This window comes from Bradyrhizobium cytisi (assembly GCF_008123515.1).
GTDB lineage: Bacteria > Pseudomonadota > Alphaproteobacteria > Rhizobiales > Xanthobacteraceae > Bradyrhizobium > Bradyrhizobium cytisi.
In genome coordinates, this window is sequence record NZ_VSSR01000027.1 from 1 (window position 1) to 114,509 (window position 114,509).

The window sequence follows — 114,509 nt, forward strand, 5'->3', positions numbered from 1 at the left end:
TAACATTCTGGATGAGGCAATACGAGGGGTCAAATTTGCAAGCCGATTGACACCGTAGCCCGTAACCGGCGGCGCCGCCTTGCTTGAATCCGAGGGCTGGCGACTCGGCATGCGCCCGCGTGCACTTTGACCGAAAGCTCTCTTGAGTATTCGGCCGCCATTACTCGCTTGAGGTTCTTCACTATGCTCGCGATCACACCTCCGTCGTTATCGAACTCCTCGGCGCAATAGCAGACTTTGACCCCAACCCGGCGGCAGGTGAACTCATAATAGGCGCTCTCGTCAACGTCTTGAAATCTACCCCATCGGCTCACGTCATAGACCAAGATATGGTCGAAATCCGCTCGGCCATTCCGGACGTCGTCGATTAGCTCGATCAAGCCCTCGCGACGCTGGATCCGAAGACCGCTTCGGCCCTCGTCCGCATAAGTGCGGACTATCAGGAGATCATGCTGCGCGGCGTAGACAGCGATGGCAGCAGCTTGGTTCTGCGTGGAATAGCGCTGATGGTCCGTTGACATCCGCACGTATTGAGCGGCCCGTCCCGCACTTGTCGGCGAGAGCAGATCGGACCTGGGGCGAATGATCAGGGCATTAGCCATACGCGCCTCCGCTACGAACGCCACGCACGTTTGGTGCGGTCACCAGAGCCACGAAAAGCCGTGCTTGCTCAGCCATCCTAGCACGGCGGAGCATACGAGGGAAAAGAGGCCGCCGCACAACCAAGAACGCCCGCGAGCGGCACTGATGGATCTCAGATATAGGAAGGCTCCAAGCAGGGTTCCGTAGTTTCTCCTGAAGTCGCCGTTGAGCTTGGCAATTTTCGAAAGCTCAGACGCTGCTTGGAATTCTTCCGCCATTGGGCGCGCTCCTCATTCGACCGGGAGCACCCTATGAACCACTGTTTTGCCCGACGGAGCAAGTAAAATTCGGAATATCGGCACGTTGGTTCCGAGTAGGTTTATCCACATCCCTACCCGCTGGGCCTCGACAGCGTTTCGCGGCACAAGGGATTGAAAAGTTGACTCCGGTCCTCGCAACGTTTCGATGGCGCGATAACCAAGGCAGAGAATCGAGCAGCAGCGAAAGCGTGGCATGAGGAAAGGCAGCGACAGCGTGATGCGGAAGCGCGGGCTAAGGCGGTCGAGGCCGAGCTCGTCGAGGTGGATCGGCTTCGCCGCTATCTCATTCGAGAACGCACGCTTGGCCACCCGCGCCTTCTAACCACCCGAAGCAATGTGTCGTTGCTCACGGGCAGCATAAGTCGACGGGCAAAACTCGCCGCCGGGGGCCGCCCAAGGCAAGGCCAAGGTGATGGACGATCAGATCGAGCCGGGTCGTTCGCCGCGCCCACGGCGCCAGAGCGCCGTCATCGAAGCGCTCGGTGAAAATACGCCGACCGCACAGAACCGAAACGCAGCGGAAGCGGCGCGCCAAGTGCTTGAAGCGAACGATGTCCTCAGGAATCACTCGGCTTTGCGTGTCGTGCTCCAGGAATGTCACCAGCCGCGCCATTGAGTTGCGATGCCCTCATAGGTGCTCGGCTTGCGACCGGCGCGCTTGGCTTCCTTCGACCAATCCCCGACTAACCAGTGAGGGAATTCTCGGAGGCGCCCCGCTTAGGCTTTTCCTTCAGCGCATTTGCCGTGGCGTGCCATTCGGGAAAGCGGGCGGCCTTGGGGGCGAGCGAATAGTCTCGACTTCCTTCACGTCGTCGGGGAGCGACCATCTGCAAGGCGCTTGCCCTTCCAGCCAACAAGATGGTGGGGGGTGATCCGGGTACGGCAGTCGTTCCGCTCTGAACTGCGTTCGAGTTCAGCTTGCCTTGGCGAGCTCGTCGTCCTTGGGCGAGTTCAGATAGACGCCTGACATCGTGTCGACCCAGCACAGGTGATCGTGCACCTTCGTCACGCCTTCGATGTTCTCCGCCGCGACCACCGCCGCCTGCCGAGCGCGTTCTTCCGTGATAACGCCGCTGAGGTGAACGATGCCGTCGCGGACGATGACATTGAGACCGAAGGGACACCAGACGTTCTTCTCAATCGCATCGATGATGCGGCGGCGGATATGATCGTCGTCGGCGGTCGGATCCGGCACCTCGCGGGCGAGCCCCGCCATTGCCTGCAGCAGATTGGCACGAGATACGATCCCGACTACCTCCTCGCCGCGGACCACCGGCAAGCGCTTCACGTTGTTCCGTTCCATGAGATCGACGATCTCCGCAAGCGCGGTATCCTCGGCAATGGTGACGGGAGAGGCTGTCATCACCTCCGACACGTTGCGGCCGTGCTCGTGGACGAAGTCGGCGGCAGATTTTCCGGGGCCGAGGATAAATTGAAGCCAGCGGCCGCGCTCGCGTCCGGTGCCGATCTCGCTGCGGCGGATGAAATCGCCTTCCGAGACGATGCCGACCAGTTTTCCGGTATCGTCGACAACGGGGAGGCCGCTGACGTGCCGCTTCAACATGATGTTCGCCGCCTCGACGATGCTAGTGTCGGGGGTAACCGAGATGACGGACCGGGTCATGATTTGGTGGGCACGCATGGAGAACTCCACTGGCTTATGGAATTTCGATGCGCAAACCTAAGCCCGGGTGTCGCGGAGCGGTTTGACCCAGGCCAAGTGAGCGATGCCGGCTCTTCGCGGCTAATCATTCGTGATCGGATGGAGATCGCACGCATTGTGCTGCGCGACACCGGCCGCTTCCGCTCGAAGCATCAGCGTCATCCGGATCCGGTGCAGAGCGGCGGGGTCGCCGCCGCATGTCCGTCGTGCCGGGCGAGGACAGCATTGAGTGAATACGCGCAATGATCCGGAAAGCCGTGTCGGAAGCGATCCCGGGACTCGAACAACGCTCGCCGACCCTCACCCGGATCTGACCTTCCGGATGGAATCGGGACGCTGCTCCATCCGGAGCGGCGCTCGCGGGCAGCTAACACCATCGCACGCATCAGTCTTTGCCCGCGGCCCGCGGAAGTTCCCGAAGATTGACGAGGATCAAGCGTCCCGACCAAAGCCGGCCTATTCCTAGGGCGAAGGAGAATCCCGATGCCCATCAAGGACGTCTTTCTGCCGCTTGTCGGCCAGCCATGTGGACCGGCTCTCGCTGCGATCGAGAAATGCGTGGCCGTTGCCGCCGACCTCGGTGCCAGGATCACCGCGCTGGCGCTCGAGGAAGATATTTTTGTGCGGCCGAAGGTGATGCTCCCCGATGATCCCGATGTCGCCGGGGCACCAAGCGCTCTTGGAGCCAGCGATACGCAGCGTCTGCTGAATGCCTTTACCGGTGCGGCCTCCCGGGCCGGCCTTCGTGCCCAAGGCCGATCGGACAAGGTGCCTGAGGACCAGTTCGCGTCGATACTGGCCGAACATGCGCGCTTCAGCGATCTCACGCTCCTCCCGGTGAGGCCGCACGACAGCCGAACGGAGCACGTTATCGAGACGATTCTGTTCGAATCCGGGCGGCCTCTGCTGCTCTGCCCGGAGCAGCATGTGGACGCGCTGCGGCCGGAATTCGAGAACGTCATGATCGCCTGGGATCACTCCGCGCGCGCGGCGCGAGCGATCGGCGACGCGCTGCCGATCCTTCAGGCCGCCACCTCGGTCCGCGTGGTGACCGTGGCGGACGACAAGTCCGACGCGATCGCGCAATCCGGAAACGCGCTCGTTCATCACCTGAGGGAACACGGCGTCTGCGCCGCGTTCGAAACAGCGAAGGGCAACGGCAGCTCGAGCGGCAAGGTGCTGGGAAGCTGGGCGAATTCCAATGGCATCGACGCGATCGTGATGGGCGCCTACCATCATTCGCGCCTGAACGAGATCGTTTGGGGCGGTGTGACAAAGACCGTCATTGGCCAGCCACCGTGCTGGGTTATGATATCGCACTAGGCTCGTCGCCAGTTTTCCGGCCTGATCTGCCGACCATCGGAACCGCCACCGACCAGGCGCATTTGCTGCGATGTCCACTTATCGCCTGAAGAATCTGCTGTCACCCCATTCGGTCGCGCTCGTCGGGGCGAGCGCCCGTCCGGTCTCCGTAGGACGCGCCGTTCTGGAGAACATTCGCAACGCGGAATTCAAGGGACAGTTCGGCCTCGTCAATCCGCACCATGCAGAGATCGGCGGCATCGCTTCGGTGGAGAGCCTGGACACGCTGGAATTCGTGCCCGAGCTGGTGGTCATCACCGCGCCGGCCGGGGCGGTTCCCGGGATCATCGACCAGGCTGGGCGGCGCGGCTCGGCGGGCGCGCTCATCGTTTCCGCCGGACTCGGTCATGGACCGGGATCCCTGCACGAGGCCGCAATCGCCGCGGCCCGCAAATACGGCATGCGGCTGATCGGTCCGAACTGCCTCGGCATCATGATGCCCGGCGTGAGCCTCAATGCCAGTTTTGCCGCGCATATGCCGACCGCGGGAAATCTCGCGCTGATCTCGCAATCCGGCGCGATCGCCGCCGGTATGGTGGATTGGGCCGCGCAGCGCGGCGTCGGCTTCTCTGGCATCGTCTCGATCGGCGATCAGATCGACGTCGATATCGCCGATCTGCTCGATTATTTCGCGATGGACCACAAGACCCGCGCGATCCTGCTTTATATCGAGGCCATCAAGGACGCGCGCAAATTCATGTCGGCGGCGCGCGCTGCCGCACGCGTAAAACCGGTCGTCGTGGTGAAGTCCGGCCGCATGGCACAGGGCGCCAAGGCGGCCGCGACCCATACCGGCGCCCTCGCGGGCGCCGACGCCGTCTATGACGCGGCGTTCCGCCGGGCCGGCGTCCTGCGGGTCTCCGACCTGCGCGAGCTGTTCGATTGCGCCGAGACGCTCGGCCGCGTCGAATCGCCGACGGGAAAGCGCCTCGCCATTCTGACCAATGGTGGCGGCATCGGCGTCCTCGCCGTTGATCGATTGGTAGAGCTTGGCGGAATTCCGGCGTCGATCTCGGCGGATGCGCGCAAGAAACTCGATGCCGTCCTGCCGCCGACCTGGTCCGGCGCCAATCCCGTTGACATCGTGGGCGATGCCGATGCGTCGCGATATGCGGCGGCGCTGGAGGCGCTGCTCGCCGACGCCGACAATGACGCGGTTCTCGTCCTCAACGTGCAGACCGCGATCGCCTCGGCTTCCGACATCGCGACGATCGTGACGGAGCTCGTCGGCAAATATCGCGAGCAGCACCGCAGTTGGGCAAAGCCCGTGCTGGCCGCCTGGGTCGGGGCCGATCAGACGATCATTCAGACGCTTTCCGGCGCGGGCATTCCGAATTATCCGACCGAGGACGATGCGGTGCGCGGCTTCATGCACCTGGTCCGGCATCGCGAAGTCGTCGAGGAGCTGAGCCAGGTTCCTCCCGCGATGCCTGACACTTTCGTGCCCGACGCCCGGGTTGCCAGGAAGATCGTTGCGGCCGCGATCGCCGACGGCCGCCAATGGCTCGAGCCCGTCGAGATCAAGCACCTGCTCGAAGCCTATGACATCACGATGGTGCCGACCTATGCCGCCGATGATGTTGAGCAGGCGGTCGTTTACGCGAACGAAGTGTTCGCGCAACACGCGACCGTCGTGCTGAAGATCATGTCGCGCGACATCGTCCATAAATCCGACGTTGGCGGCGTCGTGCTCAACCTGACGTCACCGGACGCGGTGCGCGCCGCTGCCACCGACATTCTCGCCCGGGCGAGGAAGCTGCGTCCCGAGGCCCGCATTGAGGGCGTCATCGTACAGGCGATGGTCGTCAAGGCGAAGGCGCGCGAGCTGATCCTGGGCCTTGCCGACGATCCCACCTTCGGCACCGTCGTCGTCTTCGGCCGCGGCGGAATCGCAGTGGAGATCATCAACGACAAGGCCCTTGCGCTGCCTCCGCTCGATCTGCAACTGGCCCGTGACCTGATCGACCGCACGCGGGTGTCACGGCTGCTGAAAGCCTATCGGGATGTACCTGCTGTCAAGCAGGATGCGGTCGCCATGGTGCTGGTCAAACTGGCGCAGATGGCCGCCGACATCCCCGAAATCCGCGAATTCGACATCAACCCACTGCTTGCGGATGAAACCGGCGTGACTGCGGTCGATGCCCGTGTCGCGGTCGGGCCGCCGCCGCGGAAATTCGCCGGCTCAGGCCCGGCCAATTTCGCCGTTCGCGCCTATCCGTCGCAATGGGAGCGTCGTCTTGCGCTCAAGGACGGCTGGCGCATCTTCGCGCGGCCACTGCGTCCCGAGGACGAGCCGACCATCCACGCTTTCCTGCGTCACGTGACACCGAACGATCTCCGCCTGCGCTTCTTCGCGCCGATGAAGGAATTCACTCACGAATTCATCGCGCGCCTGACCCAGCTCGACTATGCGCGCGCGATGGCCTTTATCGCATTCGATGAGGCGACCGGCGAGATGGTAGGGGTAGTGCGCCTCCATTCGGACTCGATCTACGAGAGCGGCGAATACGCGATCCTGCTGCGGTCCGACCTCAAGGGCAGAGGGCTCGGATGGGCTCTGATGGAATTGATCATCGACTACGCGAGAGCGGAAGGGCTGAAGGCCATATCGGGCGACGTGCTGAAGGAGAACACCGTGATGATCGAGATGTGCCGGCAACTCGGCTTCGAGGTCAGGCCGGATCCGAGCGAGCCTGACATCTGCGACGTCCGGCTCAAGCTATGAGCGCGCCCGGGCGCTTTTAGGAGCGCGCTTCGGCGGACGTTGCGCGATGACGAAGAGGACCGCCGCGAAACGTTCGATGGCGTGCGTCGCGCCTCCAGTTTGATCTATCGCAAAGAATCGGCGCAAGACTTGGCCATATTCTGCAGTTCAGAAAACAATCGGGAATAGGATCAATGTTAGAAGAGGTCTTCGATTTTGCAGAGGAGGCGTTGCCCGGCACAAAGGTCATGCCGCCATACTCCGAGGCCCAGTTTCTGGCCGAACTCGGCAACCGTGTGCGCGGCGCGCGTATGCATTGCGAAATGTCGCGCCGAGAACTTGCTCGCAAGTCCGGCATCTCCGAGCGGTATATTGCACAGATCGAGAGCGGCAAAGGCAATGTCTCCATCGTCTTGTTACTCCGGCTTGCCTCGGCGATTCACCACACCCAACCGAAGGAGCGGCGGAATGGAGCTTAAGAGAGACGTGTCGACGACACCAGTTCCGATTGTTCGAAATTCGCCCAGGTTTCAAGACTACATCGGTTGTCCCACCTTTCGTTTTTGACGCAGCTCAACGTCGCCATGCCCCGGCCGTCGCAAAATCGGGCCATGAACTGGATTGCAGACTTATGGTCGCGACTTCCAAGCCCGCCAGGCTGGCGGGAAATTGCGACGGCGCCGTTTGATCGCGAGATCGAGCTCGCCGTCATCGGCGATCACGTTGCCCTGCTGAACCGAGCGTGCCTGCGCCACGGTAACGGCTGGCTTGATGCCGAAACACTGAGACCCGTGACCGTGACCGCGACGCATTGGCGCTACCGGACGCCAACCACGCTGCCGATGAGCTGCTGCTGATGAAAGAACCGCTATTTATCAAACGAATAGCCATCGTCTGGTTTGCGGGATCCCGATTCGGTTCTCGGCGCAAGCGCCCGAGCTGGACGCTGCTGATAATATTCACGGGCATCATGTTCGCGTTGCTACTGCTGGCGCGCTGACCGCGGCCCACGGCGCTTGCAGGCCACCGGCGAGCCACAATTACCGCCGCATCAGATGCAGCGGCGTCCGCTCTAGATACGCGGCTGAATCTTGGTATTTGGCAGTTCAGCCGGTATCAGATCGCCGCCTGTTGTTTCCAATTCTTCGCCCAATCGCGCCTGCGCCGCGTCTCGGATGCGGGCCGCAATCTGCGGCTCCCGGTCCATCAGGCTGTGCAGGTCGGAAGCGTCGAGCGCAAGCAGGCGGGTCGTTTGCAGCGCAATCACGGTTGCCGAACGGCGCGATTGCCGCAAGGCGGCGATTTCGCCAAAGAAGTCACCGGCGCCGAGATGGACATGCTTGTGGCGCAGCCTGATCTCCACCTCTCCATCCAATATCAAATACATTGAATGCGCGGGCTCGCCGCGACGGGCAATAGTCGTTCCCTTGTCCACCTTCTGCGCGCGGAGGATCTTCATCACATCTGCGATCTGCGCAGCAGTTAATTCGCTGAACAAGGGAACCCTCGCCACCAACCCCCAGGTGACGACAAAATCCCTGCGATGCACTTCGTTGGCAAATGCCGTCGCCACGATACCTACTGGCAGCGCCACCATCAGCAGCCCGACGAAGATCGTCAATCCGGCTATCAGCCGGCCTGCCGCGGTGATCGGTACGGCATCGCCATACCCTACCGTTCCGAGCGTCACGATCGCCCACCACATCGCGTCGGGGATGGTGCCGAACCTGTCCGGCTGGGCGGCACCTTCGGCGAGATGCATCAGTGCTGCCGCGATCAGCGTCGCGCCACATAGAATCACAAAGCAGCCGACCAGCGCCCGACGCTCGGCATAGAGCGCCTCCAGTAACGAGCGCATCGCGGGAGAATAGCGAGTGAGCTTGAAGAAGCGTATCAGGCGCAGGACCAGCAGTGCTTTGAAATCGGCCGCTATGAACAGGGGCAGCCAGAATGGCAGCACCGCAGCGAGATCGATCAGCCCGGCTGGGCTTGCTGCCAGACGCACGCGTGAACGGATTGCGCCGAACCGGCGCCACCTCGGATGTTCGATCGCCGTCCACAGCCGCGCTGCATACTCGATCGTGAAGGTGAGCAGGGCAGCATATTCGATCGCCTGGAACGCCTTGGCATACTGGCCTGCCAGCCGCGGCACGGATTCCAGCACGGTCGCGGCGAGCGTGACAACTATGAGCCCGATCAGTGTCCAGTTCACGACCGCACCGAATTGATCGACGCCGGAGCCCTGATCGAGGATGCCGTATAGACGTTGACGAAACTGCGTTCCCTGATGAAGGCGAGACACCATTACCTCCCCGCCGACGACGGCTTCAGACCGAGCGATCCTGCGGCGGATCATCATCAGCAATTGCGCGCCAGGCGGCGCCGTCGAGATCGTCGTACTGGCCGCTGCGGAGCGACCAGAGGAAGGCGACGAGGCCGGCTCCGCCGAGGGCCAGCGCCAGCGGGACGAGGATGACCAGGATTTCCATCACACGATCTCCCGCGAGCCGCTGCGCGCCCGCAGCGAGTTCAGCATAACCAGAATTGAGGATCCGCTCATCGCCGCAGCCGCGATCAAGGGCGTCACCACGCCGCTGATCGCAACCGGCACGGCCAGCACATTGTAACCGATCGCAAGCCAGAGATTTTGCCGCATCAGATGCAACGCCTTGCGTGCCGAATCGATGGCGGCGACGACCGGCGCCAGCGGCCGGCCGAGGAAGACGAGGTCGGCGGTGGCCTGGCTAAGATGCGCGGCCGAGATCGGCGACATCGAGACATGAGCTGCCGCGAGCGACGGCGCGTCGTTCATGCCGTCACCGACCATCAGCACCTTTGCGCCGCGCTGCTTCAATTCCTCGATCCGCGCGATCTTGTCGGCCGGCGTGACGCCGGCCCGCCACTCGGCGATGCCGAGCGCATGGGCTGCCGCAATCACAGCGGGCTCGCGATCCCCGGAGAGAATCTCGATGCCGATATTGCGGGCCTTCAGCGCCGCGATCACGGCTCGGGCGTCCGGGCGAAGGCCCTGCCGCACGGAGAAGACGACTTTTTCGCTTCCCCTGCTGAAGGCCACGATGGAGGCCTCGGGATCGAGGTTGTTCCCGCTGACCAACGCTTCTGCGCTGCAGAAGGTTCGACGGCCGAGGCGGATCTCAACGTCGTCGACGGTGGCACGCACCCCCTGCCCGGCCTCTTCGACCGCATTGAGGATCGGCGATTTGGCGCCCGCGGCCTGCGCGACGGCAGCCGCGACAGGATGATGGCTCGACAACGCGAGCCGGCCGGCGAGTTGGAAGATATCGGCGGGAATGTCGGCCGCGTTCGTGACTTCGAGAGCCGGCAGCGTCAGCGTGCCGGTCTTGTCGAAGATGACATGGTCGACTTCGGCGAGGCGCTCGATGGCATCGCCGGAATTGAGCAGCACGCCGGACTTGAACATCGCGCCCGAGGCGATCGTCTGCACCGTCGGAATCGCAAGCCCGAGTGCACAAGGACAGGTGATGATGAGGACCGCAACGCCGGTGACGATCGCATCATGCCAGCTCGCGCCGGCGATGACCCAGCCGAGAATAGTGATGAGCGCGGTCGCATGCACCACCGGTGCGTAGAGCCGCGACGCGCGATCGGCAAGCCGCATGTAGCGCGAGCGCGCCTGGAGCGCGTTGTCGAGCAGCCGCGTGATCTCGGCGAGCAGCGTGGCTTCCGACGCGGCCGAGACCCGCACCCGCAGCGTGCCGGAAATGTTCATGGAGCCGGCATAGACCGGCGTGCCGTGCTCGGCCGTGACATAGAGCGTCTCGCCGGTGATCAGGCTCTGATCGATCTCGGAACGTCCCTCGATTACGGTGCCGTCGACGGCGCAGCGCTCGCCGGGCCGCAAGAGCACGATGTCGCCGGAATGAATCGCGGCGACAGGCACCTGCGAGATTTCATCGGGCCCGACGAACTTGGCCGCAGTCTCCGCCTTCAGCGCCGCGAGATTGCCCGCGACCGCGCGGGTCCGCCGCCGCATATTCTGGTCGAGGAAACGGCCGACCAACAGGAAAGCCAGCAGCATCATCGCCGCATCGAAATAGGCGTGCTCGGCGTGGTGGACGGTCTCGACCACGGACATGCCGAGCGCGAGGCACACGCCGATCGAGATCGGCACGTCCATGTTGGTGGTCTTGTTCGACAGCGCGCGCCAGGCCGAGCGGAAGAACGGCTGGCCGGCATAGGCCGCCGCCGGCAGCGCGACCAGCGCCGAGAGCCAGTGGAAGAAGTCGCGCTGCTCGGGCAGCATGTCCGAGACATTGCCGGACCATACCGGGATCGACAGCATCATCACGTTCATGGTGGCGAACGCAGCAACGCCGAGGCAGCGGAGCAGTAAGCGCCCTTCCGCGACCTCGCTCGCTTCCGCGCTCTCGGTCTCGTACGGATAGGCCTTGTAGCCGAGCTCCTCGAGCCGATCGATGAAGCGGCCAGGGTCGAGCGTGCCCTCTTTCCATTCCAGCGCGACGCGCCGGTCGGTGAGGTTCAGCCGCGCAAGCGTGACATCAGGAATGGCCGACAGGCTGCGCTCGATCTTGGCCATGCAACCGGCGCAGTGAACGCCCTCGACCGCGAGGTCGATGTGCTGAAGGCCCGCGCCTGCGGCGCGGACATAGTGAGAGAAATCGCGTGTCATCTGCATGGTGGGATCTCAGTTCAGGATCACGCGGTTACGCGACAGGAACACGCGGTCGCCCTTGGCATCGCCCTCGATGACGAGATCCCACTGACCCGGCGCGACCGATGCGGCATCGCCGCGATAGATGCCGCTGCCGGCCTCGGATAGCTCGACCGCGAGGTCCGCGCGCTTATCGGTCGGCCGCTCCAGCCGGCCCTCGAATTTCAATCCGGTCAGAGGCTGGCCCGCCGCATCGCGCGCGTCGAGCTGGAGCACGGCGTGGCCGTCGGCGCGCCGCTCGATATGCGCACTGACTTTCCAGTTGCGCGCGACCTGGTCCTGTGCCGCCGAGATCTCGCGATCGTAAGTGAGGCCCGCGGCATACGGGCTGTCGACGTCGGTGCCGGGCAGCGTCGCGATCGCGAGCTTCATCATCGTGACGTTGACGCCGATGACGACGCCGAAAAAGGCGACCAGCATCAGGAACACCTTGGTTCCGGTCAGCGGCTTGGTGGCCATGGCAATCTCCTGGTGTTACGGCGAGACGAAATTGTCGGTGGTGGTGGCAACCTCGCCGAGCCCGATGTCGGTGACGTGGAAGCGCACGGGGATCGATTTCTCCGGATTGCTGTCGGCTGGGGCGGTGACGAGCAGCCGCAGCTCGCTGGTGCTATCGCGCGGGATCACGATCACCGGCCTATCCGGCGTCACGGAATCGGCACCGACGACATGTATGGTTAGATTAGCCGGGCCGTCCGCATCGATCGCGACGACACGATCATAACCGCTCTTGTTGAGCAGCCGCACCGTATAGGCGTTTCGAATCGAACCGTCGCTGAGCTTGACCGCGACCGGGTTGCGGTCGTGCAGCACGTTGAGGTCGAGCAGAGTGCGGGTCGCCAGCACGTAGAGCATGATGCCGCCAACGGCCGCGATGATCGCACTGTAGGCGATGGTGCGAGCGCGGACGATGCGATAGATCGGCGCCTTTCCGTCCAGGCGGCGCTGGATGTTGATGTCGTTGTCATAGCCGATCAGCCGCTTCGGTCGGCCGATCCTGGTCATCACGTTGTCGCAGGCGTCGATGCAGAGCCCGCACTGGATGCATTCGAGCTGCGGCCCGTTGCGGATGTCAATGCCGGTCGGGCAGACCGCGACGCATTGATAGCAGTCGACGCAGTCGCCGACATGCTTGCCGAGTGCGCGCAGCTCCGCGGCCTTCTTCACCGAGGTGCGCTTCTCGCCGCGATCGTATCGGTAGGTGACGTTGAGCGCCCACTCATCGGTGAGCGCGGCCTGGATGCGGGGCCACGGGCACATATACGTGCAGACCTGCTCGCGCATGAAGCCGGCGAGCACATATGTCGTCGCCGTCAGAATGCCGATCCAGATATAGGCGATCATTGGCGCCTGGAACGTGAGAAGCTGCTTCACCAGCGTCGGCGCATCGTTGAAATAGAGCACCCAGGCGCCGCCCGTCCACCAGGCGATCATCAGCCAGATCGCATGCTTGAGGGCGATGTCGGAGACGCGCTTGAGCGTCAGCGCACCGCCCGCCTTGTCCTTGCGCATCCGCTCGCGGCGGTCGCCTTCGACGAAGCGCTCGACGGCGTAGAATAGGTCGGTCCAGACCGTCTGCGGGCAGAGATAGCCGCACCAGATGCGGCCACCGACCGAGTTCATCAGGAACAGCGCCACCGCGGCTACGATCAGCAGGCCCGTGAAGTAATAGACCTCCTGCGGCCACAGCTCGATGAAGAAGAAGTAGAAGCGGCTGTTGGGAAGATCGACCAGCACCGCCTGGCTGGGCGCGCCGAGGCCGCGGTTCCAGCGCACGAAGGGCAGGAAGTAATAGACCCCGAGGCAGAACGCCATGAGGCCCCATTTGATCCGGCGGAAGGTCCCGGAGGTGCTCTGGGGGTACACCTTCTTCTGGGCCACAAAGAGCGGTCCGTTATCGTCGTCCGATGTGAGCTCGTTCGGGTTCACGGTCTTGTTCATCGCCTGGGACTTCTCGAGGTGCGATTCAACCTAGCCCCGACCACGCCGCGTCAGTTGATCCAGCTCAAGCGGGGGAGTTTCTGTTCGCCCCCGCCCCTCAACTATTTTCCCCCGCCCAGGGAGTGGACGTAGACCGCCATTGCCTTAATGGTGGAAGGATCAAGCCGTCCTTCCCAGGCCGGCATGACGCCGGCGCGGCCCTGGCTAATGGTCTCGATCAGGGTCGCCTCGTCCGAGCCGTAGAGCCAGATCTTGTCGGTCAAATTGGGAGCACCGAGCTCCGGGTTGCCCTTGCCGCCATCGCCATGGCAGGCGGCGCAATTGTCCGCAAAGATCTTCTCGCCCTTTGCAGCGTCAAAACCCTTCCGGGTCGAGAGGCCCGACAGCAAGCGCACGTAATTGGCGACCGTGACGATCTCGTCGCCCTTCAGCACGCCGTCCTTGCCGAAGGCGAGCATCTGGCCTTCATGGGTCTTGGCATGACCGGAGCGGGCGCCGAACTGGATGGTCTGCATGATCTGGTCGAGCGTCCCGCCCCACAGCCAGTCGTCGTCGTTCAGGTTCGGATAGCCCTTGGCGCCGGCGCCGCCGGAGCCGTGGCACGGGGCGCAATTGTCGCCGAACACCGTCTTGCCCTTGGCGCGCGCGAGCGCCAGCAAGGCCGGATCCTTCTCGATGTCGGCGAGCGAGGCCGCGCCCAACGCCGCCATCTTGTCGCCCCTGATCTTCTCGAGATTGGCGAGCTCGACCGCGACGTCGGCGCGCGTCGAGTAGCCGAACAGTCCTGTCGTGTTGCTGGAGATCAGTGGCCAGGCCGGATAGACGATCCAGTAGCCGATCGCCCAGACGATGGTGAGATAGAACGTGATCACCCACCAGCGCGGCAGCGGCGTGTTGAGCTCCTTGATGCCGTCCCATTCGTGCCCTGTCGTGGATCTGCCGGAAACGGAGTCGAATTCGCCATGATGTTCGGTCATGATGTCTTACTCCTCCCGCAGCGGCAGCTGTGCCGCTTTGTCGAACTCAGCCTTGTTGCGGGGCCAAAATGCGTAGGCGATGATCGCGAGAAAGATCGCGACGAAGACCGGCGTCCAGATCGTGGTCACGAGACCGGACGCGAGATTATCGAGTGTCAGGATGGCTTTCATCGGTGGATGCCTTCTCAGCGAAGATTGGCTTTCTCGTTGTAGAGCTTGAAGTCGACCAGCGTACCGAGCATCTGCAAATACGCGATCAGCGCGTCCATCTCGGTCGGCGTTCCGGTCTTGCCGTCGAAATTGCGCACGACGGCCTTGGCGTAGCGTTTGGTGAAGGCATCGGTGCCGGCATTGTCAGGATCGGCCTGGGCCTTCATGTCGGCGGCCGCGTTGGCGATCTGGTCGTCGGTATAGGGAACGCCGACGGCCCGCAGCGTACGCATGTGGTCGGCAATCGTGCTGGGATCGACCTCGGTTGAACTGAGGAACGGGTAGCCCGGCATCACCGATTGCGGCACGATCGCGCGCGGATTGGTCATATGGGTCACGTGCCAGTCGTCGGAATATTTGGCGCCGACGCGGGCAAGGTCAGGACCGGTGCGCTTCGAGCCCCATTGGAACGGATGGTCGAACATGCTTTCGGCGGCGAGCGAGAAGTGGCCGTAGCGCTCGACCTCGTCACGCAGCGGCCGGATCATCTGCGAATGACAGAGATAGCAGCCTTCGCGGACGTAGACATTGCGGCCCGCCAGCTCCAGCGGCGTGTACGGCCTGATGCCGTCGACTACCTCGATCGTGCTTTTGAGGTAGAACAGCGGCGTGATCTCGACGAGACCGCCGATCGCGATCACCAGCAAAATGCCGACGACCAGGATGATCGAGTTCTTTTCGAAGACTTGGTGGCGTGTCCAGAACGACATGGGAAGCTCCTCATTCCGCCGGCTGAAGAGCGACGGGCATCTGGACTTCCTGTTCGCCTGTGCGAACCGTCATCCAGAGATTGTAGGCCATGATCAGCGCACCGATCAGGAACAGCGCGCCGCCGGCGGCGCGGATGACGTAGAAGGGGTGCATCGCCTCGACGGTCTCGATGAAGGAATATTCGAGGAAGCCGAGCGAGGTGTAGGCGCGCCACATCAGGCCCTGTAGGATGCCGGATACCCACATCGCCGAGATGTAGAGAACGATGCCGAGAGTGGCGATCCAGAAGTGCCAGTTGACGAGCTTCAGGCTGTAGAGGCCCTTGCGATTCCAGACCCACGGCACCATGCAGTACAGCGCGCCGAAGGAGACGAAACCGACCCAGCCGAGCGCACCGGAATGCACGTGGCCGATGGTCCAGTCGGTGTAGTGGCTGAGTGAATTGACCACCTTGATCGACATCATCGGTCCCTCGAAGGTCGACATGCCGTAGAAGGCGACGGAGACGACGAGCATGCGCAGCACAGGGTCGGTGCGCAGCTTGTCCCAGGCGCCCGACAGCGTCATCAGGCCGTTGATCATGCCGCCCCATGAGGGCATCCACAGCATGATCGAGAAGGTCATGCCGAGCGTCTGCGTCCAATCCGGCAATGCCGTGTAGTGCAGATGGTGCGGACCTGCCCAGATGTAGAGGAAGATCAGGGCCCAGAAATGGATGATCGACAGCCGGTAGGAATAGATCGGCCGCTCCGCTCGCTTCGGAATGAAGTAGTACATGATGGCGAGGAAGCCCGCGGTCAGGAAGAAGCCGACCGCGTTGTGGCCATACCACCACTGGAACATGGCATCCTGGATGCCGCCCCAAGCAATGTAGGATTTCGAGCCGAAGAACGACACCGGTAGCGCCGGGTTGTTGCCGAGATGCAGAACCGCGATCGTCACGATGAAGGCGAGATAGAACCAGTTCGCCACGAAGATGTGCGGCTCCTTGCGCTTGATGATGGTGCCGAGGAAGACCAGCAGATAGGTGACCCAGACGATGGTAAGCCAGAGGTCGGCGTACCATTCCGGCTCGGCATATTCCTTGGATTGGGTGACGCCGAGCAGATAGCCCGTGCCGGCGATGAGGATGAAATAATTGTAGCCGAGCACGACGAACCAGGGCGCGAGGTCGCCGACCAGCCGCGCGCGGCAGGACTTCTGCACGACGTAGAAGGATGTCGCGATCAGGACGTTGCCGCCGAAGGCGAAGATCACGGCGGAGGTGTGCAGCGGCCGCAATCGGCCGAATTGAATCCAGGGCAGGTCGAAGTTCAGCGCGGGCCAGGCCAGCTGCGAGGCGATGATGAGCCCGACCAGGAAGCCCGCGATGCCCCAGACCATCGCCATGACGGCGGAGAACTTGATCGGGCCCATGTTGTAGTTGGGACGACCATTGATCTCCGCAGGTGGCAGCGCCGCCGGACGATCGTAATAGCAGTTGACGATGAAGAACACCGCGGCCAGACTCGCTGCCGCACTCAGTCCGGCGTGAAAGGCGAACGGCGCGTCGAGCGCCTTGGCCGAGGCGATCAAGCATAGGAAGGCAGTGACCGCGAACAACGCCGCTAGGCCGCTTTCACCTGACGTCATGGACTTGGAGATGGAGGGCTGGGGCATCGCGGATTCTCTCTGAAAGAACACGCCGCCAGAAACCACATTCACCCTCGCGGAGAATTGATTGAGATCAAGATGGTCTTTGGTTCTTCGTATGGCGGTATTTTCTTGGGAACGGCTCCGTACATTTACGGCGCAGCCAGATGAAGTGCTCCTGCTGCCCCACGCCGTCATTGCGAGTTCTGATCGGCGAGAAGAGCCGACCCGCATTGGATGAAACTATAAGCAATCCAGGGTCTTTCGGCGGAGAGATTCTGGATTGCTGCGCTTCGCTTGCAATGACGGAGGCTACAACCCTACCGCTTAGCTTGAGACACTCACCCGCTCGCGGTCGCCTTCAGCGCCGTGATGACGTCCTCGCGCGCGACGATTCCGACCAGCTTTTGGGTCCTGTCGAGCACGATGATGCTCCGGATCCGGTGCTCGACCATGATCTGGAGCACGCGCGTCAGGCGCGTGTCGGGACTGACATAAATGAACTCAGGTGTCATGACGTCGCCAACCTTGCGGCTCATCAGGTCGTGATAGCGCGGCAGCATCTGGCTCGGCGTGAAGGCGAAGCACTTCAAGATATCGAACTTCGTGACGATGCCGACGACCTGCCCGTCGTCCTCGACCGGATAGGAGTTGAAATCGTCCTGCTCGAACATCTCGCTGAGCACGAGCATGTCGAGGCCGCGCTGCACCGTTTTGACGTTGCGTGTCATGTAGCGGTCGACGGTCTGCTCAAGGAATTTGTACACGGCGCGTCCTCATCGATTCGTCTTGTGTTCGAGGCGTCAGTGCGACAGCAGCGCACAGCGGGCGGTTTGCGTGACTAGATATTGCGTGACGCCGCCGAGGATCAGCTCGCGGAAGCGCGAATGGCCGTAGGCGCCGGCGACGATCAGCCCGGCCGCGACGTCGTCGGCAACCTTCTCCAATCGTTGGGCGGCAGTTTCGGCTCCACCCGCTCCCGAGACCCGCGCGGTCGCGGTGACGCCATGGCGGGCGAGCCAGGCGGCAACGTCGCCGACCCGCGCCACCACGGCCGAACGGTCGTCATCGTCCTCCGGAATTTCAACGATGGTGACATCCCTCGCCTTTCGTAGCATCGGCAACGCATCGGCCACGGCGCGGCGCGCCTCGGGCGTGTCCTTCCAGGCTACGAGAACGTCGCGCAGATCGAGCCAGGTGATCCGGTCAGGCACGACCAGAAGGGGTCGGCCGGCCTGCATCACCAGATCCTTCGGGCTTACCAGCGAAAACGCATCTGAGAAGGCCGGACTCTGCCCGCCACTGACCACGATGTCGGCGCAGCGCGCCTGCGCCAGGACGAATCGCGCGGGAAAATCTGTGGCGCTGCGCCATTCCGCGCGCCCACCGCGGGTCCTGGTCGCAGTCGCAGCGTGGAATTCCGCCTCCAGATCAGCAAGACACCTCTTGACAGCGGCCTCCTCCTGATCGATCAGGCGTTGGGCCGCAGCGCCATCGGTGAAATAAATCGGCGGCGCGAACTTCGCTGCGGCGACCCCGACGAGTGCGGCCTCGTACCGTTCGGCGAGTTCGCCCGCAACCTGAAGGCGCGCATTGTTGGGCTGATTCAGCGCGAGGCTGACCATCACGGTGGCGTATGTCATCGGGCGTCTCCGCGGCAGCGTGCTTTGACCAAAATTGTAGCCCCGCGGCGATCCGGCAGGATGAGCTAGATCAAATCGCCCTCGCCGTGCCGCGGGAAATCCACCAACAGAATCAGACATCGGAACTTGCCTCCGAGGCGTCCTTGGGCGAAATTGCCGACACGTCGCGGCGCTTCGCCCGCGGCGCAGAATGGGAGCAACCGCTTGGCGCCGACCCGGGTCACGCATCCGCCAGACGATCATCGCGGCCAGCATTTCCGGGTCCGGATCGAGGGGTTCGGCGTCGGCACGTGGGATCTCGACCTCACGACGCGCGAGCTGGAATGGTCGGAAACCGCGCGGATGCTGCTCGGTATCGAGCGCGGCAGGCCTGCGAGCTACGATCTCTTCCTGTCGCGTCTCGAGCCCGACGACCGCGCGCGCGTCGAGACCGCGATCAAACAGGTCTCCGAACGCGGCGGCGGCTTCGACGTCTCTTTCAGAATTGCCGGGACGTCCGACCGGGGCAAATGGATCCGGGCTCGTGCCGGCCTCATCAGGGATGATGCCGGCGTTGCCCGCCACCTCAGCGGCATCTTCCTCGATGTCGACGAGGAGAAACAGGTCGAGGAAACCCTGCGCACACGCGAGACCCACCTCCGCTCCATCCTGCACACCATTCCCGACGCCATGATCGTCATCGACGGAAGCGGCGTCATGCAGCTGTTCAGCACGGCGGCCGAACGCCTGTTCGGCTGGTCCGAGCAGGAGGCGATCGGCCGGAACGTCAGCATCCTGATGCCGGAGCCGGACCGCACCCGCCACGACAGCTACATTGCGCGCTATCGCTCGACCAACGATCCGCACATCATCGGCATCGGCCGCATCGTGACAGGCAAGCGCCGCGACGGCACCACGTTCCCGATGCATCTCTCGATCGGCGAGATGCAGTCCGATGGCAAGCCCTATTTCACCGGCTTCGTTCGCGACCTCACCGAGCATCAGAAGACCCAGGCGAGGCTGCAGGAGTTGCAGTCGGAGCTCGTCCATGTGTCCCGGCTGACGGCGATGGGCGAGATGGCCTCTGCGCTTGCCCACGAGATCAACCAGCCGCTGGCGGCGATCAGCAACTATATGAAGGGATCGCGGCGGCTGCTCGCCGGCAGCACCGATCCCAACACGGCGAAGATCGAAACCGCGCTGGACCGTGCCTCGGAACAGGCGCTGCGCGCCGGCCAGATCATCCGGCGCCTGCGCGACTTCGTCTCCCGCGGCGAATCCGAGAAGCGGGTCGAGAGCCTGTCGAAGCTGATCGAGGAGGCAGGCGCGCTCGGCCTTGCCGGCGCGCGCGAGCAGAACGTGCAGCTCCGCTTCAATCTCGATCCCGGCGCCGACCTCGTCCTCGCCGACCGGGTGCAGATCCAGCAGGTTCTGGTCAATCTGTACCGCAACGCGCTGGAAGCGATGGCGCAGTCGCCGCGGCGCGAGCTGATCGTCACCAACAGGCGCGTCACCGACGACGTGATCGAGGTCGAGGTGTCGGACACCGGCTCCGGCTTCCGGGAAGACGTCATTCCAAACCTGTTTCAGACCTTCTTCACCACCAAGGAGACTGGCATGGGCGTGGGATTGTCGATCAGTCGCTCGATCATCGAAGCTCACGGCGGCCGCATGGTGGCCGAGAGCAACGCATCGGGCGGCGCGACATTCCGCTTCACTTTACCGGCAGCCGATGAGACTGAGCAATGACGACCAAGGGACATGTCTACGTCATCGATGACGACGAGGCGATGCGGGACTCGCTCAACTTCCTGCTGGATTCTGCAGGTTTTGGCGTCACGCTATTCGACAACGCGCAAAGCTTCGTCGACGCCTTGCCCCGCCTCGCCTTCGGCTGCGTCGTCTCGGACATCAGGATGCCGGGCCTCGACGGCATCGAGCTGTTGAAACGGATGAAGGCACAGCACTCGCCCTTCCCGATCCTGATCATGACCGGCCATGGGGACGTGCCGCTCGCGGTCGAGGCAATGAAGCTCGGCGCCGTCGATTTCCTCGAAAAGCCGTTCGAGGACGACCGTCTCACCGCCATGATCGAGACCGCGATCCGTCAAGCCGGGCCTGCGGCCAGGAGCGACGCCATCGCCCAGGACATCGCCGCTCGCGTCGGCTCCCTGAGCCCAAGGGAGCGGCAGGTCATGGAAGGCCTGGTCGCGGGCCTCTCCAACAAGCTGATCGCCCGCGACTACGACATCAGCCCGCGCACCATCGAGGTGTACCGCGCCAATGTCATGACCAAGATGCAGGCGGGCAGCCTGTCGGAACTGGTCCGGCTGGCGATGCGCGCCGGCATGCTGAAGGATTGAGGGAAGTCAAAACGGCTCGCCCCGTCCGTGCTACGCGATCGGAATGATCGAGATCGTCTCGCACCAACGGCGGCCAATGGCATCATCCGCACAGCCTATCGTCTACGTGGTCGACGACGATGAGGCCGTGCTGGGTTCGCTGCGCTTCCTGCTGGAAACGGATGGCTTTGCGGTGCGGACCTTCCGGAACGCCACCGCGCTGCTCAACGCGACGAGCCTGCCCGGCCCGGATTGCTACGTGATCGATTACAAGATGCCCGATATCAACGGCATCGAGCTCGCCGACCGCTTGCGCCAAACCGACGGCGACGCCCCGATGATCCTGATCACCGGCGATCCCGACCGCAATATCTCTGCCCGGGCGGCAGCGGCGGGCGTGAAAGACGTGATTTTGAAGCCGCTTCTGGATGAAAACCTGGTCAAGCGCATCCGCCGCGCTATCCAGGACCGGCGCGGAAACTGACTTACGGGATTCTACGTAAGGGCACCTCCCTAAGATATCGCTCGAAATTTTCAGGCTGCTCAACCCCGCGTAGCAATGCGTCATCACAACGGAGATGACGCAGATGCTGACCCAGACACTCAACACCAAGACGATGAACACCCGGATCGGCGGCCAGATTGCTCCTGCCCATTCTCTCACCGACCAGTTTGGCGCGATCACCGGCCACGTCGGCCTTCTCGCCACCGAGTTTTCCTACCGCAAGGACGAAGAAATCTACGGGGAGGACGAGCCGGCCGAATACGTCTATCAGGTCGTCACTGGCGCGGTCCGCAGCTATAAGCTCCTCTCGGACGGTCGCCGGCAGATCGGCGCCTTCCATCTTCCCGGCGACGCGTTCGGCCTCGAGTCGGTCCCCGCCCACCGCCTCGCCGCCGAAGCCATTATCGACACCACCGTCCGCCTCGTGAAGCGTGCGAGCCTCGAAAAGGCCGCCGGCACCGACGTGCAGGTCGCCCGCAAGCTCTGGGCGATCACCGCAGGCGAACTTCGCCACGCCGAAGACCACATGCTGCTGCTGGGCCGTAAGACCGCGATGGAGCGCGTCGCGACCTTCCTGCTCGAAATGGACCGCCGCCTCGCCGTAGCCGGCATGATGGCACTGCCAATGTGCCGCCGCGACATCGGCGACTATCTCGGCCTCACGCTCGAGACCGTGTCGCGCGCACTATCCCAGCTTCACGCCCAAGGCATTCTCGGCTTCTCCGGCGCTCGCCACATCGTGCTGCGCAACCGCCAGCGCCTGCATAATCTCGACTCCTGATCGCTCTTCGCTGCTGGCGCACTCCTCAGAGGTATCCCCGAGCGCGCCCTCCCCGCGGGGCAGCCCGATGAAGGTCAGGGTTGCGAACTGTCGCTTAGATAAGCGCAGGAGCGATACGTGAGACTGGATCTGGCGCATTCGTACGGCCTGGACAGGCTTCCCCGCTACACGAGCTACCCGACCGCACCGCATTTCTCGCCTGGGATCAGTGAAGGCGACTACCGAAGCTGGCTGAAGACGCTGTCGTCCCGGCAGCCGGCCTCGATCTATCTACACATTCCGTTCTGCCGGTCGATGTGCTGGTACTGCGGCTGCCACACCTCGGTCACGAAGAAGGACGATCCGATTGCCGTCTACACCTCGGGGCTGCGCACTGAGGCCCATCTCGTCGCCGAAACCATCGGTCGGCGCCTGCCGATCTCCCATATCCATTTCGGCGGCGGCACACCGACAATCATGACGCCCGAGACCTTTTGCGGATCTCGTGGGTGCGCTCCGCTACTCCTACTTCGTGCTGCCCGACGCTGAACTCGCCGTGGAGATCGATCCGCGCACCCTGACGGAGGCAATGGCCGAGGCCCTGGGCTGCAGCGGAGTCACCCGCGCCAGTCTCGGCGTCCAGAGTTTCGATCCGGCTGTGCAGCGCGCCATCAACCGTCTGCAGAGCTTCGAGCAGACCGCTAAGGGTGTCGAGCAACTGAGGCGTTCCGGGGTCAGCCGGCTTAACTTCGATCTTCTCTACGGTCTGCCGCTTCAAACGGTACAATCGTGCCTGGACACTGTCGTCAAGTGCATTGAACTCCGTCCGGATCGCTTCTCGGTGTTCGGCTACGCCCACGTTCCGTCGTTCAAGAAGCATCAGCGGAAGATCGACGAAGACGCTCTTCCCGCCAGCATCGAGCGGCACCTGCGATCCGAAACGATCGCAGAGGCGCTCGTTGGCGCCGGCTACGTGCGCATAGGCTTCGACCACTTTGCCCTGCCCAACGACAGTCTCGCCGCGGCGAAGCACGACGGGCGGCTGCGCCGGAATTTCCAAGGCTACACGGACGACACCGCGGAAACAATCATCGGGCTTGGCGCAAGCGCGGTCGGCCGGATGCCGCAAGGTTTCGTGCAGAATGTCGTGGCGACGCGCGATTACCTCGCGCGCATCGCCGACGACCGACTCGCCACCGTCAAAGGCTACTCATTCACCGCGGACGATCGCTTCCGGGCCGATCTCATCGAGCGGGTCATGTGCGATATGGCCGTGGATCTGTCGAAGATCGCTCGGTCCCATGGCCGGGATCCGAAGACGGCGATCATCGACCGGTCCCGACTAGAAGGCCTCATCGCGGGTGGAGCAGTGACAATGGAAGGCGACGAGCGACTCTTCGTCAGGGAGGGCGCGGAATTTCTGGTCAGGAGCGTGGCGTCCGCATTCGATGCTCATCTGACGCGCTCCGCCGCGACCCACAGCCGCGCAGTATAACGCTCCTCAGCCGCCGAATGAGGTGCTACCCCTTGGACGCACGGCGTCCAATCGGTGCGGCCCGGACGCATCTATCGACCGCTTAGGTCTTCGTGCCGGACTCTTCACGGCCGACGCCAACTCGGGGGTGGTGCTTCTGCCGCTCATCGTTAACCACTTGGCCGGCTGCATCAACGCCGTGCACTTGGAAGACCGACTTCGCGATATCCAGACCGATTGTCGAAATTGACTGCATAGGTTGCTCCTCCGAATCGTGGGAGGCTCAAAATGGCGCCCACTCCTTGGCGCTCTCGCGCCGGTGGAGGAGCCGTCCACAGCATCAACAGCTGCCAAAAGTGCTTCTCAATTCATTCGCCTTGCTCAGCGTCGATCTACTCCTTTTCGCGCATAGAGCTGAGCTTGTTGAACCATCCCTTCTCCGGGTTAACCGGAAAATTCGATCCAACTCTAATTAGACAGCGGTGCTGCTTGTTTGGCGCACCGGTGCGAGGTTATCTCGTATTGCGAGGTTCGGCGGGACCGGCAATTGAAGCAAAGAAGCTTTTGAGGAGTTCTCGCCATGATTGAAAGGTCAATGGAACGTCGCGCTCTGCCGCGCGAGGTCATCAATGCACCGGCATTGCTTTCCTTCGATGGAATTACGGGGGTGCATCCGTGTGTGGTGCGCGACATCAATGCCTTTGGCGCTTGCCTTTCGGCGCCCTATTACATATTCGCAAGCGAGTTTGATCTGTTGTTCAGCGGCTTTCACAACATGCTTGCCTGTCGAGTAGTATGGAGGCGGGCAACCCTTTCGGGCGTGGTGTTCGTTGTGCGCCGCCGCTCACCAAAGCCGGAGAGTGCAAGCATCATTGAGCTTAATGTGCCCAATGCACTCCTGCCGGCGCAGCGCGCTGGCGACGTGTGCGTTCTCCCTTCTGATTTGCGTTGATCTGATAGTCTTGCATCGAATGGATAAGCGTCTCGTGACAGCCGCGATGACGAGCTATCGCGGGCCAGCTTGGGCTGCACGCAGGTTTGACGCGCTATCCAACAGATACACAAGAAATAGTACGGACCGCGAGAACCCCAGCATGGCGACGCTATTCCCACAGGATTTCCGCCTCCCGACTCTCCGTCTGGACTTACGGACATCGTCAATCTGGCCTGTCAGGTCGGAAAAGGCCCAAAAGCGTCGCTCTGGCGCTCACGCCAAACCTTCCGCTTTTCACTATCAACCGACAGATAGTTGCACCGCGCCAGCGGAAGCGATGGGCCACAGGACTAAACCGCTCGCGCGGTAGGGCGCTGCGGCGAGCGGCATGGCCTTGGATGGACGATGGGAGCGTCGATGAAGGTCTGATCCGGAAAAGTGCGCAGCGGTTTTCCGAAAAGATCATTCTCAAAACAACTACCTGGAGCGCGATGATGATTCATCCCAATCTCATCGCGCTTTAGAAACTGACCAGACGTTCGACCAGCGTAGGTTCAACTCCCCGCTCCAACCGCCTGTCGAAGCGGAAGACTTGCGGTAGCGCGCTCGAATTCTCCCTCGGACGTCTCTTCCGATTGCTCGCTCAGAGCGCGTACCATTGTGCGCATATCGTCATTGGTAGTATTGTCCACTCGGGCTCGGGGGCACGCAATGGCAATTAACTCACTATGGGAGGGTTAACATGTCTAGAAATTTGCGGGCCTATCTTTATGCCTCTGCGGCAGCCGGGCTATGGGCGGTTGTGTCTACGAGCTCGTTCGCCGCGCCATGCACCGGTCCGGGGGCGCCGACCACTACCGAGACGAAATGTCTGACGGCGATTTAGATCCCGGGAAACCCGCTGCAGTCGTTCGACATCAGTTGGGTCAATCCGAAGCGCGCCGAAATGTATTTCGCGGATCGCTCCAATGCCGGGGTCGAGGTCATCGATACCCGGACCCTCACGTGGAAGCGGCTGCTCCCCGGCTTCAAGGGGGCTGTCCACAATCCCAACGGCACCGTCAACAACAACATTTCGGGGCCGGACGGCGTCGTGAGCCACGGCCGCTGGCTCTACGCGGGCGACGGCGACAGCAGCCTCAAAGTATTTGATCTCGATGGGGCTTCGACGGCCGTGGCCAGCATTCCGACCGGCGGATCCACGCGGGTGGACGAAATGGCCCTGACATCGAACGGCAAGCTGCTGCTCGCTGCCAATAACGCCGAGGATCCCCCCTTCGCAACGCTGTTCGCGGCAAATGGGAACGCCGCCAAGAACAGCGTCAGCAAAATCGCCAGGATCATTGTTGATCAGGCGATCATACCCGCGGGCGCTGGGCTGTCGCTTGAGCAGCCGGCCTGGGACCCGACGACGAAGCGCTTCTTCACCTCGATACCGATCATCGCCAACAACCCGACCGGATGCAATTACGGGCAGGTTTCTGGACCGATCACCTGCCACGGTGGCGTCCTCGTGATCGATCCGAAAACCGTGACGGGGCCAACCACGCAACTAAGCGCGTTCAATCCGGCAAACCTAGTCGAATCTGCCACTTGCGAGGCGTTTAAACGCGCAAGGGGCGCTGTGCCCACAACCTTGGAACTGTCCGATTTTATCAGCGGGTTCGATTACATTTACAGCCACGACGATCTCATGATGGGCGTCAATCCCTTCCGTGTAGCCGATCTCAAATCGATTCCGACCATCCCTCTCACTAGGGGCGAAGAAGAGGAAGATCCAGAGGACACGCCCAAGACAAAGAAGCCTTCAAGGGGGTCTCAGGCAGGGAGCCGGATCCGTGCCTGAGCCACAGCAGCTCCTAAAGTCGGTCGTCCCGCGCGCCGATGAGTCAATCCAATCGATTGCCATTCGGTTGGCCCCGTTCGCATTGGTCAGCACCGACGAGCTTCTGCGGCTCGGGCTAAAGCATTCCAGCTTGGCATCATTGCCCACCAACCCAACTGCGATAGATCGCCTTTCTAAGCTTGGCGGATTCGACAGTATTGAAATGAAAGGACGTAGTATCGAACCAACGGAATGCGGATTTCATATTTACCAGCGGCAAGTCCCCGCGGACTGGGTAAGCATCGACGTACGCCGGCTCGCTCCCGGAGCCCTAGTTAGTGATGGAGATGACCCCTTTCATCGGCTGGCATGGCAACTCGTTCCTTTAGATTGCGATCCATCAACTGGCGAAGTGCTGGTCGACTGTTGCCCGTGCTGTCATTCCCGACTCACGTGGACGAACATGAATCGGGTCTACACGTGCAGCGTTTGCCAATTCGACATGCGGGAAAGCTCGCCTAAGTGCCTTTCGGCAGAAAGACTAGAGGCGGCGCGTAGATTGCATGCCTTTTTGGTTGGCGCCGGACCTACACTTCCTGAGCCATTCGATGACGCCGACGACATCACTTCATGCCGCGCTATGGAATGGTTGGCGTATATCGTCGAGCTCTCGATCGGAAAGTCTATCCTACCAACCTGCCGGAATGCGGCCATGGGAATAGTTTCTCTGCACCGGTGGCCACGTTCCTTCGACGATACGCTGATCGAGATTCTGCAGAATTCGGCCTGCCCTATCGTCCCGAGTGAGAAGCCCCAGCGCCGTTCCGCCGCTCAGATTATCGATGCTATGGTGCGAGCGGGCACTCCGCTCTTGCATGATATTCTCTTGACGCGCGCAACCGAGAGGTTGGGAGCGACAGCTTTCGGCCGCAAGTTTCGATGAGCAACGGAGGAAAGACCGATGATCATCACAATACCAGAACACCGCGTGAAACGGACGGCAAAGCGACTGCAGAAGATCCTCGATTGTCTCGCGATTGACCTCAAGTACGCCGCATGCATCGAGTTCGCCGCGAGGCTTTATGGATTCGACGACTAGCGGCATTACCTCCACCGCGATCTCAATGCGCCGTTGAGCCTTTCGACGAATTTCTCTCCGGCAACGACTTCGCAACCCGCGATGAATTTCAGATGAAGACGCTGGAGCCGGCAGGTCTGGGCGCGGTCGCCGGATCGCGTCAATCCGACGGGCTCTTGGGCCAAGCATTCGCTCCGGCCCCGCCGGCGGCTGAGACGGCTAGTTGAAAGCGTTCAGGCGGCTGTCACATCAGCAGGTCGTTCGGGAAGAGGAGAGCTATCAATTTTTCGGCGTCGCCAAGCGGAACTCGGGCAATGCAATATTCGAATGAAGAACGCCAGCCTGGTGCCAATTTCTGCTGAACAAGCGAAGGAATCCATGGATCTTTTTTTCGTGCTTTCCTCAATAGAATCAACGACTAACATTTTGGGTCAGTGCAGATTTCAGGTGAGCGCTACAAATGCCCAAGTGGATGTCAAGTGAAGTCGCGCCCGCCCCGGCAAAAGGCTGAACCTCCAGGCACCGGCTGACTTGAACCGCAAAATGGCGCGCCGCGCAGCAGCTCACTGCAGTTTCATGACCTGCTCAAGGGCGACCCGGTGCTTCAGCAAGGCAAATCTCTCCCGCGCGCTGAGGCTGGCTACGACCTCTTCGAAACTGTCGCTCTGCTCAATCTTGGCGCGGGCAATCGCAAGGTCCACGTCGATCCATCGCGATTTGCGCGGCGGCGGCTCCAGTGACTCCATATGCGCTCTCAACAGCCCACGGTTTTGCCAGAGCGCCAACAGGGCTCCGGGAATCTCGATCCGGGGCAAGCAGGCAAGCTCGCTCGCCCGCTTCAGCACTGTCGGCGAGAGATTATCCTCCGGCGTCGCAAACAGGCGCGCCATTCTCGTTGGTGCCGACGTGACGAGTCCGATCGGAATGGCAAGAGCGAGCCCAATGATCACCGGCGACATCCAGAGGAGCAGCGGCAGCGAAACGGCGTAGGCACTTGCCGCCATCGCCATCCCGCACAAACTCGGGACGGCGAATTTGCGATAGACCTCCTCGCGCCTGATCCCGCCGTCGCCTCGCCGTTGCACCTGCCAGCCGGCATCACGCCCGAGCAGGATCTCCGCCACGGCAGTCGATTGAAAGATCATCATGGACGGAGCGATCAGGGCTGCAAGCAGGCTCTCGGCGATGACAGCTGCCAGGACACGAAATCCGCCACCAAAGGCCTGCCGTTCCGCACGCTTCGTGAGCAGAACAAGATATGCCAATAGCTTCGGCAGAATGAGGAGCCCCATGGTCGCTGCAAAGACCCAGGCGGCAAGCACGGGATCTTGTGCGGGCCACGTCGGAAACAACGCAAAACCTTTGGGAAAGTATTCTGGCTTGACGAAATAGGCCTGCAGAGAGATGAGAATTCCGAGCAATAGAAACAGCAGCCACAGCGGAGCGGTCAGGTAAGAGCCGATCCCGGTCAACAGGTGAAGCCTGGATATCCAGTGCAAACCGCGGGCCGGCAGAACGGCGAGATGCTGGAGATTGCCCTGACACCAGCGGCGGTCTCTTGCGGCAAAATCCAGCAATGACGGCGGCACCTCCTCGAAGCTGCCGCCCAGAGCGGGGGCCATGAAGATCCCCCACCCGGCCCGTCGCATCAGTGCCGCTTCGACAAAATCGTGACTAAGGATGTGCCCACCGAACGGCTTCCTCCCGCGCAGTTCGGGTAAGCCCGCCTCCTGCGCGAAAGCCTTTGTCCGGATGATGGCATTGTGTCCCCAATAGTTGCCCTCGGAGACGTGCCACCAGGCGTTTCCGGCAGCGATCAACGGGCCGTACAGACGGCTGGAGAACTGCTGAAGCCGGCTAAACAGGGTGCGCGCATTTACGACGATGGGAAGCGTCTGAATCAGTGCGGCTTGTGGGTTTGCCTCCATCGCGTGCACCAGCCGAACGATGGTATCTCCGCTCATCAGGCTGTCCGCGTCGAGAATGATCATGCAGTCGTAAGCGCCGCCGAAGCGCCTCACCCATTCGGCGATGTTGCCGGACTTCCGAGCGGTGTTGTCGGATCGGTGCCGATAGTAGAGACGGCCGGAACCACAGCTCCGCTGCAGTTCCGCAAATGCAAGCTCCTCACTGATCCAGATGTCCGGGTCCGTCGTGTCACTGAGAAGAAACCAATCGAACAACGCGGCATGTCCGGTCTCGCCGATCGACTCGTGCATGGCGCGGAGCCGGGCCGTGAGATGATGGGGATCCTCGTTATAAGTCGGCAACAGCATGGCCGTTCGGCCGGTGATCGCCGGCAGCGGATCGTGGCTGTCGATTGGCAGCACATCCTGTCGACGTCGCAGCAGCACAAAGAAGCCCGCCAGTGAAGACATGAATGAAAACGCGATCCAGGCGAGCAGCACGAGGAATAACGCGAGCACAATCCCTTCGAGCACCGTGACGCCGCCAACTTTGAGAACATCGTACATCTCAACGGCGCCCCCAGCGGTAAGCGCGATCGTTCCGCCAAAAATGAACAGGCGCCGCGCTGCAACCGCTCCGCTGGCCCGCTGTCGCGCCAGCTTTGCGTCGGTGCTCCCGTCCAATCGACATGGCGGCATCGGGAGAGGCGTTTCATCCGGGAGATACCGAACGCTCAGGTCAGACCCGAGCGCAGGCGAAGTCGTCAGGGCGCCCATCGATAAATCCATACTTCGGATATTGGTTGATCGCCCTGCATCAAGACCGCCCTCAACTCGATGGGTGCATTCTTGACGATGCACTGAAAACTCAGGCGCCAGCCGCCGGTTTCTGGATTTGGCTGTGTGACGACATTGCTGATCTCGGATTTGTCCGCGCTGACGGCGCCCTTCACCCTGTCAGGATCGACCTCTTTCAGCCTGTCGCCGGCAAGTTCGAGCACGAACAGCTTGCTGCCCTCGCCCCGCGTGCCAACGCCGGTGCGGGTAAATCGGGCCAGCGAATTCGGTTTCGGCGCATCTGGACCCCAGTGCAGCCGATAGGTGTAATTGTTCTCGCTTTTGGCGGGAATGGCCGCTTTCGGACGCCAGAACGCAGCGATGTTGTCGTGAATTTCCTCCTTGGTCGGGATCTCGAAAAGGACCACGCTGCCCTCGCCCCAATCTCCTATCGGTTCGACCCAGAGGCTTGGCCGACGCTCAAAGCGCGATTCGATGTCCTCGTAAGCAAAAAAGTTCTTCTCTCGCTGCATCAGGCCAAAGCCGCGAGGGTTGAGATCATTGAACGTGCCGGCCTGCAGGTCGCGAGGATTGTTGAGTGGACGCCAGAGCTGCTCGCCCTTTCCGTTGAATATCGCAAGGCCGTCGGAGTCATGCACCGCGGGGCGGAAGTCATCGACATTCTGCCGATCGTTCGGACCGAAAAAGAACATGCTCGTCGTCGGCGCAAGTCCAGCATGTTGCAGTTCGACCCGCGGATAGAGCGTCATCTCGACGTCAAAGACGGTGCTTGCGCCAGGCCTGATCGTGAATCGGTAGCTTGCGGTTGCGCTCTTGCTGTCGAGCAGCGCGTGAACCACGATGGATGTGGCACCCGATGCGGGCTTCTCCAGCCAGAAGGCCTTGAAGAAGGGAAACTCCTCTCCCTTGGCTTCGCCGGTGTCGATCGCAAGACCGCGCGCGGACAGCCCGTAGGTCTCGCCTTTGGCAACGGCGCGGAAGTAGCTGGCGCCGAGAAAAACGCAAACCTCATCATGGTAGTCGGCCCGGTTGATCGGGGCGTGAATGCGAAAGCCGGCAAATCCGAGATCGACATCCGGCACCGGGCCGATCTTGTCGCCGAACGCAAAATCGTCGCGCCGGTACCGGATCGGCGCGGCTCGTCCACCAGAGACCTCGTAAAAGTCGACCTTGTTCTTGTAGAAAAAACCGCGGTGGAAAAACTGGATCTCGAAGGGCAGTTTCTCGCTGCGCCAAAGCGCCCGCTCCGGCAGGAAGCGAATTGACCGATACTGATCGTAGTCGAGATCCTTGATCCCGTCCGGGAGCTTTTCCTCCGGTGCCTCAAACGGCTTACTCGCCATATTGCGGGCTAGGTCGCGCACATAGGAGGTCCCGAACGGGACCTCCTCCGCCAATGCCGCAGGGAATGCACCCGGTAGAGATGTCGCCAATGGCATCAATGCCGAGGCTTCCAAGAAGTGGCGGCGGTTCAATTGTTCTTCCCGTTCGGTTCCGGACCGCCAAGGCAACCGTCTCGACGTGTTCAAGTTCCACCGACACCGCCGAATCGGCGCGCCGGCGGCGATCAAGGTCCAGATGTCGCCTGGGTGCACGTTCGCCGGTCCAAAGCCGGAATGCGTTGGGATCTCGCCAGGCCGGCTGAATTCACGATGCCCAAACCCTTGCCTTCGACCTACAATCAATATCTCGTAGGGAGAACAGGCCGTTCAAACCGGCCGACAACGAGAAACGGAGGTTCGTCATGCAGGAGAACGTCGCCCGCGCCGGCAGCTCGCGCGCCATTCCATTCGATGCCGCCAAGCTCGATCGTCTCATGGAGGCCGCAGGGCTCGACGTCCTGATCGCGACCTCCAAGCACAATGTGCAGTACCTGCTTGGCGCCGAGCGCGCGATCTTCTTCGACTACATGGATGCCATGGGCGTCAGCCGCTATCTGCCGGTGCTGGTTTATCCCAAGGGCGCGCCTGACAAGGCTGTCTATATCGGCCACCGGCTGGAGACCCATCAGCGCGCCGTCGCGCCGCCCTGGGTGCCGCAGGTCCGCACGGAGTCCAACGGCTCGGTCGACGCGATCACGCGCGCCGTGGCGCTGATCCGGGATGCCGGCGTGCCGCTGAAGCGGGTCGGCGTCGAGATGGCGTTCCTGCCGATGGACGCAGGGAAGGCGCTGGCCGACGCCCTGCCCGGCGCCGAGCTCAAGGACGCGCTGCTGGTGCTGGAGCGGCTGCGGGCGGTGAAGTCGGCGGATGAGCTGAGGCAGCTCAAGACAGCCTCGGAGCTCGTGATCGCATCGATGCTGGAGGTGATTGGCAAGCACGGCCCGGGCACCACCAAGCAGCAATTGTCGGACGCGTTGCGCGTCGCCGAAGCCAACCGCGGGCTGACCTTCGAGTACTGCCTGCTCGCCTGCGGCAGCAGCCACAACCGGGCGCCGTCGTCGCAGCGCTGGGAGCAAGGCGATGTGCTGTCGCTCGACTCCGGCGGCAATTATCACGGCTATATCGGCGATCTCGCGCGCATGGCCGTGCTCGGCGAGCCCGACACTGAGCTCAAGGATTATCTCGCCGAGATCGAGGCGGTGCAGCGCGCGGCCTTCGCCGCGGTCCAGCCGGGCACCATGGGCGGCGATATCTACGTCGCGGCCGAGCGGCAGCTCGCCCGAATCAGCCAGCGCGGCTGCACCGATTTCCTGGCCCACGGCATGGGCCTCGTCAGCCACGAGGCCCCTCACCTGACAGCCACGGGTCCGGTGCCCTACGACGACACCGATGCCCGGCTGCCGCTCGAGCCCGGCATGGTGGTGTCGATCGAGACCACCATGAAGCATCCGAAGCGCGGCTTCATCAAGCTCGAGGACACGGTCGTGGTGACGGCGACGGGTTACGAGATTTTCGGCGAGGGTGGCCGCGGGTGGAATCTCGGGGGCAGCCTACCGCGCTGACGAATTTCTCAGCCCGACTTTTTGTGAAGTGTCGCGGGCGACCCTAAGATTTGGAGCCACGCTTCAGGCGAGAAACCTGCGTAGCGTTCCCGCAGCATCCATCGCGGCGCACCAGCCGAATACGATCGCGGGGCCGATCATTGTGCCAGGTCCCGGGTAAGTGCCGCGGAAGATCGAGGATGCATCGGTGCCGACCGCGTAAAGGCCGGATATGATCTTCCCATCTCGAGACGAGACCCGCCCGCATGAATCCGTGCGCAGGCCGGCACTGCTGGCAAGGTCTGACGGCCAGACGGCCACCGCATAGTACGGTCCTGGCCCGATCCGCCGCAGACAAGGATTCGGTTTGCCCCTGGGATCGCCATTGAACCGGTTCAGTTCGCTGGAGCCTCGGCCGAAGTCTTCGTCGATCCCGGTTTCTGCAAAGTCGTTGTATCGCTCGACCGTCTGCACAAGGTGATCGGCATCCACGCCGATCTTGCGGGCCAACGCCTCGATGGTTTCGCCTTCCATCAGATATCCGGCATCGAGGAAGCCACTCAAATTCCTGGTCCCGGGGTGAACCAGCCCGAGGCCAAAATCCCTGATGAAGCTGCGGTCGCAAATCAGGAAGGCCGGCGTAGCTGACGCTTCCGACGCGTTCGAGCGCAGCATCGCTGCGACGAAGTCGTGGTAGGAATCGGCTTCATTCACGAAGCGGCGGCCGGATTTGTTCACGGCTAGCAGCCCCGGCTTGGCCCGATCCAGCATGATGTGCGGGAAGACCGAGACATGGCCATCGGCCTGCGCCATCACCGAGCTCGGCATCCACAAGGCCGGGCTTTCGAGGTCGCGCTCGATCACGGCGTTGACACGCTCGGCCGCGAGGATGCCGTCTCCGGTGTTGGATGATGGCGCAAGCGAAAAGCGCCGTGCGGCGTCCGGGAACAGCCGCTCACGAAGGTCACGGCTCCAGCCGACACCGCCTGTCGCCAGCACCACGCCTTTGCGAGCACGTATAGCCACCTCTCCGCCCGGAGACGACAAGGCGGCACCGACGATGGCGTCGCCTTCGCAGATGATCTCGTGAAGTGCTGTCTCAAATCGCAAGCCGACGCCGGCGCGACGGACGCTGTCAAATAGTCTGGCAACAAGGGCATTGCCCATGAGCAGTCGCGTTCCGCGCCTGTGGTGGATTCGATCCAGCGCATGGCGCGTGAGAAGGCCGACGACGTGTCGAAAATTCGTCCAGTTGCGGAAGGGTGCCAGCAAAGGCGAAATGTCCGCCTTCCCGATCATCATGCCGCCGAGAGCCATGAACTCCCGGCGGGGCGGCCCGATGCGGGCAAAGTCGCTGCCGAGCTTGCGACCATCGAACGGCACCGCACCGAGCGCTCGACCGCCGATCGCGGCGCCCGGCAGGTTCTTGTAATCGGGATGGACCGGCGGTGCGGCGAACTGCACGCTCGTCTTCTGCTCGAGATAGTCGAGAACGATCGGGCCAACTTTCAGGAATGTGTCCAGGCGTTCGTCTGTCGCGTGCGCGCCGAGCATCGCGGCGAGATAGGTGCGCGCAGCCTCGATCGTGTCATGGGTGCCTGCGCGTTGTCCCTGCCGATTGCCCGGGATCCAGACGGTACCGGCGGAAGTCGCGGTCGTGCCGCCCACCATGTCCGACTTTTCGCAAAGAATGACATCGAGCCCTTCGAGGGCACCGACCAACGCGGCCGTCATGCCGGCGGCACCGGCGCCTATGACCAGCAGATCGGTCTCAACGGCAAAGCAGCGATCGCCTTGCGGCATCCGGAGCACCCTTCCTTCAGGAATTCGCGCGCGCCCTCTCGACCACGGACTTGCCCGCCGCGAGCGCCCGGCGCGCTCGCGTTTCGGCATCAACGGTCTTCGCCAGTTGAACGGTCGGGACTTCAATGCTGATTGTGAGGTCGTCCGGCATCGCCTTCGTCAGTCCAATAAGATCGATGGCACCCTCGCCCGGAAACATGCGCTCCTCACGCGCGGCATGGATGAGCTGCTCCGTCGTGGCCGGACGTTCGGCCGGGCCGTCGCAGAGTTGCCAATAGTGAAGCCGACGCGCCGGGATGGTGCGGAGATCGACAAGGGAGCTCTGCGATCGATCGAAATGCAGCGCATCGACCAGAATGCCGGCAGCGGGATGATCGACATCGCCGACGATCCGCATCGCGGCCTTGAGGTCGGGAACACTGGTCCAGGGCATGAATTCGAGATCGGACGTCAGTCCATACGTTGCGGCCGCTTCGCAAAACTGCCGGTAGCGATCCGAAAACCGTGCCAGATCCGGATCGTAGGCGGCAACGAGGATATGCTTGGCGCCGAGGCGCGCACCCGCCTCGAAGAAGGGTGTGAAGGACGCAACGTCCGTCTCCGGCCGGAACGCAACGACTTCGAGATCGGCGACGGTCACGCCCGTCGACTGCAGCCGCGCCAGCGTCTCCCGCAGCAGCGGTGCATCGTCCATCAGGCGATAAGCAATTCCGCCCGGCGTTGCCGGCAGCAGCCTCAGCCCGACTGTCTCGTAGCCGCAGCGGGCCGCCAGCTCGATCATCTCGGGCGGCGCAAGCTCCAGCACGGTCAGGGCGGCGAGCGAGAAACTTGCCATCAGCCGAAATCCGCGATGCGGGCGTCGAGCGCGAACATGCCTTGATAGACCTCCGGCTCGCTCGCCCGGCCGAGAACGTCAGGCGCAATCGTGCGCGCCTGCTGCAAGGTGGCCTGCAGCGAGGTCAGGTCGAGCGCCTCGATCAACAGAAGGCCTGAGAAGAACCCCTCCTCCTTGCGCATGCCCTTCTCAGTGGTCGGCACCGATGTCCGTGCCTCGTCGCTCGCGCCGATCTGCACGGCCGCGACCCCGTCGCATGCAACGAGCGCCTCGGCCAACTTTTGCGGATTCCCGGGCAGCTTCTCGATCCGTAGCGCAGTGATCGTGGCCCCCTCGCCGCGCCCTGCCCGCGCCACCATGGTGCCGCCGCCCCGGATGAAATTGTCGAGCTTGGGCATGATGCGCTGCGACCACGGCGTCGGTGCGTTGAGGCGCGCCAGATAGGCTTCGCCATCGAGGACCTCGGGCGTTTCCAGCTCGTACAGGATGAAGAAGCGATTGACGTCGTCCCGCATCGCGCGGAAGACGCGCGATGCCAGGAAACCCCTGGTCGTGACCCGCTCAGTGGTGTGCTCGCGCGTCAGCCAGTGCCGGTAATCGGTCAGGTCCTGCGCCGCGACGTCGCTCCAGATGGCGAGAAATCCCGATCCGCGCATTGCGTTCTCCTGGCTTACGCCTGACCCGCAGCCGCAAGCCCGTGCAGAGCCGGCGGGATTGTTGCAGGCAATTGTCCGAGCTTTTGGACGGCCGCGAGCATCGCGGCGAGATAGCCGTATGGGCCCAGCCCGCAAATGACGGCCGCGCAGGCGCCCGATGTGATCGAATGGCGGTGAAGCTCGTCGCGCGCGTGGATGTTGGAGATATGCAACTCGATCTTCACGCCCTCAAAAATCTTCAGCGCATCGATCAGCGCGATCGAGGTGAAGGAATAGCCGGCCGGGTTGATGATGATCGCATCCGCCTTGCCATGAGCGGACTGGATCAGGCCGACGAGCTCGCCCTCCATGTTGGACTGGTGGAACGAGATCGAGGCGCCGAGCAGGTCGGCCAGCGCCTGGCAGCTCGCCTCGATCTCCTGCAGCGTCGTCCGGCCGTAGATATGCGGCTCCCGGATGCCGAGGAAATTGAGATTGGGCCCATTGAGGATCATGATTTTCGCGGCCATTGCCCTGCTCCGTTCCGTTATGTCCGATACGCTAGCCGCCGAACCACTTGGCCGGGATCGTCACCAGTCCCGGGAACAAGACCATCGCGAACAGGACGATCAGTTGCGCGATCATGAAGGGCCAGACACCCTTGATGATGTCCTCCATGCTGATCCTGGAAACACCGCAAACGACGTTCAGCACCACGCCGACCGGCGGCGTGATGAGGCCAATCGCATTGTTGATGATGAAGAGCACGCCGAAATAGACGGGATCGATATGCGCCGCCTTGATGATCGGCATCAGGATCGGCGTCAGGATCAGGATCGTCGGCGTCATGTCGAGCGCGGTTCCGACGATCACCACCACGACCATGATTGCGAGCATCAGCAATGTGTTGTTGCCCATGAATGGCTTCAGGAGATCAACGACCTGTGCGGAAATCTCCGATACGGTGATGAGCCAGGAGGACACCAGCGCGGCCGCGACCAGGAACATCACGATGCTCGTCGTCACCGCGGAGGAAACGAACACCTCATAAAGCTGCGACAGCTTCAATTCACGATAGATGCAGGTCGCCACGAACAGCGCATAGACGGCGACGACGACCGCGGCTTCGGTGGGCGTGAAGATGCCGAAACGCAGACCGACCACGATGATGACGGGCAGCATCAGCGCCCAGAATCCGTCGATGACAGCCTTCATGATCTCGTGCAAGGAGGCTCTCGGGGGTGGCGTCAGGTTCTCCTGCCGCACCACCCAGGCCCAGGCGAGGCAAAGCCCTGCTCCGAGCAGCAACCCGGGTACGATGCCCGCCAGAAACAGTTTTGAGATCGAGACGCCGGCGGCGACGCCGAAAATGACGAACCCGATGCTGGGCGGAATCACGGGGGCGATGATGCCGCCGGCTGCCACAAGGCCCGCCGCATAGGACTTCTTGTGTCCAGCCGCCACCATCATCGGCACCAGAAGGGCCGCAAGCGCCGCGGCGTCGGCCGCGGCCGAGCCCGACAGCGAGGCGAGAATGCAGGACGCCAGGATCGTGACGTAACCCAGTCCGCCGCGAAAATGCCCGACTGCAACGAGCGCGACATTGACGATGCGCTTGGCCAGGCCGCCCTTGTTCATGACCTCGCCTGCGAGCATGAAGAAGGGAATGGCCATCAGCGGAAAGCTGTCCGCGCCATTGATGACGTTTTGCGCCACGATTTGGGCGTCGAACATGTCGATCGTGCTCATCAGAGCCACGCCGCAAACGATCAGCGCGAAGGCGATCGGCATGCCGAGCGCCATGGCGCCGAGCAGCGAGAAGGTGAAGACGGCAATCGTCATGGCATGGTCCTGGTGGTTTGCAGGATGCGCGTGCCAAACGGCAAGATTCGGTGCGGCAACATCAGTGCTCTTCCGATTCCCTGATGGCCACCATGTCGGCTTCGCTGGCCTGCCCGGCGAGGACACGGAAGAGGTCGTAGAGAAGGATCACCGCTGCCGACGCGCCGAAGATCACGCCGACGGCGTAAAAGATACCGAGCGACAGACCGGTCGCCGGCGCCCGGTCGTCGATGTTGATGATGGTCTGACGCCAGCTGCCCGAGAGCAGCAGCCAATCGGCAAACAGCATCAGGCAGTAGTTGACGACGAAGCAGATGCGCTTGCCGGAGGCCGGCAACATCCGGACCAGACTATCGACACCCAGATGGGCGTGCTCGCGCAGCGCGACGATGGCGCCGAGGAAGGTCAGCCAGACCAAGAGCCAGCGCGACAGCTCCTCGGAAATTGCGATGCCGGAGTTGAAGCCGTAACGCAGAACGACGTTGCCGAACACCAGCACGACCATGACCGCAAGACACGCGGCAATGACGACCTTCAGGAAGCTGCAATAGAGGTCAAGAGCTCGCGCCATGCGTGACGTCCCGGCAAGTCAGGGGTGAGCCGGCCATTGGCCGGCTCCGCCGCCCGCGTGATGAAAGAAGTCGGCTACTTCACGTCCTTGCGGATGCGCTCGACTTCGTCGTTGAAGAGCTTCACGGTCTCGGGACGAAGACTGGCAGCAATCTTGTCCGCGACCGGCTGCGACGTCTTGCGCATGCGCTCGGTCTCCTCGGGAGCGATCGCGTTGTACTGCATGCCCTTGGCCTGCAATTCCGCCAGCGCCTTTTCGGTCTGAGCGCGCGTCTGCTCCTTCTGGTAGCCGCGGCTCTCTTCATAGGCCTCCCGCATCAGGCGCTGCTCGGTCGGCGACAGCTTGTCCCAGAAGATCTTGCTCACCAGAATGATGTTCAGCGTGAAGGTGTGATTGGTGGCGGAGACGTATTTCTGCACTTCGTAGAATTTGTTGGAGAGAATGACCGTGTAGGGATTCTCCTCGCCGTCGACGGTGCGGGTCTCCAGCGCCGAATAGAGCTCGCCGAAGGCCATCGGGACCGGATTGGCCTTAAAGGCGCCGAAGGTCTCGAGATAGACCGGGTTCGGAATCACGCGAAGCTTGAGGCCGCTGAAATCCTCGAGCTTGGTGATCGGGCGAGTGCTGTTGGTGACGTTGCGGAAGCCGAGGCCCCAATAGCCGAGGCCGATCAGCCCCTTCGACGGCAAGGTATCGAGCATTGCCGTGCCGAATTTGCCGGTCGCGAGCGCATCGGCCTGCTCGGTCGTGTTGAACAGGAATGGGAAATCGATAAGACCAAATTCCGGCACGACCGTCGCGAGCGATGTCGTCGAGGCCGACAGCATCTCCTGAGTGCCGCCGCGCAGCGCGGATTGCTGCTGCAACTCGTTTCCGAGCTGTGAGGCCGCGAACTCGCGGACCTTCATCTTGCCCCCGCTCTTCGCCAGCAGGATCTCGGCGAATTTCCGTACGCCAAAGCTGACGGGGTGGTCGGTGTTGTTCAGGTGCCCCCACCTGATCGTCCGCTCCTGGATGTCATCCGCGGCGGATGCGCCGACCGTCAGCGCCACGCAGATCGCCGTCGCCGACAGCGCCCGTACCAACAAGCTCATCGTTTCCTCCCTGTTCCCTCGGGCACGAACGGCGGCTTAAGCGCTCATTTTTCCGTACCCTCAGCTTATTCAGACATCATAGATATATTTTCATGTCAAACGACATTATCAATTTCATATGAGATTTCTATAGACGTTAGATGTTTTGAGTCTGCTATAGTGCTGGCAACATTGACGGTTCGCCTGCAGCAAGGGCGAACGGCGGTCCGGACAATCGGGATCAGAAGGCATGACGGCACTCGAGGAACGGCCTTTGTCGGCGGGCGACAGCGGCTATCAGCGCATCCGCTCCGACATCATTTTCGGCGTGCTGACGCCCTCCGGGCGTCTCAGGCTCGATGCGATGAAGGAAGACTACGGCGTCAGCATCTCGACGCTGCGTGAGATCCTCAATCGCCTCACGTCCGAGGGGTTCGTGGTGGCCGAAGGCCAGCGCGGATTCGAGGTGGCGCCGATCTCGATCCAGAACCTGCGTGAGCTCGCCGATCTGCGCATCCTGCTGGAGCACCATGCCATGGCCGAGTCGTTCCGCGCCGGCGATGTCGAGTGGGAAGGCCGCGTGGTCTCGGCGCATCACAAGTTGGCTGCGACCGAGCGCACCGTGCTGAGGGAGGGCGACGATCCCGAGCTGCGCAAGCGCTACGACGGCGAATTCCACCAGGCGCTGATTTCGAGCTGCGGGTCGCGCGAGTTGATGCATACCCACGCGGTCGTGTTCGACAAATACTTCCGCTATGCGCTGCGCTATCGCGGCACGGAGACGATCAACCAGCACAAGGCGCTGCTGGAATGCGCGTTGAAGCGCGACATCAAGAGCGCCCGGGCCGTGCTGAGCGAGCACATCGATGGCTGCGTCGCGCATGCCCTGTCCTCCTGGAAGGACGCCTGATCGCCCTCGCCTGCCCGCAAGATCAAATCGTCGACATGACCATGAATTCGATTTCCCCCGGCAAGGTCGAGACCGCAATCGCCAGCACGGATATCCTTGGCGAGACGCCATTGTGGTGCGACCGTTCCCGCAAGCTGTGGTGGATCGACATCGACGGCAGGCTGCATCAGTCCTTCGACCCGGCGACGGGCGCCCATCACGTGACCTCCTACGATTGCCAATTCCTCGGCAGCCAGGCCCTGGCGGCAGACGGTTCGCATCTGCTCGCGCAGGATTTGACCCTCCACCATCGGCAGACCGTCATCGACGTCGAATACGGCCTCGACAACCGTCTCAACGACGGCCGGGTCGACGCCCGTGGCCGGCTGTGGATCGGCACCATGGACAATCAGCTGCATCGCCCGAATGGGGCGCTCTTTCGCGTGACCGGAGACGGACAGGTGGCACGCATCTTCGGCGATGTCATCGTGACCAACGGGATTGCGTTCTCGCCTGATAATCGCACGCTCTATTTCACGGACACCCGGCGATACCGCACATGGGCGTTCGACTTCGATCTCGATGACGGCGTGATCCGCAACAGAGGCCTGTTTGCGGATTACAGCGCCTCGCAGGAGCGACCCGACGGCGCCTGCGTCGACGTTGCCGGCGGGCTCTGGACGGCATTCTTTTCGGGCGGCCGGGTGGCGCGCTATCGGCCGGACGGGACGATCGACACGGTCATTGCGCTGCCGGTCACCAATCCGACCTGCCTTTGCTTCGGAGGAAGCGACCTCAAAACGCTGTTTGTGACGACGGCGCGGAAATTCCTGGATCAGCGGCAGCTCAGCGTCGAGCCTCAGGCGGGTCATGTCCTTGCCATTCACGGCGTCGCGCAGGGTCTGCCGGAACACCGTTTCCTGGCCGGTTAGCGCAGCGGCAGCAGCTCGAGCTGGCTCTGTGCCTTCTTGACGGCTGCCGCGTACCAGCTCTGGCTCGGCGCCTCCCTGGCGAAGCACTTTGTGTAGGCGTCCATCGCCTGGTCTTCCCTAGCCATGGAATCCTGAGGGACCTTTTTGGCCATCATCTGCTTCCAGACCTTCTCGCAGGCCGGGATCTCCGTCGTTTTCACGGCCTCGGTTGCGGCGAGGAAGAACACCTTCTCGCCCTGGATCGCGACCACGTCGATCTCGTGCGGCGGCCCTTTCAGGTCGCCATTGCCGCGCACGCCGAGCACGGCGACTGCGGCGCTCGCGGATGTGGGTTTGGTGATCGGCAGCTCGGCATATTTGGCGAAGGCAGAGTCCTGGATCGCTTGATAGTAGAAGCGATCCGACTTGAACGCCGCATCGATCTCCTGCGGCATGCCGTCCTCGCGGTGCTCGCGCAGCCAGCGCTTAAGCAAAGTGGTCGTGGTCACCACGGCCTGAAGCTTGTCGCCCTCTGAGGCGAAACCGAGCCCGTCGAGATGGCCGAAGCCCGAGTCTCCCTTGAACAGCGTGTCGGTGTTCGATTTGCCCTCTGCCGGCAGCCCCTTGATCGTGACGGGACCGACCAGGCCGCGCAGCACACCGGTCAGCTCGTCAAGCGCGGCGTCGTGCTGCTTGAAGGTCTCGTCACTCTCCTTGGCTTTGGAGAATTTTGCGATGTAGCGGTCGCGCAGATCGAGATAGTGCTGCTCGGGCGTGGCCGCATGTGCGGGCGCGGCGAAGGCGAGCAGGCAGAGCACGGCGAGCGATCTCATTGCAAATTCCGGAAGGCTGGGAGCGATCTCCAGTCTTTGTGACCGTGCAGGGTCGGAAGGTTCATCCTGCTCGGCCCGAGAACGAATCCTTCACCATGCCTGCCGGGTTCGATTGAGCGCAGGGAACCCGAGAGGTAAAATCAGCTGCAGATTCTTCAGCAAGTGCCGGGCATCCGGGAGCGACGTCCATGAGCGAATTGCGCGCTGCGACCAGGCAATCCACGGCGAGGACCGGGATCATCGAATTTGACGGCGCCAGGGGCACCGTGAGCATTCCCTGCACCATCGCGGACGTGTCCGGCACCGGCGCACGGCTGAAGCTCGACTGGTCGCTGGCGTTCCCGAAAGAGGCCACGCTGGTCTTTGCCGACGGCTTGCGAAAGACCTGCCGCGTGGCCTGGCAGAAGCGCCGCCTGCTCGGCGTCGCGTTCGCCGATGGCGTCGCCAGCGCGGATGAGCAGGCGCTAATGATGACGGAGGAAGAGCAGGCCTTGCACAGGCAGCATATTGGCGCTCAGGTCAAAGGCGCGCGCGAGGCGCGTGGCTATACCGAGGCCCAGATTGCGAACCTCGTCGGCGTCTCGCCCGAGTTCGTCTCACGTGCCGAGAGCGGTGAGATCAGCATCCCTCTGCACCAGCTTACCCACATGGCCGATCTGCTGCTGGTCGATCTCGACAGTCTCGTGGCAGGTCCGGCGTCGATCGCAATGCCGCCGGCCGGGCTGGGCGCCAGCGACAAATTCGAGCCCCTCCTCCGCTAGCCCTTGTGGCAGCACGAGGCGCCGTCCGCGTTCTGCGGATCACCGGCCAGCACGCTGCGGCTGTTGCGCTCCGGCGGGATGTCGCCGGCGGCGTTGGCCGCGAAGAAGCCGGTCGGCTTCAGCGTGAAGCCGGCATACTCGACCGGCATGATTGGAAAATCCTCGGGCTTGCAGATATGAGTGTGGCCGAAGGAGTGCCACACCACGATATCGGTGTTCTCGATGTTGCGGTTCTGCGCGGCGTAGCGCGGTAAGCCGTCGCCGCCGGCATGGTTGTTGGGATAATCGCCGCTGGCGTATTTTTCGTCCCGATCGAACGCGGTGACCCAGACATGCCTGGTGGCGAAGCCGCCGCGCTTGCGCACGTAGCTGCCCTCCTGCGCCAGCATCAGCGGGCTCGGATTGACCACGAGCTTGTAGGCGGGCGCATTGCCGACCGAATTGGTCTCGTTGGGGTTACTGATCTTCCAGAACCGGCCGGTCTCGCCATTGGCGATGGCGGCGGCATCGCGCTCGTGCGACAGCACGCGCGTCGTGGTGTCGAACGCGTTGCCGTGCGGATTATCATGGCCCCAGGGTCGCGGCACGAAATCGTGCTCGGTGACGGTGTTGCCGCCGCCGTCGAGATCCATGTGCAGGCGCACGTTGAAGAAGTGCTGATGCGTCGGGCCGCCGAGATTGTCGTCGACCATGCCGCCCCATTTGTACTTTTCGCCCGGCTGCACGGCGGCGGTCTGGATGATGCCGGTGAGCTTGGTCTCGAGCTGGATCGTGCCGTCCTGGTAGAGGTACCAGTAGAAGCCGTAATCGTAATTGCCGACGGTGGCGAAGAACGAGATCACGAGGCGGCGGGATCTGCGGACCTCGAACAGGCCGTTGCGGAATTCGTAGTGTTTCCAGGCAATTCCGTAGTCTTCTTCATGCATGCAAATGGCGTTCTGCATGACGAAGGGTTTTCCATTGTTGTCGGCGGCCGACACGTCGAAATAATGGATGTTGCCGAGGCAGTCGCAGCCGAGCTCGAGCGCGTTGGCGAGCGTGCCGAGCCCGTATTCGCCGGCATCGAACGCCGACTTCCAGAAATGGTTCGCGGTCGGATCGGCGTAAGGCACCACCATCTCGGTGACGCTGGCGCGATGGATCAGCGACCGCTTGCGCATCCCGTCCTGATAGCCGAGCTGATGCAGCACCAGCCCCTCGCGCGGCGTGAAGCCGACGCGAAAGCTCCATTTCTGCCAGTCCACCTTCCAGCCATCGACGCGAAAGCTCGCGCCCTCGGGCTGCTCGATATGCAGCGGCCTGATGTCAGTGCGCGGATTGGTGACTTCATGCGCGCCATAATTCCGCTTCTTGCGCGGGATCGGCACGATCGGGTCCGCATCGGTGAGATCGATGACCTTGCCGCCGATCAGGTCGACGACGGCGACCACGCCCTCGATCGGATGGGCGTAGCCGTTGTCCTGGAGGTGCTCGCGAAAGAAGCTGACGGCGCGAACGATGCGCGCGCCGCGCTCATACGCGAAATCGAAGAAGCCCGACGAGAACGGATCGACCTGGACCAGCTCGATGTCCTTGTCGGTGAGGCCACGCCGAACCATCGCCTTGCGCCAGCCCGGATCGGCCTTGACCACGGCCTCGCATTTGAAAAACTCTTCCAGCATCACCGACGGCTGCCCATAGGGCGCCTCGCGGTTCGGAACGACCTTCCGCACGATGATCTCGCTGTGTGCGAGATCGACGATATGCTCGATCGCCTCGCCCGTCACCACGTCGAGCGTCAGCGCGAAGGCGCGGCGCGGCGTCCCGCCTGCGGCCAGCTCCAGCTTGGTCGGCTCCTCCAGCCGCACCGTCGGAAAGCGGCAGTTTTCCGGCGAGGTCGCCGCGGCACGCACCAGCGTGCAGGCAGCGGTGATCTCGTCTGCCGTTAGCGGATCGAGTGGATGCGGTGCGGCAGTTTGCGTCGACGATTTTTCTTTGACGGTATCGAGCATATGATGTCCTGACGTCAGCGCGGAGCTAGATGTGTCGTGATGGCGCGGAAGGCCGCGAACCAGCGTTGGTCGATCGGGACATCCATCGCCTTGGGCTGCGTCGCGAGCTTGACGATGACGGTGTCCGAGTCGAGATCGACATAGAGGTGCTGGCCGTGGATGCCGATCGCGGTGAGCGCGTTGCGCGCCGGATCGATCGTGAACCATTTGCTGCGATAGCGCGCGCCCGGGAAGAACTCGGCGAGGTCACCATCGGCCCACGCCTTGGTGTCGCCGTTCTCGCGGATGTCGTCGATCCACCAGCCCGGTACGATCTGCCGCCCCTCCACCACGCCGCGATTGCGCATCATCTCGCCGAAGCGCAGCAGGTCGCGCGCGGTGACGGAGATACCGCCGGCGAGGCGGCCCATGCCGTGGCTGTCGAGCGTCAGCGAGCCGTCCTCCTCGGCGCCCATCGGCTGCCAGAGATATTCGGAGAGGATGCGATGGTAGGGCATGCCGCAGGCGCGCTCATAGACCCAGCCGAGCACCTCGGTGTTGGTGGAGACGTAGTGGAACACCTTGCCATGCGGCTTGCCGGTGCCGCGGAGCGTGGCGAGATAGGCCCGCTGATGGCCAGGCTCGACGCCGGGCGGTGGCACGTCCCAGCCTGACGAGAAGCGGTAGCGCGCGACGTCGCCGGCCGGGTCCTCATAATCCTCCTCGAATTTGATCGCGACCGTCATGTCGAGGAGATTGCGGACCGTGCAGGTGCCGTAGACCGAGGTCTCGAGCTCCGGCACATAGCGCACTACCCTCGCCTCCGGATCGACCAGGCCGCGCCCGGCCAGCACGCCGCCGAGCGTGCCGGCGACCGCCTTGCTGATCGAGCAGATCAGATGCGGCGTGGTCACGCTCATGCCGTCGCCGTACCATTCGTGGATCAGCGTGCCTCGGTGCATGACGAGTAGCGTATCGGCAAACGTCTCGCGCAACGTGGCTTCGATGGTGGTCGCCTTGCCGTCGGGCGCGGTGTAGCCGAGTTTTGCCAATTCGCGCGGCGCGCTCGCGATAGGCGTCGGATGTGCCGACCGGCGGATTTCGGCGGTCGGCAGCACTTCGCGGGTGTGGGTAAAGCCCCAGCGGATGGCTGGAAAGCTACGCCAATTGGCGCTCGTCACCTGGGCCTCGGGCGCGGGCGGGCTGCCGCGCATGATCTCGGTCGGTCGCATCTCGATCCCCCCGCAGAACGTGATCCCGGCCCCGATGCCGGGAATGGCAATGGGAAGACTGCACGCCGGCCCCATCGGGCGTTATCGAGATCCGGCAATATTTTGCTGGACAGGCGCGATAGCCATGCCAGTCTGGCGTGGTTCTTGCTGGCTGCTCCGTTACCGGATTCCGACGTATTGTCATGGCCTTAAGCACAACTCTTCCGATTCAAGACTCGGCTGCCAGCCTGTTTCAGGCGAGTAGCAACGATGTGGACGAGCATTGCGCGGCGCTCGGCCGCTGGCGGCTGAGCTACGACCAGATCAGTGCCGGCGCGTTCATGGGAAGCTTTACCCAGCTCTCCCTGCCGCGCGTCGAGGTGTTTCGCGAGATCACCAGCCAGCAGGTCCGCCAATACGGCCAGCTCGGTGCCGACAGCTTTGGCATCGGGCTGCGCTGGCACGGCGACGGCGAGATCAATTGCAACGGCGCCAGCGTCGCAGGCACCCAGGTGATCGCCTGCATCGATGCCGAAGTCGACATGTGCACGCCGAAGGCATTCGAGTTTCGCGGCGTCGTCACCAGCGCGGCGCTGATCGAGGAGCTGGCTGCCAACCTCGACATCGAGCTGCCACGCGCGGTCTGGCACCAGCTGCGGGCGATGGAGATGGCCGATGCGCCGGTCGCGCGGCTGCGCCAGCTTCTCACGGCGATCCAGGAGACCATCACAAAGGCGCCCGGGCGTTTCGACGATCCGGCCGCCCGGCAGGCGCTGGAAGATGCCCTCCTCGTCGAGATCATGGACATGCTGCCGACGGCGCACTCTGCCGATCCCGGCCGCAGCGCTGCAGCGCGCAAGCGCACCGTCGACCGCGCGCGCGCGCTGATGCATGGCAGCGGCGACCGCTCCCTCTCCCTGCTTGAGGTCTGCAAGGCCGTCGGCGCCAGCCCTCGCAAGCTCGGCTATTGCTTCCAGGAAGTTCTGGGCACGAGCCCGATGCATTATTGGCGCGCGATGCGGCTGAACCGCGTCCGTCGCGACCTCAAGCGCGGCGCCGGGACGTCAGTCTATGACATCGCCGTGCAGCACGGCTTCTGGCACTTCAGCCAGTTCTCGCTCGACTACAAGCGCCACTTCTCCGAGCTTCCCTCGGAGACGTTGCGGCGCGCGAAGCTTACCGCCTGACTCCTGTCAGCGGTGCCGCAGCCGGCGGTTGACCCGGCGAGCCAGATAATCGCCGGCGCTCTGGACCAGCTGCACCAGCGCGATCAGCACGACCACGACGGCCAGCATCATCTCCGGCATGAAGCGCTGGTAGCCGTAGCGGATGCCGAGATCGCCAAGCCCGCCGCCACCGACGGCGCCGACCATGGCGGAATAGCCGAGCAGGCTGACGACTGCGAGCGTCAGCGCCAGCAGCAGGCCGGGCAGCGCCTCGGGGATCAGCACCTTGAACACGATCTGGATCGGCGAGGCCCCGAACGAGGACGCAGTCTCGATCAGGCCACCATCGACCTCGCGGATCGCGGCCTCGACGAGGCGCGCAATGAACGGCGCCGACGCGATCGTCAGCGGCACGATCGCCGCGGTCGAGCCGATCGAAGTGCCGGCAATCAGCCGCGTGAACGGGATGATGGCCACGACCAGGATGATGAAGGGCGTGGAGCGCGTCGCATTGACGACGATGCCGAGCACGCGATTGACGGCGGGAGCAGCGAACAGCTCGCCCTTCCGGCTGGTCGCAAGGAAGACGCCGAGCGGCAGGCCGAAGGCGGTGCCGAGCAGCGCCGCGATGCCGACCATGTACAGGCTCTCTCCCGTGGCCTGGATAATCAGATTGATGAGTTCAGGCGACATAGCCGAGACGCTCCGCCGAGAATTGGTATTGAGACAGCCAGGCCAGCGTGCGCGTTGCTGCGCCCTCGCCGCCAGAAATGCCAATGGGTATGCCGAGCACCAGCGAGCCCACATGCTGCCCGCCGATCTCGTCGATGCGCGCCGACAGCAGCGAGACGTCGAGGCCGAGCTCGCGGGCGAGCCGCGCGATCAGCGTATCGCCGGCCCCTGCCCCGCGCACCTGGACACGGATCACGGCTTGGCTGCCCTCTTCCTGCACGATCCGGCTGGCCAGCGAGACCGGCAGGCTGTCGCCGGTGACCTCGGCCAGGAAGGACTGCGTGATCGGGTGTTTGGGGTGAGTGAAAATCTCGGCGACGTGGCCGCTCTCGACGACGTGGCCGGCATCCAACACGACGACTTCCCTGGCGAGCTGGCGCACCACGGACATTTCATGGGTGATCAGCACGATGGTCACCCCGAGCTCGCGGTTGATGTTGGCGAGCAGGTCGAGGATGGCGCGCGTGGTCTGCGGATCGAGCGCCGAGGTCGCCTCGTCCGACAGCAGCACGCTCGGCCGCGTCGCCAGCGCCCGGGCAATGCCGACGCGCTGCTTCTGTCCGCCGGACAGTTCTGAGGGGTAGCGGTCGTGCTTGTCGGCGATGTCGACGAGGTCGAGCAACTCGGCCACGCGCGCGCGGATGTCGACTTTTGACCAGCCGGCGATCTCCAGCGGCAGCGCGATGTTGTCAGCCGCAGTGCGCGACGACAGCAGGTTGAAGTGCTGGAAGATCATGCCGATCGACCGCTGCGCCAGCCGCAAGTCCCGCCCCGTAAGCGCCGAGATATCCTTGCCATCGACGACGATGCAGCCCGTCGTGGGTTTCTCGAGGCCGTTGATGAGCCGGACTAGGCTCGACTTGCCGGCGCCGGAGCGGCCGATCACGCCTGTGATGGAACCGCGCGCGATCTCGAAGTCGATGCCTTGCAGCGCGTTGACGCCGGGCTTGCCGCGATAGGCCGGATAGGTCTTCGAAATATTCTCGAACCGGACCATCGCCTCCGGCTGAGCCGCGGCGTCTTGGATCTCGACCGGCTCTCCGATCACCAGCGATGGGTGCGCATTCATGGAAGCGGCTTTCATGCACGATATTTAGCTCGGTCGCCCGGAAGGCGCACGAAAACAAGGTCTCTCGCTGTCCAAGCGACGGAGGGTGGAACAAGGCAGTCGCCCAACGGCGACGCTGCGCTGCAACACACCATCGCCTTTTCCGGTCTTTCTTGCAATTTCAGATATTTGCGGGGAGTTGGGCGAAGTTTTCCCAATCCCCCGGCTGGAAAGAAAATTCATCTGCCGGGGGTATCCGCCTGCGGCGGGCTTACCGGACCATTGCGAGCCAGGGCAGCACGATCAGCAGCAGCCCTGCGAAATAGAGCCCCCCGAAGATCAGGCCAAAACCCCAGAACTGGCCCTTCCCGATATAGCCGCTGCCGTAATACATCGGCGCCGGCCCGGTGGCGTAAGGCGAGATCACGCCCATCAGGCCGAGCGAATACATGCAGAGCGCGGCGAGCGTCGGGACCGGCAGATCGGGGATGCCGGAGCCGACAGCGAGCACCACCGGCAGCACGGCCGCCGCATGCGAGGTGATGCTCGAGAAGAAATAGTGGATCCAGAAGAACAGCGCGACCAAGAGGATCATCGCGGTCGATGGCGTGAGCCCTGTGAGCGGCTTGGCGAATTCATTGGCGAACCATTTGATGAAGCCGATCTCGTTCAGTCCCGAAGCCAGCGTCAACAGCGAGGTGAAATAGAAGAACACCTCCCAGGCGCTCTTCTCGCTGGCGATGTCGGCGAACTCGATCACGCCGGTGACCAGCATCAGCGAGATCACGATGAAGACGACGGTCGTGGCATTGACGAAGTTCGAGCCGAGCAAGGGCACGTGGATGTCCGGACTCGAGCCCGCGATCCACAGGAACATCGCGAGGATAATCAGCACCAGCATGATCCACTCGTTGCGCGACATCGGCCCCATCTCCGCGAGCTCCTTCGCCGCCCATTCGGAAATCTCGGGGCTGCGCTTCACCTCCGGCCGGCAGATCGCGTAGCTGAGCAGCGGCACGAGGATCATCAGGAGGATGCCGAGCGGCGCGAAGCCGATGAACCACTGGCCCCAGCTGACATCGACGCCGACCGTCTTCTTGGCGATCGCGAGTGCTGCTGCGTTCGGTGCCAGCGCGGTGAAGAACAGCGAACTCGTGATCGCGGTCGCCGCGAAGGCGGTCCACATCACGTAAGTGCCGATCTTGCCGGCGGTCGGTCCCGGTTCGGAGCCGTAGATGCGCGGGATGTTGCTGATGATGGGATAGACGATGCCGCCGCTGCGCGCGGTGTTGGACGGCGTTGCGGGTGCAAGCAGGAAGTCCGACATCGCGACCGCATAGCCGAGGCCGAGCGTGTTGGTGCCGAGGCGCCGCACCAGCACCAGCGCGATGCGCCGGCCAAGCTGGCTCTTGCGATAGCCGATCGAGAACACGAAGGCGCCGACGATCAGCCACACCGTGCTCTCGGCAAAGCCGGCGAGCATCCAGCGCAGCGATTTGCCGGGATCGGCATCGATATAGCCGCCGACGCCGGCGACCGTCAGCCCGATCAGGCCCACCGCACCGACCGGCATCGATTCCAGGATCAGTCCGGTGATGACGGCCGCGAACACGGCAAAATAGTGCCACTGATTGACGTTGAGACCTGCCGGCACTGGCCACAAATAAATCGCCAGCCATACCACCAGCGGCGCGATCAGCTTCCAGCGATGCATTCTCGGTCCCTCCCGCGGCGCGCGCGGGATCGCTGACCGAGCCGCTGCCGCCAAAGCCTGTTACGGCACAGATCGGCGGGCGTTTCAATGCCTGCGCGAAGCCGCCTAGCCCTCTGTCCCCGTCTTGGCGAGCGGCGCCGGCGGTGCCATGAGAGAGCGGCGGTCGGATTCGACGACTCGGTTACGGCCCTGCCCCTTGGCCTGATACAGCGCAGCGTCGGCGGCCGCCACCAGCATGTCGCCCTTCGGCACATGGAGTGGCGTCACGGCCAGGCCGATCGACGCCGTGATGTTGCGCAGCGGCGCGCCGTTGGGGATGTCGACATGCATCGCCCTGACAGCATCGAGCACGGCATTGGCGCGCGCGAGCGCGGCATCGATATCGGCGCCCGGCATCAGCACCAAAAATTCCTCGCCGCCGAAGCGGCCGACGATATCGGTCTTGCGGATCGTCTTCTCGAGCACAGTGCCGAGCTCACGCAGCACCGCGTCGCCGGACTCGTGGCCAAAGGTGTCATTGATCTTCTTGAAATGGTCGACGTCGATGATCAAAAGCGCCATCGTCTCGCCGGTGCGCATCGCACGGCCGGATTCACGCGCCAGCGCATCCTCGAGGAAGCGGCGGTTGTAGAGACCGGTGAGCTGGTCGCGGATGGCCTGGCTGCGCAACTGCTCGCGAAGCTGCAGGTTGGCGAGCGCCAGCGAAATCTGCTCGGCCAGCATCGTTGCGAGCTGATCGGTATCGTCGGCAAACGACGTGCCGGCGGCCTCGCGATAGAGCACGCCGAGCAGCGTGTTCTGCGCGATCAGCGGCTGGCAGAGGTAAGTGCCGATTCCGGCCTCGCAGCAGGCGTGGCCGCATACGAGGCCCTGGCTCGCCTCCGAGACCGGGAACTTGGTGCCGCGGCGCAACGCCCAGCAATCGTCGAGAGCGAATGCCTGCGCGGTCGAGGTCACCTCGCCCCAGCGCGGCCCGCGGGTCACGCCGTCGCGGGCATCGTTCATCAGGTACAGCGCGCCGGCCTCGTCGGGAAACAGGAAGCCGGCATAGGTTTCCACGGCCGCAAAGATCTCGTCCGGCTTCTGGCAGGACTGGAGCACGCCGGAGAGTTCGGTCAAAAGCGCGATTTCCTTGGTGCGGATCTCGGATGCCTTCAGCGATGACGTCAACCGCGCGTTGGTGTCCTGCAATTGCCTGGCATGCTCGGCGCGTTCGGCTTCCGCCAGCATCACATCGGTCTTGTCCTGGACGATCCAGAGGATCTCGCCCTCGCCGCCGCGCGCCGAGGGCAGCGGCTTGCCATAGGCGTCGATCAGGACCGTGGAGCCGTCCTTGCGGCGCAGGTGAAGCTGCGCGGCGCTCGCCATCGCGCTGTCGCGGATCTTGGTCAGCGTCGCGCCGAAGACCTGACTGTCGGCGTCGGATGCGAGCAGCGATTCCACCGTTTCGTTCTGGAGCTCGTCGGACAATCGTCCGCACAACTCGGCGACGCGCCGGTTGCTGCGCAGGATCTTGTGCCCGCGGGTGAACAGGATGCCGGCCAGGGGATTGTCGACCAGCGCGCGCTGCTCGGCGTCGAGCGCCATGAGGTTCCCAAACAGCCGGCGCGAGCGGAGGCCAATGCCCGCAATCAACGCGATCAGCAGCGTGATCACGGCTCCGCTGGCGAGCACCAGATCAGGCACGACATGGTCGACCGCATAGATCGATCCCGGCCGGGCATTGAACACGAGGCGCCAGACCCGCTCGCCGACGACCAGCGAACGATCGGCCGCGACGCCGCCGGGCTCGGCGACTTGCGAGACCAGGCTGACGTTCGGCTCGGTGCTGTTGTACATCAGCGTCGAGGCCGCGGTCGGGTCCTCCGCCTCGCCGCTCATGGTGCCGTCCCTGGCCTGCTTGGCATAGCCGCGATCGACGATCTGCACCTGCATCTGCTGCAGCGAGCGCGGATCGAGCACGCCGCGCATCAGATCGTTCATGCGATAGACCGAGGCGACGAAACCGCGCAATGCGGCAACACGCTGCGACGGGGTCTGGGCCGGCTCGCCCGCGCGATAGATCGGTGCGCGCAGGATGAAGCCGAGGCCGCCCGAGCGATCCTGCACCAGCTTGACCGGCGGTGTCGCGACGATGCGGCCCGTCTCGGCCGTACGCCGCAGGGAATCGAGTTGCGCCGGATTGGCTGCGGCGTCGAAGCCGAGCGCATCCTCATTGCCGCGTATCGGCTCGACGAATTCAACGATGTCGTAGACCGCGCGCTTGCCGGGCGGCTTCAGCGCGAAATCGGGCTGGCCTGCGGAATCCACGCTGCCGTCGGCGCGCACTTCGGCAAGGAATGCGTCGAGACCGTCTGGTGTGACATGACGGAGCGCTTGCAGCGCCTGGAAACCGGGATAGCGGCGGCCGAGGTCGAGCACGTCGATGTAGCGGCGGAACTGCGCCCGGTCGACGGTGCCGCCGATCGAGGCATAGAGCCCCTGCATGCTGACCAGCACCTCGGCATGGGTGCGCAGGCGTTCACCGACGGCTGCGGAGATATCGGCGGCGTCGGCGCTGAAGCGGCGCTGCATGTCGGCCGCAAGCATCCTTTCGGACAGCACGCGCGCCGCGAAGGTCAGCGAAAGCCCAACAACGAGAATGGCACCGGTCGCGGCGATGGTTCGCGTCCGCGCCGATCCCAACATGCCCCGCAATGCCATGGCTGCAATCCCTTAACCACAAGCGCCCACCCCTGGGCAGAAACATGCGGGGTGGATATCGCAGGCGGCATTGAGAATGGGTTTGCGGCGCGTCTCTCCTGCGCAAAGCGGTAAAGAAAGGGTTGGCTACCTTCCTCTAAACTTAGGTTTGCGCCGCGTCAGGAATGCTTCGATGCCCTCCTTGTGGTCCTCGCTGAGGCTCGCCAGCGCGAACTGGTCGATATCCATGTGGCTGGCGAGATCGTCGAGCGCATGCGCGAGCCGGTTGACGGTCAGCTTCGTCATCGCGACCGAGAGCGGCGGCTGTGCGGCGACCTTCCACGCGAGCTCCATCGCCGCGTCGAACGCCTTGCCGGGATCGACGACCTGCTCCACCAGGCCCCATTGATAGGCCTCGTCAGCCGAGATGCGCTCGTCGGCCAGGATCACCGCCTGCTTGGTGCGGGCCGGCCCCATCAGATGCAGCATGCGCGGGATGCTCTGCCAGCTCATGTTCATGCCGAGCCCGATCTCGGGCACGCGCAGATGCGCATCGCTGCCCATCACGCGAAAGTCGAGCGCGACCGCCAGCGCCACGCCGCCGCCGACGCAAAAGCCTTCGATCGCAGCGATGGTGATCTGCTCCATCTCCTGCCAGGCATGGGTGAGCCGCGGTCCGAGCTTGAGATGCCGCCGCAGCGCACCAAGATCCATCTCCTTGCGCGAGCGCCCTTCGGCGTCCTTCAGGTCGAAGCCGGCGCTGAACGCGCCCGCATTGCCCGTCAACACCACGGCGGTCGTCGCCGCATCATCCTCGAAGCTGCGCGCCGCCGCCGTGAGCTGGCGCATCGCCTCCGGCGACAAGGCGTTGATGCCATCATGGCGGTCGAACCGCACCACCGCGATCCGCCCCTCGGGACCGAGGCCCTTCTCGATCTTGACGAAGTCTTTCATGGCGCGTCTCCGAAGCTGATTTTTGCCTGATCGTAGCGCACAAACGCCGTCACGAATACGTGGCCGGATTGCGCTGCAACGAACCCTCGACAGGCAGGGAAGGTTTCGCTTAATCTTTCGCCATGAGCCACGATCACGACCACCATCATCACCACGACCACGATCATTCGGAACTGTCGGAGACCGAGCTGCGCGTGCGCGCGCTCGAGACGATTCTGACCGAAAAAGGCTATGTCGAGCCGGCCGCGCTCGACGCCATCATCCAAGCCTACGAGACCAAGATCGGTCCGCATAACGGCGCGCGCGTCGTCGCCAAGGCCTGGAGCGATCCGGCGTTCAAGAAGGCGCTGCTGGAGGACGGCAGCAAGGCGATCGGAACGCTCGGCCATGTCAGCCGCGTCGGCGACCATCTCGTCGTGGTCGAGAATACGCCCGAGCGTCACAACATGGTCGTGTGCACGCTGTGCTCCTGCTACCCCTGGGAAATGCTCGGGCTGCCGCCGGTCTGGTACAAGGCCTCGCCCTACCGCTCGCGCGCGGTTAGGGATCCGCGCGGCGTGCTTGCCGATTTCGGCGTGACGCTGCCGACGGACATGGAAATTCGGGTCTGGGATTCCACGGCAGAGACGCGCTTCCTGGTGCTGCCGATGCGCCCCGCGGGCGCGGAAGGCTGGAGCGAGGAGCAGCTCGCCGGCCTCGTTACGCGAGACTCGATGATCGGTACGGGATTCCCCAGGACGCCCGGAGCCCCGTCGTGAACGGCGTCCACGACATGGGCGGCATGGACGGTTTTGGCAAGGTCGAGCCCGAGCCGAACGAGCCGATGTTCCACGAGGCGTGGGAGTCCCGCGTGCTGGCGATGGTGCGCGCGATGGGCGCGGCCGGCGCGTTCAACATCGACACCTCGCGCTTCTATCGCGAGACACTGCCGCCGCATGTCTACCTCTCCAGTTCCTACTACAAAAAATGGTTCCTCGGTCTCGAGGAGATGCTGATCGAGAAGGGCTACCTCACCCGCGAGGAAGTCGCCGCCGGCCATGCGATGCAGCCCGGCAAGGCGCTCAAGCACGGCAAGTTCGACCTCGCCAATGTCGAGCGCATCATGGTGCGCGGCAAGTTCGCCCGCCCTGCGCCTGCGCCGGCCAGGTTCAACATCGGCGATCGCGTCCGTGCGAAAAACATCCATCCGACCACGCACACGCGGCTGCCGCGCTATGTGCGCGGGCATGTCGGCGTGGTCGAGCTGAACCACGGCTGCCACGTGTTTCCGGATTCGGCGGCGATGGAGCTCGGCGAGAACCCGCAATGGCTCTACACGGTCGTATTCGAAGGCCGCGATCTCTGGGGCGCGGATGGCGATCCGACGCTGAAAGTCTCGATCGACGCGTTCGAGCCCTATCTGGATCCGGCGTGATGAGCAGCAAGGCTGCTGCTGCCGCCGCGACGGCGGCCATTCCGAGCATTCCGCACGATGACGACGGCCCGGTGTTCCGCGCGCCCTGGGAAGCGCAGGCTTTTGCGATGGCACTGACGCTGCACGACCGCGGCGTGTTCACCTGGCCGGAATGGGCCGCAGCCTTGGCCTCCGAAATCAAGCGCGCGCAGGCCGCCGGCGACCCGGATACGGGCGAGACCTACTATCTGCACTGGCTCGCCACGCTGGAGGGCCTCGTCGCACGCAAGGGTGTTGCGTCGATGGACACGCTGCATCGCTATCGCGACGCCTGGGACCACGCGGCGGTTCGCACGCCGCACGGCAAGCCGATCGAGCTGCGGGACGAGGATTTTGCGTAGGGCTCCGTCATTGCGAGCGCAGCGAAGCAATCCAGATTCTCTCAGTAGAGGCAGCCTGGATTGCTTCGTCGCAAGGGCTCCTCGCAATGACAGCGGAGATTGAGGCGCTACCGTCCCGCCACAAACTCCCGCCAGCCCTTCGCCCGCAAGCTGCACGCCGGACACTCCCCGCAGCCATAACCCCACTCGTGCTGCGCGCCGCGTTCGCCGAGATAGCAGGTGTGAGACTGTTCCCGGATGAGATCGACGAGTCCCGCGCCGCCGAGGTCATGCGCCAGCTTCCACGTTGCCGCCTTGTCGATCCACATCAGCGGCGTATGAAGCTCGAACTTGCGGGCCATGCCGAGCGAGAGCGCAGCCTGCATCGCGCGAATGGTGTCGTCGCGGCAATCGGGGTAGCCGGAATAGTCGGTCTCGCACATGCCGCCGACGATGTCTGTGATGCCGCGCCGGTAGGCCAGTGCCGCGGCGAAGGTCAGGAACACCAGGTTGCGGCCGGGCACGAAGGTGTTGGGCAATCCATCGGCGCCCATCGCGATCGCGACATCGCGCGTCAGCGCGGTCTCGGAGACAGCCGCCAGCGTCGGGATCGACAGCGTATGGCTCTCGCCAAGCTTTGCGGCCCAATCCGCGCGAAGACCCTTGATGCCCTCGAGCAACTGGTCGCGGCAATCGAGCTCGACAGCGTGGCGTTGCCCGTACGCGAACCCCAGCGTTTCCACGCGCGCAAATCGGCTCAGCGCCCAGGCGAGGCAGGTGGTGGAATCCTGGCCGCCGGAGAACAGCACCAGCGCGGTTTGTGATGAAAATGCGTCACCCATGGCCCGCGCTTTAGCACTGCGGAAGCGGCCCGCCAATCGGTGGAAATTGGCCTGTTCCGCATGCCGGTGCTGGGATCGGCGGCCCGCTTTTGGCATAAGGTTCTGGACCCAGGAGACTGCCCCGCAATGACCCCTTCCCGCGACATTTCCCGCCTGATCGAGATCATGGCCGCGCTGCGCACGCCGGTGACCGGCTGCCCCTGGGACCTCGAGCAGAATTTCGCGACCATCGCGCCCTACACGATCGAGGAAGCCCATGAGGTGGTGGACGCCATCGACCGCGGCGATCTCGACGATCTCAGGGAGGAGCTCGGCGACCTCCTGCTGCAGGTGGTGTTCCACGCCCAGATGGCCTCGGAGCAGAACGCATTTGCGTTCGGCGATGTCGTCGAAGCCATCACCCGCAAGATGATCCGCCGTCACCCCCACGTCTTTGCCGACAAGGACGGCAATCTCGCCGCCTCCCACGTCAAGGAAGTCTGGGACCGCATCAAGTCCGAAGAAAAGGCCGAGCGCGCTGCGCGCCGGCCGCCGGAGGCAACGCCGCCACACAACTCGCTGCTGTCGGGCGTCAAGGCCGGCCAGCCCGCGCTGACGCGCGCGATGGAGCTGCAGCGCAAGGCCTCGACCGTCGGCTTCGACTGGAACGATCCGCGCGCAGTCTTGCAAAAAATCCGCGAGGAAGCCGACGAGATCGAGGCGGCGCTGGATCGCAACGACAAGCAGGAGATCGCGGAAGAAACCGGCGACCTGATGTTCGCCCTCGTCAACCTCGTCCGCCATGTCGACGCCGATCCGGAAGCCGCGCTGCGCGCGACCAACGCGAAGTTCGAGCGGCGCTTTGCGTTCATCGAACGGGCGCTGGAGGCGCAGGGCCGGACATTGGAGCAGGCATCGCTGGCGGAGATGGATGCGCTGTGGAACGAGGCGAAGGGTGACGAGCAGAACGCTCCTGCTGCCCAGAGCAGCAATGGAGCGCGCCGCTAACTCCGCTGTTGTCGCGGCGAAGGCCGGGATCCATTACCCCGACCGTACATGTTGAAGCAGGCTGGAGCCACCAGCGTGCCAATTCCAGCCGTCCGTGGTCATGGGTCCTGGATCTGCGCTTACGCTTGTCCGGGACGACGTGGGGAGAGATCACGCCACGCGCGGCACGGCGTCGAACCTGTTCACCACGATATCCCGCTTGGTCTCGTCCACCCGCACGGTCATGTCGAAGCGGCCGTCGTGCAGCTCTTTCGCCAGCACTTCGGAATTGCGGTGCAGCCAGGAGATGCCGGCGCCGTCGGCGGCGTCGATGGAGAGGTCGAGCGTGGTGCGCGTGGCCGCCAGCCGTTCCTCGATCGTGGCGAGCAGTGCGTCGATCCCCTCGCCGGATACAGCCGAGACCAGCATCGCCGGATGATCCTCGGGCCTGCGCGCTGCGATGTTGAGCAGCTCTTCGCGTTGCTCGGCATCGTAACGGTCGATCTTGTTCCAGACCTCGATGATGCGACCGGAATCGTCGGGATTGATACCGAGCTGGCGCAGCACCGCATCGACGTCGCTCTGCTGCGCCTCGGCATCCTCATGCGAGATGTCGCGCACATGCAGGATGACGTCGGCCTCCAGCACCTCTTCCAGCGTGGCGCGGAAGGCGGCGACGAGCTGGGTCGGCAAATTGGAGATGAAGCCGACGGTGTCCGACAGCATCGCCTTGCCGCCATGCGGCAGCGTCAGCGCGCGCAAGGTGGGATCGAGGGTTGCAAACAGCATGTCGGCGGCCTGCACGTCGGCACGGGTCAGGCGGTTGAACAGCGTCGACTTGCCGGCATTGGTGTAACCGACCAGCGCGACGACGCGATACGGCACGCGCTGACGGCCGGCGCGATGCAGCCGCCGCGTCGCCTGCACCTTCTTCAGCTCGCCCTCGAGCTTGGAGATGCGCTCCTGGATCAGGCGGCGGTCGGCCTCGATCTGCGTCTCGCCGGGACCGCCCATGAAGCCGAAACCGCCGCGCTGGCGCTCGAGATGGGTCCACGATCGCACCAGGCGCGAGCGCTGGTAATTGAGATGCGCAAGCTCGACCTGGAGCGAGCCCTCCTTGGTCTTGGCGCGGCGGCCGAAGATTTCCAGAATGAGCCCGGTGCGGTCGAGCACCTTGGCGTGCAGCTCCTTCTCGAGATTACGCTGCTGGATCGGCGCCAGCGCGCAATCCATCACCACGAGCTCGGCGTCGAGGCTCTTGGCCAGCGCGGCGATCTCCTCGACCTTGCCCTTGCCGATATAGGTCGCGGGTCGGATCTGGCTGATCGGCGCGATGATGGCGTCGGCAACGACGAGATCAATGGCGCGCGCGAGGCCGGCGGCTTCGTCGAGCCGGGCCTCGGCGTCGCGCTGGATGTGACTCTCCGATTGCGCGTCGGCACCGCCTGCGCGCACTCGCAAATAGGGGCCGATGACAAGCACCCGCCCCGTCTGCTTAGCCCCTGCCGACCGCGGACGGTCGGCATCCCCGTCGAAATTCCGGGGTTCCAATCAGATCACTCTCAAGCCGGCTGATCCTCGCCGCCTTCGAACAGCTGGATCGGAGCGCCCGGCATGATGGTCGAGATCGCATGCTTGTAGACGAGCTGCGAATGACCGTCGCGCCGAAGCAGCAAACAGAAATTGTCGAACCAGGTCACGATGCCCTGGAGCTTCACTCCGTTGACCAGAAAGATCGTCAGTGGCGTTTTGGTTTTGCGAACGTGATTGAGGAAAGTGTCCTGCAGGTTTTGTGCGCGGTCTGCCGCCATTGTTTTTTTCTCGCTTTGAGTTTCTTTTTATTGCGCCGGTCGTGACCCTGTTTTCAAAAAAGAGGCCTTCTTCCGGTTGCCGTCCCTCATGAGATCCCCCTCGGAGGAACGGCAGATCAATTAGAGGACAGGTCGGCTTGTTAGGCAAGCCGCTTGACGCGGCAGGGCCTGCTCGATTGCCCCGAAAAACTACGGAAATCGATGATTTTTCTCGCTTATCCCTGCGGTCTGACCGGGGCGCCGGGGCCTCAGCCGACGCCCAGCGCCTTCAACTTCCGATGCAGCGCCGAACGTTCCATGCCAACAAACTCGGCCGTGCGAGAAATATTTCCTGAAAAACGGCTGATCTGAGCAATCAAATAGTCGCGCTCGAACACTTCGCGAGCCTCGCGCAGCGGTAGGCCCATGATGTGCTCGCCATTGTTGCTGGTCGGCATCGCCGGCACCATCGAGCCGACATCCTGCGGCAGCATATCGGCGGTGATAATCACCTCCGGTCCGCCCGCGGCCAGAATCATGACTCTCTCAACGTTGTTGCGGAGCTGGCGCACATTGCCCGGCCAGACATGCGATTGCAGCACCGCCATCGCGTCCTGCCCGATCTGCCGCTTGGGCAGGCCGCTGCCGGCCGAGATCTGCTCCATGAAATAGTCGATCAGCTCCGGAATGTCCTCGCGCCGCTCCGAGAGCGCGGGCACGCGGATCGGCACCACCGAAAGCCGATGATAGAGATCCTCGCGGAAACGGCCGACCGCGATCTCCTCCTCGAGGTTGCGCGCGGTCGAGGAGATGATTCGGACGTCGACCTGAACCTTGCCGGTGCCGCCGACGCGCTGGAACGACTGCTCGACCAGCACGCGCAGGATCTTGTTCTGGGTCTCGCGCGGCATGTCCGCAATCTCGTCGATGAACAGCGTGCCGCCATGGGCTTCCTCGAGTGCACCCGCCTTGCGCGGCTGCTCGCCGTTGGACTGCTCGACGCCGAACAGCTCGTGCTCCATCCGCTCCGGCGTGATCGCGGCGGCATTGATGACGACGAAGGGGCCGTCGGCGCGGCCCGAGGCCGTGTGCAGCGTACGGGCGGCCAATTCCTTGCCCGCGCCGGCGGGGCCGACGATCAGGATGCGGCTGTTGGCCTTGGCCGCGCGCTCGATGGTCTGGCGCAGCTGGTTCACGCTCGGGGAACGGCCGACGAGCTGGCTGGCGCTCGGCGCGAGCTGCTTCAGCTCCTTGACCTCGCGCTTGAGCCGCGAGTTTTCCAGCGCGCGGGTGGCGACCAGGATCAGCCGGTCCGCCTTGAACGGCTTCTCGATGAAGTCATAGGCTCCGCGCTTGATCGCGGCGACCGCGGTCTCGATGTTGCCGTGGCCGGAGATCATCACGACAGGCAGATCGGCATTGTCCTTCTTGACCTGCTCGAGCAGCTGCAAGCCGTCGAGCTTGGAGCCCTGCAGCCAGATGTCGAGGAACACCAGATGCGGCCGGCGATTGGCGATTTCGGCCAAGGCCGAGTCGCTGTCGCGTGCGGTTCGGGTGACGAAACCCTCGTCCTCGAGGATGCCCGCAACGAGATCCCGAATATCGGCCTCATCATCGACAATCAGAATTTCACTTGCCATGGGGTCGCGCCTATCTTGTCAGATGCCTGATGAGGCTTCGATTTTCGTTGAATCATTGGTCTTTTCAGCGGGCTCTTTGGTTTCGCCCGCCGGCTCTTTTGTTTCCTGCGCCTGCTCGGCTCCCTCGGCCTTCTTGGCCTCGCCGGAGATCGCAAAGCGCATCCGCATCCAGGCGCCGCGCTGGCCTTCGCGGAAGTCGGAGGCGTCCTTCAGCTCGATGCGGCCGCCATGGTCTTCCAGCACGCGGCCGACGATGGCGAGGCCAAGGCCGGTGCCCTTGGCGCGCGTCGTCACATAGGGCTCGAGCAGCCGCGAACGCGCGACCTTGGGCAGGCCGATGCCGTTGTCGACGACGTCGATCAGCACGTCCTCGTCCTCGCGCGACACCACGACGTCGATACGGCCTTTGCCGAGCTCCTCCGCCGGGACCTGCTCGATCGCCTCGGTGGCGTTCTTGATGATGTTGGTGACCGCCTGCGAGATCAGCCGCCGGTCGAACTGGGCGCGCAGCGGATCGTCCCTGAACTCGGCCTCAATCTCGATCTCGGGATGGGCAACCTTCATCAGGAACACCGCCTGCCGCACGGTGTCGGCGACGTCCTCGCCTTCCATCACGGACTTCGGCATCCGCGCAAAGCGCGAGAACTCGTCGACCATGCGCCTGATATCGTCGACCTGGCGCACGATGGTGTCGGTGCACTGCTCGAAGATCTGCTTGTCCTTGGCCTCGGTAATGTCCTTGCCGAATTTGCGGCGGATGCGCTCGGCGGAGAGCTGGATCGGCGTCAGCGGGTTCTTGATCTCGTGGGCGATGCGGCGCGCGACATCGCCCCAGGCCGAGGTGCGCTGCGCCGACACCAGCTCGGTGATGTCGTCGAGCGTGATGATGTAGCTGTCGTGCGGCTGGTTCTTCTCGGCGCTGACGCGCACTGAAAGATTTCGCTCGGTGCCGTCGCGCGTGATCGTGATCTGGCCCTGCACCAGGCGCTGGGTCCCTTCCCGCGACGTCTTCATCATCTCGTCGAGCTCGGGCAGCACGTCGGAGAGCGGATGACCGAGCGTCTCGGCCTCGGAATGCCCGATCAGCTTCTCGGCGGAGCGGTTGAGGATGCCGACGCTGCCCGAGGTGTCGACGCCGATGATGCCGGCGCTTGCAGAGGACAGCACCGCCTCGATGAAGCGGCGGCGGCTGTCGATGAGGTCGCTGGCGTTGACGAGCTCGTCGCGCTGGCTGCGCAATTCCTGCGTCATCTTGTTGAAGGTCTCGCCGAGCTGGGCGAGATCGCCTTCCGATTGATGCACGGGCACCTTCACATGGAGGTCGCCGGTCGAGACGGTGTGGGCCGCGTTCATCAGCCGCCGGATCGGCGCCACCAACGAGTTGGCGAAGTTCAGGCCGATCAGCACAGAGGCCATCAGGATGGTCAGCGCGATCACCGCAAACATCAGCGCAAACGCCACCTGAATGCCGAGCCGGCGCGACTCGATCTGGGCGTATTCGGCGACGCTGATCTCGGTCTGCTTGAGCTGACTGACGACCTTCGGATCGAGTGGCCGTGCCACGTACAGGAAGGTGTCGCTGAAGGCGCGCAGGCGGATCACTGCCGCGACGTAGCTCGCATCTGGCAACACCGCGATCTCGGGCTCGGATTCGTTGACGTTGCTGAGGAAGTCCGGCGCCGGGGGCGAATAGGCCAGTCGCATGCCGGTGTCAGCGGACTCCAGGATATTGGTGTTCTTGTCGATGATCATCGCGCCCGGCAGGTTGCGGGAGCCGGCGCTGGCGGTCAGCAGCTCGCGGAACGACCGGCGATCCTGGTCGTAGAGTGGCCTTGCATGGGCGATGTCATTGGCCATGCCGATGATGTCGCCGCGGATCAATTGCGCATGGTCCTGCATGTAGGCCCGTGCGATATCCAGCGAGTTCTGGATGACTTCCTTGGTCGGCCCCGAGAACAGCCGGTCGAGACCGCGTTCGAGCGTGACGTTGGCGACGACGGAAACAAGCACCGCCGGCAGCACCGCGACGATCGAGAACAGGCTGACGATCTGGACATGCAGGCGCGCCGCCGCCCTGCCCCGCCGCCGCGCCAGGATCAGCTGCCAGAGCTCGCGCACGATGATGCCGACCAGCAGCAGGATCGTGCCCGCATTGATCAGGTAGAACGAGCGGACCACCTCCGGCGTCGGATCGATCCTGGTGAGGCCGGTGAGGACCAGGAAGGTCAGGAGGCCCGACAACAGCGCCAGCGCCACCGCAAACGGCACCAGCCAGCGCCGCACCGACCAACGCCGGGGCTCTTCCGCTGGGGCCGTGTCAAAGGATGCGGCCGAGGTGTCTGCGCTGGTCATTCCGGCAATGGGGTGCTGAAAACGGGTCCGCGATGGGCGGGTACTGATGTATTCGTACCACATTGTTGCCGAATTGTGACAATTCCACGGCGTCCGCGCCGCTACGGACGAGCGCATCCACAGGGGTGGCGGCCGGAACAGAATCAGGCCATCCCGGCTTGACCCGGCATGGACAGGATTTTTCTCGTGATCACGGTGACGGCGATGCTGCTGCTGATCGTGGCCACTGACCTCTTGGTCAATGGCCCCAGCAGGCAGGACCAGACGGCGGAGATGCCAATACGCAGCCGGTCGTGGCGCGCCTGGTCAGATCCGGCGGAACATTTCAGCCCGATGATGCGGACAGGCTCAGCTCACCTTTGGCAGGGGGAGCTGAGCCGCCGTTCCGAAATTAGCCCCCGCTCCGATACACCTGGATATCGAGATCCCGGATCTTCTTCCGCAGCGTGTTGCGGTTGAGGCCGAGCAGATCGGCGGCGCGGATCTGGTTGCCGCGGGTGGCGGCCAGCGCGGCAGTGAGCAGCGGCACCTCGATCTCCTTGAGGATGCGGTGATAGAGGCCCGGCGGCGGCACGCCGTTCGGGAAGCCCTGGAAGTGCGACGAGAGATAGGCCTCCACCGCACCGCCAAGATTGTCGACGCCCTGCTGGACCGCAGCACCTGGGCTGACCGAGGGCGGCGCGAGCTCGCCGTCGATGACGGAGGCCGTGATCACGTCCTGCGGATAGAGCGCAGCGAGGCGCCGGGCGAGGTTTTCGAGCTCGCGCACGTTGCCGGGCCAGCGATGCTGCTTCAGCCGCTCCAGCGCCAGCGAATCGAGCTTCTTCGGCGGCAGGCCGTCCTTCTCGGCCAGCGCGAAGAAGTGACGGATCAGATCGGGCAGGTCCTCGATACGTTCGCGCAAGGGCGGCAGCCGCAGCGGCACGACGTTGAGGCGGAAGAAAAGATCCTCGCGGAACAGACCCTGCTGGATCAGGACGCGCAGATCCTTGTTGGAGGCCGCGACGATGCGCACGTCCGTCTTGATCGGCGTACGGCCGCCGACCGTGGTGTATTCGCCCTGCTGCAGCACGCGCAGCAGGCGGGTCTGCGCCTCCATCGGCATGTCGCCGATTTCGTCGAGGAACAGCGTGCCGCCCTCGGCCTGCTCGAAGCGGCCCGACGCTCTGGTGTTGGCGCCGGTGAAGGCGCCGCGCTCATGGCCGAACAATTCGGACTCGATGAGGTCGCGCGGGATAGCCGCCATGTTGACCGCAACGAACGGGCCGTTGCGGCGCTTGCCGTAATCGTGCAGCGCGCGCGCCACCAGCTCCTTGCCGGTGCCGGACTCGCCCGTGATCATCACGGTGAGGTCGGTCTGCATGAGCCGCGCGAGCACGCGGTAGATTTCCTGCATCGCCGGCGAGCGGCCGACCAGCGGGATCGCCTCCATCTCGGCGTCGTCGTCAGGCGTCGCGACCCGCTCCTTCGGCTCGGCTAGTGCACGGCCGACGATGGCGATCAGCTCCTTCAGGTCGAAGGGCTTTGGCAGATATTCATAGGCGCCGCGCTCGGAGGCGCGAATCGCCGTCATGAAGGTGTTTTGCGCGCTCATGACGATGACCGGCAAATTTGGCCGCATCTTCTTGATCCGTGGCAGCAGGTCGAAGGCGTTTTCGTCCGGCATCACCACGTCGGTGATGACGAGATCGCCCTCTCCCTGGCTGACCCAGCGCCACAGCGTCGCGGCATTGCCGGTCAGCCTGACTTCATACCCGGCCCGGGAAAGCGCCTGGTTGAGAACCGTGCGGATGGCGGTGTCGTCATCAGCTACGAGAATGCTACCTGCGGGCATCGTTAATCCTCATTTTGCCCCCTGTGATGCAGACGACGACTTCCCGGCAGAGCCGTCGCGACTGCTGTGATCGGGATGTTTCACCGATGTGGAATACATCGGCATCAGCACGCGAAAGGTGGTCTTGCGCGGCTGAGACTCGCATTCGATGATGCCCCCGTGATCGCCAATGATCTTGGCGACCAGCGCGAGACCGAGGCCAGAGCCGGTCTGCTTGGTGGTCACGAAGGGATCGAACAGATTGGGCAGAAGATCGTCCGGCACGCCTGGTCCATTATCCCTCACGCAGAATTCAAGCGGCAGGGATACCCGGGATTTTTGACCGGGGACCGACAGGCGCACGCCGGGCCGGAACGCGGTGGTGAGCTGGATCTCGGCGTCGGGGACGTCGATCAGCGCTTCGGCGGCATTTTTCACCAGATTGAGGAACACCTGGATCAGCTGGTCCTGGTTGGCCAGCACCGGCGGTAGCGACGGATCGTAATCCTCGATGAAGCGGATGTTGCGAGCAAAGCCCGACTGCGCCAGCCGCTTCACGTGGTCGAGCACCGAATGGATGTTGACGGGGCCGCGCACCACGGGCCGCTCGTCGCCAAATACCTCCATGCGGTCGACCAGCGTCACGATGCGGTCGGCTTCGTCGCAAATCAGGCGGGTCAGCATGCGGTCTTCGGACGAGGCCTGCTGCTCCAGCAGCTGTGCCGCGCCGCGGATGCCGGAGAGCGGGTTCTTGATCTCGTGTGCCAGCATGGCGGCCAGCGCAATCACCGAACGGGCGGCGCTGCGATGGGTGAGCTGCCGGTCCATCTTGTCGGCGATGGAGCGCTCCTGAAGCATCACCACGATGTGGCCGGGCCGTTCGGTGAGCGGCGCGACATGCAGATCGACCTGGCGGTCGCCGCCCATGCGCGGTGTGCCAAGATCGACCTTGTATTCATTGACCGGCGAGTTCGACGAGCGCACCTGGTCGATCAGCGCCAGCAAGGGACTGCCGAACGGCACCAGCTCTTTCAGCGACTGCCGCTTCAAGAACTGCGTCGAGATATCGAAGAACGCTTCGGTCGCAATATTGGCTGCGACGATCTTGCCGTCCGGTCCGATCATCAGCACGGGATTGGGCAAGGCATCCAGGATCGCGTCGCTCTCGGACAGAAGCGGCCGGCGATGGTCAGCAGCTGAGCTCATGCAGCGGCGCTCCATGCGAAATCGTCGAAGGCATCCTGAAGTGAGCGGTGGACGAGGCCCGGATCCTCAGACGTGAGGATGTTCCGGCGCCAGGCCTTCAGCGTCTCGACCGGCGCGCCGCTCGCACCGGCCGCGACATCAAGCGCCCAGCCGAGATGTTTTCGCGCGTGCTTCAGGCCCACGCGCAGGCCATAGAGCGCGCAGACGCCCTCATAGAGCGTGCGGACATAATGCAGCTGCGTTGCGAGCGACGGCGTGGCTTCCGCCGCTCCGCCGTTCAGGCGCCGGCCGATCTCGCCGGGCAGCCAGGGCTGGCCCTGTGCGCCGCGGCCGATCATCACGGCATCGGCGCCGGAAGCTTCGAGCGCCGCGAGCGCCTTCTCGAACGTGGTGATGTCGCCGTTGACGACGAGCGGAATGGAAATGGCGTCTCGCACCGCGCGGATCGCATCCCAATCGGCCTCGCCCTTGTAGAACTGGCAGCGGGTGCGGCCATGCACGGTGACGAGCTTGATGCCGGCGGCCTCCGCGCGACGCGCGAGGTCCGGCGCGTTGCGGGTGCGGTCGTCCCAGCCGAGCCGCATCTTCAGTGTCACTGGAACCTTCACAGCGGCAATCGTGGCCTCGATCAGGCTGACGGCATGATCGAGGTCGCGCATCAGGGCCGAGCCTGACTGGCCGCCGGTGACGTGGCGGGCGGGACAGCCCATGTTGATGTCGATGATGTCGGCGCCCTCGGCCTCGGCGATCCGGGCGCCTTCCGCCATCCAATGCGCCTCGCAGCCGGCGAGCTGGACCACATGCGGCCCGATCCCGGCCGCTTCGCAGCGCAACCGCGACATGCGGTGACCGTTAGCGAGCTCATCGCTGGCCGTCATTTCGGAGATGACCAGACCCGCCCCAAGCTCGGCGGCCAGCCGGCGGACGGGTGAATCCGTCACTCCCGACATCGGTGCCAGGAAGACCGGGGTAGCGATTTCAATATCGCCTATTTTCAACGGCTTAGAGCCTGATCTTGCCGGGCCGGTCACAGCGGTCTCATTGAGTGGACAGGGGCCTCATCGCGCCTGCCATGGCCTATCTTGCGCACAATTCTTGTGCAGTCAAGCGCCATGCCTACAGTTTAGACAGTTCTGCAAATCTTTCAAGTGCAGTGCAGCAAAATGCTGAATCCCACAATCCGGGGAAACCCCCTTTTTTTGCGGGCCTGCCGTGCTAGAGGCATGCCGGCAATCACCCCATGCGCGGCGCCTCTCCTTAAACAGTCGAATATTTGAGTCCTATGGCGAAATCACAGCGCACCGCAGTCGTTCTTGTCGCGGCCGGTCGTGGCCTGCGCGCAGGCGCGGGCGGCCCGAAGCAATATCGTGAGATCGGCGGCGTGCCCGTGATCTACCGCGCCATGGAAGCCTTCAGCACCCACGCCGACGTGTTCGCCGTGCAACCGGTGGTGAACCCCGACGACAGCGCCATGTTCACGGCAACGGTCGCAGGGCTGCAGCACGAGGCGCCGACCAATGGTGGCGCGACGCGTCAGGCCTCGGTGCTCGCCGGTCTCGAAGCGCTCGCCAGGCACAAGCCCGACATCGTCCTGATCCACGACGCCGCGCGTCCCTTCGTCTCGGCCGGCGTGATCTCGCGGGCGATCGAAGCGGCAAGCCGGACGGGCGCGGCGATCCCCGTCGTTCCCGTCACCGACACCATCAAGATCACCAGCGCGGACGGCAATGTCGAGGACACACCCGATCGGGCAAGTCTACGAATCGCGCAGACGCCGCAATCCTTTCGTTTCGACGTCATCCTCGAGGCGCATCGTCGCGCGGCAAAGGACGGACGAGGCGATTTCACCGATGATGCCGCGATCGCCGAATGGGCGGGATTGACGGTTGCGACCTTTGAAGGCGATGTTGCCAACATGAAGCTCACCACTCCCGAGGATTTCGTGCGCGAGGAAGCGCGCCTGGCCAGCCTGCTCGGCGACATCAGGACCGGCACGGGCTATGACGTGCACGCCTTCGGCGACGGCGACCATCTCATGCTCTGCGGCGTGCGCGTGCCGCACACCAAGGGTTTCCTCGCCCATTCCGACGGCGATGTTGGCCTGCATGCGCTGGTCGATGCGATCCTCGGTGCATTGGCCGACGGCGACATCGGCTCGCACTTCCCGCCGAGCGATGCCAAGTGGAAGGGCGCCTCCTCCGACCGGTTTCTGAAATACGCCATCGAGCGCGTCACGGCGCGCGGCGGCCGCGTCGCCAATCTCGAAGTCACCATGATCTGCGAGCGGCCGAAGATCGGTCCCTTACGCGACACCATGCGCGCGCGCATCGCCGAGATCTCCGGCGTCGACATCTCCCGCGTCGCGGTGAAGGCGACGACCAGCGAGCGGCTCGGCTTCACCGGCCGCGAGGAAGGCATCGCGGCCACCGCGAGCGCCACCATTCGCCTGCCGTTTAACGAGAAGATCTGGAGCGTCTAGGCCATGGGCGGCAGCGACGCACGCGCCCTCTCCCGCTCGCTGCTCGATTTGTGCCGGATGCGCAAGCTGACGATCGCGACCGCCGAGTCCTGCACCGGCGGTCTTGTTGCCGGCGCCCTGACCGACATCCCCGGCTCGTCTGACGTCATCGATCGCGGCTTCGTCACCTATTCCAACGACGCCAAGCGCGCGATGCTCGGGGTCGAGGCCAGCACGCTCGCCAATTTCGGTGCCGTCAGCAAGGAGACCGCGACCGCGATGGCGGTCGGCGCGCTGGAGCGTGCTGGCGTCGATCTTGCGGTGGCCATCACCGGCACTGCCGGCCCCGGGGGGGCCACGCCCGGCAAGCCGGTCGGCCTCGTCCATTTTGCCGCTGCTGCGCGCGACGGCCGCATCATCCATCGCGAGCAGCGTTTTGGCGCGATCGGCCGCACCGCCGTGCGCCAGCGCTCCGTGGTCGAGGCGCTGCGCATGCTGATGGAACTCGCCCGCGGCCCGCAGGCCGCGGCCAAGCCGCGCCGCACCGCCGCCGCAACGAGACTGCGTCCCCGCGTCACCCGCTCGCCACGCCGGCATGTGGTGAAGCGCCGGCCACCGCGGTCGCCGCGGGGCTGATGCACGCGCTACGCCGCCGCCAGCAGCGCGCTGGCGTGGTCCAGCACACGCTGCTTGACCGCATCGGTATCCGACGGCTTCACCTTCGCACTCACCGTCAATTCCACGACAGGCGCGGCCGGATCGGCGGCGATCACCTTGGACACGTTGACGGACGGCTCGGTCCGCGCGTCGACGCGGGGATCGTCGCGCAACTCCTTCAAGATCTGGTCGGCGAGCGTATTGGCTGAACCTGCCCGGACCGGAAACGTCACCTTGACCTCGCCCGTGCCGGGATAGGCGCTGTGATTGATGATCGCCGCGCCCCACACCTGCCCGTTCGGCAACAGAATCTGCGTGTTGTCGGCCGCGACCAGCTCGGTCATGAACAGCGACAGCGATCTCACCTTGCCGGCCTTGCCGCCGACCTCGACGTCATCGCCGATGTGGAAGGGCCGGAACAGCAGCAGCATCACGCCGGCCGCGAGATTGGACAGGGTGCCTTGTAGCGCCAGACCGATTGCGAGGGACGTCGCGCCCAACACCGCAACGAGGCTTGCGGTCTGGATGCCAAACAACTGGAGCACGGCGATGCCGACCACCGCCAGCACGCCGTAGCGCGTGACACTGGACACGAACAGAGTGACGAGCGGATCGACGCGATGGCCGACGGCGAGCATGCGCGTGACGACGCGCTGCATGGCGCCGGACAGGTACCAGCCGATTGCAAGCAGTAGGATCGCGTAGATCGCGTTGAGCCCATACAGGACAAGCGAGGCTTTCAGCGTGTCGAAATTGATGGTCATGATATCTCCAACCGGAACATTCGGTTGAGAACTCGCAGTTGCGGAGAACGATCCCTTTCGAGCCCGACCGACCGTCAGACGCCCGTTGCCGGATCGCATAGGTGAGGTCGACCTGAATTCCCCGGTATCTATCGGCGGGAATACGACATTCAAGGCAGGTCCGATCCTTGCGAGGTTCGCTCGATCCGATGGATGACGGGAAGGTTTTGCTCGATCGCCTTCGCGAGCACAGTTCCCGTGGTCCGACCGAGCTCCTTCGCGATCATCGTGATTGGCTTGGTCCCTGCAAGTTTCCTGAGCCGATTGAGGTCGTCGTCGCTCCACGATTGCTTCCAGCGCGCCATGTCTCCTGGGTCCCGCTACACAAGCCCTGCGCCCGACTCGGACTGTAATTGTCCTCCTCACGAAAAGCAGCCGGTCCAGATGTGCCGTCCACGGCAAGGGGTGTTCCGTCACTCCCCAGCGTTTTGGCACAAACTGCACTTGTCACCGTCGCTCATCGAGGCGTGAGTGGCCTATTACGCCTCGCAGCCGCCGGATGTGGTGAAGGCGGTGGATTGATCAGGACGACGCCAGCTTCGGCCGGCCGTAGATCGCATCGGCCCGCTTCTCGAACGCGGCCGAGAAGCGCGCAAACGCAGCGTCGAACATCGAGCCCATCAGCATGGCCAGCATGCGGCTCTTGAATTCATAGGCGAGGAAGAAGCCTACATCGCAAACGTCATGGCCCTCCTGCTGGCTTTTGGGCTCGAACGTCCAGCGGTTCTCGAGATTGCTGAACGGACCTTGCAGATATTCGACCAGGATTTTCAGATTGGCGCGATCGAGCGTCACGCGGCTGGTGAAGGATTCCTTGACCAGCTTGAACGACACCGTCATGTCGGCGACGAGCACCTCGGTGCCGTCGGGTTTCGCCATGCGCTGACGGATCTTCAGCGCGCTGCACAACGGCACGAATTCCGGGTAGCGCTCGACGTCGGCGACCAGATCAAACATCTTGGATGCGCTGTGATTGACACGGCGCTTGCTCGAAAATTTGGGCATAGCGGTTCAGCGAGCCGTTGCGGCCCGCGCAGCCTTCAGTCTCGCAAAGTCCTCGCCGGCATGATGCGACGAACGGGTGAGCGGGCTCGCCGACACCATAAGGAAGCCCTTGGTGTAAGCCACCTTTTCGTAAGAATTGAACTCGTCCGGCGGCACGTAGCGCATCACGGCGTGATGCTTGCGCGTCGGCTGGAGGTACTGCCCGATGGTGAGGAAGTCGACGTCGGCGGAGCGCAGGTCGTCCATCACCTGCTGCACCTCGTGGCGCTCCTCGCCGAGGCCCACCATGATGCCGGACTTGGTGAAGATCGCGGGATCGAGCTCCTTGACCCGCTGCAACAACCGGATCGAATGGAAATAGCGCGCACCGGGCCGCACGCTGAGATAGCGCGACGGCACGGTCTCGAGATTGTGGTTGAAGACGTCGGGCTTGGCCGCGACGACGATGTCAAGCGCGCCTTCCTTGCGAAGAAAATCGGGCGTCAGGATCTCGATCGTGGTCGAGGGGCACGCGGCCCGGATCGCACGGATAGTCTGTGCAAAATGCTCGGCGCCGCCATCGGCGAGATCGTCGCGGTCGACCGAGGTGATGACGACGTGGGCGAGTCCCAGCTTGGCGACGGCCTCGGCGACGTTCTGCGGCTCGGCCGCATCCAGCGCATTTGGCATGCCGGTCTTGACGTTGCAGAAGGCGCAGGCACGGGTGCAGGTGTCACCCATGATCATGAAGGTCGCGTGCTTCTTGTCCCAGCACTCGCCGATATTCGGGCAGCCCGCCTCCTCGCACACCGTGTGCAGGCCATTGGCGCGCACGATGTTGCGCGTGTCGGCATAGCCGCGGGTATTAGGGGCGCGCACGCGGATCCAGTCCGGCTTCGGCGGCGAAGCGGAATCGGGGCGGTTCACCTTTTCGGGGTGGCGCGGGCGCAACGGGTTCGTGATGGTATCGACAATAACGACCATGGGGTGTCCGGTCTGTTCAGGTCCTACCTAGTCGGTCTGGTTGCCTGCTGCAACCCGGCTCGCCCTGCTTCAGGGAACATGGCAGATATGGGCAATATCCTGCTCTGTTCTCTGGCGATTCTCACGTCGAATGGCTCCAACCTCGAAGACTTCCACACCGCGGCTTGGCAAAGCCCTGAAGCGCGGCTTTTTCGACCGCAATGTCCGCGAGGTCGCGCCCGATTTGATCGGTGCGACCATGCTGGTCGATGGCGTCGGCGGGATCATCGTCGAGGTCGAGGCCTATCATCATACCGAGCCGGCGGCGCACTCCTACAACGGCCCGACGCCGCGGAACCGGATCATGTTCGGCCCGCCCGGCTTTGCCTATATCTACCGTTCCTACGGCATCCACTGGTGCGTCAACTTCGTCTGCGAGGCGGAAGGTTCGGCCGCCGCCGTGCTGATCCGCGCGCTGGAGCCGACGCATGGCCTCGCCGCGATGCGCCGCCGCCGCCACCTCCAGGATCTGCACGCGCTGTGCTCGGGCCCGGGCAAGCTCACCGAAGCGCTTGGGATCACCATCGCGCACAACACACTGCCGCTGGACCGGCCGCCGATCGCGCTGCATGCGCGGACAGAGGATGTCGAGGTCGCGACCGGCATCCGCATCGGCATCACCAAGGCCGTCGAGCTGCCCTGGCGCTATGGCGTCAGGGGTTCGAAATTCCTCAGCAAGCCGTTTCCGAAATAAGCTTACGACGCCTGCTTCAGCCGCTCGAGCGCTTCGAGCAGCTTGGCCTTGCGGGCCAGCGCCGCCTCGCGCTTTTCGCGCTCCTCCTCGACGACCTCTTCGGCAGCGTTGGCGACGAATTTCTCGTTCGCGAGCTTCGACTCGGCGCGCTTGATGTCGGCGTCGGCCTTGCCGATCTCCTTGTCGAGACGCGTGCTCTCGGCGGCGACGTCGATCACGCCCTTCAGCGGCAACGCGGCCACCTCGCCCCGGACGAGGAGCTGAACTGCACCATCGGGCGCGCGGTCGGCAAAGGAGATGTCGGAGAGCCGCGCCATGCGCTTGATGACGTCGATCCAGCGCGGTGCACGTTCCCTGGTCTCGGTTGAGGCACCCACGAGCACAAGCGCCGTCAGCGTCGCCGGCGGGATGTTCATCTCGGCGCGCACCGAGCGGATCTGCGTGACGAGGTCGATCACCCAACCGATTTCGGCTTCAGCCTTCGGATCGGCGAAGTCGGCATGGTCGAAGATCGGCATCACCAATGCCGGTGAGATCAGCGGATCGGTCGGACCGGCCGCAGCCGCAAGCATCGCAAGCTGCTCCGGCGTCGGACCGGACGGCTTCAGCGGCCATGGCGCCAGCGCGAGCAGGCCGTCGCGCTTGGCCGTCACCTCCCAAAGCTCTTCGGTGATGAAGGGCATGAAGGGATGCAGCAGCTTCAAGATCTCGTCGCGCGCCCAGGCAACCATGGCGCGGGTCTCGACCCTCAGCGGGCCGTCGGCGCCGAGCAGCGCAGGCTTTGCGAGCTCGACATACCAGTCGCAATAGACATTCAAGACGAACCGGTACATTGCACTCGCAGCTTCGTTGAAGCTATGAGCTTCAAGCGCCTCTGTAACCTCGCGAGTGGCCTGTGCAGTCTCGTGTGCGATCCAGCGATTCAGCGGTTCATTCGCCTTCGCCGGCTCAAAGCCTTCCGGCAAGACGCAATCGTTCATCTCCGCGAAGCGACATGCGTTCCAGAGCTTGGTCGCAAAATTGCGATTGATTTCGACAAGCTGCGACGAAAGCTTGATGTCATGCGTGTGGGCCGCCTCTCGCGCCAACGCAAAGCGGAGAGCATCGGCGCCGTACTCGTCGATGAGGTTGAGCGGGTCGATGACGTTGCCTTTCGACTTCGACATCTTCGCGCCCTTCTCGTCGCGAACGAGGCGATGAATATAGACGGTCGAGAACGGCGCCTCCTTCATGAAGTGAAGGCCCATCATCATCATGCGCGCGACCCAGAAGAAGATGATGTCCCAGCCCGTGACCAGCACGTTGGTCGGGTAGTAGCGCTTCACCTCGGGCGCGTCTTCGGGCCAGCCGAGCGTCGAGAACGGCCACAGCGCCGAGGAGAACCAGGTGTCGAGCACGTCCTCGTCGCGGGTGATGAAGCCTTCGCGCTTGTTGCGGTCGAGCGCCATCTCGCGGCCCTGCTCGGCCGTGATGACTTCCTGCTCGACGTAATAGCCGAGCGCGTGGCTGACGGCCTCCTCCTCGGTCTGGGCGACGAAGACCCTGCCGTCCGGCCCGTACCAGGCCGGGATCTGATGGCCCCACCAAAGCTGGCGCGAGATGCACCAGGGCTGGATGTTCTCCATCCACTCGAAATAGGTCTTTTCCCAGTTCTTCGGCACGAACGACGTCTCGCCCGAACGCACCGCCGCGATCGCGGGTTTTGCGAGTGTCTTGGCGTCGACATACCACTGATCGGTGAGATACGGCTCGATCACGCTGTTAGAGCGGTCGCCATGCGGCACCATGTGGGTGTGCGGCTCGATCCGTTCGACGAAGCCGAACGATTCCAGCCGCTCGACGATGCGCTTGCGCGCAGCGAAGCGGTCGACCTTGTTGAACTCCTCGGCGAATTGCGAGGCGCCTTCAGGCAGGCCCTTCAGATAATCCTCGTTGTCGAGGAGATCGAGGAAGCCTTCCTTGTCGAGCACGCTGATGCGGCGCAGGCCGTGGCGATTGCCGACCTCGAAATCGTTGAAGTCGTGCGCCGGCGTCACCTTGACCGCGCCCGAGCCCTTTTCCGGATCGGAATATTCGTCGGCGACGATCTTAATCTTGCGGCCGACCAGCGGCAGGATGACGTTCTTGCCAACCAGCTTCTGGTAGCGCTCATCCTCCGGATGCACAGCCACGCCGGTATCGCCGAGCATGGTCTCCGGGCGCGTCGTGGCGACCACGATAAAGGTCGTGGGATCCTCGGGATTGAAGGTTTTGCCTTCGATCGGATAGCGCAGATACCAGAGGTTGCCCCTGACCTCGGTCTGTTGCACTTCGAGGTCGGAGATCGCGGTCAAGAGCTTGGTGTCCCAGTTCACCAGCCGCTTGTCCTTGTAGATCAGGCCGTCGCGGTGCAGCTCGACGAACACCTTGACGACCGCCTTCGACAGGCCCTCGTCCATGGTGAAGCGCTCGCGCGACCAGTCGCAGGAGGCGCCGAGGCGCTTGAGCTGGTTGATGATGGTGTCGCCGCTCTCGGCTTTCCATTGCCAGACCCGCTCCAGAAACTTCTCACGGCCCATCTCGCGACGGCCGGGCTGCTGGCGCTCCATCAGCTGGCGCTCCACCACCATCTGGGTGGCGATACCGGCATGGTCGGTACCGGGCTGCCACAGCACGTCGCGGCCCCGCATCCGCTCGAACCGGCACAGGATGTCCTGCAGCGTGTTGTTGAGGGCGTGGCCCATGTGCAGCGAGCCCGTCACGTTCGGCGGCGGGATCACGATGGTAAAGGGCACGGCGTCGCGGCGGTCGGGGCGACCGGCCTTGAACGCAAGGCTGTCCTCCCACACGACGGACATGCGGGCTTCAATATCGGCGGGCTGGTAGTTTTTCTCGATCATGGGGCGCTAGAAAGCCGCGCGCGGGGTTCAAGTCAACGGAAAGCTCAGCGGCAAAAGGGCTTTCCGGCCCGACCGGCAGGTCGATTATGACACAGGAGCAGGGTTTTATCGGGGTCGAGCGGCCTACTTCAGCGGCCGCCGCGAGAGACCCGCTCGATTTCGGCCTTCACGATGCGTTCGACGAGGCCCGGCAGATTGTCGTCGAGCCAGGATTTCAGCATCGGACGCAGCATCTCCTTGACCAGATCCTCCAGCGTCCGCGCATTGCTGCTGAGCACCGTGTGGGCCAGGGAATTGAAGGCGGATTCGACCGCCGAGACGGTCGACTGGGCCAGGATCGGCTGCTGCGGCGGCAGTGGCGGCGCATCGAAGTCGACCGATGCATAGGATGGCGGCGGCGATGTCGGACGGGGCGGCGGCGCTTCGGCGAATTCGAGATCGTCGCGCGGCTCGACCCTGTGGAAGCTCGGCGGCGGTGGCGCGGGCGTCGGCTCCGGGTCCATCGCCATCTCGTCGGTCAGCTCGAGCACGTCGGGTTCGGGCTCAGGCTCGGGTTCGGGGACCCGCACCTCAGGCGCAGGCGTGGCTTCGTCGAGGCCCGCCAGCAGTGCGTCGATGTCGTCCTGGTTGTTGGGGCCGACATCCGCTGCTGGCGCAGGGGGCGGCGCCGGCGCGGGCTTCGCGGCCGGCGGTGGCGCGGGCTTTTCAGCGGCAGGTTTTGCAGGCGCGACCTTGGATGGTGGAATGTCGGCCATCGCCTGGGGCTTTGGTGCGGGCGTGGCGGGTGCCGGCGCGGGCTTTGCAGCCTCTGCGGGCGGCGGCTTGGCCTCATCATCGGCAATGATGCGCCGGATCGAGGCCAGAATCTCCTCCATGGAGGGTTCTGTGACCTTTGCAGGCTGCGTCATCTCCGACTCCACATCATCAACGCCCTCGCATGCGTTGTTTTACACCAAGCACGACAGGATTGGCCGGTTCCGGATGTGCGCCCCGACATTTTCGCCGCGACAGCCAGACTTGTCCCCAGATCACGGCTCAACGTGAGGCGGCGCGCCCCAGCCCCGTCACTCAAGCATTACGCATGCAACATTGGATGCGGGGCGAATCGACCCGCAGCTTCTTGGCAAGGCTATGTCAGGGATTTTGGTGATTGCAAGCAAAGCACCGATCGGCCATGGCAGTTTGCGAGGCCGACCGGAGGACTACGGGTCTTAGCGTCCGTCGGGCGTACGCACGCCGACCCAGCTATCGCGGACCTGCTGGTAGTGCACGCTCGGATCGTAGACCGTGGTGTTGAGTCCGAGCACCTGCGGTGCAAGGCGGCCAACCGCGTTGAGCACCGAATAGGACGCCACCACGCGGTCATGCTGGGCCGTGACGAGTGCAACGCGTGCGTTCACCAGGGCCTGCTGTGCGTTGAGCACGTCGAGCGTGGTGCGCTGGCCGGCCTTGGCCTCTTCGCGGACGCCGTTCAGCGCGATCTCGGAAGCCGTGACCTGCGCCTGCGCGGACTGCACTTGCGCCTTGCCGGCTTCCAACTGGCCCCAGGCCTGCACGACGTTCGCGCGGGTCTGGTCGCGGGTGGTTTCAAGATTCAGGCGCTGCTGCGCCAAGTTCTCTTTCGATTGGCGGATCAGCGCATATTCAGCGCCGCCTTGAAAGATCGGCACCGAAGCAGTCGCGATGGCGGACGCGGTATTCGTTCGGAAAACCTGGAGGGTCTGCTGGTAGGCCGTACTCACGCCAGCTTGAACCGTGACCGTCGGCAGCAGTGCGCCTTCGTTGATCTTAACCTGAAGATAGTTGACGTCGATGCCGTACATCGACGCCGTGACGTTGGGATTCTCCACCAGGCTGAGACTGACCGCAGAGGCGATCGTCCCGGGCAGGAAGCGATCGACCGGCGAGCCGGGGGCAAGGTTGGTCGGCTCGTTTCCGATGATCCGGCGGAAAGTCGCGCGCGTCGTCGTGAGATTCGATTCGGCGGTCAGCGCTTGAGTCTTGCCGGCAGCCAGCTGCGCTTCGGATTGCGCCACGTCTGTGCGCGTGACCTCGCCGACGTTGAAGCGATCTCGCGTTTGCTTGAGCGTCTGCTCGAGCACGCGCACGTTGCTGCGCTGAACTTCGAGAGTTGCCGCGTCACGCAGGTAGTCCATGTAGCTCGTGGCAGCCTGCAGCAGGACCGTCTGCTCGAGCACACGCAACGCCTCGCGGGACCCCGAGACCTGGCTCTCCGCCGCGCGCGTCCTGTTGGCAGTCTGATTGCCGTTGTAGAGCGTCTGATTAACGGTCAGGCTCGCACTGTTGGACTGGAGGACGCCATTGAATGTCGCTCCCTTCTGCGCTTGCTGGGTATCCTGATATTGATACCCGGTGCCGAGGGTCACATTGACCTTGGGGCGATAGCCCGACAAGGCCTGCGGCACACCTTCGTCGGTCGAGCGCACCTGAGCGCGCTGTGCGTTGAGCTGCGGATTGTTCTGATAGGCGCGCACCAGCGCGGCCTCGATCGTATCCGCCAATGCAGGCGTCGGCCCGGCGAGCGCCGTCAGGAGGACCGAAACCGCTGCTCCGGTGAAGAACTTCACCCCATGCATCCTTGAAAATCCGTTCATTCTCACGTCAGGCTCGTGCCCGCGAGCCTGGTTACCGTATCCAAGTGGAGTCGTTGCCCCGGGGCAACATAGGACGCGACTGAGCGCAACGGAACTACCTCCGGGTAGTTCTCGGTGGAAACTCTTCACGTGCAGCATCCCGGCCACACTTCTGATTCAGAACGGGATTTTAACGGGGTTTCGGCCGTCAGAAGACGAAGGCGGCGGCCCGTTCCAGCCCCGGAAGCACCGGGGCGGCGGCGTCGAACAGCGACCGATGGCCGAATTCGCCGTGGGTACGGGTCACGATCATGGCCCGTGATGGCCGGGATTCGGCCGAGACCCCCACCAGGCGTCCCCCTTCCCTGAGCTGGCCGAACAGCCCGTCCGGCGTCACTTCGGTCGCGCCGTTGAGGATGATCACGTCATAGGGCGCGGCAGCCGGATCGCCCTCGGCACAGGCGGCGACCTTGGAGGTCACGTTGGTGAGCCCGAGCCCGGCGAAGGCGTCCTTGGCTTTCGCAGCCAGAGCCGAATCGCTCTCCGTTGCCGTGACCTGGCGCGCAAGCTTGGCGGCCAGCGCGGCGAGGTAGCCGGTGGCGCAGCCGACGACCAGCACGTTGTCGCTTTCGCCGATCTCGGCGGCCTGGAGCAGCTTGCCGATCAGCTGCGGCTTGATCAGGAAGCGCTTGGCGCCGCCCTCGCTCACATCGAGATCGAGGTCGAGATAGGCCAGCGCCTGCCGGTTCGCCGGCACAAAGGCCTCGCGGGGAACCGTGAGCATGGCATCGAGAATGCCGCGATCGGTGACGTCATTGGTGCGCACCTGGCCATCGACCATTTTTAGGCGCGCGGTCGAGAAACCGGACATTTGCGGACCCTGCAAGGCGGACAATAGCCGCGGACGAAACTTGGCGGCATATTTGGAGCAGGCTCCGCGAAAACGCAACACGTCCGTTGGCCGGTGAACCAACGGCGACGCCACGCAGGCATCGGAGGCGAGATGGCCTATTCGATCGCGACGGCAAGGCGGCCGATCAGGGCCGCCACTTCGTCCAGCCGCGCCGAATCGGGGGTCTCGACCGCGCGGGCCAGACAAGCCAGGCATTCATCGTCGCTCAGCTCGGGAATATCGGCCGGCAGAATCGAGGGGGCCAGGTGGGCGCGGTCGATCTGGATGTCGGGCATGGGAATCAGCTCCGTAAGAGTCCGGCCCCACCAAGCTCGATTCGAATTAAGTCGATTTGGTGCCGTCTGCGTAGTGGGGATGCCGCCGTCCCACACATCCGCTTGAGCGCGATTCTGCTGGACGCAAGCGTAACGACGCGGAGAAACTGATCGTGCGACATCGCGCGCCGCATCAGCGAACGCCAACAAATAATTGAAAACGAAGCGGAATTTGGCTCCCCGGGCTGGATTCGAACCAGCGACCATCCGATTAACAGTCAAAATATGCCACTTTCGCTAAGCCATTGATGCAGATTCGTTTTACCGTGTCTGCGCGGATAACCACAGGTTTTTGCTTGCATTTCGCTAAGGCCATATGATTTTCCGTTACATCTCGTTATGGCTCAGATACATTTCGAGGTGCAGACATATTGCAGACATGGGGGCGATGCGATGGCGAAGCTTGAAGCGATCAGTGAGAAAATCGTGGCGGCATTGCCGGCTCCGGAAACGGGCAACCAGCTGCACTATGCCAGCGGGTTGAGCCTGCAGGGCAAGAAGGCGCCATCCGGCTTCGCTGTCCGCGTCACCAGCGCCGGCACGAAGTCCTTTGTCTGGTTCCATCGCGTCAACGGCAAGCCCTACTGGGAGACGCTCGGCCGCTGGGATGCCAACGCCCAGGGCGGCACCCTCACAGTGCGGGACGCGATCATCGCCGCGGACAACCGGGCGAAACTGGTAGCGAAGGGCATTGATACCAAGGGCAACAAGGTCGACCCGCGACCCGAGCGCACCCGTCGCCGGGAGGACGCAAACCAGCCCACCGAGAGGAACATTTCAGGCCTGCTCGACAACTTCGTCACTCGCTACCTCAAAGGCGGCAATCTCCGCACTGCGGGCATGATCGAGGCCGAACTCGAGCGATTAGTGAAGCCGCGCATCGGCAAAGTCGGCATTTACGAGCTGCGGCGATCGCAGGTCTCCCGAATGCTCGACGAGATCGCCGACGAGCATGGCCCGCGCATGGCTGATTTGGCGCTGGCCTACACCAGAAAGGCCTTCTCCTGGTACGAGATCAACGGCCACGATGACGACTTCAAATCCCCGATAGTCCGCGGGATGGCCCGCCTAAAGCCGAGCGAACGTCAGCGCGAGCGGGTTCTAGCGGATGACGAGATCAGAGATCTGTGGGCTGCGCTCGACACCATCACGGAGCCCGCCTGCTTTCCCGCTTACGTGAAGATGATGCTGCTGACTGGCACCAGGCGGAGCGAAGTGGCCGACATGCCCGCGGCCGAGCTCGACGGTGACCTGTGGATCATCCCGGCGGCCCGCTACAAGACGAAGCGCGATCACGTCGTTCCGCTCTCCGCGATGGCGCGCGAGGTGCTTGGCGCAGTGACCGCGCCGAAGCAGCGCAAGAACGACTATTTCATATTCTCAACCACCAAAGGCGCGAAGGCGTTTAGTGGATTTTCAAAGGCCAAGACAGCGCTCGACGAGGCGATCGCGGATATCCGCAAAAAGGAAGGGCGCCCCCCGATCGAGGAGTTTACGTTTCACGACTTACGCCGCACCGCCCGCACTCTCATGAGTCGCGCCAGGGTACATCCCGATCATGCCGAACGCTGTTTAGGCCATGTGATCTCAGGAGTGCGCGGCGTCTATGACCGTTTCGAATTTTTAGACGAGAAGCGCGAGGCATTCGAAGCGCTGGCCGCCCTCCTCTCGCGTATCCTCAACCCGCAAGCGAACGTGGCGGACCTCGCCGCCCACCGCGCGGGGGTGCAGCCATGAAGCTGCTCACGCTCGAAAACTCATTTCGAGAAGTGCTAAGGGCACACTATCCACAAGCTCCGCAATTGGCCGACCATGTGACGCAAGCCCACATGCAGGCCAGCTTTCCAGAACCGCGATCGCCGGCCGAGCAGGCAGCGCACGAGGCGAGTGACATACTCAAGGCCGCTATTATCGATGGCAGAATACGGCTGCGTGGGTGCCTGCCGGGTAATCTTTGTGGCGACATCAGCCCCGCCGAAATCACGACACCCGGGCGCATCAGCGTTTTTGGGAATGAGCTGCATGTCCGCCAAGGCCGCACCTATCACGACGTGTGCTGCTACGCCGATGATGTTTCCGCCGTTGTCGGAATGCCGACTTCGGAGTCGCCAAAGCATTGGAAAAATCCGACCGATGAGATGGTGCGCGTCAAGGTCAGAGGCGCGTATTCCGAAGAGAAGGCGGCCGGTCGGCGCGCCCCAAACATCAACGAAATTCCTAAGTTTGTTCGACCGAAGCTCAACGCCGACGGCTATGACACGTCGGACAAGCGCATCAAGGACATTGCAGAGGAAGCCGAATTCAAAGCGCTACGTGGGCCGACAGGCGTGCGGGCATCTTAAGGTTTTGAGCTTTTTCGCTTCGTAAAACCTGCAAATCTGGAAACAGCATCAGGGATCGCCGCATATCGCCATCGTCAACCAAGACGAAGGCGAGACATCATGGCGACTGAACAAGCCCCTGCGAATTATCTTCCGCGCAAGAAGGCCGGTGCCTACATCGGCGAGCGCGTGCGCGGCCGTCCCTATTCCGAAATCACCTTGATCGGCTGGGAGCGTGACGGCCGGGGACCGCCCGTCACGCGTATCGGCCGCGACGTGGTTTATTTCATCCCCTCCATCGAAAAGTGGATGCGCGACCAGGAGCAGAGTGTTCCGGGGCGCCGTCAGTCCGCCAGCGCGGCCTAAGCCGCTGAAACGAGCAACGCCGCCCGGCCAGGGGCGGCGCTCGTGTTTTCAGTCAGAAACCTTCGGATCAACACCAATGCAAATAGAGCAGCCTGCTTCAGCTGACAAGCCCGCGCTCGTGGAATGGCGCCCGTACCAGAGGCAGGCGACAAATGCCGCGGTCGTCGCGCTCAAGGCAGGTAAGCCGGGCCTACTCGTTCTGCCGACCGGGAGCGGGAAATCCCTCAACTCAGGCGACGCCGCGCACCGGGCCCACGCCGCAGGTCTCCGGACGCTGATCCTCGTACCGTCGCGCGAGCTGGTGAAGCAGAACGCCGCGGCGCTGGCGAAGGTCAGCTGCAACGCGGTGACGCCGACGCTCGCCTGCGCGGGCCTCGGCCCGGTCGACGTCTCCGGCGCGGTGGTGATCGCCACCCCGCAGACATTGGTGCGCCGGCTCGAGACGCTCGGCCATATCGACCTCCTCATCGTCGATGAGTGCCATCGCCTTGGTCGTGAGGCCTCGGGGCAGATCCACAAAATCCTCACCGAACTGCGCCGGCGCAATCCGAAGCTGATGCTGCTCGGCCTGACAGCGACGCCGTTTCGGCTCGACAGCGGCCGGCTGACGGAGGGCGAGGATCGCCTGTTCGAAGAGGTCACATTCGAGGTCGGGTACCTGGATCTCGTGGCGGGGGGATATCTCTCACCGCTCATCGGGCCGCGGGATGCGATCGAGCGTCTCGACGTCGACGGCTTGCGCATTGTCGCTGGCGATTATTCCGCGGTCGACCTCAATCGCTTCGACCGCGCCGATCTCAACGACCGGATCGCCGATCAGATCGTTGCGCAAGGCGTCGACCGGAAGGCCTGGCTGGTTTTCGCGGTCGGCATAGATCACGCCGTGCACCTGGCCGCCGCGCTGGTTGCGCGCGGTATTGACGCCCGGCTGCTCACCGGTCTCACGCCGAAAGCCGAGCGCGATGACCTCGTGACCGATTACAAGGCCGGCAAGGTCAGGTGCTTGGTCGGCTGCGACGTGTTCTCCACCGGTTTCGACGCGCCGGCCGTCGACCTGATCGCGGTCGTACGGCCGACATGCTCGCCTGTCTGGCACGTGCAGAGCGCCGGGCGTGGCACGCGGCTCGCGCCTGACAAGACCGACTGTTTGATCCTCGACTTCGCCGGCAATTTCTCGCGGCTGGGCCCGATCGACGCGCCTTACATCCGCGCAAAGGGTGAGCGCGCGCGTGGTGATGATGATGCCGCGCTGACGAAGAACTGCCCGCACTGCGCCGCTATCATCGCCGTGGCCACAAAGACCTGTCCGATTTGCAACACGGAATTGAAGACTGAGGAAAAGCCGCGCCGCACCGCGCTGGCAGCGCTGGCCGCAGGACACGCCGTCATCGTCGGCGCAGCCCAGGTGCTTCCGGTCCGCGGCGTGGCGTATAGGGTGCACCTCAAGCCCGGCAGCCCCCCCAGCCTTCGGATCACCTATAGCGTCGCCGGATATCGTTTTCCCACTGTGAGCGAATGGCTCTGCGCCTGGCATCCCGGCCTGGCGGGCCAGCAAGCTCGGCAGGAATGGCGCCGTCGGCTGCGCCATGGGGCGCCGCATCAGATCCCCATCGATGCCGCTGAAGCCGCCGCTGTCGCGGCAGTGCGCCTGCAGCAACCACCGCATGTCCGCATCACGCGTCAGGGCGATTTCGTCCACGCGGCGCCGCTGTTCAACGAGAAGGCCATCGCATGAAGTCTTCGCTCGACTTCGACAAAATCAACAGGGCCGCTCTGCACGCCTTGCCGGTGTTGCTCGCGCGTTGGCTCCCGAATGGCAAGCGACGCGGCCGGCGCTGGTACGCGCTCAACCCGCTTCGCAATGATCACCGCATCGGCTCGTTCTCGGTCGACATCGCGTCGGGGCGCTGGGCGGATTTTGCCACCGGCGACACCGGTGGCGACGTGGTCAACCTCTACGCGTATTTGCGAAACCTCGGCCAGGGCGACGCCGCCCGCGAGTTGGCCCGACTGCTCGGAATCACCCCATGAATTTCCTCAACGAAGCTGCCGCCGCGCCGTTCACCCCAGACGAGATCGCCCGGCTCGGTCAACGTGGCGATGGTGATGCCGCAGGTGGTGAATGCATCATGCCTGCGCCGCCAGAGGCCGGGCCGCTGCCGGCCTTCAAAAAGGACGGTCGCAAGGCGGACCATGCATTCGAATATCGCGGATCCGACGGCGGCCTGCTGGGGTACGTGCTCCGCTGGGACGCGCGTGAGGGTCATCGCAAGGAGTTTTCGCCGGCTACCTGTTGGCGCGATGGTGGCGGCAAAGCATCTTGGCAGCTGAAGACCTGGCCGGGCAAGCGGCCGCTGTTTGGCCTCGACCATCTCGCCGCGCGCCCGGATGCCATCGTTCTCTTGGTCGAAGGGGAGAAAAAGGTTCGCGCTATCGAGCTGGGACCGCTGGCCGATGCCTTCACATGGGCGAAGCATCCAGTGATTGGGATCTCCTGGCCCGGTGGCTCGAACGCCGTCAAGCATGCCGACTTCTCCCCCCTCGCCGGTCGCGACGTGATCGTGTTGCCTGACAATGATCAGCCCGGCGAAGCGGCCGCGGATGCCCTCGTCGACGTGCTCGGCAAAGTTGGTCTTAAGCGCCTGCGCCGCTGGCGGGCCCCGACGCAAGCTCGCGACAAGTGGGATATTGCCGACGAACTGCCGGACGGCATCACCCCCGAGGCCATGGTCGAGACCATGTTGAAGGCGCCCGACGTCGGCGTGCGTCTCGTCAAGACTTTGCAGGAGTTTCTCGACGGGTTCGTCCCGCCCGATTATCTGCTCGATGGCATTTTGCAAAGGCGCTTCGTCTATGCGCTGACCGCCCAAACCGGCCATGGCAAGACCGCGCTGGCCCTGTTGATCGCACGCATCATCGGCGGCAGCGATCCCAAGGCCACCCTCGGCAAACATGGGACAGAGAAAGGACAGGTCGTCTATTTCGCAGGTGAAAATCCCGACGATCTCCGCATGCGCGTTCTCGGCGACGAGCATTTGCACAACGACGACAGGGCCCGAATTTCGTTCATTCCCGGCACCTTCAGCATCGAGGCAATGCGGGCCAGGATCGAAGCCGAACTCAAGATGCTCGGAGGCGTCGACCTCGTTATCGTCGATACCTCGGCCGCCTACTTCAACGGCAAGGACGAACTGAGCAACACCGAGATGGGTGCCCATGCCCGGATGCTGCGCACGCTTACGACGCTTCCCGGCGGGCCGTGCGTCCTGGTCCTGTGCCACCCCGTCAAGCACGTCACCGAGCCATCCCAGCTTCTCCCCCGCGGCGGTGGCGCCTTCCTGGCCGAGGTCGACGGCAACATCACGCTATGGAAGCACGACGGCACGCTGCTCGACCTCCATCACACCGACAAGCTGCGCGGGCCCGGTTTCGATCCGATCAGCCTGCGCCTGGAAACCGTCACCACCACGCGCCTCATGGACAAGAAGGGACGGGTCATTCCGACCGTGCGCGCCGTGTGGATTTCCGACGCCGAGACCGAGCGCGCGACCGAGGACGCCCGCAGCGACGAGGACACCCTCCTCAAGGCCATGCTGATCCCCGGCCAGTCGATTGCCAATCTGGCCAACGCCTGCCGCTGGCTCACCTCCAAGGGCGAACCACACAAGAGCAAGGTGGATCGGACCATGAAGCGGTTGGCCACCGACAAGCTAGTCACCAAGAAGCGCGACGCATGGATGCTCACCGACGCCGGCAAGAAGGCCGCCGAGGCCGCCGCCACCAACGGCGCGCGCCGCGATCGCGAGGCCAGCAGGTACCCGACATGATGCGCATTTTCGCTGGAACGGTTGTATCGCCGAAAACAGCACAACCGTTCCGTGGAACGATTTTGGCGGAACGAAGCGGAACGATTTCGAGGAAAACGCTGCAAAACAGCAACTTCGATGCCGTTCCATGCGGAACGCTGAACCTCTCGAAGCAGTATCTAAAACTGCTTCTCGAGGGGCGTTCCGTTCCACCTCATTTACTAGGGGTCGCGAGTGGAACGCTTCAACGCAGAATTGGACCTTCCAAGCCCCAAGAACCCGGCTCGGTAGATGAGCGGAACGTGGTGGCCGACGATAGCGCCAGCGCCCTTCCAGACTTTCGCCGCCAGCACTGGGCGCGCCACCCCAGCCGGCCGTGGATGCACAGGAAGCCGCGGTGCCAGGTCTCCGCAGCCTGGCCGTGGTCGCACTCACCGGTGGGCACTGGCAGGCCTTCGGAAGTCGGCGCGGATGGCGACGACGGCAACCGGTTTTGCAGACACAGTGCAGACACGCCGAAGTCGATATGCAGATAATGCCCTATTTGCAGGGCTTTGCTGCATCAGGCCACACGATGGTCAATCACAGGACGGACAGACCGCGAGCCGGCCGAAAGGGGTTTTCGCGCGCGATGCTAACCAGGTCTTCAACGATATCAGGATCAGTCGGCGCCGGCGCGAGGCGAGGCGATCGATGCCGCCTACCCTGTTCGCGCGGATGGTCGAGAGCGAGGCCGGGGGTAGGGAAAAACCGGAGCTCGCCGACGGCGCTGCAAGTTACCCCGCGCATCATTTGCGCCATGTCATTGGGAGCTGAAATTGAAATTTTCCGCAAAACAATTCGGGAAAATCCCTGCGAAGCGGTGATGCGACTGGAAAATTATCGGTGCGGATATTTGGGGACGAGCATCAAATATTCGAATGACAAAAAATGACAGAGCGTTGCGAGTGATCGGTTGTCGTGAGTCAATGGCTTCGAACATCGCAAAGTGATTTGCGGGAGAAAGAGATGACGAAAGCACCAAACAAGCAGCGGAGTGTCCGGTTTGCGGGCGATCTCGAACAGCAGCTTGAACAGATGGCCGAGCTCGAAGGCCGTACTTTTTCGGGTCAAGTCACGTGGCTTCTGAGGCAGGCGCTGGCTGCGCGAGCGTTCACGCCCAAGTCGCAGCAGCGCGGCCAGCACGCGGCATAGGATGGATGACAAATGACTGACGCTCCCACTCTCGCGACCGCCGCCATCGTACCGTTGGCACCGCCGCCACCCGTAGCAGCACCGGCGCCATCGTCCGCACCGGCGCCAGCACAACGGGTCGCGCCGGGCTCGCCGGAATGGAATGCGCTGACAACCGAGCAGCGGCACGAGCAGTTGCGTGGGCCGGAGAACCCCCGCGCCCGCGGCCACAGCCCCGCCCGTGAGCAGCGGGAGGCCGCCGCGGCCCGCGCCTCGGGCCCGCAGCCCCAAACCGCTCCGCCGGCCGCCGCTGAGCCTGCGGCCGCTACTTCCACCGATGAGCCTCTCTTCGCCGTAGGAAAATTTGAGGTCCGAGAATCCCAGCTCGCTTCCATGCTGGAGCGCCAAGCCATCGACGACCAGCGCAAGGCGACGTTGCCGGCGTCCCCGGCCGACTACAAGCTCGAGCTGCCGGCCGACTTCAAGGCCCCGGGCGGCGTCGAGTTCAAGATCGACGAGGCCGGCAATCAGGCGACGTTCGATGCGTTGCGGACCTTTGCTCACTCGAAGGGCTGGGACAATCAGATGCTATCGGAAGTCCTTGGCATCTACGCATCGCACCAATCCGCCCAGGAAGCTCGGCTTGCGGAAATCTCTCGCGCGGAGATCGCGAAAGTTGGCGCCAACGGTCCCCAGCGCGTCGATGCTGTGAGCCGGTGGATCACCGGCCTGGTTGGGGCGGCGGACGCAAAGCCGATTCGCGCGACGCTGGTCACGGACGCGCACCTTCGTTTTTACGAAAAACTGATGAGCCAGCAGGCCTCGCAAGGTGCGGCGTCGTTCAGCTCGCAGCATCGCGTCGCGCCGGACCAGAACAAGATCCCCGGCTACGACAACATGAGTTTCGAGCAGCGTCGTCACGCTCAGGATCAGGCAGCTGCACGGCGGCGTTAACGAGGTGACAGGGCCCGATGGCAAAATTTTCGATGACTATCGACGATCTGGAAATTCACAGGCACAGCCCGACGGCGCATCGTGCGTTCATTGGTCAAATGCTGGATCACGCTAGTCAGGCGGTTCGCAGCGGGCTGGCCACCGAGGGCAATCTCGTCTCGCCCGCGATGTCGCCAGCACTGCCGAAAGTCGTCGGATCGTGGAAAATCGAAGGCGAACTCTAACCCGAATGAGCATCTTAAAATGAAGATCGTCCGAAATGCACCGCCGCCGAGCCCGCCCTCGCGCCCGATCCTGAAGTTTGCCGCGCCGGCGCCGGGCCCGCATCATAACCCGCCTGCAGCTACGCCGCCGACGCCGTCGAACGAGGTTGCGGCTCATGCGGTCCGCGTGGCCTCGAGCCAGGGCAGCATCAATCCCCGCCAGCAACAGAGTTAGCGCGAGGCCAAATGGACGCGCCATTCTACCGTCTCGTTCAGGACTATGACGCGCTGGTCCAGACGCTGCGCGAACGATCTGAGCAGATGGAGATTGCCCGGCTCGAGCTAGATCGGCTGAGCGGTCTTGCGAGCGGATACAGTGGCAAGGTGTTGGCCCCCACGCGCATCAAGTTCATCGGCAGTAGCCTCGGACCCCTGCTTCAGACACTCGGCCTGATCCTCATCGCAGTCGAAAATCCGGCCGCAAGAGACACGACGCTTGCTCTCCGCACACCTTTCGACGCGTCCAATCGCCGCGTGGGCAACCATTGCAACTCGCCGAGAAAACCCGCTCCCGGAATTGAGCGCGAATCGGTCGCGGAGATTGCACCGTCGCCGCAGCAGCCGCAGCAACGAAGTGAACCGGTTTCGCGTGCGCATCTGCGGGTCATCCAACCGCGCAGAGCCGGCGCGCGCTGGGGAGGAGGAGCACTATGACCACGTACGAACTCGAACGGAACGCGATGCGGCTCGCACTTGAGGGCAAGGACGGCGGCTTGGCCGCGTATCTGAACGGCCACCGCCGCGTCATTGATTTTGCGGCGGCCAAGCGGCGGCTGCGCCCGGCCCGAGAGGCCGCGCTGTCCAGTTCGGAGATTGAACGATGACCCCCGCCCTCGCAACACTGACCGCCCTAAGCCCATCTCGATCAAGGTAAGGCTGACACCATTATGATCCGCAGCACCTTAGAGCTTACCGCGATCGCAGCCGAGCGTGCGCGCCGCGGGCCTGCCGTCATAAAAAAGGATGCGCACGGTCGCGAGCTCTATGAGCCTGACGGTCCGGTGCTCACCAAGTTTTTGATGTCCGACAACAAGATCGACATCATCCAAGGCCCTATCGGTTCAGGCAAAACGAACGCCATGTTCCGGCGGCTTGGCCGGCATGCGATGCAGCAGGCAAAAAGCCCGCGCGATGGCTTGCGCAAGACGCGATGGTTGGTCGCAAGAAACACTTTTCCGGAATTGAAACGAACGACGCTGCCGACATGGCGCCAAGTCTGGCCGCCAGCTTTGTATGGCGACGTCAAGATGGGCAGCCCGCCGCGTCACGAGATCGCGTTCGGCGACGTGCGCATCCAGGTGGATTTTCTCGCCCTCGATGATGAGGAAGACATCAAGAAATTGCGTTCGGCCGAATACACTGGCGCGTGCGTTCATGAGTGTCAGTACGCGAGCCTCGAGCTGTTTCGGGAAATCCGGTCCCGCACAAACCGCTTCCCAGCGGAATCCGATGGCGGCGCGACGTGGCACGGTGTCCTCGCGGACGCGAACGCGCCGGACGAGGACCACTGGCTTGCCCTGATGACGGGACAGGTCGACATGCCGGAATCGATGACGCTGGAGGAACGTCGCGCGCATCAATGGCCGTCGCACTGGGGCTTCCTCAAGCAGGCCGCTGCGACCGTGAAAATCCTCGACGCCCGCGGCGAGTTTATCCGCCACGAGATCAATCTCGATGCGGAAAACCTTCGGTGGCTGGCGTCGGATTATTATTTGGACCTGCTCGATGGCAACTCAGCGGACTGGATCAACAATCGCCTCGGCAACGAGACCGTTTTGGTGGTTGATGGGTCGCCGGTGTGGCCGATGTTCCGCCGCGACTTCCACGTCTCACGCGATCCCTTGAGGCCCGTGCCCGGGCACGATGTGATGGTGTGGCTCGATTTCGGCCGCGTCTTTCCGGCCGCGCTGTTCGCACAAGAGATCAACGGCCGCATAAACGTTCAACACGAGATCCTTGGCTTCAACGAGGGTGCAACGATCTTCGCGCCGAAGGTCAAGCGCTTCCTCGAGCAGCACTATCAGGATTGCACCTTCCGCTGCGTTGGCGATCCCAAGGGCCGCGACAAAGGGCAAGCTACGGAACAGAGCGCGTATGATGTGTTCAAGTTCAACGGAATGCCGGTGACGCCCGCGCCGGTGAAGGCCAATGACATCAGCACTCGCCTCGAGGCGGTCGCCTACGCGCTGAACGACAATCCGAGCGGCATCAACCGGCTGGTGATTTCGCCGCTCTGCCGCACGCTCATCGTCGGCATGGCCGGACGCTATCATCTTGTGCGCGAAGACGACGGAGAGTTGCGGCCGAAGAAGGACAAATATTCGAACCTGTGCGACTGCCTGCAGTACGGATGTTTGTCGCTAGGTGAAGGTCGGCGCATGGCGGGGCTGAAACCAACCAACGATTTGAAGCCCGTCAATGCCTGGAACCGGCGCAACAAGTCCATGCGGCGGGTTTCGGCATGAGCAAGAAGCGTGGACCAGGCCGTCCCCGTAAGGTTGGTCGTCCTCGCAAGGCGCCAGGCGCGGCGGTCGACCATAAGCTGACTCCAAAGATGCGAATTGCGATCATCGCGATCGTCGAAGAAAACAAGCCACGCGCCGAGGCCGCCAAGATGGCAGGGCTGACGGAAGACGCGGTGCGTAAGGCCATGCGCGACAACGCCGCGGCTCGCGAATTCTATGCGAGCGAGGTCAAGGCGCTGTTAAGCTTCGCCAGAGCCAAGGCTGCGCACGCATTGATCGCGGAGCTCACCGGCTCGAATGCCGCCGCCCGGGTTACAGCCGCACGCGCGATCCTCGAAGATAACCCGCAGACGCCGGCCGGCAACAACATGCCGCAGGTCCCCGGCTTCGCAATCCTGATTTCGGACGCGCGCTCTGCTCCCATGCCGCTCGACATCACGCCGCTAAAGGCGCTCGCGCCGCGATTGGAAGCGGATCGAGAGGGCTGACCGGTCGCTAGTGGCGCGTGTTCTTGCGCTCGACGGCAAGCTCAACAGCGAGCCGCGCGCGGACCCTGGAATCAATCGGTCCAACGTTTGAGGCCTGCCAATCTCTTAGATCGTCCGGCATCAATATGGATTTTACGATATTATCCTCAGTCACGCCCAATCCTTTCAGCCCGCCTTGTACATTCTCGAACCACTCTTCGTAGCTATCCTGTAGATCACCAGGAGGACACAGGCCCTTTAATTCCTCCCAATCTTCGGGCCTAAACCAAGCGACGATGTGTCTTATGGGGTGAGGGTTCATCGTTTAAGTTATCCGGTGTGTAAATCATCAATAAGAGACGCCATTCCAGTTGAGAGACCGTAGGCGAACGGGCCTCGTTGATCTCCGATGGCCATGCTTATTCGATTAGCCAAAATCTCGACGTGCTTGCGTACCCGTACTGCAAATTTCTTGTCTTTGATCAAGTTTTCCCAACCATCGCGAGGAATGTCGCTGAAGTGCGGGTCAACATCCTCGGGACGAATAACCTTTTCATCGCGAATAGTTTGAGTCCGCCCATGCGCAATTTTGTTTCGAAAGTTGAATAGCTCTTTGATTGTCGAAATTTCAGAACCCTGCTTAACCTTCAAAAAGTGGCAGATGAGATCAAGTTTTGCTATCGGAGATAGGCGATCGACATCTGCCCATCGCTCGTAAACTTGCGGCCCAACATGATTGAGATACGCTTCAAATGCAAAGGCCGTAAAGATCGCGCTGGCAAGAAACTGCCAGGCTGAGCCCTTTGCAATCTCCTCACCCGACTTCAAAACTACGTTTGAGGCGTGCCACAACTCGGCGTGTGTGTGGATAGTGCGCTCGCGCGAAGCTTTTACGGAGCGCTTGCTCATCCGGTTTATTTCCCTTTCGCCTTGAGCCCGAGCTCGAACAGGCGGCTACTGCTTCTTGACGCACGGGTCGACGGCATAGGCGCATTGCTCGCCTGCGGTGATGAGACCGCCCGTTGGCCCTTGATAGTTGACCGCTGCAACACCTCCGCCGGACATCACCACGTTGATGTGGCAGAACCGTTGGGATGACCTTCCGGAAAAGCTTCCGTACGAAGCCGAGCCGCTGGCGACGACCGTGCCATCGCCCGAATTGTAGGACCACACTTCCGTTTGTCCTTCCGCCGCTTTGTTTGCTGGCGGGCCCATACAGGCCAATACCTGCTCCTTGGACATGCCAACCATCTGAGCGCGCGCGTCCTGCGCAACTTGAGCTCGCTGGAAAGCACACCCACACAACGCGGCGGCCAGCGCCACGACACCCAACACCCGCATGACAGTGATTCCCCCCGAGCCGGTGAGCATCCAACCGCAACCACCGGTGGAGGGCAACCCCGTAGGCGCACGAGCCCCCGAATGGGGATGGATTTTTAACCAAATCAGTGATGGGATGTCCGTGGGCCTGAAAACCCGGACCTGAGAGACGATAGCAGGCGCTTGGCGGCGTCTCTATCGAGCGCGGAAAGCCTTGGCGGGCTCGATGCGCAATGGCTGCACCTTGGCGGGTGCACCAACCTGGCTGTGACCTATCACGGCCGGGGTGGTGTAGCAATGCCTGGGGCCGCCAAGCCCATAGGCTGATGTCCAAGGGGAAACCCTAAAGGCTACGCCGCGTGTCTCTCAGGCACGTTTTCAGACCCCGGCTTGCGCACCGCTTGCGCTGCACCGGCCCTGAAAAGCCAAATCTGAGAGCAACCCCAAATGACCTTCCAACGGCCCATGTTTCCGCCGCGAGCGGAGTCCGTCCAAGCGTTCCCGTCCCAACCTGCTATCGGGCAGCGGGTGAGCGCAAAGGCCCTCAACGACCTCGCCAGACTCAGGGAAGAGGCATCCGCTGAAATCGAACGGTTGATAGCCTTCCTCGACGCCAGCGACCCTTACGTGATGACGGGGCTCGAGCTGGACGACGGCGAGACCGGGATAGCCGACCTCGACGGGCTGTTGGAGCAAGTCGGGACCCAGAGCTGGCAAGCCGGAGCGCTGGCATGAGCAACATCATCGAACTGTCAGCGAGGCGAGCAGCGCGCGCTCTGCCTCCCCAAAACGTGGCCGAAGTCGAGATGGTGCCGCGGGAGATGCGACGGCAATTGCGCTGGCAGCAAGAGCCGCCGCAGACCGAAACCGCCAGAAACGCACGTTTGCGCGATCAACGCCGCGTTGCGTGGAACGCAGCCGAGGCGCGCACACGGTATTGGTCCGCCCGGATGAAGCTGCACAGCGCGATCGATAGCGCGAGCCGGTGGGGAGCCTTTCCTAAGGGCGCGCTGGAAGAGGAGCACGACCACGATGGAGACGGTTGGATGTGCTTGGTCCGTTGTTTCAGGTCCGCGCTCGCGAAACAGCTTCTGACGCCAGCTTGGCGATCCGCCGACGTGGCATGGAAGCGGAAGGCCCTAGCGGCACGGGAGCACAAATACACCGACGTCACAGACGAGCAGATTGAGACGGCGATCCAGCAGGATGTCGAGTTTTTGACGGCCCATCCTATGCGCCGCAATAGCGCGGAGCTCGAACAGCGGCGGGAGTTCAAAGCGGCGATGCGACAGCGCATCAGGGATGTCGCCGCGTCTCGCGATCTGTCCGACGAGGAGCTCAAGCCGGCCCTGACGCTCAAGCATCACGAGATAGCCAATTTCACCGAAAAGCACGGCGTCAATCTCGAATGGTTGCTTGAAGGCAGGGGGCGCATCTTCCAGAGGGATCCGATCGCGCCGAACATGACCGGTGCAGAGCTTGCTGCGGTGGTGCGGACGCTGCCCCAGGCTCAGCAACGCAATATCGAGGCCATGATCGACCGGATCTTGAGGGAGCGCGGACTATGAAGCGCCGGCGCCGAATGCACAGGAAGCGCGACCGGCAGCGGCTGATGACGCACCGCCGGCGGCTGAGGCGGTGACAACCACGGGCCCGCCGGTTCACGCTGGCGGGCTTTTTTGGACTAGTCGCTGGTATCGCGTTATCCCCACCCGTGCACGCACCTGTTGACTCTACTAGGAGCTGCAGTGCTATCAGTGTCCGGATGGGCGTGGGGGATATTAAGGCTGGCGAACAAGCGAGCAAGGCAGCGCGCATGATCCGCCGCGCCAAGATAGCTGTCGGTGCAGCTCTCCTTCTTCCGGTGATACTGGTTTCGATCCGGCCGAGCATGTTTGATCTCAGGCCACGGCCCTCCTTTGCGCCGCAGGCTGGCTACAATCCCATGAAAGACCTCCTGAGCTCGCCTCCGGACTCGCCAAATTTCAGCTATTTCGTCGAGGATGGATTCAGGTTCATAGGATCTCGGTCGCCGGAGGAGACGGCCTACATTCGGAGCCAAGTTGATAGAGATCGCGCAATTTGGTCGACGTGGCGCGATCGCTTTAGCTTGCTCCTGTTTTTGGAGGTCTGCCTGCTCTGGGCGGCTGGCGCGCTATGGTTTGTTTTCAGGCTGTTTGACCGCCGCCATGGTTGACCGCCGCCCCCAGCCCGCCTTCATCAGGAGTGCGTCACACTGTCCCCGATTGCGCGTTCAACTTCTGAGGCGAGAACCGTCAGGTGATCGGCCAGCCTCGTGAACAGCTCTCGTTTCTTCGGGTCGGTCGCCAGGTCGCGGATGAGGGCGCACTCGGCCGCATCTGTGCGAAGCTTTTCCAACTGAGCCTGCATGTCTTTCATCGCAGCTACTCCGTTCCTGAGCGGGAACCGTATAGCCAAGATGCGGAAGCGAACAGAGCTGATTGCCGGATTTTCCTAGGATCCCCTCGCCCCGAAGTCAGATCGGCCCCTCACCGCCGCGGGTCACGTGTCTCACGCCAAGGACGAGCAGGCCGAGCAGCAGCATAGCCACGCCGGCAGCGATCGCGATCCCAGTCAGCATGTCATCCCCCGGCTCCAGCGGCGGGGACTATTCGGCAGATGCTTTGCGGTGTGAATCCTCGATCGACCGCGGCGGGAACCCGCACCAGCGGGGGCTTCCTAGAATCGGGGCGCTATCCCCACCGTGTTTGCAGCAAGCGTGGCGGCAACTCGTTTGTAGACATAATGCAGACACAGCGGTTTCAGCGGTTACTTAGATCGGGCTCTAAGTGCTTGAAATTGTTGGCTCCCCGGGCTGGATTCGAACCAGCGACCATCCGATTAACAGTCGGATGCTCTACCGCTGAGCTACCGAGGAAAAGGCGAACCAGTCGTTCGCGCGCGGCTGCGTATAACAAAGCCGGTTGCGCTTGCAAAGGACGAATTCGTCATCCTTCGCAAAGCATCGAGCAAGGGACTGCGCGGCCCCTCCTCGGGCCTGGGTCAAGTCAAGATTACTCAGCGGTGAAGGACGTGGTCTTGGTGCCGGGATCGTAGCGCAGCCGAAGCGCGGTCATCTTGCAGAGATTGACGTTCTTCCAGAGCACGGACTCGTCATAGTTCTGCCAGTCGACGCGGATGTTCCAGACGCAGCCCTCGTCGTCCTCGTCGAACTCGACATAGGTCGAGGCCTGGTTCTGCAAAACCTTGTCCAGCTCGTTGTCCCATTTGTCCAGGCCATCGTCCGGCGCGTTGAAGCCGAGGAATTTGATGGCATAACCGGTCTCGTTGACGACGGTGACGTTGCGGGCATCGGCGGCGAACGACGACGGAGTAGCTGCGATCGCAAGTCCGATCGCGATCAGTCCAGACAGAAAAAACTTCATGTGAAATTCTCCGGCTCGTTGCGCGACGTGAGACGCGCAACGAGCCAGTTCATATCGTTTCGAATTCTCCGCAGCAATGAACCGGCATTCATAGATCGGCGGAGTTTGTCTTCTCCGGCGCAGGTACGGCCGGCGGCGTTACCGCGGCACCATTGGCCTTGCCGGTAACAGCGCCGACCAGCGCCTTCACGGGATCATCGCCCGGCGCAAAACCGCTCTGGCGCAGGATCTCGTCGATCATCGGACGCAGCGCGTGGACCTTGAGGAGCTCGCCGGCAAGCCCCTCACCGAAGCCGACGCCGCCGCCTGCGGCCCCGTTTCCATTGCCGCCGAAGGCACCGCCGGTGTGCAGGATGCGAACGTCCTTGAGGTTGCCGATCGGCCTGACCATCTCGGCCAGTGCCAACGGCATCGTCTCAATCCGCTTCTTGGCGAGCTCGAAATCGATGACGTTGGTGCCAAGCTTGTTCTGCGCTTCGTTCTTGAGCGTAATGACGGCAGCCTCCGCCTCACCGATATTCCTGACGCCGACCGCCTTGATCTTGTTGGACTCGGCTTCAGCCGTGGCCAGCGTCTTGACAGCCTCGGCGCGGTCCAGCGACGCCTTCTTCTCGGCTTCGGCCGCCACGATCAGCTCGGTCGATTTGCGCTCGGCCTCGGTGCGGGCGGCGAGCACCTGGGTCAGGCGGGAACGGTCGGCGACCTCGACGGCGCGCGCGGTCACGACCTTTTCCTCTGCCGAGACGGCGAGCGCTTCAGCGGCCTTGGCCTCTGCGACGGCTTCCGAGGTCTGCTTGCTCTTGGATGCGATCTGGATCTCGTTCTCCTGCGTTGCGATCTGGATTTCGCGCTGCGCATCGGTCTTGCGCTTGTTGATCGCCAGATCGGACTCGATGACCGCGGTTTCCTTGACCTGCTTGGCGCCAGCTTCCTTCTCCGCGACCGCACGGTCGGTGTCGATGCGTGCGTTCTCCTCGGTCAGGCGCGCGGTCTGCGTCGCGGTTGCGACTTCAGCCCTCGTGCTCGCGGTCTTGTTGGCGATGTCGCGCTCCTGCGACAGCTCGGCCTCCTTCTTGGTCCGCTCGATCGTCAGCGTCTGCTGCCGCGCCTCGAGGTCCTTTTGCGCGATTGCTACTTCGTTGTCGCGCACGATCGAGTTACGGTCGCGCCTGCGCGTCTCGGTGACGGTTTTCAGCTGGGTCAGGCCTTCGGCGTCGAAAAAGTTTTCCGGATTGAAGAACTTCACATCGGTCTGGTCGAGCTTGGTCAGCGAAACCGACTCCAGCTCGAGACCGTTGGATTTCACGTCGGACTCCACGGTCGCCTGCACGTGCTTGACGAAATCGCTGCGCTTTTCCTGCAGCTCCAGGATGGTCATGGTGGCCGCCACCGAACGCAGGCCGTCGACAAATTTTGCCTCGACCTGGTTACGCAGGGCTTCGGCGTCATTCGTCAGCGCGCCCAGCGTCTGGCTCGCGAGTGCAATACTCTCATCGTCGGGCCGGACGCGGACGTAGAATTCAGCGACGATATCGACGCGCAGCCGGTCCTTGGTGATGAGGGATTCCCGCTCCTTGCGCTCGACGGTCAGCCGCAGCGTCTTCAGATTGACGCTGGCGTAGGAGTGGAAGATCGGCAGGATCATGGCGCCGCCATCGAGCACGACCTTCTTGCCGCCGAGGCCGGTGCGCACGAAGGCCTCGTCGCGGGTGGCGCGCTTGTAGAGGATGGTGAAGACGATCCCGAGGACGACGATCAGCGCGACGCCGATCGTGGCCGGGACTGCGATGTCAAACATGACTTTCTCCAATAATGACTTGCTGGCTGCTTAGATTGATCAGAGTGGACTTGTTAGAGTGGGCCTGGACGGTTTGAGTTCATCGTCGGCCTTGACCGCCACGAAACGGGTGCCGGCGCGATCGACCAGAAGGACCAGGGTTCCCTGCGGCAATGGGCCCGATGCGGGCGCTGCAACCGCCCAGACGAAATGCCTGTTGCCATGGATGTCGGCGACGCTGACGCGGCCGGGCGGCCCCTGATCGAGCGGGCCGATGACCACCTCGCCGACGCGGCCGACGAGATCGCCGAGGCCAACCACATAGCTTTCATCCCTGGGAATGATCCGCGCGATGGCCCCACTTGCGGCGCGGACCAGCGGCACCGACACCGCCACCGCCCCGACCGACGCGAGTGTCGCCGGCAAGGGACCGGCGATCATCCGCGCAATGTCCTGGATCAGGAAGCCGGTGATGGAAAAGGCGCCGAGCGCCAGCAGCAGGAAGATCAAGAGCGGCACGCCGCCGACATTGATCCAGGAGATGGCGTTGATCACCCCATTGTCGCTGGGATGACCGAAATCGATGTTGGTGCCGAGCATCTCGCTCAGCGACGCCCCGACCAGCATCGAGACGACCTCAATAGAGCCAACGATGAGGATCATGGCCGCCGCGATCGCGAACGGCCTGACCTCCGGCGACATCACGTGCTCGAGCAGAGCGCTCATGACACATTACTCAAGAGCGCGATTTCAACCGCGCCAGCCTCGCTGCAATCTCCTTGTCGCGATGCAACGTGCTGAGCTCGTCGATGTCGCTCGAATACGGAATGCCTTGCGGCACGCCGGTGGCGCGCGCCACAGCCTTGCCCGCACGCAGTGCTTTCGCCGCGGCCGAGGCGCCGCCCTGTTTTCGGGGTGACGTCGAGGCCTGGTGGCTTGCGAGAGCCTCGCTCTTCTGGAGATCGGCGCGGCGCTGCTCGGCATCCTGGAGCGCCGACAGCACGGCACGCAGCGAGGTGACACTATTCTCGATCTTCTCATTGTTCTCGTCGATGGCGCGGGAGAGCACCTCAAACTGCGCCTCCAGATCCATCTGCCGCGCGATGCCGGCGCGGGCGAGATCGTCGCGGCTATCCGCGATCGCGCCCTCGATCTTCGCGGCGAGATCTGTCATCTCGCGCTCGATCTCGGTGCGCCGAGCATTGAGCCGGTATTCCTCGGCACGCGCGGCCGCGAGCGCATCGCGCGCTTCGCTCTCCGCGCGCTCGATCTCGCGGATGGCCTGTCCGACCACCCCAAGCTTGTTCTTGCCTTCCGCCTGCTCGATCGCGTCATAGGCGATGCCGGCGATCAGACGTCCGACCCGGGACAGGAAATTTTCGGGAGCGGCAGCGATGGTATCCATAGCGTTCTCCTCCTCTGGCAGACTGTTCGGCGTGACGCCGTAGTGAACCTCGAAACCGTCGTCGGTGCGGATCAGGTGCGCGGGCACGCTCTGCCCCCAGCCCTCCGCGTAGCCGACGTAGTCGAAGGGCACGCTGAAGCGGCCCTGCACGGTTGAAATCGAAATGGTCGCCGGGCCCTTGATCTTGGCGAGCTTGTCGTCGAGCGGCAGGCGGCGGCCTTGCGCTGCGCGATAGTCGGCGCGGTCGCGCAGGCCCAGCGTCACCAGCCGCGACGGCAGCGCGGTCTGCTTGCGGATCGGCTCATAGGCATGGGCATGCAGCAGGACGACGTTGGAGCCCACATTATGGGTCCGCGCGACCTCGTCGAGGATCTCCATCATGCGGTCATAAGCCCTAAACGTCGCCTCCATCGCGGCCCTGGCGGCCGGGTCAGGGGCTAGCCTGTAACGCAGCGCCGAGGGCGCATGTCGGGGCGACGGGCTCATGGAAAGCACTAAAGCACCATTTTAGTGCTTTACAAGAGGGAAGGTCGATCACGTTCCGCTGATCCTGATGCACTCTGAGGGTTAGTCGCTGTCGCCCCGGGCCGCGTTCAAGGCGGGCCATCACCTCTAGATCACCGCCAATCAAAGACTTCTTGCACGCACGGGTTGCAATTTAAGCAAAGGCGCGAGCTGCGTCCGCGGCATGAGACCGAGGTTGAGACGCATGTCCTCTCAGCTCCGTCATTGCGCGGAGCCCGCGACAAAATTGCGAAGCAATTTTGCGCTGGTGCGACGAGGCAATCCAGAGTCTTTCCGCGGTGGGATTCTGGATTGCTTCGCTGCGCTCGCAAAAACGGAGCTGGATGCAACACCTCGCGCCACCAACTCGCACTGCAACCCGAATTCGGTAAAGTGGAATATTTCTGTGGAGGCGGGTTGACCGAGCCCCTGGCGTGTTTTGCCCGTCGGGCAGCACAAAGGCTTGTAGGTGGGTTAGCCGAAGGCGTAACCCACTCTGCGTAGCTTTCGAATTATTTAGTGAAGCGCTTTGACAGAGATATGACGCTCGAAAGACGCATCTGCTTTGAGGGTCCGCGGTACCGTCACGGCCTTCCACAGCCTGTCCGCAGCATATCCACAGGGCGACTATGCCGGATTCGTGAGCCCGCACGAGCCACTTGCTGCGCACAAATCCACAGGCCGCGCTCAGCCGCCGGCCTGGTCGAACATGGTGCGGCAAGCCTCGCTCAAGCTTGAGCGGTTACGGCGCAGGCAGGCCGTGATGGCGCGGACGTTGGGGATTTCGCCGGCGCAGAGCCGATAGACGTCGGGGGTGCAGGCCCGGCGCTGCTCCGGCGTGCCCTGCTGCGCCTGGGCGGCGCTGGCAAACAGCGTCAGGAACAGCCCGACCGTCGAGGCACGACGCGCCCGGCTTCTCACACCCGCAAACCGCAAGAACCTCGCCTTCATGACCGGTCTCCTGTCTGCCCTGCTCGCGCCGGCCCGCGTTGGCCGGCATGTGCAAAGAGATAGGAGGAATAAATCGCGCCGGATGTGATCTCTTTCACACTGGCGGGGCGGCGGAGGAACCTAGTGTCTCCGCGGGGATTTTCAGGAATCGCTAACCAAACCGATCTCGATCGCCCGATCGTTAAAATGCGAACGATCGGGTCAATCGGGAAACAAGCCGGCTTTGCGACAGTGCGCCATCCGCGTTCGGGAGGGTGTGATGAGCGAAGCCGAATTCAACTTGCTGCTGGATACCGTCCGCGACGCCATGATCAACGAAGATTTCGCGCCCGCGCCGGAGCAGGAATTCGTGCCCCGCTCGTGGAGCTTTCACGCGACGCCCAAGGGAAATCCGATGGCCAGAAATCCAATGGCCAGAACTCCAATGGCCGCGAATGACAATGAGGGTGCCTGGCCCCTCGTCCCCTTTCCAGACGGCTGGTACGCCGCCTGCTGAGGCGTTGTCGCTAAGACCGACGTCGTGCGGCGGCCGCGGGGTTGCCTAAACCGCTGATCCCCTATATTGCTCCGCCCTCGTTGAGGCCACGTGGCGGAGTGGTTACGCAACGGTCTGCAAAACCGTGTACACCAGTTCAATTCTGGTCGTGGCCTCCATCACAACTCCCTGATATCCGAGCATAAAACCGCCCCCAAGCGCCGGTCGTGCCGCGCCTGCGGGCATCGCCCTCACCGGGTTTGCCCGGGGTGGTTGGAACCCCCCGATTCAGGTCGCTTGGCATAAAGTTCGCATCACCTGGGTGATGCAGTCCCAACAAGCGAGCGCTGGAGAGCACGTGGGCGAGATCGTCCGACTTATCCCGAAGTCCGAGCTGGAGCGAGCTCGCCTCATTCGTGAGGCGCGCGCGATCTATGACAGCATCTTCCCGGCTTCCGCGCCCGACCAAGGGACGCAGGACGACGAGGAGAGCGTCGAGAACTAGCAGGCTGAAGTCAGGACCGTTTGCCGCGGCGGAAATCGCGTCGCCGGCCTTTCGGCGCCGGCTTTGGCGCCAGTTCCGGCATCTCGGCTTGAACCTCGCGGTAGCGCGTCAACAGCCGTTCAAAGCTCGCGTTCAGCGTCTCGGCGATGTCGGGGCGCCGCTCGAGACCGGCCAGCAGCGTTGCGGCTGCCTCGATGGTCGACAGGCCGTCCTTGCGCGGCTCCCGGCGCAGCCGCCCGTAGCGCGAGGGCTGCGCGGGATTGAGGATCACGCGCTGGCATTTCAGCATCCAGGGATTGCGCCACCACAGCGCCTTGGCCTGGCTCCAGGTGCCGTCGAGCAGCACCACACCCTCGAGCTTGCCGAGGATGGCGCGCTGGCTCTCCGCGACCTCGCCCTTGCGGTTGAGTGCAACGATCTCACCCTCCGCTTCGAGATCGGCCGCGCGGGCCGAGCCGAGATAGAGCACGGCCCAGTGCGAAGCGTTTTCAACGGGGTGACCGAGCGCCTTGGACAGGCTCGGCCAGGACAGGCCGACCCGCAGCGTCGCCTTGGGGAAATGCTTCGCAGTCAGCCGCGCAGTGCCGAGCGCCCTGTCCTGCTCCTGCGGATGCTGGAGGATCAGGAGCCCGAGGCGGCTCTCGATCGGCGTGACACTGTCGCAGATGCAGAGCGGCATCGGCTTCTGGCAGTGCGGGCATTCGGGAACAGGCTCCGGCGCTGCGGCCGTGGTTTCAGCTGGGTTGGACATGCCGCCGCTATACGCTTGAAGCGGTGCTGCAACAACCTATTCCGCCGGCGCCGCGAGTGGCTGCGGCTCGGACCGTCGGCGCAGGCGGTCGATCAAGAGGTAAATCACGGGTGTCGTGTACAGCGTCAGAATCTGCGAGACGAACAGGCCGCCGATGATGGTGATGCCAAGCGGGCGGCGCAGCTCCGTGCCGGGACCGGTCGCGACCACCAGCGGAATGCCGGCGAACAGCGCCGCCATGGTCGTCATCAGGATCGGACGGAAGCGCGCCTGGCAGGCCTCGAAGATGGCTTCCGCCGATGACAGGCCGCGCTGGCGCTCGGCATCGAGCGCGAAGTCGACCATCATGATGCCGTTCTTCTTGACGATGCCGATCAAGAGGATGATGCCGACGAAGGCGATCACCGTCAGCGGCGTGTTGGTGATTTGCAGCGCGAGCAGCGCGCCGAGGCCGGCCGAGGGCAGCGTCGAGATGATCGTGAGCGGATGGGCGAGGCTCTCATAGAGCACGCCGAGCACGATATACATCGCGACCAGCGCGCCGAGGATCAAGAGTGGTTGACGCCCGCTGGTCTTGGCGAAATCGCCGGCATTGCCGTCAAAGCTGCCGCGAATGCCCTCGGGCATGTGCAGCTCGTCGACCGCACGCTGGATGTTTTGCGTAGCGGCCTGGAGCTCCACGTCCGGCAAGGTGTTGAACGACACCGTGGTCGAGGGCACCGACTGCGAATGATAGACCGCAAGCGCAGCGAGCCCGCGCGTCGCGTGCACCACGGCGGACAGCGGCACCTGCACGCCGCCAGCGCCGGCGACATAGATGCGCTCGAGGTTGGACGGATCGACCTGGAATTTCGGATCGATCTCCAGCACGGTCATGTACTGGTTGCGCTGGGTGTAGATGATCGAGATCTGGCGCTGCGAGAAGGCGTTGTTCAGGGCATTGTCGATGTCCTGAACCTTGACGCCAAGCGCTGCTGCCTTCTGGCGGTCGATGTTCAATGTCAGCTGAAGCCCGCCGGGATCGCGGTCGCTGGAAATGTCGGTGATGCCCTCGACCGTCTCCATCCGCTTGGCCACGATCGGCGCCCACTTCTGGAGCAGGTCGAGGTCGGTGCTTGAGAGCGTGTATTGAAAGTTGGAATCGCTCTGCCGGCCGCCGGCGCGGACATCCTGGGCAGCAAACATGAAGAGACGGATGCCGGGCACGGGGAACAGTGCCTTCCGCAACCGGTCGATCACGACCTGCGTCGAGATGTGGTCGCGCTCCTCGGGCGGCTTCAGGCTGATGAACATGGTGCCGCGGTTGGAGGTCGCCGCGCCCGGGCCCCCGCCTCCGCTGCCCACGGTCGAGCCGATGCCGGCCACGGCCGGATCCTGCATCACGATGTCGGCGAGGCGCTGCTGCAGGGTCAGCATGGACTGAAACGAGATGTCGGCCGAGGCGCGCGTCGCGCCGATGACGAAGCCGGAATCATCCGTCGGGAAATAGCCCTTGGGCACCTTGACGTAGAGCATCACCGTCAGGCCGATGGTGGCGAAGAACACCAGCAGCGTCAGCAGCGGGAACTCCAGCACCGCGCGCAGGGTGCGGGTGTAGAACGAGACGATGCGCGACAGCGAGCCTTCGATCAGGCGGTCGAACAGCGTGGCGGACCCCGAAGTGGTCTGCCGGATGTAGTGGGCGCAGATCATCGGCGTGACCGTCAGCGACACCAGGGTCGAGACCACGATCGCGAAGGTCAGCGTCAGCGAGAATTCGCGCAGCAGGCGGCCGACGATGCCGTCCATGAAGATCAGCGGCGTGAACGCGGCGATCAGTGACAGGCTGATCGAGACTACGGTGAAGCCAATTTGCTTGGCGCCCTCCAGCGCCGCCTGCATCGGCCGCATGCCGTGCTCGAGATTGCGGAACATGTTCTCAATCATGACGATGGCATCGTCGACCACGAAGCCGACCGAGATCGCCAGCGCCATCAGCGACAGATTGTCGATCGAGAAGCCGGCGACCCACATCCCGGCGCAGGTGCCGGCCAGCGCCAGCGGCACCGAGATGCCGGCCGCGACCGTCGGCGTCACGCGGCGCAGGAACACGAACACCACGACCATGACCAGGACGGCGGTCGCCAGCAGCGTCCATTGCATGTCCATCACGCTGGCGCGGATCGTTGAGGTGCGATCGACCAGGGTGGAGACGTCGACGCCGGCCGGGATCCATTGTTTCAGCGCGGGGATCAGCGCCTTGACCCGGTCGACCGTGTCGATGACGTTGGCGTCGCCCTGCTTGGTGATCTGGATCAGCACCGCCGGCTGCTTGTTGAACCAGGCGATCGAGCGCGCGTTGCGGACGGAATCCTCGATGTCGGCGACGTCGGAGAGCCGGACGAAATTTCCGTTCGAGCTCTTGATGACGATGTCGCGGAATTCCTTGGCCGTGCGCATCTGCCTGTTCAGCGACAGCGTCTCGCTCTGGCGCTCGCCGTTGAAGATGCCGACGGGACCGAGGGGATTGGCGTTGATGATGGCGGTCCGGACGTTGTCGGTCGCGATCCCCGCATTCGACAGCGCGACCGGGTTGAGCTGGATCCGCACCGCCGGCTGGTCGGCGCCGCTCACGGTCACGTCGCCCACGCCCGGCACCTGCGAGATGCGCTGCGCCAGCACCGTGTCGGCGACGTCGTAGATGGCGCTGGCGGACAGCGTCTTGGAGGTCAGCGCGAGCACGAAGACGGGCGCGCCGGCCGTGTTCGCCTTGCGGAAGCGCGGCAGCGCCGGCAGATCGCTCGGCAGGTCGACCAGCGCGGCGTTGATGGCGGCCTGAACGTCGCGCGCGGCCTTGTCGATGTTGCGACCGATGTCGAACTGGAGCTGGATGTTCGCCGTGCCGAGCGATGAGGTCGACGTGATCTGGTTGATGCCTGCGATTTCGCCGAGCCGCCGCTCCAGCGGCGCAGCCACGGTTGCAGCCATCACCGACGGATCGGCCCCGGGGCGGTTCGCCGAGACGAAGATGGCGGGGAAGTCGACATTCGGAACCGAGGCGACGGGCAGGAACTCGTAGGCGACGCCCCCCAGCAGGAACAGCCCGATCGACAGCAGCGTGGTCGCGACGGGGCGGCGGATGAAGGGCTCAGAGATCGATACCATCACTGCATCCCCTCGGTCGCGCCGGCCGTGGGCGGCGCGTCGGGCTCGGGCGGCGGCAGCGCCTGCTCGAGGCGGCGGTTGATGCGGTCGAGCGCGAGGTAGATCACGGGCGTGGTGTAGAGCGTCAGCAGCTGGCTCAGCAGCAGGCCGCCGATGATGGAGATGCCGAGCGGAAAGCGCAGCTCGGCGCCGGTGCCGCTCTCGATCGCCAGCGGCAGCGCGCCGAACAGCGCGGCCAGTGTCGTCATCATGATCGGGCGGAAGCGCAACAGACAGGCCTGCACGATCGCCTCATGCGCCGGCATGCCCTGCCCGCGCTCGGCCTCCAGAGCGAAGTCGATCATCATGATCGCGTTCTTCTTGACGATGCCCATCAGCAGGATGATGCCGATCAGGCCGATGACCGAGAGATCCTGTCCGCACAGGATCAGCGCCAGGATGGCGCCAACGCCGGCCGAGGGCAGTGTCGAGAGGATCGTGATCGGGTGGATGTAGCTCTCGTAGAGCACGCCCAGCACGATGTAGATCGTGATCACGGCGGCGAGCAACAGCCAGGGCTGGCCGGCGAGCGCCTTGGCGAACTCGGCGGCATCGCCGGCATAGACGCCGACGATGCTGTTGGGCATCTCGATCCGGGTCTCGATCGCCTTGACCGCCTCGACGGCGTCGCCGAGCGCGGCGCCCGGCGCGAGGTTGAAGCTGAGCGAGATCGCCGGGAATTGCGCCTGGTGCGAGATTGCAAGCGGCGCCGTGGTGCGCTTCAGCGTGGCTACCGCATCGAGCGGCACCTGGGCGTTTGGCGCGCCGACGAGGGCGCTGCTGGCGCCGCCCGGCAGGTACAGTTTTGACAGGATCGAGGGATCACGCTGGTACATCGGCAGCGCCTCCAGCACCACGCGGTACTGGTTGGCCTGGCCGTAGATGGTCGAGATCTGCCGCTGGGCAAAGGCGTCGTTCAGCGTGTCGGTGATGGCTTGCAGGCTGACACCGAGCTGGCCGGCGCGGGTGCGGTCGACGTCGAGCTGCGCGCGCAGGCCGCCTTCCTGGGCTTCCGAGGAGACGTCGCGGAACAGGGGATCGCGCCGCATCTCGTCGACGAGCTTCTTCGCCCATTCCGACACCAGCGTCGCGTCGGTCCCGGTCAACGTGTACTGGTATTGCGAGCGGCTCGACTGGGTCGATATCTGCACGTCCTGCACCGGCTGGAAGTAGACGGTCATGCCGGGGATACCGGAGACCTTGTCCTTCAACCGGGCAATGACCGCGCTGACATCGTCGCGCCGCTCGCCGCGCGGCTTCAGCGTCATGACGAGGCGCCCGACATTGGTGGTCGGGTTGACCGAGCCCGCGCCGATCACCGAGACCACGCCGGTTACGTCAGGATCGGCCTTGATGGCGTCGGCGGCGTCGGCCTGCCGCTTTTGCATCTCTCCGAAAGACACATCGGGCCCGGCTTCCGTCACCGCCGTGATCGAGGCGGTGTCCTGCAGCGGCAGAAAACCCTTGGGCGCGACGACGTAGAGGACCAGGGTCGCGGCCAGCGTCGCAAAGGTCACGACCAGCGTGGTGCGCTGATGCCGCAACACCACGAGCAGCGTGCGGTGGTAGAACTCGACGGTACGGTCGATGAAGCGGCTGACGGCGGCCAGCCCCGGCACCGCGAACTCCTCATGGGCGTGCTTAAGCAGCCGCGAGCACATCATCGGCGTCAGCGTCAGCGACACCACGGCCGAGGTCACCACCGCGATCGTCAAGGTCAGTGCGAATTCGCGGAACATGCGGCCCACGAGGCCTGACATGAACAGCAGCGGAATGAACACTGCGATCAGCGACACCGTCAGTGAGATCACGGTGAAGCCGATCTCGCTGGCGCCCTTCAGCGAGGCCTGCATCGCGCTGTCGCCGTTCTCCATGTGGCGGACGATGTTCTCGATCATGACGATGGCATCGTCGACGACGAAGCCGGTGCCGATCGTGAGCGCCATCAGCGACAGGTTGTCGAGGCTGAAGCCGGCAAAATACATGATGCCGAAGCTCGTGATCAGCGACAGCGGCAGCGCGACGCCCGCGATCAGCGTGGCGCGCAGCGAGCGCAGGAACAACAGCACCACCAGCGTCACTAGCACCACGCTGAGGACCAGCGTGAACTGCACGTCGTGGACCGAGGCGCGAATGGTGACGGTGCGGTCGGAGACGATGGTCAGGTTCACGCCGGCCGGAATCGCACGCTGGACTTTCGGGATCTCGGCGCGGATCTGGCTGACGACGTCGATGACGTTGGCGCCGGGCTGGCGCTGGATGTCGATGATGACGGCCGGCGTGCCCTGGTACCAGCCGCCGGTGCGGTCGTTCTCGAGCCCGTCGACGATCTGGGCGACGTCGGCGATCGTGACCGGCGAACCGTTGCGATAGGCGATGATGATGGGACGGTAGGCCTCCGCGGCGGCGATCTGGTCGTTGGCCGCGATGGTGTAGGCTTGCTGGGCGCCGTCGAGCGAGCCCTTCGGCCCGGAGACGTTGGCATTGGCGATGGCGGCGCGCAGATCTTCCATCGCGATGCCGTAGGCAGCGAGCCGCGCCAGGTCCGCCTGGATGCGCACGGCCGGCTTCAGCCCGCCGAGCACGGACACACGGCCGACGCCGGAGATCTGGCTCAGCCGCTGCGCCAGCAGCGTATCCGCAATGTCGCTCATCGCGCGGAGCGAGATCGTGTCCGAGCGCAGCGCCAGCGTCATGACCGGCGCGTCCGCCGGGTTCACCTTGGCGTAGGTCGGCGGATACGGCAGCGTCTTCGGCAAGACGCCTGCGGCCGCGTTGATCGCGGCCTGCACGTCCTGGGTCGCGCCGTCGATGTCGCGGTTGAGGTCGAACTGCAGCGAGATCTGGCTGACGCCGAACGAGCTCGTCGAGTTCATCGCCGTCAGCGACGGAATCTGCCCGAGCTGCCGCTCCAGGGGCGCAGTGATCAGCGAGGCGATCACGTCGGGGCTCGCGCCGGGCAACTGCGTCGAGACCTGCACGGTCGGGAAATCGACCTGCGGCAGCGCCGAGACCGGCAGCGCGAAATAGCCGAGCGCCCCGCCGATCAGCAGGGCAATGCCGAGCAGCGAGGTCGCGATCGGCCGGCGGATGAAGGGTTCGGAGACACCCATGAGATGCGCCTGCCGCTCAGGCGGCTGTTGCCGGGATCATGGCTGCTTGGCTCCAGGTCCCGATGGTTGAGCCCCCGGCCCCGGCGCCGGGCCCGTCTGGCCCTTCTGGTCGCCCTCACTGCTGCTCCGCTTGGCGCGGTGCTCGCCGTCCTTGCCCTGTCCGTCCTTCTGGCCGTCCGGCGCGCGCGTGCGCTTGCGCGGGGCGAGATCGGCCGACGGCGTCTGCTCGTCGCGGCCAATGATGACCTTGGAGCCGTCAGACAGATTGGCGAAGCCCGTGGTGACGACCTTGTCGTTCGCGGTGAGGCCGCTGGCAATGACCGCATCATGCTCGTTCTGCTGCGTCACCGTCACGGGCTTGGCCGAGACGATGTCGCCCTCGCCGATGACATAGCTGAACGTGCCGATCGGTCCGCGCTGTACCGCCGATGTCGGCACCACCAGCGCCTGCGACAGGGTTTCGACCTTGAGGCGGACATTGACGAACTGGCCGGGCCAAAGCTGGTAGTTGGCGTTGGGGAATTCGGCCTTGAGCTTGAGCGTGCCGGTGGTCTGGTCGACCTGGTTGTCGATGCCGGTGAGCTTGCCGGTGTCGATCACGGTGACGCCGTCATTGCCGAACACGTCGACCGCGAGCACGCCTTTGGCGGCGGCAGCATTGACGCGCATGATCTGCTGCTGCGGCAGGCTGAACCACACCGCGATCGGCTGCAATTGCGTGATGACGACGAGGCCGGTGGTGTCGGCGGCGTGGATGATGTTGCCCTGGTCGACCTGGCGCAGGCCGGCACGGCCTGACAGCGGCGCCACGATCTTGGTGTAGCTCAGCGTCGCCGCCGCATTGTCGATCGACGCCTGGTCGGCCTTGACCAGCGCCTCGGTCTGCGCGACCGCCGCGCGCTGGGTGTCGGCCTGCTGCTTCGAGCCGGCATTGGACGCCGCGAGCTGCTCGTAGCGCGTCAGATCGATGCGCTGATTGGCGAGCTGGGCTTCGTCCTGGGCCTTCTTGGCGACGGCCTGGTCATAGGTCGCCTGGTAGAGCGCCGGGTCGATCTCGCCGAGCACGTCGCCCTTCTTGACGTCCTGGCCTTCCGTGAACTTCACCGCGATCAGCTTGCCGTCGACCTGCGAGCGCACGGTGACCGTGTTGAGCGCGCGGATCGCGCCGACGCCGTCGAGATAGACCGGCACGTCCTGGACCTTGGGCGTCGCCGCCAGCACCGGCACCGGCAGATCGGGCCTCTGCTGGTTGCGACCGTTCCCCGCCTGCTGCGGCTGCTGGTGCATCACGGTCCAGCCGAGATAGCCGAGGCCGCCGAGGATCGCGAGCGTGATCAGGGTCATGACGAAGCCGCGGCCGCGCGACTTTTTCGCCGTCCCGGCTTTCGCGTTGTCCTTCATATCCGGCTTAAAGAGCATTGACCGGTTTCTCCATTCGCGGCTCCCAGCCGCCGCCGAGCGCCTGATACAGGCTGACAATGGCAAGAAGGCGTGCGAGCTGCGCCTGCGCCAGCGTGTCTTCGGCCTGGAATAGCGTCAGCTGGGTGTTGAGCACGGTCACGATATCGGCGGTGCCGGCACGCAATTGCTGCTCGGCGAGGTCGAAGGCGCGCTGCGAGGCGTTGACGACATCGCGCTGCAATTGCAGCTTGATCGTGGTCTGCTTGATCGAGAACAGCGCGTTGTCGACGTCGGTGAAGGCCTGGACGATGGTCTTGCGGTAGGTCTGGAGCAACTCCTCCTGCCGCGCCTTGGCGTACTCGAAATTGCCGAGGATCTTGCCGCCGTCGAAGATCGGCTGGGTTGCGCTGCCGACCAGCTGGAAGAACGCCGCATGCGGCTGAAATAGCGACACCAGTGCCGAGCTCTGATAACCGCCATTGCCGGTGAGCTGGATGGTCGGGAAAAACTGCGCGCGGGCGTTGCCGATATTGGCGGTCGCCGAGGCGAGCTGCGCTTCCTGCCGGCGGATGTCGGGCCGCTGCGTCAGCAGCTCCGACGGCAGCCCCGGGGTGACGCGCGGGATCGCGATCCGGTCCAGCGAGCCGCCCGCGACGCGCACGCTCTCCGGTGGCCGCGACACCAGCACCGCCAGCGCATTGGTGTTCTGGTCGAGCGTCTGCCGCAGTGGCGGCACCAGCGCCTTCTGGTTGGCCAGCACGCTCTCCTGCTGGGCGACGTCGAGATCGGTGCCGGTGCCGGCCTTGCGGCGCTCGCGGATGGCATCGAGGATGCGCTGCGCGCTCGCAATATTGCGCTGGGCGGTGCGCAAGCGATCCTGCGAGGACAGCACCTGGAAATAGGCATTGGCGACGGCTGCGAGCGTCGTTAGCGCGACGGTGTCGCGGTCGAACCGGCTGGCATTGGCGGTCTCCTCCGCCGTCTGCAGCGCGTCGCGGTTCTGGCCCCAGAAATCGAGCTGGTAGCTGGCGCTCAGCGACGCGGAGTAGTTGACAACCTCACGGCCGCCATTGGTCAGGCCCGATGCGCTCGAGCCGGATGTGCGCGAATAGGTCTCCGAACCGCCTCCCGACAGGCTCGGCAACAGCGCTGCGCCCGCCTGGCGCGCCTGGGCGTCAGCTTCGACAATCCGCGAGACCGCGGCGGCGATGTCGAGGTTGACGGTCTGCGCCTCCTCCATCAGCTGCGTCAGTTCAGTCGAGCGGAAGCCGCGCCACCAATCCAGCGTCGGCGGCGCGTCCGCCTTCCCGGCATACTTGTATTGCGTGGGGACATCGAGCGCGGGATCTGGAAGGTCCTGGGTCAGCACACAGGCGCCCGAGCTCGACGCCAGGCAGACCACGGCGAACGTACGCAGCGTTTGGGACGCAAGCTCGAGGAAGTGCCGCTTGGCGACGGCCGGAACCCGCTGTGTCACATCCACCCCCTGCCGGGCAGATCACACCGCCACCGCGCGGCCGGATTAGCCGATTCGCGGACGGACGGCCGGAGGCCTTTCTGTAACTCGTTCACGGCGTGATGCTTTCTGCGGGACCTGAGATTCATCCTAGCCGGGCGCGGAACTGCGGGACAGTCCCGCACCTGCGAAAAGCACACCTGATCGCCCCCGGGGTCTGGACGATGAAAATACAAAAAACCACTGTCTTGCAGCGGCTTTTTGATTTGTCGCGTCATTCCGAAGCGCGTTCAAGCTTACCAAGATTTCATGTGATATTGCGGCCACACTGGCCGCGAGACCAGCAAAGGCGGCCTTTGCTCCACTGAAACCTGCGCCGCAACGGACCGTAGCTTGTTTCACACAAGGCAGGACACTTTCAGACATGCGCATCGCGGTCGTCCGCGGCGAAACCATCTTGGCGGCTGGCAAATCGCACAGCTATATTACCAGTCGCTGACCGCATGCAGGGCGCGCTCGGGTCTGGCGACATGGTGAGTTGGGCGCGGCCGGCTTGCTGTCGGACAATATCCGTTCAATTGATGGATTTTCCGATGTCGAATGCCATCTCGGTGACGCCCGAGACTGTGGAGACAACGCTCGCCGATCTGCCACGCATCGTCCGACTTGCGGTTGCCTTCGGCTCCCGGCTCAGGCGCGGAACGCTTGACGTCACCCTGCCCGACGGGCGCTTGATCCGGATGGGCGGACAGGAGCCGGGACCGAAGGCCGCGATGCGCCTGCACAATTACAGCTTTGCCGCGCGCCTGATCAATGGCGGCGATATCGGCATCGCGGAAGCCTATCTCGGCGGTGATTGGGATACGCCGGACCTGACGCAATTTCTCTACCTGTTCTGCGTCAACCACGATCTGATCCAGGCCATGCTGCGCGACAAGCCGCTGATGCGGTTCGTGCAGACGGTGCAGCACTGGTTCAACCGCAACACCCGTCGCCAGGCCCGGCGCAACATTCACGCCCATTACGACATCGGCAATGCGTTCTATTCGGCGTGGCTCGATCCGAGCATGACCTATTCGTCGGCGCTGTTCGAGGGCTCGAGCACAAACCTCGCGGCCGCGCAGACCAACAAATATCGCCGTCTCGCCGAGGCGCTCGACCTGAAGCCGGGCCAGAAGCTGCTCGAGATCGGCTGCGGCTGGGGCGGCTTCGCCGAATTCGCCGCCAAGACTTTTGGTGCACGCGTCGTTGGCCTCACCATCTCGACCGAGCAGCGTGACTTCGCGCGCAAGCGCATCCACGAGGCGGGCCTCGCCGAGAAGGTCGATATCCGACTGCAGGATTATCGCGACGAGCGGGATCGCTACGACCGGATCGCATCGATCGAGATGATCGAGGCTGTCGGCGAGCGGTTCTGGCCGCGCTATTTCGCCCAGCTGCGCGACCGGCTGCTGCCGGGCGGGCTTGCCGGCATCCAGGCCATCACGATCCAGGACCGGCTCTTCCAGGGCTACCGGCGCGAGGTCGACTTCATCCAGCGCTACGTCTTTCCCGGCGGCATGCTGCCCTCGCCCGCGGTGCTGAAGTCGCTCGGGGACCGATTCAACGTCCCCGTCATCGGCGAGCGCATCTTCGGGCAAGATTATGCCAAGACGCTTGCCACCTGGCGCGATAATTTTCGCGCGGCTTGGCCGGGCTTGGTGCCGCTCGGCTTTGACGACCGGTTCCGGCGGCTGTGGGAGTACTACCTCGCCTATTGCGAGGCCGGATTCCTGTCCGGCAATATCGACGTCCGGCAGGTCATCTTCGCAAAGCAGCAATAAGAGTTTGCCGGCCCGCCTTGCAAGGGTCGCTTGTAAGGCCGGCGGCCCTACTTTAGGGTCTCGATGACTTCACGCATCCAGCCGGTAATTGCCTGACATGACCACCAAAAACGACGTTGTCGAAGCCATCGGCAACACCCCGCTCATCAAGCTCAAGCGCGCCTCCGAGCTGACCGGCTGCACCATTCTCGGCAAGGCCGAGTTCATGAATCCCGGCCAGTCGGTCAAGGACCGCGCCGGCAAATGGATGATTCAGGAAGCCGAGAAACGCGGCGAGCTGAAGCCGGGCGGCCTCGTGGTGGAAGCGA

At 63.6% G+C, this 114,509-nt stretch carries 103 protein-coding genes, 2 tRNA genes and 3 pseudogenes (1 of these 108 running past the window's edge); 44 read left to right on the forward strand and 64 right to left on the reverse strand.

Going from position 1 to position 114,509, the window contains the following annotated elements; translation table 11 throughout:
• The 5 genes and pseudogenes from FXB38_RS17740 to FXB38_RS17765 all read right to left on the reverse strand — a co-directional run.
• Window positions 1-602: pseudogene (locus FXB38_RS17740) on the reverse strand (recombinase family protein); the annotation flags it as partial.
• Window positions 603-641: 39 nt separating this feature from the next.
• Window positions 642-860, reverse strand: coding sequence for a hypothetical protein (locus FXB38_RS17745; RefSeq protein ID WP_148752170.1), 219 nt, complete (start codon window positions 858-860; stop codon window positions 642-644).
• 12 nt (window positions 861-872) lie between these two features.
• Window positions 873-1,211: a hypothetical protein gene (locus FXB38_RS17750; RefSeq protein WP_148752172.1), complete on the reverse strand. Its 339-nt coding sequence runs from the start codon at window positions 1,209-1,211 to the stop codon at window positions 873-875.
• 2 nt (window positions 1,212-1,213) lie between these two features.
• Window positions 1,214-1,452, reverse strand: a pseudogene (locus tag FXB38_RS43845) (ISL3 family transposase); the annotation flags it as partial.
• Between the two features lie 363 nt (window positions 1,453-1,815).
• Window positions 1,816-2,544 carry a CBS domain-containing protein gene (locus FXB38_RS17765; protein WP_148752173.1) on the reverse strand — a complete coding sequence of 243 codons (729 nt, stop codon included), beginning with the start codon at window positions 2,542-2,544 and terminating at the stop codon, window positions 1,816-1,818.
• A 504-nt stretch (window positions 2,545-3,048) separates the two neighbouring features.
• Between FXB38_RS17765 and FXB38_RS17770 the strand changes: the two genes are divergently transcribed.
• The 4 genes from FXB38_RS17770 (at window position 3,049) to FXB38_RS42785 (ending at window position 7,631) form a co-directional block, all read left to right on the forward strand.
• Window positions 3,049-3,888, forward strand: a complete 840-nt coding sequence (locus FXB38_RS17770) for a universal stress protein (protein WP_148752175.1) — start codon at window positions 3,049-3,051, stop codon at window positions 3,886-3,888.
• 70 nt (window positions 3,889-3,958) lie between these two features.
• A complete protein-coding gene (locus FXB38_RS17775; RefSeq protein ID WP_148752177.1) occupies window positions 3,959-6,652 on the forward strand; it encodes a bifunctional acetate--CoA ligase family protein/GNAT family N-acetyltransferase in 2,694 nt (897 codons plus the stop codon).
• 173 nt (window positions 6,653-6,825) lie between these two features.
• Complete coding sequence (locus FXB38_RS17780; RefSeq protein WP_148752178.1) at window positions 6,826-7,110, forward strand: helix-turn-helix domain-containing protein; 285 nt, start codon at window positions 6,826-6,828, stop codon at window positions 7,108-7,110.
• Between the two features lie 332 nt (window positions 7,111-7,442).
• On the forward strand, window positions 7,443-7,631 hold the full coding sequence (locus FXB38_RS42785) for a hypothetical protein (RefSeq protein ID WP_187434955.1): 189 nt from the start codon (window positions 7,443-7,445) through the stop codon (window positions 7,629-7,631).
• A gap of 72 nt (window positions 7,632-7,703) precedes the next feature.
• Here the strand turns inward: FXB38_RS42785 and FXB38_RS17790 are convergent, their stop codons facing one another.
• The 11 genes from FXB38_RS17790 to FXB38_RS17840 all read right to left on the reverse strand — a co-directional run bounded on the left by FXB38_RS17790 (window position 7,704) and on the right by FXB38_RS17840 (window position 18,459).
• Window positions 7,704-8,990 (reverse strand): cyclic nucleotide-gated ion channel, encoded by a 1,287-nt coding sequence (locus tag FXB38_RS17790; protein WP_246229957.1) that lies wholly within the window; start codon window positions 8,988-8,990, stop codon window positions 7,704-7,706.
• Window positions 8,959-9,120, reverse strand: coding sequence for a cbb3-type cytochrome oxidase assembly protein CcoS (gene ccoS / locus FXB38_RS17795; protein ID WP_148752182.1), 162 nt, complete (start codon window positions 9,118-9,120; stop codon window positions 8,959-8,961). The genes FXB38_RS17790 and ccoS overlap by 32 nt, the downstream gene beginning before the upstream one ends.
• Window positions 9,120-11,309, reverse strand: a complete 2,190-nt coding sequence (locus tag FXB38_RS17800) for a cation-translocating P-type ATPase (protein ID WP_148752184.1) — start codon at window positions 11,307-11,309, stop codon at window positions 9,120-9,122. The genes ccoS and FXB38_RS17800 overlap by 1 nt, the downstream gene beginning before the upstream one ends.
• Window positions 11,310-11,318: 9 nt before the next feature.
• The gene (locus tag FXB38_RS17805; protein ID WP_148752186.1) at window positions 11,319-11,804 is read right to left on the reverse strand and encodes a FixH family protein; all 486 of its coding nucleotides are present in this window, start codon (window positions 11,802-11,804) and stop codon (window positions 11,319-11,321) included.
• Between the two features lie 15 nt (window positions 11,805-11,819).
• Window positions 11,820-13,286 (reverse strand): cytochrome c oxidase accessory protein CcoG, encoded by a 1,467-nt coding sequence (ccoG, locus tag FXB38_RS17810; RefSeq protein ID WP_148752188.1) that lies wholly within the window; start codon window positions 13,284-13,286, stop codon window positions 11,820-11,822.
• Window positions 13,287-13,387: 101 nt separating this feature from the next.
• Window positions 13,388-14,263 carry a cytochrome-c oxidase, cbb3-type subunit III gene (gene ccoP, locus FXB38_RS17815; protein WP_148752190.1) on the reverse strand — a complete coding sequence of 292 codons (876 nt, stop codon included), beginning with the start codon at window positions 14,261-14,263 and terminating at the stop codon, window positions 13,388-13,390.
• Between the two features lie 6 nt (window positions 14,264-14,269).
• Entirely contained in the window at window positions 14,270-14,434 is a 165-nt protein-coding gene (locus tag FXB38_RS17820; RefSeq protein ID WP_148752192.1) for a cbb3-type cytochrome oxidase subunit 3, read from the reverse strand.
• Window positions 14,435-14,448: 14 nt separating this feature from the next.
• Window positions 14,449-15,183, reverse strand: a complete 735-nt coding sequence (ccoO, locus tag FXB38_RS17825; protein ID WP_148752194.1) for a cytochrome-c oxidase, cbb3-type subunit II — start codon at window positions 15,181-15,183, stop codon at window positions 14,449-14,451.
• A gap of 10 nt (window positions 15,184-15,193) precedes the next feature.
• The gene (ccoN, locus tag FXB38_RS17830; protein ID WP_148752196.1) at window positions 15,194-16,843 is read right to left on the reverse strand and encodes a cytochrome-c oxidase, cbb3-type subunit I; all 1,650 of its coding nucleotides are present in this window, start codon (window positions 16,841-16,843) and stop codon (window positions 15,194-15,196) included.
• 314 nt (window positions 16,844-17,157) lie between these two features.
• Window positions 17,158-17,583 (reverse strand): CBS domain-containing protein, encoded by a 426-nt coding sequence (locus FXB38_RS17835; protein ID WP_148752198.1) that lies wholly within the window; start codon window positions 17,581-17,583, stop codon window positions 17,158-17,160.
• Between the two features lie 36 nt (window positions 17,584-17,619).
• Entirely contained in the window at window positions 17,620-18,459 is an 840-nt protein-coding gene (locus FXB38_RS17840; RefSeq protein ID WP_148752200.1) for a universal stress protein, read from the reverse strand.
• Between the two features lie 204 nt (window positions 18,460-18,663).
• Here FXB38_RS17840 and fixL point away from each other — a divergent pair, with 204 nt between their 5' ends.
• The 7 genes and pseudogenes from fixL to FXB38_RS17875 all read left to right on the forward strand — a co-directional run bounded on the left by fixL (window position 18,664) and on the right by FXB38_RS17875 (window position 26,299).
• Entirely contained in the window at window positions 18,664-20,187 is a 1,524-nt protein-coding gene (fixL, locus tag FXB38_RS17845; protein WP_148752201.1) for a sensor protein FixL, read from the forward strand.
• Entirely contained in the window at window positions 20,184-20,801 is a 618-nt protein-coding gene (gene fixJ, locus FXB38_RS17850) for a response regulator FixJ (protein WP_148752203.1), read from the forward strand. The genes fixL and fixJ overlap by 4 nt, the downstream gene beginning before the upstream one ends.
• A gap of 43 nt (window positions 20,802-20,844) precedes the next feature.
• A complete protein-coding gene (locus FXB38_RS17855; protein ID WP_148752205.1) occupies window positions 20,845-21,264 on the forward strand; it encodes a response regulator in 420 nt (139 codons plus the stop codon).
• Between the two features lie 103 nt (window positions 21,265-21,367).
• On the forward strand, window positions 21,368-22,066 hold the full coding sequence (locus FXB38_RS17860; protein ID WP_187434956.1) for a helix-turn-helix domain-containing protein: 699 nt from the start codon (window positions 21,368-21,370) through the stop codon (window positions 22,064-22,066).
• A 117-nt stretch (window positions 22,067-22,183) separates the two neighbouring features.
• Window positions 22,184-23,540: pseudogene (gene hemN, locus FXB38_RS17865) on the forward strand (oxygen-independent coproporphyrinogen III oxidase).
• Window positions 23,541-24,099: 559 nt separating this feature from the next.
• A complete protein-coding gene (locus FXB38_RS17870; protein WP_148752209.1) occupies window positions 24,100-24,471 on the forward strand; it encodes a PilZ domain-containing protein in 372 nt (123 codons plus the stop codon).
• 928 nt (window positions 24,472-25,399) lie between these two features.
• On the forward strand, window positions 25,400-26,299 hold the full coding sequence (locus FXB38_RS17875; protein WP_148752210.1) for a YncE family protein: 900 nt from the start codon (window positions 25,400-25,402) through the stop codon (window positions 26,297-26,299).
• A 1,620-nt stretch (window positions 26,300-27,919) separates the two neighbouring features.
• Here FXB38_RS17875 and mdoH read toward each other — a convergent pair.
• A complete protein-coding gene (mdoH, locus tag FXB38_RS17880) occupies window positions 27,920-30,040 on the reverse strand; it encodes a glucans biosynthesis glucosyltransferase MdoH (RefSeq protein WP_148752212.1) in 2,121 nt (706 codons plus the stop codon).
• On the reverse strand, window positions 30,028-31,536 hold the full coding sequence (locus tag FXB38_RS17885; RefSeq protein WP_430640178.1) for a glucan biosynthesis protein G: 1,509 nt from the start codon (window positions 31,534-31,536) through the stop codon (window positions 30,028-30,030). Before FXB38_RS17885 ends, mdoH begins: the two co-directional genes overlap by 13 nt.
• 269 nt (window positions 31,537-31,805) lie before the next feature.
• On the opposite strand from FXB38_RS17885, the gene FXB38_RS17890 reads away from it, so the two are divergent.
• Window positions 31,806-33,005 (forward strand): M24 family metallopeptidase, encoded by a 1,200-nt coding sequence (locus FXB38_RS17890; protein ID WP_148752214.1) that lies wholly within the window; start codon window positions 31,806-31,808, stop codon window positions 33,003-33,005.
• Window positions 33,006-33,068: 63 nt separating this feature from the next.
• On the opposite strand, the gene FXB38_RS17895 is transcribed toward FXB38_RS17890, so the two are convergent.
• The 7 genes from FXB38_RS17895 to FXB38_RS17925 form a co-directional block, all read right to left on the reverse strand.
• Window positions 33,069-34,787, reverse strand: a complete 1,719-nt coding sequence (locus FXB38_RS17895; protein ID WP_148752215.1) for an FAD-dependent oxidoreductase — start codon at window positions 34,785-34,787, stop codon at window positions 33,069-33,071.
• A gap of 16 nt (window positions 34,788-34,803) precedes the next feature.
• Window positions 34,804-35,622: a sugar phosphate isomerase/epimerase family protein gene (locus tag FXB38_RS17900; RefSeq protein WP_148752217.1), complete on the reverse strand. Its 819-nt coding sequence runs from the start codon at window positions 35,620-35,622 to the stop codon at window positions 34,804-34,806.
• Window positions 35,622-36,278: a hypothetical protein gene (locus tag FXB38_RS17905; RefSeq protein ID WP_148752219.1), complete on the reverse strand. Its 657-nt coding sequence runs from the start codon at window positions 36,276-36,278 to the stop codon at window positions 35,622-35,624. The genes FXB38_RS17900 and FXB38_RS17905 overlap by 1 nt, the downstream gene beginning before the upstream one ends.
• A 14-nt stretch (window positions 36,279-36,292) precedes the next feature.
• Window positions 36,293-36,787, reverse strand: a complete 495-nt coding sequence (locus FXB38_RS17910) for a type II 3-dehydroquinate dehydratase (RefSeq protein ID WP_148752220.1) — start codon at window positions 36,785-36,787, stop codon at window positions 36,293-36,295.
• A 31-nt stretch (window positions 36,788-36,818) separates the two neighbouring features.
• A complete protein-coding gene (locus tag FXB38_RS17915; protein WP_148752222.1) occupies window positions 36,819-38,099 on the reverse strand; it encodes a TRAP transporter large permease subunit in 1,281 nt (426 codons plus the stop codon).
• Between the two features lie 61 nt (window positions 38,100-38,160).
• Window positions 38,161-38,670, reverse strand: a complete 510-nt coding sequence (locus FXB38_RS17920) for a TRAP transporter small permease (protein WP_148752224.1) — start codon at window positions 38,668-38,670, stop codon at window positions 38,161-38,163.
• A 74-nt stretch (window positions 38,671-38,744) separates the two neighbouring features.
• On the reverse strand, window positions 38,745-39,764 hold the full coding sequence (locus FXB38_RS17925) for a TRAP transporter substrate-binding protein (RefSeq protein ID WP_148752226.1): 1,020 nt from the start codon (window positions 39,762-39,764) through the stop codon (window positions 38,745-38,747).
• 229 nt (window positions 39,765-39,993) lie between these two features.
• On the opposite strand from FXB38_RS17925, the gene FXB38_RS17930 reads away from it, so the two are divergent.
• Window positions 39,994-40,653, forward strand: coding sequence for a GntR family transcriptional regulator (locus tag FXB38_RS17930; protein WP_148752228.1), 660 nt, complete (start codon window positions 39,994-39,996; stop codon window positions 40,651-40,653).
• Between the two features lie 35 nt (window positions 40,654-40,688).
• Window positions 40,689-41,564, forward strand: a complete 876-nt coding sequence (locus FXB38_RS17935; RefSeq protein ID WP_148752343.1) for an SMP-30/gluconolactonase/LRE family protein — start codon at window positions 40,689-40,691, stop codon at window positions 41,562-41,564.
• Here the strand turns inward: FXB38_RS17935 and FXB38_RS17940 are convergent.
• Window positions 41,561-42,376 carry a hypothetical protein gene (locus tag FXB38_RS17940; RefSeq protein ID WP_148752230.1) on the reverse strand — a complete coding sequence of 272 codons (816 nt, stop codon included), beginning with the start codon at window positions 42,374-42,376 and terminating at the stop codon, window positions 41,561-41,563. The two genes, FXB38_RS17935 and FXB38_RS17940, sit on opposite strands and share 4 nt — an antisense overlap.
• Window positions 42,377-42,564: 188 nt before the next feature.
• Between FXB38_RS17940 and FXB38_RS17945 the strand changes: the two genes are divergently transcribed.
• Entirely contained in the window at window positions 42,565-43,137 is a 573-nt protein-coding gene (locus FXB38_RS17945; RefSeq protein WP_148752232.1) for a helix-turn-helix domain-containing protein, read from the forward strand.
• On the opposite strand, the gene FXB38_RS17950 is transcribed toward FXB38_RS17945, so the two are convergent.
• Together FXB38_RS17950 and FXB38_RS17955 are read right to left on the reverse strand one after the other, a co-directional pair.
• Window positions 43,134-45,128, reverse strand: a complete 1,995-nt coding sequence (locus FXB38_RS17950) for a primary-amine oxidase (RefSeq protein ID WP_148752234.1) — start codon at window positions 45,126-45,128, stop codon at window positions 43,134-43,136. The two genes, FXB38_RS17945 and FXB38_RS17950, sit on opposite strands and share 4 nt — an antisense overlap.
• 14 nt (window positions 45,129-45,142) lie before the next feature.
• A complete protein-coding gene (locus FXB38_RS17955) occupies window positions 45,143-46,339 on the reverse strand; it encodes a serine hydrolase domain-containing protein (RefSeq protein ID WP_148752235.1) in 1,197 nt (398 codons plus the stop codon).
• A gap of 182 nt (window positions 46,340-46,521) precedes the next feature.
• Between FXB38_RS17955 and FXB38_RS17960 the strand changes: the two genes are divergently transcribed.
• Window positions 46,522-47,505, forward strand: a complete 984-nt coding sequence (locus FXB38_RS17960) for a helix-turn-helix domain-containing protein (RefSeq protein ID WP_148752237.1) — start codon at window positions 46,522-46,524, stop codon at window positions 47,503-47,505.
• A gap of 6 nt (window positions 47,506-47,511) precedes the next feature.
• On the opposite strand, the gene FXB38_RS17965 is transcribed toward FXB38_RS17960, so the two are convergent.
• The 5 genes from FXB38_RS17965 to FXB38_RS17985 all read right to left on the reverse strand — a co-directional run bounded on the left by FXB38_RS17965 (window position 47,512) and on the right by FXB38_RS17985 (window position 54,614).
• On the reverse strand, window positions 47,512-48,177 hold the full coding sequence (locus FXB38_RS17965; protein ID WP_148752239.1) for a methionine ABC transporter permease: 666 nt from the start codon (window positions 48,175-48,177) through the stop codon (window positions 47,512-47,514).
• Window positions 48,167-49,285: a methionine ABC transporter ATP-binding protein gene (locus FXB38_RS17970; protein WP_246229951.1), complete on the reverse strand. Its 1,119-nt coding sequence runs from the start codon at window positions 49,283-49,285 to the stop codon at window positions 48,167-48,169. Before FXB38_RS17970 ends, FXB38_RS17965 begins: the two co-directional genes overlap by 11 nt.
• Before the next feature lie 250 nt (window positions 49,286-49,535).
• Complete coding sequence (locus FXB38_RS17975; RefSeq protein ID WP_148752241.1) at window positions 49,536-50,978, reverse strand: DASS family sodium-coupled anion symporter; 1,443 nt, start codon at window positions 50,976-50,978, stop codon at window positions 49,536-49,538.
• Window positions 50,979-51,083: 105 nt separating this feature from the next.
• Window positions 51,084-53,681 carry a sensor domain-containing diguanylate cyclase gene (locus FXB38_RS17980; protein WP_148752243.1) on the reverse strand — a complete coding sequence of 866 codons (2,598 nt, stop codon included), beginning with the start codon at window positions 53,679-53,681 and terminating at the stop codon, window positions 51,084-51,086.
• Window positions 53,682-53,807: 126 nt separating this feature from the next.
• Window positions 53,808-54,614, reverse strand: coding sequence for an enoyl-CoA hydratase/isomerase family protein (locus tag FXB38_RS17985; RefSeq protein WP_148752244.1), 807 nt, complete (start codon window positions 54,612-54,614; stop codon window positions 53,808-53,810).
• 122 nt (window positions 54,615-54,736) lie between these two features.
• On the opposite strand from FXB38_RS17985, the gene nthA reads away from it, so the two are divergent.
• Genes nthA through FXB38_RS18000 form a run of 3 tightly spaced genes read left to right on the forward strand, consistent with a single transcriptional unit; the run spans window position 54,737 to window position 56,408 of the window.
• Window positions 54,737-55,372 (forward strand): nitrile hydratase subunit alpha, encoded by a 636-nt coding sequence (gene nthA / locus FXB38_RS17990; RefSeq protein WP_148752246.1) that lies wholly within the window; start codon window positions 54,737-54,739, stop codon window positions 55,370-55,372.
• A complete protein-coding gene (gene nthB, locus FXB38_RS17995; RefSeq protein WP_148752248.1) occupies window positions 55,369-56,028 on the forward strand; it encodes a nitrile hydratase subunit beta in 660 nt (219 codons plus the stop codon). The genes nthA and nthB overlap by 4 nt, the downstream gene beginning before the upstream one ends.
• On the forward strand, window positions 56,028-56,408 hold the full coding sequence (locus FXB38_RS18000; protein WP_148752249.1) for a nitrile hydratase accessory protein: 381 nt from the start codon (window positions 56,028-56,030) through the stop codon (window positions 56,406-56,408). Before nthB ends, FXB38_RS18000 begins: the two co-directional genes overlap by 1 nt.
• A gap of 107 nt (window positions 56,409-56,515) precedes the next feature.
• Here FXB38_RS18000 and queC read toward each other — a convergent pair whose 3' ends face one another.
• A complete protein-coding gene (gene queC / locus FXB38_RS18005) occupies window positions 56,516-57,229 on the reverse strand; it encodes a 7-cyano-7-deazaguanine synthase QueC (protein WP_148752251.1) in 714 nt (237 codons plus the stop codon).
• Window positions 57,230-57,355: 126 nt separating this feature from the next.
• Here queC and mazG point away from each other — a divergent pair, with 126 nt between their 5' ends.
• The gene (gene mazG, locus FXB38_RS18010; RefSeq protein ID WP_148752253.1) at window positions 57,356-58,216 is read left to right on the forward strand and encodes a nucleoside triphosphate pyrophosphohydrolase; all 861 of its coding nucleotides are present in this window, start codon (window positions 57,356-57,358) and stop codon (window positions 58,214-58,216) included.
• A 150-nt stretch (window positions 58,217-58,366) separates the two neighbouring features.
• Here mazG and hflX read toward each other — a convergent pair whose 3' ends face one another.
• From hflX to dusB, 7 genes are all read right to left on the reverse strand, one after another.
• Complete coding sequence (hflX, locus tag FXB38_RS18015) at window positions 58,367-59,746, reverse strand: GTPase HflX (protein WP_187434958.1); 1,380 nt, start codon at window positions 59,744-59,746, stop codon at window positions 58,367-58,369.
• 11 nt (window positions 59,747-59,757) lie between these two features.
• Window positions 59,758-60,006: an RNA chaperone Hfq gene (gene hfq / locus FXB38_RS18020; RefSeq protein ID WP_007591126.1), complete on the reverse strand. Its 249-nt coding sequence runs from the start codon at window positions 60,004-60,006 to the stop codon at window positions 59,758-59,760.
• 248 nt (window positions 60,007-60,254) lie between these two features.
• Window positions 60,255-61,625 carry a nitrogen assimilation response regulator NtrX gene (gene ntrX / locus FXB38_RS18025; RefSeq protein WP_148752256.1) on the reverse strand — a complete coding sequence of 457 codons (1,371 nt, stop codon included), beginning with the start codon at window positions 61,623-61,625 and terminating at the stop codon, window positions 60,255-60,257.
• An 18-nt stretch (window positions 61,626-61,643) separates the two neighbouring features.
• A complete protein-coding gene (locus FXB38_RS18030) occupies window positions 61,644-63,977 on the reverse strand; it encodes a sensor histidine kinase NtrY-like (protein ID WP_187434959.1) in 2,334 nt (777 codons plus the stop codon).
• 391 nt (window positions 63,978-64,368) lie between these two features.
• A complete protein-coding gene (gene ntrC / locus FXB38_RS18035) occupies window positions 64,369-65,811 on the reverse strand; it encodes a nitrogen regulation protein NR(I) (protein WP_148752259.1) in 1,443 nt (480 codons plus the stop codon).
• A 9-nt stretch (window positions 65,812-65,820) separates the two neighbouring features.
• Window positions 65,821-66,996, reverse strand: coding sequence for a two-component system sensor histidine kinase NtrB (locus FXB38_RS18040; RefSeq protein WP_148752261.1), 1,176 nt, complete (start codon window positions 66,994-66,996; stop codon window positions 65,821-65,823).
• Window positions 66,993-67,994 (reverse strand): tRNA dihydrouridine synthase DusB, encoded by a 1,002-nt coding sequence (gene dusB / locus FXB38_RS18045; RefSeq protein WP_148752263.1) that lies wholly within the window; start codon window positions 67,992-67,994, stop codon window positions 66,993-66,995. Before dusB ends, FXB38_RS18040 begins: the two co-directional genes overlap by 4 nt.
• 284 nt (window positions 67,995-68,278) lie before the next feature.
• Between dusB and FXB38_RS18050 the strand changes: the two genes are divergently transcribed.
• Complete coding sequence (locus tag FXB38_RS18050) at window positions 68,279-69,475, forward strand: bifunctional 2-C-methyl-D-erythritol 4-phosphate cytidylyltransferase/2-C-methyl-D-erythritol 2,4-cyclodiphosphate synthase (protein ID WP_148752265.1); 1,197 nt, start codon at window positions 68,279-68,281, stop codon at window positions 69,473-69,475.
• Between the two features lie 3 nt (window positions 69,476-69,478).
• Entirely contained in the window at window positions 69,479-70,090 is a 612-nt protein-coding gene (locus FXB38_RS18055) for a CinA family protein (protein ID WP_148752266.1), read from the forward strand.
• An 8-nt stretch (window positions 70,091-70,098) separates the two neighbouring features.
• Here FXB38_RS18055 and FXB38_RS18060 read toward each other — a convergent pair whose 3' ends face one another.
• The 4 genes from FXB38_RS18060 to lipA all read right to left on the reverse strand — a co-directional run bounded on the left by FXB38_RS18060 (window position 70,099) and on the right by lipA (window position 72,882).
• Window positions 70,099-70,875, reverse strand: coding sequence for a mechanosensitive ion channel family protein (locus FXB38_RS18060; RefSeq protein WP_148752268.1), 777 nt, complete (start codon window positions 70,873-70,875; stop codon window positions 70,099-70,101).
• Window positions 70,876-71,024: 149 nt separating this feature from the next.
• Complete coding sequence (locus FXB38_RS18065) at window positions 71,025-71,219, reverse strand: hypothetical protein (RefSeq protein WP_148752270.1); 195 nt, start codon at window positions 71,217-71,219, stop codon at window positions 71,025-71,027.
• A gap of 217 nt (window positions 71,220-71,436) precedes the next feature.
• A complete protein-coding gene (locus tag FXB38_RS18070; protein ID WP_148752272.1) occupies window positions 71,437-71,919 on the reverse strand; it encodes a type II toxin-antitoxin system RatA family toxin in 483 nt (160 codons plus the stop codon).
• A 6-nt stretch (window positions 71,920-71,925) separates the two neighbouring features.
• Entirely contained in the window at window positions 71,926-72,882 is a 957-nt protein-coding gene (gene lipA, locus FXB38_RS18075; protein ID WP_148752274.1) for a lipoyl synthase, read from the reverse strand.
• A gap of 130 nt (window positions 72,883-73,012) precedes the next feature.
• On the opposite strand from lipA, the gene FXB38_RS18080 reads away from it, so the two are divergent.
• Complete coding sequence (locus tag FXB38_RS18080; RefSeq protein ID WP_148752276.1) at window positions 73,013-73,615, forward strand: DNA-3-methyladenine glycosylase; 603 nt, start codon at window positions 73,013-73,015, stop codon at window positions 73,613-73,615.
• A gap of 2 nt (window positions 73,616-73,617) precedes the next feature.
• Here FXB38_RS18080 and FXB38_RS18085 read toward each other — a convergent pair whose 3' ends face one another.
• The 5 genes from FXB38_RS18085 to FXB38_RS18105 all read right to left on the reverse strand — a co-directional run bounded on the left by FXB38_RS18085 (window position 73,618) and on the right by FXB38_RS18105 (window position 80,276).
• Complete coding sequence (locus tag FXB38_RS18085) at window positions 73,618-76,494, reverse strand: valine--tRNA ligase (protein ID WP_148752277.1); 2,877 nt, start codon at window positions 76,492-76,494, stop codon at window positions 73,618-73,620.
• 128 nt (window positions 76,495-76,622) lie between these two features.
• Window positions 76,623-77,402, reverse strand: coding sequence for a PopZ family protein (locus FXB38_RS18090; RefSeq protein WP_187434960.1), 780 nt, complete (start codon window positions 77,400-77,402; stop codon window positions 76,623-76,625).
• Between the two features lie 303 nt (window positions 77,403-77,705).
• On the reverse strand, window positions 77,706-79,091 hold the full coding sequence (locus tag FXB38_RS18095; RefSeq protein ID WP_148752347.1) for a TolC family outer membrane protein: 1,386 nt from the start codon (window positions 79,089-79,091) through the stop codon (window positions 77,706-77,708).
• A gap of 205 nt (window positions 79,092-79,296) precedes the next feature.
• Window positions 79,297-79,959, reverse strand: a complete 663-nt coding sequence (locus FXB38_RS18100) for a protein-L-isoaspartate O-methyltransferase family protein (RefSeq protein WP_148752281.1) — start codon at window positions 79,957-79,959, stop codon at window positions 79,297-79,299.
• A gap of 137 nt (window positions 79,960-80,096) precedes the next feature.
• On the reverse strand, window positions 80,097-80,276 hold the full coding sequence (locus FXB38_RS18105; protein ID WP_148752283.1) for a hypothetical protein: 180 nt from the start codon (window positions 80,274-80,276) through the stop codon (window positions 80,097-80,099).
• A 432-nt stretch (window positions 80,277-80,708) separates the two neighbouring features.
• On the opposite strand from FXB38_RS18105, the gene FXB38_RS18110 reads away from it, so the two are divergent.
• From FXB38_RS18110 to FXB38_RS18170, 14 genes are all read left to right on the forward strand, one after another.
• A complete protein-coding gene (locus FXB38_RS18110; RefSeq protein ID WP_246229953.1) occupies window positions 80,709-82,052 on the forward strand; it encodes a tyrosine-type recombinase/integrase in 1,344 nt (447 codons plus the stop codon).
• Complete coding sequence (locus FXB38_RS18115; protein ID WP_148752285.1) at window positions 82,049-82,657, forward strand: hypothetical protein; 609 nt, start codon at window positions 82,049-82,051, stop codon at window positions 82,655-82,657. The genes FXB38_RS18110 and FXB38_RS18115 overlap by 4 nt, the downstream gene beginning before the upstream one ends.
• A 99-nt stretch (window positions 82,658-82,756) precedes the next feature.
• Window positions 82,757-83,002, forward strand: a complete 246-nt coding sequence (locus FXB38_RS18120; RefSeq protein ID WP_148752287.1) for a hypothetical protein — start codon at window positions 82,757-82,759, stop codon at window positions 83,000-83,002.
• Complete coding sequence (locus FXB38_RS18125) at window positions 82,965-84,737, forward strand: DEAD/DEAH box helicase (protein WP_187434961.1); 1,773 nt, start codon at window positions 82,965-82,967, stop codon at window positions 84,735-84,737. Before FXB38_RS18120 ends, FXB38_RS18125 begins: the two co-directional genes overlap by 38 nt.
• Entirely contained in the window at window positions 84,734-85,033 is a 300-nt protein-coding gene (locus FXB38_RS18130) for a hypothetical protein (RefSeq protein WP_148752291.1), read from the forward strand. Before FXB38_RS18125 ends, FXB38_RS18130 begins: the two co-directional genes overlap by 4 nt.
• The gene (locus tag FXB38_RS18135) at window positions 85,030-86,829 is read left to right on the forward strand and encodes an AAA family ATPase (RefSeq protein WP_148752293.1); all 1,800 of its coding nucleotides are present in this window, start codon (window positions 85,030-85,032) and stop codon (window positions 86,827-86,829) included. Before FXB38_RS18130 ends, FXB38_RS18135 begins: the two co-directional genes overlap by 4 nt.
• Window positions 86,830-87,816: 987 nt before the next feature.
• Window positions 87,817-88,002, forward strand: a complete 186-nt coding sequence (locus FXB38_RS18140) for a hypothetical protein (RefSeq protein WP_148752295.1) — start codon at window positions 87,817-87,819, stop codon at window positions 88,000-88,002.
• Window positions 88,003-88,056: 54 nt separating this feature from the next.
• Window positions 88,057-88,935, forward strand: a complete 879-nt coding sequence (locus FXB38_RS18145) for a hypothetical protein (RefSeq protein ID WP_148752297.1) — start codon at window positions 88,057-88,059, stop codon at window positions 88,933-88,935.
• A gap of 17 nt (window positions 88,936-88,952) precedes the next feature.
• Window positions 88,953-89,159 carry a hypothetical protein gene (locus FXB38_RS18150; RefSeq protein ID WP_148752298.1) on the forward strand — a complete coding sequence of 69 codons (207 nt, stop codon included), beginning with the start codon at window positions 88,953-88,955 and terminating at the stop codon, window positions 89,157-89,159.
• 19 nt (window positions 89,160-89,178) lie between these two features.
• Window positions 89,179-89,373 (forward strand): hypothetical protein, encoded by a 195-nt coding sequence (locus tag FXB38_RS18155; RefSeq protein ID WP_148752300.1) that lies wholly within the window; start codon window positions 89,179-89,181, stop codon window positions 89,371-89,373.
• A gap of 11 nt (window positions 89,374-89,384) precedes the next feature.
• Window positions 89,385-89,852 (forward strand): hypothetical protein, encoded by a 468-nt coding sequence (locus FXB38_RS18160; protein ID WP_148752302.1) that lies wholly within the window; start codon window positions 89,385-89,387, stop codon window positions 89,850-89,852.
• The gene (locus tag FXB38_RS42790; RefSeq protein WP_187434962.1) at window positions 89,849-90,022 is read left to right on the forward strand and encodes a hypothetical protein; all 174 of its coding nucleotides are present in this window, start codon (window positions 89,849-89,851) and stop codon (window positions 90,020-90,022) included. The genes FXB38_RS18160 and FXB38_RS42790 overlap by 4 nt, the downstream gene beginning before the upstream one ends.
• A gap of 63 nt (window positions 90,023-90,085) precedes the next feature.
• A complete protein-coding gene (locus tag FXB38_RS18165) occupies window positions 90,086-91,663 on the forward strand; it encodes a hypothetical protein (protein ID WP_148752304.1) in 1,578 nt (525 codons plus the stop codon).
• A gap of 89 nt (window positions 91,664-91,752) precedes the next feature.
• Complete coding sequence (locus tag FXB38_RS18170) at window positions 91,753-92,151, forward strand: hypothetical protein (RefSeq protein WP_148752306.1); 399 nt, start codon at window positions 91,753-91,755, stop codon at window positions 92,149-92,151.
• Window positions 92,152-92,460: 309 nt separating this feature from the next.
• Here the strand turns inward: FXB38_RS18170 and FXB38_RS18175 are convergent, their stop codons facing one another.
• Entirely contained in the window at window positions 92,461-93,039 is a 579-nt protein-coding gene (locus FXB38_RS18175; RefSeq protein ID WP_148752308.1) for a hypothetical protein, read from the reverse strand.
• A 45-nt stretch (window positions 93,040-93,084) separates the two neighbouring features.
• Window positions 93,085-93,501 (reverse strand): hypothetical protein, encoded by a 417-nt coding sequence (locus FXB38_RS18180; RefSeq protein ID WP_246229955.1) that lies wholly within the window; start codon window positions 93,499-93,501, stop codon window positions 93,085-93,087.
• A gap of 477 nt (window positions 93,502-93,978) precedes the next feature.
• Between FXB38_RS18180 and FXB38_RS18185 the strand changes: the two genes are divergently transcribed.
• Window positions 93,979-94,185, forward strand: coding sequence for a hypothetical protein (locus FXB38_RS18185; protein WP_187434963.1), 207 nt, complete (start codon window positions 93,979-93,981; stop codon window positions 94,183-94,185).
• Window positions 94,182-95,018 carry a hypothetical protein gene (locus tag FXB38_RS18190; RefSeq protein WP_148752310.1) on the forward strand — a complete coding sequence of 279 codons (837 nt, stop codon included), beginning with the start codon at window positions 94,182-94,184 and terminating at the stop codon, window positions 95,016-95,018. The genes FXB38_RS18185 and FXB38_RS18190 overlap by 4 nt, the downstream gene beginning before the upstream one ends.
• Before the next feature lie 652 nt (window positions 95,019-95,670).
• Here the strand turns inward: FXB38_RS18190 and FXB38_RS18195 are convergent.
• The 7 genes from FXB38_RS18195 to FXB38_RS18225 all read right to left on the reverse strand — a co-directional run bounded on the left by FXB38_RS18195 (window position 95,671) and on the right by FXB38_RS18225 (window position 101,494).
• Window positions 95,671-95,850, reverse strand: a complete 180-nt coding sequence (locus FXB38_RS18195) for a hypothetical protein (protein WP_148752311.1) — start codon at window positions 95,848-95,850, stop codon at window positions 95,671-95,673.
• A 424-nt stretch (window positions 95,851-96,274) separates the two neighbouring features.
• Window positions 96,275-96,349: transfer RNA gene (locus FXB38_RS18200), tRNA-Asn, on the reverse strand.
• Window positions 96,350-96,485: 136 nt separating this feature from the next.
• On the reverse strand, window positions 96,486-96,857 hold the full coding sequence (locus FXB38_RS18205) for a hypothetical protein (RefSeq protein ID WP_148752313.1): 372 nt from the start codon (window positions 96,855-96,857) through the stop codon (window positions 96,486-96,488).
• 88 nt (window positions 96,858-96,945) lie between these two features.
• Complete coding sequence (locus FXB38_RS18210) at window positions 96,946-98,655, reverse strand: flotillin family protein (protein ID WP_148752315.1); 1,710 nt, start codon at window positions 98,653-98,655, stop codon at window positions 96,946-96,948.
• 39 nt (window positions 98,656-98,694) lie between these two features.
• Complete coding sequence (locus FXB38_RS18215; RefSeq protein WP_148752317.1) at window positions 98,695-99,360, reverse strand: OB-fold-containig protein; 666 nt, start codon at window positions 99,358-99,360, stop codon at window positions 98,695-98,697.
• Between the two features lie 10 nt (window positions 99,361-99,370).
• Window positions 99,371-100,534, reverse strand: a complete 1,164-nt coding sequence (locus FXB38_RS18220) for a PspA/IM30 family protein (protein ID WP_148752319.1) — start codon at window positions 100,532-100,534, stop codon at window positions 99,371-99,373.
• A gap of 696 nt (window positions 100,535-101,230) precedes the next feature.
• Window positions 101,231-101,494, reverse strand: coding sequence for a hypothetical protein (locus FXB38_RS18225; RefSeq protein ID WP_148752321.1), 264 nt, complete (start codon window positions 101,492-101,494; stop codon window positions 101,231-101,233).
• A gap of 259 nt (window positions 101,495-101,753) precedes the next feature.
• Here FXB38_RS18225 and FXB38_RS18230 point away from each other — a divergent pair, with 259 nt between their 5' ends.
• The 3 genes from FXB38_RS18230 (at window position 101,754) to FXB38_RS42795 (ending at window position 102,474) form a co-directional block, all read left to right on the forward strand.
• The gene (locus tag FXB38_RS18230) at window positions 101,754-101,990 is read left to right on the forward strand and encodes a hypothetical protein (protein ID WP_148752323.1); all 237 of its coding nucleotides are present in this window, start codon (window positions 101,754-101,756) and stop codon (window positions 101,988-101,990) included.
• 84 nt (window positions 101,991-102,074) lie between these two features.
• Window positions 102,075-102,148: transfer RNA gene (locus tag FXB38_RS18235), tRNA-Cys, on the forward strand.
• Between the two features lie 179 nt (window positions 102,149-102,327).
• Window positions 102,328-102,474: a hypothetical protein gene (locus tag FXB38_RS42795; RefSeq protein WP_187434964.1), complete on the forward strand. Its 147-nt coding sequence runs from the start codon at window positions 102,328-102,330 to the stop codon at window positions 102,472-102,474.
• 10 nt (window positions 102,475-102,484) lie between these two features.
• On the opposite strand, the gene FXB38_RS18240 is transcribed toward FXB38_RS42795, so the two are convergent.
• Genes FXB38_RS18240 through FXB38_RS18260 form a run of 5 tightly spaced genes read right to left on the reverse strand, consistent with a single transcriptional unit; the run spans window position 102,485 to window position 112,405 of the window.
• Window positions 102,485-103,225 carry a tRNA-uridine aminocarboxypropyltransferase gene (locus FXB38_RS18240; RefSeq protein WP_148752325.1) on the reverse strand — a complete coding sequence of 247 codons (741 nt, stop codon included), beginning with the start codon at window positions 103,223-103,225 and terminating at the stop codon, window positions 102,485-102,487.
• Between the two features lie 36 nt (window positions 103,226-103,261).
• Window positions 103,262-106,369 (reverse strand): efflux RND transporter permease subunit, encoded by a 3,108-nt coding sequence (locus tag FXB38_RS18245; protein WP_148752326.1) that lies wholly within the window; start codon window positions 106,367-106,369, stop codon window positions 103,262-103,264.
• Complete coding sequence (locus FXB38_RS18250) at window positions 106,369-109,521, reverse strand: efflux RND transporter permease subunit (RefSeq protein ID WP_148752328.1); 3,153 nt, start codon at window positions 109,519-109,521, stop codon at window positions 106,369-106,371. Before FXB38_RS18250 ends, FXB38_RS18245 begins: the two co-directional genes overlap by 1 nt.
• A 36-nt stretch (window positions 109,522-109,557) precedes the next feature.
• The gene (locus FXB38_RS18255) at window positions 109,558-110,940 is read right to left on the reverse strand and encodes an efflux RND transporter periplasmic adaptor subunit (protein ID WP_148752330.1); all 1,383 of its coding nucleotides are present in this window, start codon (window positions 110,938-110,940) and stop codon (window positions 109,558-109,560) included.
• Window positions 110,930-112,405 (reverse strand): efflux transporter outer membrane subunit, encoded by a 1,476-nt coding sequence (locus FXB38_RS18260; protein WP_148752332.1) that lies wholly within the window; start codon window positions 112,403-112,405, stop codon window positions 110,930-110,932. The genes FXB38_RS18255 and FXB38_RS18260 overlap by 11 nt, the downstream gene beginning before the upstream one ends.
• A 566-nt stretch (window positions 112,406-112,971) precedes the next feature.
• Between FXB38_RS18260 and FXB38_RS18265 the strand changes: the two genes are divergently transcribed.
• Window positions 112,972-114,201 carry an SAM-dependent methyltransferase gene (locus FXB38_RS18265; protein WP_148752334.1) on the forward strand — a complete coding sequence of 410 codons (1,230 nt, stop codon included), beginning with the start codon at window positions 112,972-112,974 and terminating at the stop codon, window positions 114,199-114,201.
• A gap of 97 nt (window positions 114,202-114,298) precedes the next feature.
• Window positions 114,299-114,509: the beginning of a cysteine synthase A gene (locus FXB38_RS18270; RefSeq protein WP_148752336.1), read on the forward strand. It continues 824 nt past the right edge of the window; the window shows 211 of its 1,035 coding nt (coding positions 1-211); its start codon is at window positions 114,299-114,301; the stop codon falls past the right edge of the window.

Excerpts from the sequence above, each read along its gene's own strand:
- FXB38_RS18210 (WP_148752315.1), bottom strand. The coding sequence starts at position 98,655 with ATGTTTGACATCGCAGTCCCGGCCACGATCGGCGTCGCGCTGATCGTC.
- ccoS (WP_148752182.1), bottom strand. The coding sequence starts at position 9,120 with ATGGAAATCCTGGTCATCCTCGTCCCGCTGGCGCTGGCCCTCGGCGGA.
- nthA (WP_148752246.1), top strand. The coding sequence starts at position 54,737 with ATGAGCCACGATCACGACCACCATCATCACCACGACCACGATCATTCG.
- ccoN (WP_148752196.1), bottom strand. The coding sequence starts at position 16,843 with ATGCCCCAGCCCTCCATCTCCAAGTCCATGACGTCAGGTGAAAGCGGC.
- FXB38_RS17925 (WP_148752226.1), bottom strand. The coding sequence starts at position 39,764 with ATGAGCTTGTTGGTACGGGCGCTGTCGGCGACGGCGATCTGCGTGGCG.
- FXB38_RS18230 (WP_148752323.1), top strand. The coding sequence starts at position 101,754 with ATGAGCGAAGCCGAATTCAACTTGCTGCTGGATACCGTCCGCGACGCC.
- FXB38_RS18055 (WP_148752266.1), top strand. The coding sequence starts at position 69,479 with ATGGGCGGCAGCGACGCACGCGCCCTCTCCCGCTCGCTGCTCGATTTG.
- FXB38_RS18105 (WP_148752283.1), bottom strand. The coding sequence starts at position 80,276 with ATGCCCGACATCCAGATCGACCGCGCCCACCTGGCCCCCTCGATTCTG.
- ntrX (WP_148752256.1), bottom strand. The coding sequence starts at position 61,625 with ATGGCAAGTGAAATTCTGATTGTCGATGATGAGGCCGATATTCGGGAT.
- FXB38_RS18165 (WP_148752304.1), top strand. The coding sequence starts at position 90,086 with ATGATCCGCAGCACCTTAGAGCTTACCGCGATCGCAGCCGAGCGTGCG.
- FXB38_RS17920 (WP_148752224.1), bottom strand. The coding sequence starts at position 38,670 with ATGGCGCGAGCTCTTGACCTCTATTGCAGCTTCCTGAAGGTCGTCATT.
- FXB38_RS18225 (WP_148752321.1), bottom strand. The coding sequence starts at position 101,494 with ATGAAGGCGAGGTTCTTGCGGTTTGCGGGTGTGAGAAGCCGGGCGCGT.
- FXB38_RS17905 (WP_148752219.1), bottom strand. The coding sequence starts at position 36,278 with ATGCGCGGATCGGGATTTCTCGCCATCTGGAGCGACGTCGCGGCGCAG.
- FXB38_RS17745 (WP_148752170.1), bottom strand. The coding sequence starts at position 860 with ATGGCGGAAGAATTCCAAGCAGCGTCTGAGCTTTCGAAAATTGCCAAG.
- FXB38_RS18265 (WP_148752334.1), top strand. The coding sequence starts at position 112,972 with ATGTCGAATGCCATCTCGGTGACGCCCGAGACTGTGGAGACAACGCTC.
- FXB38_RS17780 (WP_148752178.1), top strand. The coding sequence starts at position 6,826 with ATGTTAGAAGAGGTCTTCGATTTTGCAGAGGAGGCGTTGCCCGGCACA.
- FXB38_RS18180 (WP_246229955.1), bottom strand. The coding sequence starts at position 93,501 with ATGCTCACCGGCTCGGGGGGAATCACTGTCATGCGGGTGTTGGGTGTC.
- FXB38_RS18195 (WP_148752311.1), bottom strand. The coding sequence starts at position 95,850 with ATGAAAGACATGCAGGCTCAGTTGGAAAAGCTTCGCACAGATGCGGCC.
- FXB38_RS18150 (WP_148752298.1), top strand. The coding sequence starts at position 88,953 with ATGGCAAAATTTTCGATGACTATCGACGATCTGGAAATTCACAGGCAC.
- FXB38_RS18155 (WP_148752300.1), top strand. The coding sequence starts at position 89,179 with ATGAAGATCGTCCGAAATGCACCGCCGCCGAGCCCGCCCTCGCGCCCG.
- lipA (WP_148752274.1), bottom strand. The coding sequence starts at position 72,882 with ATGGTCGTTATTGTCGATACCATCACGAACCCGTTGCGCCCGCGCCAC.
- FXB38_RS18120 (WP_148752287.1), top strand. The coding sequence starts at position 82,757 with ATGGCGACTGAACAAGCCCCTGCGAATTATCTTCCGCGCAAGAAGGCC.
- FXB38_RS18000 (WP_148752249.1), top strand. The coding sequence starts at position 56,028 with ATGAGCAGCAAGGCTGCTGCTGCCGCCGCGACGGCGGCCATTCCGAGC.
- FXB38_RS17940 (WP_148752230.1), bottom strand. The coding sequence starts at position 42,376 with ATGAGATCGCTCGCCGTGCTCTGCCTGCTCGCCTTCGCCGCGCCCGCA.
- fixJ (WP_148752203.1), top strand. The coding sequence starts at position 20,184 with ATGACGACCAAGGGACATGTCTACGTCATCGATGACGACGAGGCGATG.
- mazG (WP_148752253.1), top strand. The coding sequence starts at position 57,356 with ATGACCCCTTCCCGCGACATTTCCCGCCTGATCGAGATCATGGCCGCG.
- FXB38_RS17840 (WP_148752200.1), bottom strand. The coding sequence starts at position 18,459 with ATGACATACGCCACCGTGATGGTCAGCCTCGCGCTGAATCAGCCCAAC.
- FXB38_RS18175 (WP_148752308.1), bottom strand. The coding sequence starts at position 93,039 with ATGAGCAAGCGCTCCGTAAAAGCTTCGCGCGAGCGCACTATCCACACA.
- ntrC (WP_148752259.1), bottom strand. The coding sequence starts at position 65,811 with ATGCCCGCAGGTAGCATTCTCGTAGCTGATGACGACACCGCCATCCGC.
- FXB38_RS18085 (WP_148752277.1), bottom strand. The coding sequence starts at position 76,494 with ATGATCGAGAAAAACTACCAGCCCGCCGATATTGAAGCCCGCATGTCC.
- FXB38_RS17950 (WP_148752234.1), bottom strand. The coding sequence starts at position 45,128 with ATGCTCGATACCGTCAAAGAAAAATCGTCGACGCAAACTGCCGCACCG.
- FXB38_RS17960 (WP_148752237.1), top strand. The coding sequence starts at position 46,522 with ATGGCCTTAAGCACAACTCTTCCGATTCAAGACTCGGCTGCCAGCCTG.
- ccoG (WP_148752188.1), bottom strand. The coding sequence starts at position 13,286 with ATGAACAAGACCGTGAACCCGAACGAGCTCACATCGGACGACGATAAC.
- FXB38_RS17805 (WP_148752186.1), bottom strand. The coding sequence starts at position 11,804 with ATGGCCACCAAGCCGCTGACCGGAACCAAGGTGTTCCTGATGCTGGTC.
- FXB38_RS17900 (WP_148752217.1), bottom strand. The coding sequence starts at position 35,622 with ATGGCAAGTTTCTCGCTCGCCGCCCTGACCGTGCTGGAGCTTGCGCCG.
- FXB38_RS18215 (WP_148752317.1), bottom strand. The coding sequence starts at position 99,360 with ATGAGCGCTCTGCTCGAGCACGTGATGTCGCCGGAGGTCAGGCCGTTC.
- FXB38_RS18090 (WP_187434960.1), bottom strand. The coding sequence starts at position 77,402 with ATGACGCAGCCTGCAAAGGTCACAGAACCCTCCATGGAGGAGATTCTG.
- FXB38_RS17965 (WP_148752239.1), bottom strand. The coding sequence starts at position 48,177 with ATGTCGCCTGAACTCATCAATCTGATTATCCAGGCCACGGGAGAGAGC.
- FXB38_RS17790 (WP_246229957.1), bottom strand. The coding sequence starts at position 8,990 with ATGATGATCCGCCGCAGGATCGCTCGGTCTGAAGCCGTCGTCGGCGGG.
- FXB38_RS18160 (WP_148752302.1), top strand. The coding sequence starts at position 89,385 with ATGGACGCGCCATTCTACCGTCTCGTTCAGGACTATGACGCGCTGGTC.
- FXB38_RS18095 (WP_148752347.1), bottom strand. The coding sequence starts at position 79,091 with ATGCATGGGGTGAAGTTCTTCACCGGAGCAGCGGTTTCGGTCCTCCTG.
- FXB38_RS17855 (WP_148752205.1), top strand. The coding sequence starts at position 20,845 with ATGATCGAGATCGTCTCGCACCAACGGCGGCCAATGGCATCATCCGCA.
- FXB38_RS18030 (WP_187434959.1), bottom strand. The coding sequence starts at position 63,977 with ATGACCAGCGCAGACACCTCGGCCGCATCCTTTGACACGGCCCCAGCG.
- FXB38_RS18245 (WP_148752326.1), bottom strand. The coding sequence starts at position 106,369 with ATGGTATCGATCTCTGAGCCCTTCATCCGCCGCCCCGTCGCGACCACG.
- FXB38_RS17890 (WP_148752214.1), top strand. The coding sequence starts at position 31,806 with ATGCAGGAGAACGTCGCCCGCGCCGGCAGCTCGCGCGCCATTCCATTC.
- FXB38_RS17945 (WP_148752232.1), top strand. The coding sequence starts at position 42,565 with ATGAGCGAATTGCGCGCTGCGACCAGGCAATCCACGGCGAGGACCGGG.
- FXB38_RS17895 (WP_148752215.1), bottom strand. The coding sequence starts at position 34,787 with ATGCCGCAAGGCGATCGCTGCTTTGCCGTTGAGACCGATCTGCTGGTC.
- FXB38_RS42790 (WP_187434962.1), top strand. The coding sequence starts at position 89,849 with ATGACCACGTACGAACTCGAACGGAACGCGATGCGGCTCGCACTTGAG.
- FXB38_RS18070 (WP_148752272.1), bottom strand. The coding sequence starts at position 71,919 with ATGCCCAAATTTTCGAGCAAGCGCCGTGTCAATCACAGCGCATCCAAG.
- FXB38_RS18130 (WP_148752291.1), top strand. The coding sequence starts at position 84,734 with ATGAAGTCTTCGCTCGACTTCGACAAAATCAACAGGGCCGCTCTGCAC.
- FXB38_RS17935 (WP_148752343.1), top strand. The coding sequence starts at position 40,689 with ATGACCATGAATTCGATTTCCCCCGGCAAGGTCGAGACCGCAATCGCC.
- FXB38_RS17765 (WP_148752173.1), bottom strand. The coding sequence starts at position 2,544 with ATGCGTGCCCACCAAATCATGACCCGGTCCGTCATCTCGGTTACCCCC.
- hfq (WP_007591126.1), bottom strand. The coding sequence starts at position 60,006 with ATGGCGGCAGACCGCGCACAAAACCTGCAGGACACTTTCCTCAATCAC.
- ccoP (WP_148752190.1), bottom strand. The coding sequence starts at position 14,263 with ATGACCGAACATCATGGCGAATTCGACTCCGTTTCCGGCAGATCCACG.
- FXB38_RS17975 (WP_148752241.1), bottom strand. The coding sequence starts at position 50,978 with ATGCATCGCTGGAAGCTGATCGCGCCGCTGGTGGTATGGCTGGCGATT.
- FXB38_RS18040 (WP_148752261.1), bottom strand. The coding sequence starts at position 66,996 with ATGAGCTCAGCTGCTGACCATCGCCGGCCGCTTCTGTCCGAGAGCGAC.
- FXB38_RS17800 (WP_148752184.1), bottom strand. The coding sequence starts at position 11,309 with ATGCAGATGACACGCGATTTCTCTCACTATGTCCGCGCCGCAGGCGCG.
- FXB38_RS17770 (WP_148752175.1), top strand. The coding sequence starts at position 3,049 with ATGCCCATCAAGGACGTCTTTCTGCCGCTTGTCGGCCAGCCATGTGGA.
- FXB38_RS18170 (WP_148752306.1), top strand. The coding sequence starts at position 91,753 with ATGCGAATTGCGATCATCGCGATCGTCGAAGAAAACAAGCCACGCGCC.
- FXB38_RS18140 (WP_148752295.1), top strand. The coding sequence starts at position 87,817 with ATGACGAAAGCACCAAACAAGCAGCGGAGTGTCCGGTTTGCGGGCGAT.
- FXB38_RS18060 (WP_148752268.1), bottom strand. The coding sequence starts at position 70,875 with ATGACCATCAATTTCGACACGCTGAAAGCCTCGCTTGTCCTGTATGGG.
- FXB38_RS18250 (WP_148752328.1), bottom strand. The coding sequence starts at position 109,521 with ATGGGTGTCTCCGAACCCTTCATCCGCCGGCCGATCGCGACCTCGCTG.
- FXB38_RS18135 (WP_148752293.1), top strand. The coding sequence starts at position 85,030 with ATGAATTTCCTCAACGAAGCTGCCGCCGCGCCGTTCACCCCAGACGAG.
- queC (WP_148752251.1), bottom strand. The coding sequence starts at position 57,229 with ATGGGTGACGCATTTTCATCACAAACCGCGCTGGTGCTGTTCTCCGGC.
- mdoH (WP_148752212.1), bottom strand. The coding sequence starts at position 30,040 with ATGGGCGCCCTGACGACTTCGCCTGCGCTCGGGTCTGACCTGAGCGTT.
- FXB38_RS18065 (WP_148752270.1), bottom strand. The coding sequence starts at position 71,219 with ATGGCGCGCTGGAAGCAATCGTGGAGCGACGACGACCTCAATCGGCTC.
- FXB38_RS17860 (WP_187434956.1), top strand. The coding sequence starts at position 21,368 with ATGCTGACCCAGACACTCAACACCAAGACGATGAACACCCGGATCGGC.
- FXB38_RS17930 (WP_148752228.1), top strand. The coding sequence starts at position 39,994 with ATGACGGCACTCGAGGAACGGCCTTTGTCGGCGGGCGACAGCGGCTAT.
- FXB38_RS18240 (WP_148752325.1), bottom strand. The coding sequence starts at position 103,225 with ATGTCCAACCCAGCTGAAACCACGGCCGCAGCGCCGGAGCCTGTTCCC.
- FXB38_RS18100 (WP_148752281.1), bottom strand. The coding sequence starts at position 79,959 with ATGTCCGGTTTCTCGACCGCGCGCCTAAAAATGGTCGATGGCCAGGTG.
- FXB38_RS18115 (WP_148752285.1), top strand. The coding sequence starts at position 82,049 with ATGAAGCTGCTCACGCTCGAAAACTCATTTCGAGAAGTGCTAAGGGCA.
- FXB38_RS17870 (WP_148752209.1), top strand. The coding sequence starts at position 24,100 with ATGATTGAAAGGTCAATGGAACGTCGCGCTCTGCCGCGCGAGGTCATC.
- FXB38_RS17955 (WP_148752235.1), bottom strand. The coding sequence starts at position 46,339 with ATGCGACCGACCGAGATCATGCGCGGCAGCCCGCCCGCGCCCGAGGCC.
- FXB38_RS18080 (WP_148752276.1), top strand. The coding sequence starts at position 73,013 with ATGGCTCCAACCTCGAAGACTTCCACACCGCGGCTTGGCAAAGCCCTG.
- FXB38_RS17820 (WP_148752192.1), bottom strand. The coding sequence starts at position 14,434 with ATGAAAGCCATCCTGACACTCGATAATCTCGCGTCCGGTCTCGTGACC.
- FXB38_RS17980 (WP_148752243.1), bottom strand. The coding sequence starts at position 53,681 with ATGGCATTGCGGGGCATGTTGGGATCGGCGCGGACGCGAACCATCGCC.
- ccoO (WP_148752194.1), bottom strand. The coding sequence starts at position 15,183 with ATGTCGTTCTGGACACGCCACCAAGTCTTCGAAAAGAACTCGATCATC.
- FXB38_RS18190 (WP_148752310.1), top strand. The coding sequence starts at position 94,182 with ATGAGCAACATCATCGAACTGTCAGCGAGGCGAGCAGCGCGCGCTCTG.
- FXB38_RS18050 (WP_148752265.1), top strand. The coding sequence starts at position 68,279 with ATGGCGAAATCACAGCGCACCGCAGTCGTTCTTGTCGCGGCCGGTCGT.
- FXB38_RS18110 (WP_246229953.1), top strand. The coding sequence starts at position 80,709 with ATGGCGAAGCTTGAAGCGATCAGTGAGAAAATCGTGGCGGCATTGCCG.
- FXB38_RS18255 (WP_148752330.1), bottom strand. The coding sequence starts at position 110,940 with ATGCTCTTTAAGCCGGATATGAAGGACAACGCGAAAGCCGGGACGGCG.
- FXB38_RS17875 (WP_148752210.1), top strand. The coding sequence starts at position 25,400 with ATGTATTTCGCGGATCGCTCCAATGCCGGGGTCGAGGTCATCGATACC.
- FXB38_RS18205 (WP_148752313.1), bottom strand. The coding sequence starts at position 96,857 with ATGAAGTTTTTTCTGTCTGGACTGATCGCGATCGGACTTGCGATCGCA.
- FXB38_RS17985 (WP_148752244.1), bottom strand. The coding sequence starts at position 54,614 with ATGAAAGACTTCGTCAAGATCGAGAAGGGCCTCGGTCCCGAGGGGCGG.
- FXB38_RS17915 (WP_148752222.1), bottom strand. The coding sequence starts at position 38,099 with ATGACGATTGCCGTCTTCACCTTCTCGCTGCTCGGCGCCATGGCGCTC.
- FXB38_RS17775 (WP_148752177.1), top strand. The coding sequence starts at position 3,959 with ATGTCCACTTATCGCCTGAAGAATCTGCTGTCACCCCATTCGGTCGCG.
- FXB38_RS17970 (WP_246229951.1), bottom strand. The coding sequence starts at position 49,285 with ATGAATGCGCACCCATCGCTGGTGATCGGAGAGCCGGTCGAGATCCAA.
- FXB38_RS17910 (WP_148752220.1), bottom strand. The coding sequence starts at position 36,787 with ATGGCCGCGAAAATCATGATCCTCAATGGGCCCAATCTCAATTTCCTC.